Annotated in this window: 98 protein-coding genes, 1 other RNA gene and 1 pseudogene (2 of these 100 cut by a window edge); 46 read left to right on the top strand and 54 right to left on the bottom strand. The window is 60.9% G+C overall.

Going from position 1 to position 114,627, the window contains the following annotated elements:
* Positions 1-613, bottom strand: partial view of a benzoate/H(+) symporter BenE family transporter gene (locus ACLK1G_RS06820; protein WP_420764734.1) — the 5' portion only. 578 nt of this gene lie to the left of the window's left edge; the window shows 613 of its 1,191 coding nt (coding positions 1-613); its start codon is at positions 611-613; its stop codon lies beyond the left edge, outside the window.
* Between the two features lie 242 nt (positions 614-855).
* Here ACLK1G_RS06820 and ACLK1G_RS06815 point away from each other — a divergent pair, with 242 nt between their 5' ends.
* A complete protein-coding gene (locus tag ACLK1G_RS06815) occupies positions 856-1,620 on the top strand; it encodes a GntR family transcriptional regulator (protein ID WP_420764733.1) in 765 nt (254 codons plus the stop codon).
* Between the two features lie 121 nt (positions 1,621-1,741).
* Here the strand turns inward: ACLK1G_RS06815 and guaD are convergent, their stop codons facing one another.
* The 4 genes from guaD to xdhA form a co-directional block, all read right to left on the bottom strand.
* The gene (gene guaD, locus ACLK1G_RS06810; protein ID WP_420764732.1) at positions 1,742-3,046 is read right to left on the bottom strand and encodes a guanine deaminase; all 1,305 of its coding nucleotides are present in this window, start codon (positions 3,044-3,046) and stop codon (positions 1,742-1,744) included.
* A 20-nt stretch (positions 3,047-3,066) separates the two neighbouring features.
* Positions 3,067-3,903: a xanthine dehydrogenase accessory protein XdhC gene (gene xdhC / locus ACLK1G_RS06805; RefSeq protein ID WP_420764731.1), complete on the bottom strand. Its 837-nt coding sequence runs from the start codon at positions 3,901-3,903 to the stop codon at positions 3,067-3,069.
* Positions 3,904-4,024: 121 nt separating this feature from the next.
* The gene (xdhB, locus tag ACLK1G_RS06800) at positions 4,025-6,424 is read right to left on the bottom strand and encodes a xanthine dehydrogenase molybdopterin binding subunit (protein WP_420764730.1); all 2,400 of its coding nucleotides are present in this window, start codon (positions 6,422-6,424) and stop codon (positions 4,025-4,027) included.
* Positions 6,417-7,871 carry a xanthine dehydrogenase small subunit gene (gene xdhA / locus ACLK1G_RS06795; RefSeq protein ID WP_420764729.1) on the bottom strand — a complete coding sequence of 485 codons (1,455 nt, stop codon included), beginning with the start codon at positions 7,869-7,871 and terminating at the stop codon, positions 6,417-6,419. Before xdhA ends, xdhB begins: the two co-directional genes overlap by 8 nt.
* A gap of 279 nt (positions 7,872-8,150) precedes the next feature.
* Between xdhA and ACLK1G_RS06790 the strand changes: the two genes are divergently transcribed.
* From ACLK1G_RS06790 to ffs, 6 genes are all read left to right on the top strand, one after another.
* A complete protein-coding gene (locus tag ACLK1G_RS06790) occupies positions 8,151-8,810 on the top strand; it encodes a GntR family transcriptional regulator (protein WP_420764728.1) in 660 nt (219 codons plus the stop codon).
* A 1-nt stretch (position 8,811) separates the two neighbouring features.
* Positions 8,812-12,300, top strand: a complete 3,489-nt coding sequence (gene smc, locus ACLK1G_RS06785) for a chromosome segregation protein SMC (protein WP_420764727.1) — start codon at positions 8,812-8,814, stop codon at positions 12,298-12,300.
* 258 nt (positions 12,301-12,558) lie between these two features.
* Positions 12,559-13,404 carry a cell division protein ZipA gene (gene zipA, locus ACLK1G_RS06780; protein ID WP_420764726.1) on the top strand — a complete coding sequence of 282 codons (846 nt, stop codon included), beginning with the start codon at positions 12,559-12,561 and terminating at the stop codon, positions 13,402-13,404.
* 137 nt (positions 13,405-13,541) lie between these two features.
* Positions 13,542-15,899, top strand: a complete 2,358-nt coding sequence (gene ligA / locus ACLK1G_RS06775; RefSeq protein ID WP_420764725.1) for an NAD-dependent DNA ligase LigA — start codon at positions 13,542-13,544, stop codon at positions 15,897-15,899.
* A 124-nt stretch (positions 15,900-16,023) separates the two neighbouring features.
* Positions 16,024-17,184 carry a zinc-binding metallopeptidase family protein gene (locus ACLK1G_RS06770; RefSeq protein ID WP_420764724.1) on the top strand — a complete coding sequence of 387 codons (1,161 nt, stop codon included), beginning with the start codon at positions 16,024-16,026 and terminating at the stop codon, positions 17,182-17,184.
* 160 nt (positions 17,185-17,344) lie between these two features.
* An RNA gene (gene ffs / locus ACLK1G_RS06765) (signal recognition particle sRNA small type) lies at positions 17,345-17,441 on the top strand.
* Between the two features lie 132 nt (positions 17,442-17,573).
* Here the strand turns inward: ffs and ACLK1G_RS06760 are convergent.
* Entirely contained in the window at positions 17,574-18,341 is a 768-nt protein-coding gene (locus ACLK1G_RS06760) for a substrate-binding periplasmic protein (RefSeq protein ID WP_420764723.1), read from the bottom strand.
* A gap of 143 nt (positions 18,342-18,484) precedes the next feature.
* On the opposite strand from ACLK1G_RS06760, the gene dnaX reads away from it, so the two are divergent.
* The 4 genes from dnaX (at position 18,485) to recR (ending at position 22,886) form a co-directional block, all read left to right on the top strand.
* Entirely contained in the window at positions 18,485-20,566 is a 2,082-nt protein-coding gene (gene dnaX, locus ACLK1G_RS06755) for a DNA polymerase III subunit gamma/tau (RefSeq protein ID WP_420764722.1), read from the top strand.
* A 64-nt stretch (positions 20,567-20,630) separates the two neighbouring features.
* Complete coding sequence (locus ACLK1G_RS06750; protein WP_003183512.1) at positions 20,631-20,969, top strand: YbaB/EbfC family nucleoid-associated protein; 339 nt, start codon at positions 20,631-20,633, stop codon at positions 20,967-20,969.
* A 219-nt stretch (positions 20,970-21,188) separates the two neighbouring features.
* On the top strand, positions 21,189-22,217 hold the full coding sequence (locus ACLK1G_RS06745; protein WP_420764721.1) for an NADP-dependent oxidoreductase: 1,029 nt from the start codon (positions 21,189-21,191) through the stop codon (positions 22,215-22,217).
* 66 nt (positions 22,218-22,283) lie between these two features.
* Positions 22,284-22,886, top strand: coding sequence for a recombination mediator RecR (recR, locus tag ACLK1G_RS06740; protein ID WP_181286939.1), 603 nt, complete (start codon positions 22,284-22,286; stop codon positions 22,884-22,886).
* A gap of 130 nt (positions 22,887-23,016) precedes the next feature.
* Here the strand turns inward: recR and ACLK1G_RS06735 are convergent, their stop codons facing one another.
* The 23 genes from ACLK1G_RS06735 to ccoN (ACLK1G_RS06625) form a co-directional block, all read right to left on the bottom strand.
* Complete coding sequence (locus ACLK1G_RS06735; RefSeq protein ID WP_420764720.1) at positions 23,017-23,565, bottom strand: adenine phosphoribosyltransferase; 549 nt, start codon at positions 23,563-23,565, stop codon at positions 23,017-23,019.
* Between the two features lie 75 nt (positions 23,566-23,640).
* Positions 23,641-24,375: a fumarate/nitrate reduction transcriptional regulator Fnr gene (gene fnr / locus ACLK1G_RS06730; protein ID WP_420764719.1), complete on the bottom strand. Its 735-nt coding sequence runs from the start codon at positions 24,373-24,375 to the stop codon at positions 23,641-23,643.
* A gap of 95 nt (positions 24,376-24,470) precedes the next feature.
* Positions 24,471-25,853, bottom strand: a complete 1,383-nt coding sequence (gene hemN, locus ACLK1G_RS06725; RefSeq protein WP_420764718.1) for an oxygen-independent coproporphyrinogen III oxidase — start codon at positions 25,851-25,853, stop codon at positions 24,471-24,473.
* Between the two features lie 304 nt (positions 25,854-26,157).
* The gene (locus ACLK1G_RS06720; protein WP_420764717.1) at positions 26,158-26,841 is read right to left on the bottom strand and encodes a sulfite exporter TauE/SafE family protein; all 684 of its coding nucleotides are present in this window, start codon (positions 26,839-26,841) and stop codon (positions 26,158-26,160) included.
* Positions 26,834-27,052 (bottom strand): cbb3-type cytochrome oxidase assembly protein CcoS, encoded by a 219-nt coding sequence (gene ccoS / locus ACLK1G_RS06715; RefSeq protein ID WP_420764716.1) that lies wholly within the window; start codon positions 27,050-27,052, stop codon positions 26,834-26,836. The genes ACLK1G_RS06720 and ccoS overlap by 8 nt, the downstream gene beginning before the upstream one ends.
* Before the next feature lie 24 nt (positions 27,053-27,076).
* Positions 27,077-29,527, bottom strand: coding sequence for a heavy metal translocating P-type ATPase (locus ACLK1G_RS06710; RefSeq protein WP_420764715.1), 2,451 nt, complete (start codon positions 29,525-29,527; stop codon positions 27,077-27,079).
* 20 nt (positions 29,528-29,547) lie between these two features.
* A complete protein-coding gene (locus ACLK1G_RS06705; protein ID WP_420764714.1) occupies positions 29,548-30,087 on the bottom strand; it encodes a FixH family protein in 540 nt (179 codons plus the stop codon).
* An 11-nt stretch (positions 30,088-30,098) separates the two neighbouring features.
* Entirely contained in the window at positions 30,099-31,514 is a 1,416-nt protein-coding gene (ccoG, locus tag ACLK1G_RS06700) for a cytochrome c oxidase accessory protein CcoG (protein WP_420764713.1), read from the bottom strand.
* A gap of 357 nt (positions 31,515-31,871) precedes the next feature.
* Positions 31,872-32,342, bottom strand: coding sequence for a hypothetical protein (locus ACLK1G_RS06695; RefSeq protein ID WP_420764712.1), 471 nt, complete (start codon positions 32,340-32,342; stop codon positions 31,872-31,874).
* A gap of 495 nt (positions 32,343-32,837) precedes the next feature.
* A complete protein-coding gene (locus tag ACLK1G_RS06690) occupies positions 32,838-33,197 on the bottom strand; it encodes a DUF6124 family protein (protein ID WP_420764711.1) in 360 nt (119 codons plus the stop codon).
* A gap of 505 nt (positions 33,198-33,702) precedes the next feature.
* A complete protein-coding gene (locus ACLK1G_RS06685; protein ID WP_420764710.1) occupies positions 33,703-34,314 on the bottom strand; it encodes a hypothetical protein in 612 nt (203 codons plus the stop codon).
* Between the two features lie 84 nt (positions 34,315-34,398).
* Positions 34,399-34,809 carry an SMI1/KNR4 family protein gene (locus ACLK1G_RS06680; RefSeq protein ID WP_420764709.1) on the bottom strand — a complete coding sequence of 137 codons (411 nt, stop codon included), beginning with the start codon at positions 34,807-34,809 and terminating at the stop codon, positions 34,399-34,401.
* Positions 34,800-39,218, bottom strand: coding sequence for an RHS repeat-associated core domain-containing protein (locus ACLK1G_RS06675; protein ID WP_420764708.1), 4,419 nt, complete (start codon positions 39,216-39,218; stop codon positions 34,800-34,802). Before ACLK1G_RS06675 ends, ACLK1G_RS06680 begins: the two co-directional genes overlap by 10 nt.
* 95 nt (positions 39,219-39,313) lie before the next feature.
* Positions 39,314-39,724 (bottom strand): type II toxin-antitoxin system VapC family toxin, encoded by a 411-nt coding sequence (locus tag ACLK1G_RS06670; RefSeq protein WP_420764707.1) that lies wholly within the window; start codon positions 39,722-39,724, stop codon positions 39,314-39,316.
* Entirely contained in the window at positions 39,725-39,979 is a 255-nt protein-coding gene (locus ACLK1G_RS06665; protein ID WP_420764706.1) for a type II toxin-antitoxin system Phd/YefM family antitoxin, read from the bottom strand.
* Between the two features lie 150 nt (positions 39,980-40,129).
* Complete coding sequence (ccoP, locus tag ACLK1G_RS06660; RefSeq protein ID WP_420764705.1) at positions 40,130-41,113, bottom strand: cytochrome-c oxidase, cbb3-type subunit III; 984 nt, start codon at positions 41,111-41,113, stop codon at positions 40,130-40,132.
* Positions 41,110-41,295, bottom strand: coding sequence for a CcoQ/FixQ family Cbb3-type cytochrome c oxidase assembly chaperone (locus tag ACLK1G_RS06655; protein WP_003183474.1), 186 nt, complete (start codon positions 41,293-41,295; stop codon positions 41,110-41,112). The genes ccoP (ACLK1G_RS06660) and ACLK1G_RS06655 overlap by 4 nt, the downstream gene beginning before the upstream one ends.
* Positions 41,296-41,300: 5 nt before the next feature.
* The gene (gene ccoO, locus ACLK1G_RS06650; RefSeq protein ID WP_039589059.1) at positions 41,301-41,909 is read right to left on the bottom strand and encodes a cytochrome-c oxidase, cbb3-type subunit II; all 609 of its coding nucleotides are present in this window, start codon (positions 41,907-41,909) and stop codon (positions 41,301-41,303) included.
* The gene (gene ccoN / locus ACLK1G_RS06645; RefSeq protein WP_420764704.1) at positions 41,909-43,351 is read right to left on the bottom strand and encodes a cytochrome-c oxidase, cbb3-type subunit I; all 1,443 of its coding nucleotides are present in this window, start codon (positions 43,349-43,351) and stop codon (positions 41,909-41,911) included. Before ccoN (ACLK1G_RS06645) ends, ccoO (ACLK1G_RS06650) begins: the two co-directional genes overlap by 1 nt.
* A 481-nt stretch (positions 43,352-43,832) precedes the next feature.
* Complete coding sequence (ccoP, locus tag ACLK1G_RS06640; protein ID WP_420764703.1) at positions 43,833-44,786, bottom strand: cytochrome-c oxidase, cbb3-type subunit III; 954 nt, start codon at positions 44,784-44,786, stop codon at positions 43,833-43,835.
* Positions 44,783-44,983 (bottom strand): cbb3-type cytochrome oxidase subunit 3, encoded by a 201-nt coding sequence (locus ACLK1G_RS06635; RefSeq protein WP_420764702.1) that lies wholly within the window; start codon positions 44,981-44,983, stop codon positions 44,783-44,785. The genes ccoP (ACLK1G_RS06640) and ACLK1G_RS06635 overlap by 4 nt, the downstream gene beginning before the upstream one ends.
* A gap of 3 nt (positions 44,984-44,986) precedes the next feature.
* Positions 44,987-45,595, bottom strand: coding sequence for a cytochrome-c oxidase, cbb3-type subunit II (ccoO, locus tag ACLK1G_RS06630; RefSeq protein ID WP_420764701.1), 609 nt, complete (start codon positions 45,593-45,595; stop codon positions 44,987-44,989).
* Positions 45,596-45,605: 10 nt separating this feature from the next.
* Positions 45,606-47,030, bottom strand: coding sequence for a cytochrome-c oxidase, cbb3-type subunit I (gene ccoN, locus ACLK1G_RS06625; protein ID WP_420764700.1), 1,425 nt, complete (start codon positions 47,028-47,030; stop codon positions 45,606-45,608).
* Between the two features lie 95 nt (positions 47,031-47,125).
* On the opposite strand from ccoN (ACLK1G_RS06625), the gene ACLK1G_RS06620 reads away from it, so the two are divergent.
* Positions 47,126-47,818, top strand: a complete 693-nt coding sequence (locus tag ACLK1G_RS06620; RefSeq protein WP_420764699.1) for an alpha/beta family hydrolase — start codon at positions 47,126-47,128, stop codon at positions 47,816-47,818.
* Positions 47,819-47,985: 167 nt separating this feature from the next.
* On the opposite strand, the gene ACLK1G_RS06615 is transcribed toward ACLK1G_RS06620, so the two are convergent.
* The 3 genes from ACLK1G_RS06615 to acnA all read right to left on the bottom strand — a co-directional run bounded on the left by ACLK1G_RS06615 (position 47,986) and on the right by acnA (position 53,273).
* Entirely contained in the window at positions 47,986-49,551 is a 1,566-nt protein-coding gene (locus ACLK1G_RS06615; protein WP_420764698.1) for a methyl-accepting chemotaxis protein, read from the bottom strand.
* 76 nt (positions 49,552-49,627) lie between these two features.
* Positions 49,628-50,416 (bottom strand): CPBP family intramembrane glutamic endopeptidase, encoded by a 789-nt coding sequence (locus ACLK1G_RS06610; protein WP_420764697.1) that lies wholly within the window; start codon positions 50,414-50,416, stop codon positions 49,628-49,630.
* 115 nt (positions 50,417-50,531) lie between these two features.
* A complete protein-coding gene (gene acnA, locus ACLK1G_RS06605) occupies positions 50,532-53,273 on the bottom strand; it encodes an aconitate hydratase AcnA (RefSeq protein WP_420764696.1) in 2,742 nt (913 codons plus the stop codon).
* Between the two features lie 172 nt (positions 53,274-53,445).
* On the opposite strand from acnA, the gene rlmM reads away from it, so the two are divergent.
* Complete coding sequence (gene rlmM / locus ACLK1G_RS06600; RefSeq protein ID WP_420764695.1) at positions 53,446-54,519, top strand: 23S rRNA (cytidine(2498)-2'-O)-methyltransferase RlmM; 1,074 nt, start codon at positions 53,446-53,448, stop codon at positions 54,517-54,519.
* A 187-nt stretch (positions 54,520-54,706) separates the two neighbouring features.
* Positions 54,707-54,958, top strand: a complete 252-nt coding sequence (gene tusA / locus ACLK1G_RS06595) for a sulfurtransferase TusA (protein ID WP_420764694.1) — start codon at positions 54,707-54,709, stop codon at positions 54,956-54,958.
* Here the strand turns inward: tusA and ACLK1G_RS06590 are convergent.
* Positions 54,955-56,358 carry an MATE family efflux transporter gene (locus ACLK1G_RS06590; protein ID WP_420764693.1) on the bottom strand — a complete coding sequence of 468 codons (1,404 nt, stop codon included), beginning with the start codon at positions 56,356-56,358 and terminating at the stop codon, positions 54,955-54,957. The two genes, tusA and ACLK1G_RS06590, sit on opposite strands and share 4 nt — an antisense overlap.
* 293 nt (positions 56,359-56,651) lie before the next feature.
* Between ACLK1G_RS06590 and pdxB the strand changes: the two genes are divergently transcribed.
* Complete coding sequence (gene pdxB, locus ACLK1G_RS06585; RefSeq protein WP_420764692.1) at positions 56,652-57,794, top strand: 4-phosphoerythronate dehydrogenase PdxB; 1,143 nt, start codon at positions 56,652-56,654, stop codon at positions 57,792-57,794.
* A 62-nt stretch (positions 57,795-57,856) separates the two neighbouring features.
* On the opposite strand, the gene ACLK1G_RS06580 is transcribed toward pdxB, so the two are convergent.
* Positions 57,857-58,036, bottom strand: a complete 180-nt coding sequence (locus tag ACLK1G_RS06580) for a PA1571 family protein (RefSeq protein WP_003199629.1) — start codon at positions 58,034-58,036, stop codon at positions 57,857-57,859.
* 218 nt (positions 58,037-58,254) lie between these two features.
* Here ACLK1G_RS06580 and ACLK1G_RS06575 point away from each other — a divergent pair, with 218 nt between their 5' ends.
* Positions 58,255-60,063, top strand: coding sequence for an ABC transporter transmembrane domain-containing protein (locus ACLK1G_RS06575; RefSeq protein WP_420764691.1), 1,809 nt, complete (start codon positions 58,255-58,257; stop codon positions 60,061-60,063).
* Between the two features lie 129 nt (positions 60,064-60,192).
* Here the strand turns inward: ACLK1G_RS06575 and ACLK1G_RS06570 are convergent, their stop codons facing one another.
* Complete coding sequence (locus ACLK1G_RS06570) at positions 60,193-62,121, bottom strand: transglycosylase SLT domain-containing protein (RefSeq protein ID WP_420764690.1); 1,929 nt, start codon at positions 62,119-62,121, stop codon at positions 60,193-60,195.
* A gap of 215 nt (positions 62,122-62,336) precedes the next feature.
* On the opposite strand from ACLK1G_RS06570, the gene ACLK1G_RS06565 reads away from it, so the two are divergent.
* Positions 62,337-64,256 (top strand): ATP-binding cassette domain-containing protein, encoded by a 1,920-nt coding sequence (locus ACLK1G_RS06565; protein ID WP_420764689.1) that lies wholly within the window; start codon positions 62,337-62,339, stop codon positions 64,254-64,256.
* Positions 64,257-64,363: 107 nt separating this feature from the next.
* Here the strand turns inward: ACLK1G_RS06565 and ACLK1G_RS06560 are convergent, their stop codons facing one another.
* Positions 64,364-64,804, bottom strand: coding sequence for a universal stress protein (locus ACLK1G_RS06560; protein WP_420764688.1), 441 nt, complete (start codon positions 64,802-64,804; stop codon positions 64,364-64,366).
* Between the two features lie 102 nt (positions 64,805-64,906).
* Here ACLK1G_RS06560 and ACLK1G_RS06555 point away from each other — a divergent pair, with 102 nt between their 5' ends.
* From ACLK1G_RS06555 to ACLK1G_RS06525, 7 genes are all read left to right on the top strand, one after another.
* The gene (locus tag ACLK1G_RS06555; RefSeq protein WP_420764687.1) at positions 64,907-65,344 is read left to right on the top strand and encodes a hypothetical protein; all 438 of its coding nucleotides are present in this window, start codon (positions 64,907-64,909) and stop codon (positions 65,342-65,344) included.
* Between the two features lie 485 nt (positions 65,345-65,829).
* The gene (gene fadB / locus ACLK1G_RS06550) at positions 65,830-67,977 is read left to right on the top strand and encodes a fatty acid oxidation complex subunit alpha FadB (protein ID WP_420764686.1); all 2,148 of its coding nucleotides are present in this window, start codon (positions 65,830-65,832) and stop codon (positions 67,975-67,977) included.
* 30 nt (positions 67,978-68,007) lie between these two features.
* A complete protein-coding gene (gene fadA, locus ACLK1G_RS06545; RefSeq protein ID WP_420764685.1) occupies positions 68,008-69,183 on the top strand; it encodes an acetyl-CoA C-acyltransferase FadA in 1,176 nt (391 codons plus the stop codon).
* A 110-nt stretch (positions 69,184-69,293) separates the two neighbouring features.
* Positions 69,294-69,530, top strand: a complete 237-nt coding sequence (locus tag ACLK1G_RS06540; RefSeq protein ID WP_420764684.1) for a DUF1653 domain-containing protein — start codon at positions 69,294-69,296, stop codon at positions 69,528-69,530.
* Between the two features lie 115 nt (positions 69,531-69,645).
* Positions 69,646-72,258, top strand: a complete 2,613-nt coding sequence (gene topA, locus ACLK1G_RS06535) for a type I DNA topoisomerase (protein ID WP_420764683.1) — start codon at positions 69,646-69,648, stop codon at positions 72,256-72,258.
* A 222-nt stretch (positions 72,259-72,480) separates the two neighbouring features.
* Entirely contained in the window at positions 72,481-73,005 is a 525-nt protein-coding gene (locus ACLK1G_RS06530) for a DUF6586 family protein (protein WP_420764682.1), read from the top strand.
* A gap of 92 nt (positions 73,006-73,097) precedes the next feature.
* Positions 73,098-73,331 (top strand): hypothetical protein, encoded by a 234-nt coding sequence (locus tag ACLK1G_RS06525; RefSeq protein WP_003183419.1) that lies wholly within the window; start codon positions 73,098-73,100, stop codon positions 73,329-73,331.
* Between the two features lie 67 nt (positions 73,332-73,398).
* Here ACLK1G_RS06525 and sulA read toward each other — a convergent pair whose 3' ends face one another.
* Together sulA and lexA are read right to left on the bottom strand one after the other, a co-directional pair.
* Complete coding sequence (gene sulA / locus ACLK1G_RS06520) at positions 73,399-73,872, bottom strand: SOS-induced cell division inhibitor SulA (RefSeq protein WP_420764681.1); 474 nt, start codon at positions 73,870-73,872, stop codon at positions 73,399-73,401.
* Positions 73,873-73,882: 10 nt separating this feature from the next.
* Positions 73,883-74,491, bottom strand: a complete 609-nt coding sequence (gene lexA, locus ACLK1G_RS06515) for a transcriptional repressor LexA (RefSeq protein ID WP_420764680.1) — start codon at positions 74,489-74,491, stop codon at positions 73,883-73,885.
* Between the two features lie 240 nt (positions 74,492-74,731).
* Between lexA and ACLK1G_RS06510 the strand changes: the two genes are divergently transcribed.
* From ACLK1G_RS06510 to ACLK1G_RS06500, 3 genes are all read left to right on the top strand, one after another.
* Positions 74,732-75,439, top strand: a complete 708-nt coding sequence (locus ACLK1G_RS06510) for a TetR/AcrR family transcriptional regulator (RefSeq protein ID WP_420764679.1) — start codon at positions 74,732-74,734, stop codon at positions 75,437-75,439.
* Between the two features lie 171 nt (positions 75,440-75,610).
* A complete protein-coding gene (gene nagZ / locus ACLK1G_RS06505; protein WP_420764678.1) occupies positions 75,611-76,621 on the top strand; it encodes a beta-N-acetylhexosaminidase in 1,011 nt (336 codons plus the stop codon).
* A 10-nt stretch (positions 76,622-76,631) separates the two neighbouring features.
* Positions 76,632-77,372 carry an S-methyl-5'-thioinosine phosphorylase gene (locus ACLK1G_RS06500; protein ID WP_420764677.1) on the top strand — a complete coding sequence of 247 codons (741 nt, stop codon included), beginning with the start codon at positions 76,632-76,634 and terminating at the stop codon, positions 77,370-77,372.
* 66 nt (positions 77,373-77,438) lie between these two features.
* On the opposite strand, the gene ACLK1G_RS06495 is transcribed toward ACLK1G_RS06500, so the two are convergent.
* Genes ACLK1G_RS06495 through mfd form a run of 3 tightly spaced genes read right to left on the bottom strand, consistent with a single transcriptional unit; the run spans position 77,439 to position 84,170 of the window.
* Positions 77,439-80,132: a DEAD/DEAH box helicase gene (locus ACLK1G_RS06495; protein WP_420764676.1), complete on the bottom strand. Its 2,694-nt coding sequence runs from the start codon at positions 80,130-80,132 to the stop codon at positions 77,439-77,441.
* Between the two features lie 11 nt (positions 80,133-80,143).
* Positions 80,144-80,710 (bottom strand): CsiV family protein, encoded by a 567-nt coding sequence (locus ACLK1G_RS06490; RefSeq protein ID WP_420764675.1) that lies wholly within the window; start codon positions 80,708-80,710, stop codon positions 80,144-80,146.
* Positions 80,711-80,720: 10 nt separating this feature from the next.
* Complete coding sequence (gene mfd / locus ACLK1G_RS06485; RefSeq protein ID WP_420764674.1) at positions 80,721-84,170, bottom strand: transcription-repair coupling factor; 3,450 nt, start codon at positions 84,168-84,170, stop codon at positions 80,721-80,723.
* Between the two features lie 168 nt (positions 84,171-84,338).
* Here mfd and ACLK1G_RS06480 point away from each other — a divergent pair, with 168 nt between their 5' ends.
* Positions 84,339-85,802 carry a glyceraldehyde-3-phosphate dehydrogenase gene (locus tag ACLK1G_RS06480; protein WP_420764673.1) on the top strand — a complete coding sequence of 488 codons (1,464 nt, stop codon included), beginning with the start codon at positions 84,339-84,341 and terminating at the stop codon, positions 85,800-85,802.
* Positions 85,803-85,862: 60 nt separating this feature from the next.
* Here the strand turns inward: ACLK1G_RS06480 and ACLK1G_RS06475 are convergent, their stop codons facing one another.
* On the bottom strand, positions 85,863-87,161 hold the full coding sequence (locus ACLK1G_RS06475; RefSeq protein ID WP_420764672.1) for an MFS transporter: 1,299 nt from the start codon (positions 87,159-87,161) through the stop codon (positions 85,863-85,865).
* 222 nt (positions 87,162-87,383) lie between these two features.
* On the opposite strand from ACLK1G_RS06475, the gene ACLK1G_RS06470 reads away from it, so the two are divergent.
* Positions 87,384-88,370, top strand: coding sequence for an FAD:protein FMN transferase (locus ACLK1G_RS06470; RefSeq protein ID WP_420764835.1), 987 nt, complete (start codon positions 87,384-87,386; stop codon positions 88,368-88,370).
* A 198-nt stretch (positions 88,371-88,568) separates the two neighbouring features.
* Complete coding sequence (sthA, locus tag ACLK1G_RS06465; protein ID WP_003183399.1) at positions 88,569-89,963, top strand: Si-specific NAD(P)(+) transhydrogenase; 1,395 nt, start codon at positions 88,569-88,571, stop codon at positions 89,961-89,963.
* A 42-nt stretch (positions 89,964-90,005) separates the two neighbouring features.
* Here sthA and ACLK1G_RS06460 read toward each other — a convergent pair whose 3' ends face one another.
* The gene (locus tag ACLK1G_RS06460; protein ID WP_420764671.1) at positions 90,006-90,728 is read right to left on the bottom strand and encodes a glycerophosphodiester phosphodiesterase; all 723 of its coding nucleotides are present in this window, start codon (positions 90,726-90,728) and stop codon (positions 90,006-90,008) included.
* Positions 90,725-91,321, bottom strand: coding sequence for a PilZ domain-containing protein (locus ACLK1G_RS06455; protein ID WP_420764670.1), 597 nt, complete (start codon positions 91,319-91,321; stop codon positions 90,725-90,727). Before ACLK1G_RS06455 ends, ACLK1G_RS06460 begins: the two co-directional genes overlap by 4 nt.
* A 94-nt stretch (positions 91,322-91,415) precedes the next feature.
* On the opposite strand from ACLK1G_RS06455, the gene ACLK1G_RS06450 reads away from it, so the two are divergent.
* The 5 genes from ACLK1G_RS06450 (at position 91,416) to queF (ending at position 96,344) form a co-directional block, all read left to right on the top strand.
* A complete protein-coding gene (locus tag ACLK1G_RS06450) occupies positions 91,416-92,666 on the top strand; it encodes a lipoprotein-releasing ABC transporter permease subunit (protein WP_420764669.1) in 1,251 nt (416 codons plus the stop codon).
* 7 nt (positions 92,667-92,673) lie between these two features.
* Positions 92,674-93,357: a lipoprotein-releasing ABC transporter ATP-binding protein LolD gene (gene lolD, locus ACLK1G_RS06445; protein ID WP_162843734.1), complete on the top strand. Its 684-nt coding sequence runs from the start codon at positions 92,674-92,676 to the stop codon at positions 93,355-93,357.
* A 63-nt stretch (positions 93,358-93,420) separates the two neighbouring features.
* Complete coding sequence (locus ACLK1G_RS06440; RefSeq protein ID WP_420764668.1) at positions 93,421-94,665, top strand: lipoprotein-releasing ABC transporter permease subunit; 1,245 nt, start codon at positions 93,421-93,423, stop codon at positions 94,663-94,665.
* 265 nt (positions 94,666-94,930) lie between these two features.
* Entirely contained in the window at positions 94,931-95,452 is a 522-nt protein-coding gene (gene copI / locus ACLK1G_RS06435; protein ID WP_420764667.1) for a copper-resistant cuproprotein CopI, read from the top strand.
* A 61-nt stretch (positions 95,453-95,513) separates the two neighbouring features.
* The gene (gene queF / locus ACLK1G_RS06430; RefSeq protein ID WP_420764666.1) at positions 95,514-96,344 is read left to right on the top strand and encodes an NADPH-dependent 7-cyano-7-deazaguanine reductase QueF; all 831 of its coding nucleotides are present in this window, start codon (positions 95,514-95,516) and stop codon (positions 96,342-96,344) included.
* A gap of 84 nt (positions 96,345-96,428) precedes the next feature.
* Here the strand turns inward: queF and ACLK1G_RS06425 are convergent, their stop codons facing one another.
* Entirely contained in the window at positions 96,429-96,695 is a 267-nt protein-coding gene (locus tag ACLK1G_RS06425; protein ID WP_420764665.1) for a DUF4404 family protein, read from the bottom strand.
* Between the two features lie 109 nt (positions 96,696-96,804).
* Entirely contained in the window at positions 96,805-97,425 is a 621-nt protein-coding gene (gene pcrP / locus ACLK1G_RS06420; protein ID WP_420764664.1) for an HAD superfamily inactivated hydrolase PcrP, read from the bottom strand.
* A 201-nt stretch (positions 97,426-97,626) separates the two neighbouring features.
* On the opposite strand from pcrP, the gene ACLK1G_RS06415 reads away from it, so the two are divergent.
* The 3 genes from ACLK1G_RS06415 to rssC all read left to right on the top strand — a co-directional run bounded on the left by ACLK1G_RS06415 (position 97,627) and on the right by rssC (position 100,321).
* Entirely contained in the window at positions 97,627-98,316 is a 690-nt protein-coding gene (locus tag ACLK1G_RS06415) for an MlaA family lipoprotein (protein WP_420764663.1), read from the top strand.
* A gap of 341 nt (positions 98,317-98,657) precedes the next feature.
* Positions 98,658-99,839 carry a two-component system response regulator RssB gene (rssB, locus tag ACLK1G_RS06410; RefSeq protein ID WP_039589103.1) on the top strand — a complete coding sequence of 394 codons (1,182 nt, stop codon included), beginning with the start codon at positions 98,658-98,660 and terminating at the stop codon, positions 99,837-99,839.
* Positions 99,839-100,321 carry an anti-sigma factor antagonist RssC gene (rssC, locus tag ACLK1G_RS06405; protein ID WP_420764662.1) on the top strand — a complete coding sequence of 161 codons (483 nt, stop codon included), beginning with the start codon at positions 99,839-99,841 and terminating at the stop codon, positions 100,319-100,321. Before rssB ends, rssC begins: the two co-directional genes overlap by 1 nt.
* A 144-nt stretch (positions 100,322-100,465) precedes the next feature.
* On the opposite strand, the gene tal is transcribed toward rssC, so the two are convergent.
* The 5 genes from tal to ACLK1G_RS06380 all read right to left on the bottom strand — a co-directional run bounded on the left by tal (position 100,466) and on the right by ACLK1G_RS06380 (position 104,220).
* Positions 100,466-101,392: a transaldolase gene (gene tal / locus ACLK1G_RS06400; RefSeq protein WP_420764661.1), complete on the bottom strand. Its 927-nt coding sequence runs from the start codon at positions 101,390-101,392 to the stop codon at positions 100,466-100,468.
* Positions 101,393-101,570: 178 nt separating this feature from the next.
* Positions 101,571-102,566 (bottom strand): tRNA dihydrouridine(20/20a) synthase DusA, encoded by a 996-nt coding sequence (dusA, locus tag ACLK1G_RS06395; protein ID WP_420764660.1) that lies wholly within the window; start codon positions 102,564-102,566, stop codon positions 101,571-101,573.
* Between the two features lie 91 nt (positions 102,567-102,657).
* Positions 102,658-103,380 carry a metallophosphoesterase gene (locus ACLK1G_RS06390; RefSeq protein ID WP_420764659.1) on the bottom strand — a complete coding sequence of 241 codons (723 nt, stop codon included), beginning with the start codon at positions 103,378-103,380 and terminating at the stop codon, positions 102,658-102,660.
* A gap of 64 nt (positions 103,381-103,444) precedes the next feature.
* A complete protein-coding gene (locus ACLK1G_RS06385; RefSeq protein WP_420764658.1) occupies positions 103,445-104,050 on the bottom strand; it encodes a putative adenosine monophosphate-protein transferase Fic in 606 nt (201 codons plus the stop codon).
* Positions 104,050-104,220, bottom strand: coding sequence for a YhfG family protein (locus ACLK1G_RS06380; protein WP_085987050.1), 171 nt, complete (start codon positions 104,218-104,220; stop codon positions 104,050-104,052). The genes ACLK1G_RS06385 and ACLK1G_RS06380 overlap by 1 nt, the downstream gene beginning before the upstream one ends.
* A gap of 161 nt (positions 104,221-104,381) precedes the next feature.
* Here ACLK1G_RS06380 and ACLK1G_RS06375 point away from each other — a divergent pair, with 161 nt between their 5' ends.
* The 4 genes and pseudogenes from ACLK1G_RS06375 to ACLK1G_RS06360 all read left to right on the top strand — a co-directional run.
* Positions 104,382-105,602, top strand: a complete 1,221-nt coding sequence (locus ACLK1G_RS06375) for a putative DNA modification/repair radical SAM protein (protein WP_420764657.1) — start codon at positions 104,382-104,384, stop codon at positions 105,600-105,602.
* Positions 105,599-106,462: a TIGR03915 family putative DNA repair protein gene (locus ACLK1G_RS06370; RefSeq protein WP_420764656.1), complete on the top strand. Its 864-nt coding sequence runs from the start codon at positions 105,599-105,601 to the stop codon at positions 106,460-106,462. The genes ACLK1G_RS06375 and ACLK1G_RS06370 overlap by 4 nt, the downstream gene beginning before the upstream one ends.
* A 122-nt stretch (positions 106,463-106,584) precedes the next feature.
* Positions 106,585-107,271, top strand: coding sequence for a cysteine hydrolase family protein (locus ACLK1G_RS06365; RefSeq protein ID WP_420764655.1), 687 nt, complete (start codon positions 106,585-106,587; stop codon positions 107,269-107,271).
* 7 nt (positions 107,272-107,278) lie between these two features.
* Positions 107,279-107,692, top strand: a pseudogene (locus ACLK1G_RS06360) (LysR family transcriptional regulator); the annotation flags it as partial.
* Positions 107,693-107,945: 253 nt separating this feature from the next.
* Here the strand turns inward: ACLK1G_RS06360 and ACLK1G_RS06355 are convergent.
* On the bottom strand, positions 107,946-108,863 hold the full coding sequence (locus ACLK1G_RS06355; protein WP_420764654.1) for an AraC family transcriptional regulator: 918 nt from the start codon (positions 108,861-108,863) through the stop codon (positions 107,946-107,948).
* Positions 108,864-109,121: 258 nt separating this feature from the next.
* On the opposite strand from ACLK1G_RS06355, the gene ACLK1G_RS06350 reads away from it, so the two are divergent.
* Both ACLK1G_RS06350 and ACLK1G_RS06345 read left to right on the top strand, forming a co-directional pair.
* Entirely contained in the window at positions 109,122-110,345 is a 1,224-nt protein-coding gene (locus ACLK1G_RS06350) for an MFS transporter (protein ID WP_420764653.1), read from the top strand.
* Positions 110,346-110,454: 109 nt separating this feature from the next.
* Positions 110,455-110,697 (top strand): hypothetical protein, encoded by a 243-nt coding sequence (locus ACLK1G_RS06345; RefSeq protein WP_420764652.1) that lies wholly within the window; start codon positions 110,455-110,457, stop codon positions 110,695-110,697.
* Positions 110,698-110,729: 32 nt separating this feature from the next.
* On the opposite strand, the gene ACLK1G_RS06340 is transcribed toward ACLK1G_RS06345, so the two are convergent.
* Together ACLK1G_RS06340 and ACLK1G_RS06335 are read right to left on the bottom strand one after the other, a co-directional pair.
* The gene (locus ACLK1G_RS06340) at positions 110,730-111,209 is read right to left on the bottom strand and encodes a hypothetical protein (protein WP_420764651.1); all 480 of its coding nucleotides are present in this window, start codon (positions 111,207-111,209) and stop codon (positions 110,730-110,732) included.
* Between the two features lie 87 nt (positions 111,210-111,296).
* Positions 111,297-112,445 (bottom strand): mechanosensitive ion channel family protein, encoded by a 1,149-nt coding sequence (locus ACLK1G_RS06335; RefSeq protein WP_420764650.1) that lies wholly within the window; start codon positions 112,443-112,445, stop codon positions 111,297-111,299.
* Between the two features lie 286 nt (positions 112,446-112,731).
* On the opposite strand from ACLK1G_RS06335, the gene ACLK1G_RS06330 reads away from it, so the two are divergent.
* Positions 112,732-114,303 carry a sensor domain-containing diguanylate cyclase gene (locus ACLK1G_RS06330; protein ID WP_420764649.1) on the top strand — a complete coding sequence of 524 codons (1,572 nt, stop codon included), beginning with the start codon at positions 112,732-112,734 and terminating at the stop codon, positions 114,301-114,303.
* 200 nt (positions 114,304-114,503) lie between these two features.
* Positions 114,504-114,627, top strand: the start of a protein-coding gene (locus tag ACLK1G_RS06325; protein WP_420764648.1) for a bifunctional diguanylate cyclase/phosphodiesterase. It continues 2,453 nt past the right edge of the window; the window shows 124 of its 2,577 coding nt (coding positions 1-124); the start codon lies at positions 114,504-114,506; its stop codon lies beyond the right edge, outside the window.

Here is a 114,627-nt window from a genome sequence, read left to right as displayed (position 1 = left end):
CTTCCAAGGCAAAACCGCTGAAATCCAGGAGCCCCAGCACGCCCGACAGCGCCGTGCCGACCAGCAGTGCCGCGAGCACCGCATAACGTGGCGACAGGCGCTTGACGATCAGGTAGGTGAAAAACATCCCCAGCACCAGACCGGTGCGGTGCTGGGCCGCGACAAAAATCTCGCTGCCGATCTTGAACAAAATGCCTGCCAGCAACGCCGCCGCCAAGGAGGCAGGAATACGCTTGACCAGGCGCTCGAAGCTGCCGGTCAGGCCGCAGATCGTGACCAGGACCGCGCAGGTGATGTACGCGCCGATGGCCTCGCCATAACTTACGCCGCCGAGGCTGGTAATCAGCAGCGCCGCGCCGGGTGTCGACCAGGCGATGGTGATGGGCGTGCGGTAGCGCAGCGACAAACCGATGGAGCACACCGCCATGCCGATGGAGATGGCCCAGATCCACGAGGAAATCTGCCCGGTGGTCAGGCCCGCCGCTTGTCCGGCCTGGAACATCAGCACCAGGGAACTGGTGTAACCGGTCATCATGGCGATGAAACCGGCAACGATGGCCGAGGGCGATGTATCGGCCAATGGACGAAGTGGCGCGGTCGTGACTTCGGTCATGGTGGGCGGCGGTCCTTGTTGTAGATTGACTGGGCGGGTGGCGCCACAGGTTCGGGTTTAAAGCCTAAACTCAACGCACCGACCGGTCGCGATACAGCCGTGTCCGCAAACAGCCGTACAGTCGTGTTGCCATCAGAGGTTGTGTACAATCGCCGTGTTTTTTACGCGATACTTGCCAGCGACCCGCTGTGCCGTATTACAGTCACGGTTAAATCGCCGCAGTTCTCCCGACTCGAGTGCCCATGAACGAACAGTTGCAGCCCCTCAAGAAACAACCGCGAGCTGGCAAGGCCGGCCGCAGCGGAACCCAGGACGATATTGTCTATGCGCACATTTTCGAGGCCATCCTCGAACAGCGCCTGGCGCCCGGTACGAAATTGAGCGAAGAGGCGCTGGGGGAGATTTTCGGGGTCAGCCGCACGATCATTCGCCGCGCGCTGTCGCGCCTGGCCCATGAAGGCGTGGTGTTGCTGAGGCCCAATCGTGGCGCGGTGGTTGCCAGCCCAAGTGTCGAAGAGGCCCGCCAGGTTTTCTTTGCCCGGCGCATGGTGGAGAAGGCGATCACGGAGCTGGCGGTCCAGCACGCCACGGCCGAGCAGCTTGCCGAGCTGCGGCAGATGGTCAGCGACGAGCGCGACAGTTTTTCCCGTGGCGACCGTGGCGCCGGCATCCGGCTGTCGGGCGAGTTCCACCTGAAACTGGCCGAGGCGGCAAAAAACGCACCGCTGATCAGCTTCCAGCGCAGCCTGGTGTCCCAGACTTCGTTGATCATTGCCCAGTACGAAAGCGGCAACCGCTCGCACTGTTCCTATGACGAACACACGCAATTGATCGACGCCATCGAGGCCCGTGACGCGGCCTTGGCGGTGAACCTGATGATGCATCACATGGACCACATCGACAGCAAGCTCAACCTCGACGAAGAAAGCGCGTCGGATGACTTGCACGCGGTGTTCTCGCACCTGTTGCAGAGCAAGAAGCCGGGGCGTTCGCCTGCCAAGCTCTGAGGGTTGAACCAGTCATACCGCCAATCGCGAGCAAGCTCGCTCCCACAGGGGTTATGTGTACACCACAAATCCACTGTGGGAGCGAGCTTGCTCGCGATAGCGTCCTGGCAGGCAATACAACCTACCGCTGGTGCACCAACCGACCCGCTGCAAAAGTCTGCGCCACCGTCCGGTCATCCCCCAGCGTCATCAGCACGAACAACCGCTCGGCAATGTCCTTGGCCTGCTTCAGGCGATAGCTCAACAGCGGCGTGGCGTTGTAGTCCAAAACCAGGAAATCCGCGTCCGTTCCCGGTTGCAACGTCCCGATCTTGTCTTCCAGGCGCAAGGCCCGGGCCCCGCCGAGGGTCGCCAGGTACAGCGACTTGAACGGGCTCAGCCGCGCGCCCTGCAGTTGCATGACCTTGTAGGCTTCGTTCAAGGTTTGCAGCAGCGAGAAACTGGTGCCACCGCCCACGTCGGTGCCCAACCCTACGTTCACTTTGTGCTTCTCGGTCATTGGCAGGTTGAACAGCCCGCTGCCCAGGAACAGGTTCGAGGTCGGACAGAAGGCAATGGCCGAACCGGTCTGGGCCAGGCGCGCGCACTCGTCGTCGCACAAGTGAACGCCATGGGCGAACACCGAACGTTCGCCGAGCAACTGGTAGTGGTCGTAGACGTCCAGGTATCCCTTGCGCTCCGGGAACAATTCCTTGACCCATTGCACTTCCTGCAGGTTCTCACTGATGTGGGTCTGCATGTACAGGTCCGGGTATTCACTGAGCAACTGGCCGGCCAGGGTCAGTTGCTCCGGGGTGCTGGTCGGCGCGAAGCGCGGCGTCACGGCGTAGTGCAGGCGACCCTTGCCATGCCAGCGCTCGATCAGTGCCTTGCTCTGGGTGTAGCTGGATTCGGCAGTGTCGACCAGATAGTCCGGGGCGTTGCGGTCCATCATCACCTTGCCGGCAATCATGCGCAGGTCGAGCTTCTCGGCCACCTCGAAAAATGCATTCACCGATTGGGGATGTACGCTGCCAAACACCAGGGCCGTGGTAGTGCCGTTGCGCAGCAGTTCCTTGACGAAAATATCCGCCACTGCCTCGGCGTGGGCCGGGTCGGCGAATTGGCTTTCGCAGGGGAAGGTGTAGGTGTTGAGCCAGTCCAGCAGTTGCTCGCCATAGGCGCCGACCATACCGGTCTGAGGCAGGTGGATATGGGTATCGATGAGGCCTGGAGTGATCAGCGCGTCCGGGTAATGGGCGATTTCGATATCCGCCGCCAGGGTCGGCAGCAGCTCATGGGCGTGGCCGATGGCGCTGATCTGGCCATTTTCCACCACCAGCAGGCCATCCTCGAAATATTCATAGGACGCCTCGATGCCAACTTCGGCCGGGTCGGCGAGGCTGTGGAGCAGGGCGGCGCGGTAGGCTTTGCGTGTCAGGGGCATGGTCTGTCTCGATAAAAAGATTAACGCTGGCTGCGGCGCGAAACCGGCAGCAACTTGGCAATGGGTTCGGCGCGCGAGGTGTGCTGGCCGAAATCCGCGTTATAGGTGGCGATGATTTCGCCGGCGATGGAGATGGCGATTTCCACAGGCAATTTGCCTTTGACTTCGCCAATGCCCATCGGGCAACGCATACGTTGGAGGGTGCCGCTGTCGAAGCCGCGATCACGCAAGCGGTGTTCGAACTTGACCCGTTTGGTCTTCGAGCCGATCAGGCCGAAATAGGCAAAGTCGTTGCGCTTGAGAATCGCGGCGCTCAGTTCCAGGTCGAGCTGATGGTTGTGGGTCATGACGATGCAGTAGCTGCCCGCGGGCAAGTCGTCGACTTCATCCAATGGTTCTTCAGTGACAATCTTGCGCACACCATGGGGTAACTGTTCAGGAAACTCCGCCTCCCGCGAGTCGATCCAGCGGACCCGGCAGGGCAGGCTTGCCAGCAACGGCACCAAGGCCCGGCCGACATGGCCGGCGCCGAACACGGCGATCTGCGCCTGGACCTGCCCCATGGGTTCGAACAGCAACACGGTGACGCCGCCGCAGCACTGGCCAAGGCTGGCGCCGAGGCTGAAACGCTCCAGATGCGTGTTCTGCTGGCCGCTGGCGAGCATCTGCCGAGCGATTTCCATGGCCTTGTATTCCAGGTGCCCGCCACCGATGGTGTCGAACGCCTGGCTGGCGCTGATGACCATCTTCGAACCGGCGTTGCGCGGCGTGGAGCCGAGCTCTTCGATGATCGTCACCAGCACGCAGGGCTCACCGCGGGCTTGCAGGTCGGCGAGGGCACTGATCCAGTTGTACATGTTCACCTCGACATCTCTGTTGTCTGTTCGGCCGCTTTCGCGAGCAGGCTCGCTCCCACATAGGGTCGGTGTTCACAATCCCCTGTGGGAGCGAGCTTGCTCGCGATAGCCGCGCCGCGGTTTAAAGTGAAGCCAACTCGACCTCGGCTTCCACAGGCTTCACAGCCTTCAACTGCCGCATCTGTTCACACCCCCACAACACCCGCTCCGGCGTCGCCGGCGCGTCGATCTTCGGTTGATGCTGGTAATCCCCCAGGCTCGCCACGGCGTCCTTGATGGCGCACCACGCGGCGATGCCGAGCATGAACGGCGGCTCGCCCACGGCCTTGGAGTGGAACACCGTGTCTTCGGGGTTCTTGCGGTTTTCCACCAGCTTGACCCGCAAATCCAGTGGCATGTCAGCCACGGCGGGGATCTTGTAGCTGGCCGGGCCATTGGTCATCAGCTTGCCCTTGTCGTTCCACACCAGTTCTTCCATGGTCAGCCAGCCCATGCCCTGGATGAATCCGCCCTCGACCTGGCCGATGTCGATGGCTGGGTTCAGCGAGGCGCCGACGTCGTGAAGGATGTCAGTGCGCAGCATCTTGTACTCGCCGGTGAGGGTGTCGACGATCACCTCGGCGCACGCCGCGCCGTAGGCGTAGTAGTAGAACGGCCTGCCACGGGCCTGGCTGCGGTCGTAATAGATTTTGGGGGTCTTGTAGAAACCGGTGCTCGACAGCGAGACCTGCGCGAAATACGCCTGTTGAACCAGTGCCTCGAAGGTCAGGATGTGATCACGCACCCGCACGTGGCCGTTGTGGAATTCCACGTCTTCCTCGCTGACCTTGTATTGCCGCGCGGCGAACTCCACCAGGCGCCGCTTGATAGTTTCGGCGGCATTCTGCGCCGCCTTGCCGTTCAGGTCGGCGCCACTGGACGCGGCGGTGGGCGAGGTGTTCGGCACCTTGTCGGTGTTGGTCGCGGTGATCTGCACGCGGTCCATTTCCACCTGGAACACCTCGGCCACCACTTGGGCGACCTTGGTGTTCAAGCCTTGGCCCATCTCTGTGCCGCCGTGATTGAGGTGGATGCTGCCGTCGGTGTAGATGTGGATCAACGCGCCGGCCTGGTTGAGGAAACTGGCTGTGAACGAAATGCCGAACTTCACCGGGGTCAGCGCCAGGCCTTTCTTCAGGATCGGGCTGCCTGCGTTGTAGCGACGGATCGCTTCGCGGCGCTCGGCGTACTGGCTGCTTTGTTCAAGCTCGGCGGTCATCTCTTCGAGCATGTTGTGCTCGACGGTCTGGTAGTAATGCGTGACGTTGCGCTCGGTCTTGCCGTAGTAGTTGGCCTTGCGCACCGCCAGGGGGTCGAGCCCCAGGTGCCGGGCGATAGCGTCCATCACCTCTTCGATGGCGACCATGCCTTGGGGGCCGCCGAAACCACGGTAAGCGGTGTTCGAGGCGGTGTTGGTCTTGCAGCGGTGGCCGTTGATCGTTGCATCGCCCAGGTAGTAGGCGTTGTCGGCATGGAACATCGCTCGGTCGACGATCGAGGCGGACAGGTCCGGCGAGCAGCCGCAATTGCCAGCCAGTTCCAAGGCAATGCCGTGCAGACGACCGGTGCTGTCGAAGCCGACGTCGTATTCGATGTAGAAGGGATGGCGCTTGCCGGTCATCAGCATGTCTTCGACCCGGGGCAGGCGCATCTTGGTCGGCTGGCCGGTGAGGTGCGCGATGACGGCGCACAGGCACGCCGGGCTGGCGGCCTGGGTTTCCTTGCCGCCGAACCCACCGCCCATGCGACGCATGTCCACCACCACTTTGTTCATCGACACGCCGAGCACTTCGGCCACCAGCTTTTGCACTTCGGTGGGGTTCTGGGTCGAGCAGTAGACGATCATGCCGCCGTCTTCGGTGGGCATCACCGAGGAAATCTGGGTTTCCAGGTAGAAATGTTCCTGGCCGCCGATGTGCAGTGAACCCTGGATGCGATGTTCGGCGCTTGCCAGCGCCGTGGCTGAATCGCCGCGCTGGTGGGTATGGCTGTCGAGCACGAAATGCCGCTTGCGCAGCGCCTCGACCACATCCAGCACCGGTTCCAGGTCCTCGTATTCGACTATGGCCGCCATGGCTGCCTTGCGCGCCGTTTCGAGATCCCTGGCGGCAACGGCCAGAACGGGTTGACCAACGAACTGCACATCGTCGATCGCCAGCAGCGGGTCACCGGGCAGCAACGGGCCGATGTCCTTCAGGCCCGGGATGTCCTGGTGGGTAATGGCGATGCGCACGCCTTCGAAGGCGTAGCAAGGCGCGGTGTCGATGCGCAGGATCCGCGCGTGGGCGCGGTCCGAGAGCCGGGCATAGACGTGCAATTGGTTCGGGAATTCCAGGCGGTCGTCGATGTACTGTGCCTCGCCTGAAACGTGCTTCGCGGCGCTGTCATGCTTGACGCTGCGGCCCACGCCGGTGGTGAGGTCGCGGGCGAACAGTTGCGCCAGTTCGGCTTGGGTCTTTTCTACGGCGTGATGATTAGACATAAGCGGTCACCCGAGTCTCGATGTGGGGCGTTTGCAGTTCGATGAAATATTTGCGCAGCAGGTTGCGGGCGCTGAGCAGGCGATATTCCTTGCTGGCGCGGAAGTCCGACAGGGGCGTGAAATCCTCCGCCAGGGCCGCGCAGGCGCGTTCGAGGGTGCTGTCGGTCCAGGGCGCGCCGATCAGCGCGGCCTCACAGTGCTTGGCGCGCTTGGGGGTCGCGGCCATGCCACCGAAGGCCACACGGGCATCGCGGACCATGCCGTTGTCGATGCGCAGGTTGAACGCCGCGCACACGGCGGAAATGTCGTCGTCCAGGCGCTTGGAGACTTTGTAGGCGCGAAACGCTTGCTCGGCGCTGGCCCGGGGCACGATGATCTTTTCGATGAATTCGCTTTCCTGGCGGGCGGTTACCCGGTAATCGATGAAATAGTCTTCCAGGGCCAGGGTGCGGCGTGTCTGGCCTTTGCACAGCACAATCTGCGCGCCGAGGGCGATCAGTAGGGGCGGCGAGTCGCCAATGGGCGAGGCGTTGCCGATGTTCCCGCCCAGGGTGCCCTGGTTGCGGATCTGCAACGAGGCGAAGCGCTGCAGCAGTTCGCCGAAGTCCGGATATTCGGCTTGCAGGGCCTCGTAACAATCGGAAAGCGCGGTGGCCGCGCCGATTTCCAGGCGATCATCGAAACGCTCGACGCGCTTGAGTTCGGCGACGTTGCCCACGTAGATCATCACCGGCAGGGTGCGGTGGAACTGGGTGACTTCCAGCGCCAGGTCAGTGCCGCCGGCCAGCAGCCGTGCTTGTGGGTAGGCGTCGTAGAGGTCGGCCAGGTCAGCCACGGTCAGCGGCACCAGGCAGCGTTTGTCGCCACTGTTGAGTTCTCCGGTCTCGGTCGGTGCGATGGCTTTGAGGCGGGCAATGGTCTGGGCCTCACGGGCGTCGAACTGGTCGGGCTGCTTGGCGCAACAGGCCTGGTCGGCGGCGGCCAGGATCGGCCGGTAACCGGTGCAGCGGCACAAGTTACCGGCCAACGCTTCGTGGGCCTTGTGGGCGTCGGGCTGCTCGCTGTTCTTTTGCAGGGCGAACAACGACATGACGAAGCCCGGGGTACAGAAACCACATTGCGAACCGTGGCAATCGACCATCGCCTGCTGGACGCTGTGCAGCTGGCCATCGTGCTTGAGGTCTTCGACGCTGATCAATTGCTTGCCGTGCAGCGACGAGACGAAGGTCAGGCACGAATTGAGGCTGCGGTAGCGAATACGCTCGCCACCTTCTGCGTCCGTCTCCAATTCGCCCACCACCACGGTGCATGCGCCGCAGTCGCCGCTGGCGCAGCCTTCCTTGGTGCCGGGTTTACCAACGTGTTCGCGCAGGTAATTGAGCACGGTCAGGTTCGGGTCCAGGGCATGCTCGCTACGGAGTTCCTGGTTGAGTAAAAACTGGATCACGGAAGGCCTCGCAGATTCATTATTGTTGTACCGACGTGAGCTGAATTTAGCAGTTCTGACTTTTCGGTCAATGATTTTCTGACTTAAAGGTCAAGAAATACCGTTTTGTCGATAAAACCCTGTGGGAGCGAGCTCGCTCTCACAGGCTCTCTTTCACCAAGAGGGCAGGCACTTTTTGCTTATATCGTGCCAAAAACCAGGTGGAGGCCCTGCGCCATGACGTATTGAGTGCGCTACACTGCGCCGCTTGTGCAGATCTGAAGAGTTTGAAGGACAACCATGACGTTCAAGGCCCCGGACAGCCTCGCCGAGCAAATCGCCCATCATCTCGCCGAGCGCATCATTCGCGGCGAAATGAAGCCGGGAGAGCGCATCCAGGAGCAGAAGGTTACGCTGGCGCTCAATGTCAGCCGCGGTTCGGTCCGCGAGGCCTTGCTGATCCTGGAGCGGCGTCACCTGATCGCCATCTTGCCGCGCCGTGGCGCCCACGTCACCGAGCTCACCGAACACAAGGTGCGCAGCCTTTGCGCATTGATGAGCGAGCTCTATATCCTGCTGGGCAATGCAGTGGCGCATGGTTGGAAAGAGCAGGCAGACATGGCGCCGTTCGTGGCGATCCAGCAGCGCCTCAAGGAAGCCTACGAGCGCCAGGACATCCGTACGTTCGTCGACGATAGCTTCAGCGTGATGCGAGCAGCCTATCCCTTTGCCAACAACCCTTATCTGCAGGAAACCGTTGAAAACCTGCAACCGGCCATGAGCCGCGCCTATTTCCTGGCTCTTGAGCAGCGCAAGGCGGAAATGAGCGAATTCCTCGACCTGTTCCAGCGCCTGCTCGCGGCCGTGCTGGCCCGTGATCTGCCGCAGATCCGCACCGTGCTCACGGCTTATGCCCAGCGCAGTTGCGATCTGGTGGTTTCGGCCCTGACGGCGGCCTGACGTGCGACTCAAGTGCATCAAGCTGGCGGGGTTCAAATCCTTCGTCGACCCGACGACGGTGAACTTCCCCAGCAACATGGCGGCGGTGGTCGGGCCCAATGGTTGCGGCAAGTCGAACATCATCGACGCCGTGCGCTGGGTGATGGGCGAAAGCTCGGCCAAGAACCTGCGCGGCGAGTCGATGACCGACGTCATCTTCAACGGCTCCACCAGCCGCAAGCCAGTGAGCCAGGCCAGCATCGAACTGGTGTTCGATAATTCCGATGGCACCCTCATCGGCGAATACGCGGCCTACGCGGAAATTTCCATCCGCCGCAAAGTGACCCGTGACAGCCAGAACAGCTATTTCCTCAACGGCGCCAAATGCCGTCGCCGGGACATCACCGACATCTTCCTAGGCACCGGCCTGGGACCGCGCAGCTATTCGATCATCGAGCAGGGCATGATCTCCAAGCTGATCGAGGCCAAGCCCGAAGACCTGCGCAATTTCATCGAAGAAGCCGCCGGCATCTCCAAATACAAGGAACGGCGTCGCGAGACCGAGAACCGCATCCGCCGTACCCACGAAAACCTTGCGCGTCTGACTGACCTGCGTGAAGAACTCGAGCGCCAGCTCGAACGCCTGCATCGCCAGGCCGAGGCGGCAAAGAAATACCAGGAATACAAAGCCGAAGAGCGCCAGCTCAAGGCCCAACTGTCGGCCCTGCGCTGGCAGGCGTTGAACGAACAGGTGGGCCAGCGCGAGGCGATCATCGGCAACCAGGAAGTCAGCTTCGAAGCGTTGGTGGCCGAGCAGCGCAACGCCGATGCCGCCATCGAGCGCCTGCGCGACGGGCACCATGAACTCTCCGAGCGCTTCAACCTGGTGCAAGGGCGCTTCTATTCCGTGGGAGGCGACATTGCCAGGGTCGAGCAAAGCATCCAGCACGGCCAGCAGCGCCTGCGCCAGTTGCAGGAAGATTTGAAGGAGGCTGAGCGCGCACGCCTGGAAACCGAATCCCACCTGGGCCACGATCGCACCTTGTTGCTGACCCTCGGCGAGGAGCTGGAGCGGCTCACGCCGGAGCAGGAATTCACCAGCGCCGCCGCCGAAGAGGCAGCCGCAGCCCTGGAAGAAGCCGAGTTGACCATGCATGGTTGGCAAGAGCAGTGGGACAGTTTCAACCTGACCTCGGCCGAGCCGCGGCGCCAGGCAGAAGTCCAGCAGTCGCGCATCCAGCAGTTGGAAACCAGCATGGAGCGCCTGGCCGAACGTCAGCGTCGCCTGTCTGAAGAGCGCGCCTTGCTCGCCGCGGATCCGGAAGACGCCGCGATTCTGGAGCTGAGCGAGCAACTGGCGACCAGCGAAGCCACCCTCGAAGACCTGCAGGCCAGCGAAGATGCCCAGGTCGAACGCCTTGAACAACTGCGCCAAGCCTTGCAGCTGGCCTTGCAGAACCAGCAACAGGCCCAGGGCGAATTGCAGCGACTCAACGGTCGGCTGGCCTCGCTGGAGGCCTTGCAGCAAGCCGCGTTGGACCCAGGCACCGGCACTGCCGAATGGCTGCGCGACCAGCACCTGGCCGAGCGCCCGCGCCTGGCCGAAGGTTTGAAGGTCGATGCCGGCTGGGAACTGGCGGTGGAAACCGTGCTGGGCGCCGATCTGCAAGCAGTGCTGGTGGATGATTTCGCCGGGTTCGATCTTTCCGGTTTCAGCCAGGGCGATCTGCGCCTGCTCAGCCCGGCCGGCGACGGCGTGCGGGTGCCAGGCAGTCTTTTGGACAAGGTCGAAGCCCAGGTCGACCTGTCGCCTTGGCTGGGGCAGGTCAAGCCGGTGGACAGCCTCGAGCACGCCTTGACCTTGCGTGGGCAATTGGCAGCCGGCGAAAGCCTGATCAGCCGCGACGGGTATTGGGTCGGGCGGCATTTCCTGCGGGTTCGCCGGGCCTCTGAAGCCGAGAGCGGCATGCTCGCCCGAGGCCAGGAAATCCAACGCCTGGCCGCCGAGCGCGAAGAGCGCGAGGCCAGCGTCGAAGCCCTGGAAACCGAACTACAGAACCTGCGGGCGCAACAGCGCCAACAGGAAAACGGCCGCGAACACCTGCGTCGGCTGTTGCAAGATGAAGCGCGCCAGCAGGGCGAACTCAAGGCGCAGCTGTCTGCCGGCAAGGCCAAGGTCGAACAATTGGCCCTGCGTCGTACCCGTCTTGACGAAGAAATCGCCGAGTTGGGCGAGCAGCGGGCGTTGGAACACGAACAGATCGGCGAGGCGCGCCTGCAATTGCAAGAAGCCCTTGATGCGATGGCGGTGGACACCGAACAGCGTGAATTGCTGCTGGCCCAGCGCGACAGCCTGCGTGAACGCCTGGACCGCGTGCGCCAGGAAGCGCGCCAACACAAAGACCATGCCCATCAGCTGGCGGTACGCCTGGGCTCGCTCAGGGCCCAGCACGATTCCACACGCCAGGCCCTGGAACGTCTGGAAATGCAGTCCGAGCGCCTGACCGAAAAGCGTGAGCAGTTGAGCCTCAACCTGGAAGAGGGCGAGGCGCCACTGGAAGAACTGCGCCTCAAGCTCGAAGAGTTGCTCGACAAACGCATGAGCGTCGACGAAGAACTCAAGACTGCACAGATTGCCCTGGAGGATGCCGACCGCGAACTGCGCGACGCTGAGAAGCGCCGCAGCCAGGCCGAGCAGCAATCGCAGCTGATCCGTGGCCAGATGGAGCAGCAGCGCATGGAGTGGCAGGCCTTGACGGTGCGGCGCAAAGCCTTGCAGGACCAATTGCTGGAAGACGGCTACGACCTCGACGGCGTGCTCGCCACCCTGGTGGCCGGGGCGAACGAAAAGGACGCCGAGGAAGAACTTGAACGCATCGCTCAGCGCATCCAGCGCCTGGGGGCAATCAACCTGGCGGCCATCGACGAGTACCAGCAGCAGTCAGAGCGCAAGCGTTACCTGGACGCTCAGAACGACGATCTGGCGGAGGCGCTGGAGACCCTGGAAAACGTCATCCGCAAGATCGACAAGGAAACCCGCAACCGCTTCAAGGATACCTTTGATCAGATCAACGGCGGTTTGCAGGCGCTTTTCCCAAAAGTTTTCGGTGGCGGTAGCGCCTACTTGGAACTGACGGGCGAAGATCTACTCGATACAGGGGTGACAATCATGGCGCGTCCTCCCGGCAAGAAGAACAGCACCATCCATTTGCTCTCCGGCGGCGAAAAAGCGCTGACGGCGCTGGCTCTGGTCTTTGCCATTTTCAAACTGAACCCGGCGCCGTTCTGCATGCTCGATGAGGTCGACGCACCACTGGACGACGCCAACGTCGGCCGTTACGCACGGCTGGTGAAGGAAATGTCCGAAACGGTGCAGTTCATCTACATCACCCACAACAAGATCGCCATGGAAATGGCCGACCAGTTGATGGGCGTGACCATGCATGAGCCGGGGTGTTCGCGGCTGGTGGCGGTGGATGTGGAGGAGGCCATGGCCATGGTGGACGCCTGAACAAAGGCTCGCAGGGCTTCTGTTTTGAACGCTGTAGGTGTTTTTTACCCTTGGGGCTGATGTTCAATTCACAGATTGGGCACAAGCCTATGCGACAGACGGTGTAAAGTTATCTTTGGTCGTGCTAGTTTAATGTCAATTTTTCGTATGCGTGGGCAAAACGCCATTCAGAACATAGAGTTGGCGCCACGTTTTAAAGCGGTTTGCAAATAGCTAAGCCCCTTATTTTTCAGCATTTTTATAGAGGCACGGGATTAAATGGAAATCGGTCTGCGCGAGTGGCTGATCGTCATCGGCATCATTGTCATTGCCGGTATTCTTTTCGACGGCTGGCGTCGCATGCGCGGCGGCAAGGGCAAACTCAAGTTTCGCCTGGATCGCAGCCTGTCGAACCTCCCCGATGAGGATGACAGCGCCGAGCTGTTGGGTCCGCCCCGGGTGCTGGACACCCACAAGGAGCCGCAGCTGGACGAACACGATTTGCCGTCCATGAGCGCGCCTGCCCGTGAGCCACGGGAGTCGGGTTCCAAGCGCGGCAAGCGCAACAGCGAACCGTCCCAGGGTGATTTGAACCTGAACCTCGACCTCGATGGCGGGCCGAGCTTCAACAGCCGTGACGGCGATTTCCCGGACGAGAGCAAGTCATCCAGCGGCGACAAGGAACAGGCCCAGGCCGAAGAAGTGCTGGTGATCAGCGTGATCTGCCGCGACCCGGCCGGCTTCAAGGGCCCTGCGCTGTTGCAGAACATCCTGGAAAGCGGCCTGCGTTTTGGCGAGATGGACATCTTCCATCGCCACGAAAGCATGGCAGGCAATGGCGAGGTGTTGTTCTCCATGGCCAACGCCGTCAAGCCTGGCGTGTTCGACCTGGACGACATCGACCATTTCAGCACGCCGGCGGTGAGCTTCTTCCTGGGCCTGCCAGGCCCGCGTCATCCCAAGCAGGCTTTCGACGTGATGGTGGCCGCTGCGCGCAAGCTGGCCCAGGAGCTCAACGGCGAATTGAAGGACGACCAACGCAGCGTGCTGACGGCCCAGACCATCGAGCACTACCGCCAGCGCATTGTCGAATTCGAACGCCGCGCGCTGACCCAGAAGCGTTGAGCGATGAGACCGGCTCCCCTTGGTTGGAGAGCCTCTTGTGGCGAGGGAGCTTGCTCCCGCTGGGGTGCGAAGTACCCCTCAACGTCTTGAGAAAATTGAGCAGCCCAGGCTGCTCTTTTGCTTTATGAGAGAACACCATGAGCGCCGTCGAAACCCGCATCCTAGAGCTGCGCACCGAGCTGGACCAGCATAATTACCGCTATCACGTCCTCGATGAACCTTCCATTCCGGACGCCGAATACGATCGTCTTTTCCATGAGCTCAAAGCCTTGGAAGAACAACACCCGGAGCTGGTGACGAGCGATTCCCCGACCCAGCGAGTCGGCAGCGTGGCGCTGTCGGCCTTCAGCCAGGTGCGTCACGAAATCCCGATGCTCAGCCTGGGCAACGTGTTCGACGAAACCACTTTGCGCGAGTTCGACCGGCGAGTGACCGAAGGCCTCGACCTGCCCATGGGCGATTTGCTCGGCGGCGGCGCGGCGGTGGAATACAGTTGCGAGCCGAAGCTCGATGGCCTGGCGGTCAGCCTGTTGTATCAAGACGGCATGCTGGTGCGCGGCGCGACGCGCGGTGACGGCACCACGGGCGAAGACATCAGCGTCAACGTGCGCACCGTGCGCAACATTCCTCTCAAGTTGCAAGGCAGCGGCTGGCCACCGGTGCTGGAGGTGCGCGGCGAGGTGTACATGTCCAAGGCCGGTTTCGAGCGCTTGAACGCCACCCAGCTGGAGGCGGGCGGCAAGACGTTCGCCAACCCCCGCAACGCTGCCGCAGGCAGCCTGCGCCAGTTGGACTCCCGGATAACCGCCAATCGTCCCCTTGAGTTTTGCTGCTATGGCATCGGCCAGGTGACGTCGGACATCGCCGATACCCACATTGGCAATCTCAAACAACTCAAGGCTTGGGGCATGCCCATCAGCCGCGAGCTGAAGCTGGCCCACGGCATCGACGAATGCCTGGATTACTACCGTGACATTGGTGAGCGGCGCAGTTCGCTGCCCTACGAAATCGACGGCGTGGTGTTCAAGGTCAACAGCATCGCGTCACAGCGCGAACTGGGTTTTCGCGCGCGGGAGCCTCGCTGGGCTATCGCTCATAAATTCCCTGCCAGCGAAGAGCTTACCGAACTGCTGGACGTCGAGTTCCAGGTCGGCCGCACCGGCGCCGTCACGCCCGTGGCGCGGCTCAAGCCGGTCAAGGTGGCTGGCGTGACGGTGGCCAACGCCACGTTGCACAACATGGACGAGGTGGCGCGCCTGGGCCTGATGATCGGCGACACGGTGATCATTCGCCGAGCCGGTGATGTCATCCCGCAAGTGGTGCAAGTCGTCACCGAGCGTCGTCCAGTCAATGCCCGTCCGGTGGCAGTGCCGCAGCAATGTCCGGTTTGCGGTTCCCACGTCGAACGCACGCAACTGATCAAGCGCAGCAAGGGCCGTGAAACCGTCAGCGAAGGCGCGGTGTACCGCTGCGTCGGTCGCCTGGCCTGTGGCGCGCAGCTCAAGCAGGCAATCATTCATTTTGTCTCGCGCCGGGCCATGGATATCGAAGGGCTGGGCGAGAAGAGCGTTGAACAATTGGTGGACGAAGGCCTGGTGGGGTCGCCGGCGGATCTGTATGCGCTGACGTTCGAGCAGATCGTCGACCTGGAAGGCTTCGCCGAGCTGTCGAGCAGGAATCTGCTGTCAGCGATCGTCGACAGCAAGAAGCCGAGTCTGGCGCGTTTTATCTACGCCCTCGGCATTCCCGACGTGGGCGAGGAGACCGCCAAGGTCCTGGCCCGCTCCCTCGGTTCACTGGAGCGCGTGCAGGCGGCGCTGCCGCAGGTGCTGACGTACCTGCCGGATGTCGGCCTGGAAGTTGCCCACGAGATCCACAGCTTCTTCGAAGACCCGCACAATCGCCAGGTCATCAAGGATCTGCTGCGCCATGGCCTGGAGATCCAGGACCAGGGCGAACTGAGCGCGGAATTTTCCGCCAGTACTACCCTGGGAGGCTTCCTCGACAAGCTGCACATTCCTTCGGTCGGGCCGGGCGGCGCGCAGAAACTGGCGGATAAGTTCGGTTCCCTCGATGCCGTCATGGATGCCGACTGGCTGGACATGCGCCAGGCGTTGCCAGAAAAACAGGCAAACGCCGTGCGCGAATTCTTCGCCATCGCCGCCAATCGTGAACAGGCCTTGGCTGCCGAGCAGCAACTGCGGGATTTCGGCATGCACTGGCGGAGCGAGAAGAAAGTTGTCGAGGGCTTGCCTGAAGCGGGGCACACCTGGGTCCTGACCGGTTCGCTGGAGCTGATGAGTCGCGATGTCGCCAAGGACAAGCTGGAAAGCCTGGGGGCGAAGGTGGCCGGTTCCGTGTCGGCGAAAACCCACTGCGTGGTGGCCGGGCCGGGCGCTGGATCGAAATTGACCAAAGCCAATGAACTGGGGCTCAAGGTGCTCGACGAACAAGCGTTTGTCGAGTTCTTGACAGGGCATGGCGTCGCGCTCTGAGGCTTGGCTTTTGTGGCGGGGGCGCAAGCTCCCTCGCCACGGTTATCGGGGTCATGACACAGCGTTTTGGAACGATCATGAGCATCAGGTGATCTAGTCTTGCAGGCTCCTGGGAGAGATCGCCATGTACCGCTTTTTCGAACAACTGAGCTCACGCATCGCCGCGCCGTTCCTGGGTGATCGGTCACGCAACAGCAAAGTCTGGCCGTGCCGCTGCGGCCAGTCATTGTTCTTTCGCAACAGCCAATGCCTGGCGTGCCTGGCGGCGTTGGGGTATCAGCCGGAGCAGAGCCGCCTTTCGTCCCTTCAGCCCGGCGAGCAACCTGATACCTGGCTCCTGGACGTCGACCCGCAGGCCGGACTGTTTCGCCGCTGCGCCAATCTCGACACCCCGGCGGCGTGCAATTGGCTGTTACCAGCCAACGGGCACGACACACTGTGCATCGCCTGCAGCCTGAATCGCACGATTCCTGACCTCTCGATCCCGGAAAACCCCGAGCGCTGGCGCAAGGTCGAAACCGCCAAGCGCCGCCTCGTGGCGCAACTGATTACCCTCGGCTTGCCGGTCATCCCCAAGAGCGCCGACGAAAACATCGGCCTGGCCTTTGATTTCATCGGCGTCGACCCCGACGGGAAACCGCCGACGACCGGGCACGCCAGCGGCCTTATCACCCTCGACATCAAGGAAGCCGACGATGCTCACCGCGAGCACGTGCGGCAGCAGATGCACGAGCCGTATCGAACCTTGCTCGGGCATTTTCGCCACGAGGTCGGCCATTATTTCTGGGACCGGCTGGTTGCCGACAGTCACTGGCTGGAGCCGTTTCGCGCCTTGTTCGGCGATGAGCGCGCAAGCTACTCCGAGGCGTTGGAGCGGCATTATCAACAAGGCGCGCCACTGGATTGGCAGGCCCGTTACGTCAGCGCCTACGCCACCATGCACCCGTGGGAGGACTGGGCTGAAACCTGGGCCCATTACCTGCACATGATGGACGCCGTCGACACGGCGCTCGGCTTCGGCATGAGTGCGCGGGAAATGGATTTCGACTACCAGCCATTTCCTCCCGAAACCCTGTTCGACCCCGAGCACGCGGGCGGAAAGGCGTTCCTTTCATTCGTCAACGCCTGGATCGAACTGGCCGGAATGCTCAACGAACTCTCGCGCAGCATGGGCCAGCCGGATTTCTACCCATTCGTCGTACCGGCGGCAGTAATCACCAAACTGCATTTCATCCATCTGGTGATCCAGGAGGAGGGTGGCCGGGCGGATGAGGTGCTGTTGTAGTTTCCATCTGAATGGCCGAGGCGATTGCGAAAGAGGTTCTTCCCATAGCAAGTACTTGAACCTCATGGATTTTTTTAATCCGGCACGAACGGTTGTAACTTCTTGTCAGATAGGTACAATGGCGCGGCTCGCCGCAAGGCGGGCGTCGTTATGGTGACCCCATCGGTCCCCCCGCAACGATTACCCGTGAACCTGGTCAGATCCGGAAGGAAGCAGCCACAGCGGGAACATTGTGTGCCGGGGTGTGGCTGGTGGGGTTGCCTCCTTAACGCCCCCAGGCCTTCGTTCGCAAGGTTTGCCAGATACCTTCCTGTTCTGCGATATCACGCTCGTGCCGGTGGCTGACGAAACCACAGGGCGCCACCACAGCGCCAGGCCCGGCCCGTTGATCATGGAGACGCATCACCGTCCCGCAACCCTTCGTTGCGGCCAGTATATAGCTGGATGATCGCGTCGATTTCCCCGGATCTCTTCATGTTCGACAAGGTACGCAGGATGCGCTGTGCGGGAATCTTCGGATCATTGCGCACATAGCAGCTTAACTGTTGTTCTTGCAGGACAGCGACTTGGCGCAGCTGTCGGTCAGCGCTGTGACGCTGGTTGAACCAGTCCAGCGCCCATTGATTGCTGACCGCATAGCGGTATCGCCGGGCCAGCAGTTTCGCCAGCACCTGATCCTGGCTGCGGGCGTCGTCGCGCCGCAGGTGGCCACTGTCGAACAATGGCTGCAGGGTGGGGTAGCTGTAGCTCAGCACGGTGCCGATGGACTGTTGTGTGAGTGCCGACGGCGTGATGGCAGCGGGAGCGCCGGGCGAACCGACAAGCACATCGCGCTGGAAGAACAGCGGGACGCTCCAGAGATAGTCGCCCCCAATATCCTTTACCCAATCAGGCGAGACATAACAGCGCATGTCTATTTCGCCCTGCTCCATGGCGCTGTCCAGTCGCGCGCGGGCCAGGACATGGAATTGCGCAGGCATGCCAACCTGGGTCGCCAGGCTGGTCATGACGTCCGGCAGAATGCCCTGGGTCGGGCGGCCTCTGTCGATCTGCACCATGGGCATGGCCCAGCCATCGGTGACGGCAAAACGCAAGGGAACCTCATCAGCGAAACACCCCGTCCCCAACAACAGCAAAGCCCCCATGGCCGAACGCATAAACTCTCCTGACTGTACAAAAAACTGTCGACAACCGAGCTGCTGAACCTAGCTTAGCCAGATTAGACGAGCGCACCGGATGCAATTTCGTCCCTGCTCCGCTAGCATTAGCCGCTTATGTTCCTTCGTTGCGACGGTTTTCGATGAGTTATCAGGTTCTTGCACGTAAATGGCGTCCGCGCTCGTTCCGCGAAATGGTCGGCCAGACCCATGTGCTCAAGGCTCTGATCAATGCCTTGGACAGCCAGCGGCTGCACCATGCCTATCTGTTCACCGGTACCCGCGGCGTGGGCAAGACCACCATTGCGCGGATCATTGCCAAGTGCGTGAACTGTGAAACCGGTATTACGTCGACGCCCTGCGGCGAATGTTCTGTCTGCCGGGAAATCGACGAAGGTCGTTTCGTCGACCTGATCGAAATCGACGCTGCCAGCCGCACCAAGGTCGAGGATACCCGCGAGCTGCTCGACAACGTGCAGTACGCCCCGAGCCGTGGGCGCTTCAAGGTCTACCTGATCGACGAAGTGCACATGCTCTCCAGCCATTCCTTCAATGCGCTGCTCAAGACCCTCGAAGAACCGCCGCCCTACGTCAAATTCATCCTGGCGACCACCGATCCGCAGAAACTTCCCGCAACGATTTTGTCGCGCTGTTTGCAGTTCTCCCTGAAGAACATGACGCCGGAACGGGTCGTCGAGCACCTGACCCATGTGCTGGGCGTGGAGAACGTGCCGTTCGAGGACGATGCGCTGTGGCTGCTGGGACGAGCCGCCGACGGTTCGATGCGTGACGCCATGAGCCTGACCGACCAGGCCATTGCCTTCGGCGAAGGCAAGGTCATGGCCGCCGAGGTGCGCGCCATGCTGGGCACCCTCGATCACGGCCAGGTCTACGACGTTTTGACTGCGCTGATCGAAGGGGACGCAAAGGCATTGCTCGAAGCGGTGCGTCACCTGGCCGAGCAGGGGCCGGACTGGAATGGCGTGCTCTCGGAGATTCTCAACGTTCTGCACCGTGTCGCCATCGCCCAGGCCTTGCCCGAGGGGGTCGACAACGGCCATGGCGACCGGGACCGCGTGTTGGCTTTGGCCCAGGCGCTGCCGGCCGAAGACGTACAGTTTTATTACCAGATGGGCCTGATCGGCCGTCGCGACCTGCCGCTGGCACCGGATCCGCGCGGCGGCTTCGAGATGGTGCTGCTGCGAATGCTTGCGTTCCGGCCGGCCGATACGGCGGACGCGCCGAGACAAGCGCTAAAGCCAGTGGGGATCAGCCAGGCCACAGCTGATTCCGCCAAGCCAGTGGCTGCCACGCCCATTGTTGCGTCGGCAGCGGCTCCTGCTCCTACGGCGGTGGCGCCCGCAGCCCAGCCGATTCCGGCCCCGGCGCCTGTTGTCGTCACGCCTGAGCCAGAGCCCGAACCGGTCGTCGAGGCGCTCCCCGAGCCCGTCGCCGAAGAAGTCATCGACCTGCCTTGGAACGACCCGGTCGAGCCGCAAGTTGTCCAGCAACCCGCCGTCGAGCCCGTTTTGGAAACCATCGCCGAGCAGCCCGAGTTGCCGCCGATGCCCCTGCCGACACCCGACAGCGTGGTGCCCGATGCACCCGAGTGGGTGGCTGCGCCAATGCCGGAGCCGACGGTGGCCGACGTCGAGGTCGCGACGCCGGGCATCGATCTGGACGATGAGCCGCCGCTGGACGAGGACTACATCGAGCCGGACATCGATTCGGCCTACAGCTACCTGGACGACCTGGCGAGCGAACATGCCGCCGAACCGGCACCGGAGCCAGAACCTGAACCGGCGGCAATGCCCGCCACTGGGCTGGCCTTGCAATGGCTGGAGCTGTTCCCCAAGCTGCAGATCAGTGGCATGACCGGTAGCATCGCCGCCAACTGCACCTTGATCTCGGTCGAGGGCGACCATTGGCTGCTGCACCTGGATCCGGCCCATAGCGCGCTGTTCAACGCAACCCAACAGCGTCGCCTCAACGATGCGCTGAACCAGTACCACCAGCGCACTCTCACGTTGACCATCGAGCTGATCAAGCCCGAGCAGGAAACCCCGGCCCAGGCCGCGTCCCGGCGCCGCGCCGACCGTCAGCGCGAAGCCGAGGAATCGATCCAGAACGATCCGTTCATCCAACAGATGATGCAACAGTTCGGCGCCGTGGTCCGTCACGATACTATCGAACCTGTCGAGGCCCCGGTCACCCAGGGCTCATAACTGAAGGCGCCGGGCCGGGCAGGCCGGGCGCGTTGTTTATCCAAGTACTTTCGAGGTGATTACCATGATGAAAGGTGGCATGGCCGGCCTGATGAAGCAGGCGCAGCAGATGCAGGAAAAAATGGCCAAGATGCAGGAAGAGCTGGCCAACGCTGAAGTCACCGGCAAATCCGGTGGCGACATGGTGACGGTGGTCATGACCGGTCGCCACGATATCAAGCGCGTCAGCATCGACCCGAGCGTGGTCGAAGGCCTGAGCGAAGACGACAAGGAAATGCTCGAAGCCCTGTTCGCCGCCGCCGTCAACGACGCAGTGCGCAAGATCGAAGCGAACAGCCAGGACAAGATGTCCGGCATGACCGCTGGCATGCAGCTGCCGCCGGGCATGAAACTGCCGTTCTGATTCGCCATCCCGCTCGGGATGGGCTACACACAATGCCAGGCATCGCGCCTGGCATTTTTGTTTCTGGCAGGAGCAATGGGGTCTCTGTTCGACTGCTTTCGTCGGAACGCCGCCCGGAGCAGGCTGCGCCGTGCTATCCCGGCATAAACATCGAACGCGCCCCCAAGGCAATGGTCTGCTCCCTATACGTGTACGCTCAACGAACTAGGAGACGCCTCCATGTCATCGATTTCCAATCAGCGCATCGTGCTGGCCTCGCGCCCCCAAGGTGCGCCAACCCCTGAAAACTTTCGACTTGAACACGTGACGTTGCCCGATCTGGCCGAAGGACAAATCCTGCTCAAGACGCTCTTCCTGTCACTGGACCCTTACATGCGCGGGCGCATGAGTGACGCGCCTTCCTACGCTGCGCCGGTGCAGATCGATGAGGTGATGACCGGTGGTGCCGTCAGCCGCGTAGAGCGCTCGATGCATCCGAAATTCCAAGAGGGTGATCTGGTGGTGGGGGCCACGGGTTGGCAGAGCCACTGCATCAGCGATGGCCGCGATGTCATTCCGATCCCTTCCGGCTTGCCCAGCCCCTCGATGGCGCTGGGGGTGTTGGGGATGCCGGGCATGACGGCCTACATGGGGTTGATGGACATTGGCCAGCCCAAGGCCGGGGAAACCCTGGTCGTGGCGGCGGCGTCGGGCGCCGTGGGCTCCGTGGTTGGCCAGGTGGCGAAGATCAAGGGCTTGCGGGTGGTGGGGGTGGCCGGCGGTGGCGAAAAATGCAAGTACGTGGTCGATGAGCTGGGTTTCGACGCCTGTATTGACCATAAAAGCCCGAATTTCGCCGAAGAGCTTGCCAGGGCTTGCGATCAAGGTATCGATATCTATTACGAAAACGTCGGCGGCAAGGTCTTCGATGCGGTCGTGCCGCTGCTCAACGCCAAGGCGCGCGTCCCGCTTTGCGGCTTGATCGCATCCTACAATGATCATCAGCCGCCAAGTGGCCCGGATCGCCTGCCGCAACTACAACGCACGCTGTTGACCAAGCGCGTGCGCATCCAGGGTTTCATCGTGTTCGATGACTACGGTGACCGCCAGCCGGAATTCATCAGCGCCATGGCGCCTTGGGTGCGCGATGGCAAGGTCAAGTTCCGCGAGGACGTGGTCGACGGTCTTGAAAATGCGCCCCAGGCTTTCATCGGCATGTTGGAGGGGCGAAATTTCGGCAAGTTGGTGGTGCGAGTAGCGCGCGATTGAGTATTTGACGCTAATCGGAGGCGCGGGTATAAACCGCGTCTCGTTGTTATGTCGGACGTTTCCCCCATGAGCTTCAGCCCTTTGATCCGCCAACTGATCGATGCCCTGCGAACCTTGCCAGGCGTGGGTCAGAAAACCGCCCAGCGCATGGCGTTGCAACTGCTCGAGCGTGATCGCAGCGGCGGCTCGCGCCTGGCCCAGGCGTTGAGCCAAGCCATGGAAGGTGTCGGGCATTGTCGCCAGTGTCGCACCCTGACCGAGGACGATCTTTGCCCGCAATGCGCCGACCCGCGACGGGACGACAGCCTGCTCTGCGTGGTCGAGGGGCCTATGGATGTCTATGCGGTGGAGCAGACCGGCTTTCGCGGTCGTTACTTTGTGCTCAAGGGGCACTTGTCACCGCTCGACGGCCTGGGGCCTGAAGCCATCGGCATCCCGCAGTTGATGGCGCGGATCGAGGAGGCGGGCACGTTTACCGAAGTCATCCTCGCCACCAACCCGACGGTCGAAGGCGAAGCCACTGCGCATTACATCGCCCAACTGCTCAGCAATAAAGGCCTGGTCGCCTCCCGCATCGCCCATGGCGTGCCGTTGGGTGGGGAGCTTGAGTTGGTGGACGGCGGGACGCTGGCGCATTCGTTTGCCGGGCGCAAGCCAATCGCGTTGTAGCCGCACCCCGATTCCCTGGTGGGAGCGAGCCTGCTCGCGATAGCGGTGTGTCAGCCAGTATAGGTATCGACAGATCTACCGCCATCGCGAGCAGGCTCGCTCCCACAATGGGTTATGTGATTTGGCCAGGTTATTTTTCGCTGAGGGAGAACTGCGTCAGGCAGAACGTCGGGATGCCCATGTCTTCCAGGCGCTGGGAGCCGAGCAGTTCCGGCAAGTCGATGATCGCCGCGGCTTCATGGACCCTGGCGCCCATGCGGCGGATCAGGTTGGCGGCGGCGATCAACGTTCCGCCAGTGGCGATCAGGTCATCGAACATCACCACCGAATCCCCTTCGCACAGGCTGTCGGCGTGCACTTCAAGAAAGGCTTCGCCGTACTCGGTCTGGTAACCCTCGGCCAGTACGTCGGCTGGCAGCTTGCCCTGTTTGCGAAACAACACCAGCGGCTTGTTCAACTGATAGGCCAGGATCGAGCCGATCAGGAAACCCCGGGCATCCATCGCGCCGATGTGCGTGAACTCGGCCTCGACATAGCGATGGGCGAAGCTGTCCATGACCAGCCGCAGGGCAGTGGGCGACTGGAACAGCGGAGTGATATCGCGAAAGATCACGCCTGGCTTGGGGAAGTCGATCACGGGGCGGATCAGGGATTTGATGTCGAAGGAGTCGAAGACCATCGTCGAGGTGTCCTGGCTGGCTGCAAACGCGGAAGTATAGCGCGACGGGGCGAAAGCCTCAGCAGCGCGAGCGCGTCAGCCTTCGACCGAGCCGCCGGCCAGGGCGCAGAGCTGGATCGGGTCGAGAATATGAATTTCCTTGCCTTCGGCTGCGATCAACGCGTTCTGTTGGAAGCGGGTGAACACCCTGGACACGGTTTCCACGGCCAGGCCCAGGTAGTTGCCCATTTCATTGCGTGACATGCTCAAGCGAAACTGATTGGCCGAAAACCCGCGGGCACGAAAACGCGCCGAGAGATTGACCAGGAACGTGGCGATGCGTTCGTCGGCGGTTTTCTTCGAAAGCAACAGCATCATTTGCTGGTCGTCACGAATTTCCCGGCTCATCACCCGCATCAATTGTCGACGCAGTTGCGGCAGCTGCACCGCCAGCTCATCGAGACGATCAAAAGGAATTTCGCACACCGAAGTCGTCTCCAGTGCCTGGGCCGAGACCGGGTGGGTCTCGGTGTCCATGCCCGACAGGCCTACAAGCTCGCTGGGCAGATGGAAACCGGTGAGCTGCTCTTCGCCACCGTCGCTCAGGTTGAACGTCTTCAGGGCGCCCGAGCGCACTGCGTAAACCGAGTCGAAGCCATCGCCCTGGCGAAACAGGAACTCACCTTTTTTCAGCGGCCGTCCCCGTTTGACGATGTCATCCAGCGCGTCCATGTCCTCCAGATTCAACGAAAGTGGCAGGCATAGAGGGGCCAGGCTGCAATCCTTGCAATGGGCCTGGCTGTGAGCGCGAGATTTGACTGGCTCGGACATTTCTTAAATCCTTGTGGGAAAACACACATAAGACGTAAGGGTAACCCAGCGCACAAACTCCGGCCAGTGCGGTGTCCCCCGTCAAATCGTCGCGCTCAGATGACCCTGGAAAAACGTTGGCGGTTTTGTTGCTGCAGATAACCGTCGAAGACCATGCAGACTGAACGCACCAGCAGGCGCCCCGCGGGCAGTACGTTGATATGGGTCTGCGTCAATTCGAGCAGCCCATCGGCTGCCATCGTCTGTAGTTGCGGCCATAAAGAGCCAAAATAACCGCGCAAGTCGACATTGAAGTCTCGCTCTATCTCGGCGAACGCCAGCGAGAAATGGCAGATCAACTGCTGGATCACGGCGCGTCGCAAACGGTCGTCGGCGTTGCACACCAGCCCGCGGCTGGTTGCCAGTTGCCCGTCGGCAAGGGTGTTCTGGTAGTGGGTCAGGTCGCTGCTGTTCTGGCAGTACAAATCGCCGACCTGGCTGATGGCTGACACGCCGAGGCCGATCAGGTCGCAATGCCCATGGGTGGTGTAGCCTTGGAAGTTGCGCTGCAGGGTCGCTTCTTCTTGGGCGATCGCCAGTTCGTCGTCGGGGAGGGCGAAGTGGTCCATGCCGATGTAGCGATAACCGGCGGCGGTCAGCTGTTCGATGGTGCCTTGCAGCATGGCCAGTTTCTGCACCGGGGTAGGCAGGTCCTGGCCATCGATCCGCCGCTGCGGCATGAAGCGCTCCGGCAGGTGGGCGTAATTGAAAACCGAGAGACGGTCCGGTTGCAGGCTGATGACTTCTTCGACCGTGTGCGCGAAGTTTTCCGGCGTTTGTTTGGGCAAGCCATAGATCAGGTCGATGTTGATCGAGCGGAACTGCAAGGTCCGCGCGGCTTCGATCACCGCCCGGGTTTCTTCCAGGCTCTGCAGGCGATTGACGGCTCGCTGCACGGCAGGGTCGAGGTCTTGCAGGCCGATGCTGACCCGGTTGAAGCCCAACTCCCGCAGCAGGCCCATGGTTGACCAGTCGGCTTCCCGTGGATCGATTTCGATGCCGTAGTCGCCGGAATCGTCGTCCATCAGGTTCATATGCTTGCGCAGACTGGCCATGAGTTGGCGCAGCTCGTCGTGGCTCAGGAACGTCGGCGTGCCACCGCCCAGGTGCAGTTGTTCCACGCGCTGGGAGGGGGCCAGATGGCAGCCGATCAGTTGGATTTCCTGCTCCAGGCGTCGCAGGTAGGTGTGGGCACGACCGCGATCCTTGGTAATGACTTTATTGCAGGCGCAGTAGTAGCAGATGTTCGCGCAAAACGGCACGTGCACGTACAGCGACAGTGGCCTGTGTGCCTTGCGGCTGTCGCGCAGGGCGTGGAGCAGGTCGAAGGTGCCCACCTGGCCGGCGAACTGCGCCGCAGTAGGATAAGAGGTGTAGCGTGGTCCCGCCAGGTCGTAGCGGCGGATGAGGTCTGAGTCCCAACGGATGGCGTCGAGCATGCGGGCGTTCCCCGGATAGGCTGGCATGGTCGCGAGTCTAGGGGGCGTGGAAAAGGGCGTGTTGATTTGCGTCAACGGGGCTGGCAGTCGTCGAGGGTGATGCTCGTGCAGACAAATCAAATCCGTGGCGAGGGAGCTTGCTCCCGCTCGGCTGCGCAGCAGACGCAATATCAGTTACATGCGTTTCTGCCTGGGGGTGTAGGGGCCTGCTTCGCTGGCCAGCGGGAGCAAGCTCCCTCGCCACAGGGCTGCGATCATGATGTGCTCATTTCCTCTAAATTTGCTTGAGGAGGAGGCGACTCGGTCAATGACCCATGAGCCAATGCTGATGCGGCCCCGGCAGTGTCCAGATGCCGAAGACGATCACCAACAACCCACCGGCCATGCGCACGCTGCGTTTACGCAACAGGACGGTGACACGCTCGGCCGCCAGGCCAGTGGCGAGGAGCACCGGCCAGGTACCCAGGCCGAAGGCGAGCATCAATAGCGCGCTGTCCAGCGCATCGCCCTGGCTGGCGGACCAGAGAAGGGTGCTGTAGACCAACCCGCATGGCAGCCACCCCCACAGCGCGCCGAGCAGCAAGGCCCGTGGCAGGCTTGATACCGGCAGCAGGCGGTTGGCGACGGGTTGGATGTGTCGCCACAAGCCCCGGCCGATCCCCTCGATACGGGTCAGGCCGCTCCACCATCCGGCGAGATACAGGCCCATGGCGATCAGCAGCAGACCGGCCAGCACCCGCATGATCATCGCCGCCGGGCTGTTGGCGACGGCCCAGCCGGCCAGTCCGATCAGCAAGCCCGCCGTGGCGTAACTCAGGATCCGCCCCAGGTTGTACGCCAGCAATAATCGAAAACGCCGGCTGCGCTGTTCCTTGGGAATCGCCAGGGTGAGGGCGCCCATCAGACCGCCGCACATGCCCAGGCAGTGGCCGCCGCCGAGCAGGCCGAGGATGACGGCCGATATCAACAGCGGCGCCAGATCAAGCATGGGGCGGCGCCTTGTCGTCCGGTTTCTGGGCCTCGCCGCTTGCTTCTTCCACCGCGGCCTTATGGTTCGGGTCTTGTTCGTCGAACAGGATGCTGTGGGCCGGGCCGTCGAGGTCGTCGTATTGACCGCTGTCCACGGCCCAGAAGAATATGTAGACGGCGATCGCTACGATCAGCAGCGCGGCCGGAATCATTACGTAAAGAGCTGGCATGTCGGACCTCCATGCCCGCGCGGCTCAGGCCGGCTGCGGACGGGTATCGGGCGTGGCATCAAGAACCTGCACCTTGGGTTGGCGGGTCAGCCTCAGCGCGTTCAAGACCACGGTCAGCGAACTGATGGACATGCCGGCCGCAGCCCACACGGGTGTGATCCAGCCAAGGGCGGCGAACGGCAACATGAGGCCATTGTACAGCCCCGCCCAGACCAGGTTCTCGATGATGACCCGACGGGTGCGCCGGGCGAGGCTGAAGGCGTGAACCAGGGCCTCGAGGCGGTTGGACAGCAGTACCGCGTCGGCGCTGGTCTTGGCCAGGTCGGTGGCCGAGCCCATGGCGACGCTGATATCCGCCGCTGCCAGTACCGGCACATCGTTCACGCCGTCGCCGAGCACCAGCACCTTGCGGCCCTGTTGACGCAACTGCTGCAGCACGGCCAGCTTGTCGTCCGGGCGCAGACCGCCGCGAGCCTCATCGATGCCCAGTCCGGCGGCAACGCTGGCGACCATCGGCGAGCTGTCGCCCGACAGCAAGAGCGTGCGCCAGCCCCGCGCCTTGCAGGCCGCGACAAGGGCCGGGGCGTCCGTACGCAGACGGTCGTCGAGGACAAACCAGGCCAGCGGCCCGGCATCATCCCCCAGCAACAGCCATTGCCCAGGTTCGTCCGGCATCACCGGTACGGTGGCGCCACTCGGGTCGCAGACAAAGCCGGGATGGCCGATGCGCAATCGCTGTTCCCCCACCAAGCCCTCAAGCCCAAGTCCCGGAAAACTCAGCACATTCTCAGCGGCCAGTGGCGCCCGGCCGAAGGCGCGGGCAATCGGGTGTTCGGAGCGATTCTCCAAGGCGGCGGCCAAGGCCAGGCACTGATCGCTGTCGAGCGCCGCCAGGGGGCGGATGGCGCGCAACGCCAAGCGGCCTTCGGTAAGGGTGCCGGTCTTGTCGAAAATCACCGTGTCGATCTGGTTCAGGCCTTCCAACACATGGCCGCGGGTCAGCAACAATCCGAGTTTGTGCAGGGTGCCGGTGGCTGCGGTGAGTGCGGTTGGCGTCGCCAGGGACAGCGCGCAAGGGCAGGTCGCGACGAGCATCGCCAGGACGATCCAGAAAGCGCGCGAAGCATCGAGATGCCACCACAACAGGCCGATGGCGGAGGCGGCAACCAGAGAGAACAGCAGGAACCATTGGGCGGCGCGGTCGGCAATTTCCGCCAGGCGCGGCTTCTCGCCTTGGGCGCGTTCCAGCAGGCGCACGATGGCGGACAAACGAGTGTCCTGCCCCAAGGCCAATACCTGAACGGTCAGCGCGCCCTCGACGTTCAGCGTGCCCGCCGTGACTGCATCGCCGGCCTGGCGGGGTTGCGGCAGGTATTCACCGGTCAGCAGCGATTCGTCGACGCTGGACTGCCCTTCGAGAATCCTGCCGTCGGCGGGCAGGATAGCCCCGGGCTGCACCAGCACCCGGTCGCCCGTATGCAGTTCGCTAAGCAGGATGCGCTCGCTCTGGCCGTCATCCGCCAGGCGCAGGCACGAGGCCGGCAACAGGTTCACCAATTGCGCGGTGGCCGCAGCGGTGCGTTCCCGAGCCCGGCGTTCCAGGTAGCGGCCGGCCAGCAGGAACAGGGCGAACATGCCGACGGCATCGAAATACAACTCGCCGACACCGGTAATGGAGGTCCAGATGCCGGCAATGTACGCGCCACCGATGGCCAGGGAGACTGAAACGTCCATCGTCAGGTGGCGAGTGCGCAGGTCACGCATGGCACCCTTGAAAAAAGGTGCGCAGCTGTAGAACACAATGGGCGTTGTCAGGAATAGCGCGACCCAGCGCAGGATGGTGTGCATCTCCGGGCTCAGGTCGATGTTGAATTCCGGCCAGGTGGCCATGGTCGCCATCATCGCCTGGAACCAAAGCAAGCCAGCCACGCCCAGCTGGCGCAGGGCCAGACGGTTTTGCGCGGCGAGCTGTTCGCAAGCCTGGTCGGCCTGGTACGGGTGCGCGGCGTAGCCGATCTGGCGCAATTGCGCGAGCAGGGTGCTCAGCGGCAATTGGGCGTCGGCCCAGCGGACGTGCAGGCGATGGTTGGACAGGTTCAGTCGCGCCTCGGCCACCGCTGGCAAAGCGCGCAGGTGCTTTTCGATCAGCCAGCCACAGGCGGCGCAACTGATGCCTTCCATCAGCAGGGTGGTTTCGCAAAGCTCGCCTTCATGGCGAACGAACGATTGCTGCACGTCAGGGCGATCGTACAGCGCCAGTTCTTCGGTCAGCTGCACCGGCAGGGACTGGGGGTTGGCCGATGCTTCACTGCGATGCTGGTAATAGCTTTCCAAACCGCCGGCCACAATCGCTTCGGCCACCGCCTGGCAACCCGGGCAGCACAGCTCGCGGGTTTCACCGAGGACAACGGCGGTGAAGCGACTGCCGGGCGGGACGGGCAGGGCGCAGTGGTAGCAGGGCCGTGGGGTGGTCATGGTTGCTGCATAAAAGCGGCTTATTTCTTCAGGTCTTCAGCGCCTTGCAGCGGTTCATCACCGAGCAAGATGGCCTGTTCGTGGTTGATCTGCTCTTCTTCGAACAAGCGCCAGGTCTTCTCGTTCTGTGCCCCCAGCAGTTCGACAAAGCGCCGGCCTTCGACCTTGTCTGCCAATTGGCCAACGTAGCGCCCAGGTTCGCTGTCGTTGCGGGTCAGGACGATCTTGCGGTCCTTCTCCGGCTGGGTGGGTGAGATCAGGCTCAGTTCGAGGGTCTGGGGACGGCTGTTGCCGTCCAGGCGCAGGTTGACTTCCCCGGTGAGGTCGTCCAGCTGCACATTGGCATGCAATTGCAGGGTCTGGGCCAGCAGTTCGCGCTCCAGGGAGCGGTTGATGCCTTTACCGGCTTCGTAGTAGTTGTCGTTGACCAGGTTATCCGGGTTGTTCACCGCGATGGTCACCATGGTCAGGCTCAGCGTTACCGAGCAGGCAAGGATACCGATGATGATCCACGGCCAGAGGTGCTTGTACCAAGGGCTGGTGGCAGTTGCTGCAGGCATGTTCATTTCTCTCAACGAGTCTGTGGGCCGATGAACCGGCTCTTGGCTTCAACATGGACGCTTTCGTCATCGGCATCCTTGAGGATGAAGGTCACCTCGTTGGTGCTCGATGGCAATTGTTCAGGTGCGCTGGACAACTCGACCGGCTGGCTGTAGATCTCGCCGGCGGCGACCTTGATTTCCCGTCGGCCTTCGAGCTTGAGATCAGGCAGGCCGGCGGCTTCCAGGACGTACGTATGGTCGCGTTGGTCCTTGTTCATGATCTTCAGGCTGTAGACGTTCTCGATCCGACCTTCGGCGTTCTCGCGGTACAGCACGCGGTCCTTGCTGACGTCGAAACCCACCAGCGAACGCATGAAAAACGCCGTCACCAGCAAGCTGATCATGGCCAGCAGCACCAAGGCGTAGCCGATCAGGCGCGGGCGCAGTTTATGGGTTTTTTGCCCCGAAAGGTTGTGTTCGGTGGTGTAGCTGATCAGCCCGCGCGGATAATCCATCTTGTCCATGATGTTGTCGCAGGCATCTATGCAGGCTGCGCAGCCGATACACTCGATCTGCAAGCCGTCGCGGATGTCGATGCCGGTGGGGCAGACCTGGACGCACATGGTGCAGTCGATGCAATCGCCGAGGCCCAGGGCCTTGTAATCGATGCCTTTCTTGCGCGGGCCACGGCTTTCACCGCGACGCGGGTCATAGGAAACGATCAAGGTGTCTTTGTCGAACATCACGCTCTGGAAGCGGGCGTAAGGGCACATGTAGATGCACACTTGTTCACGCAGCCAGCCGGCATTGCCGTAAGTGGCCAAGGTGAAGAATCCGACCCAGAAATACGACCAGCCATCGGCCTGGCCGGTGAAGAACTCGAACACCAGTTCGCGGATCGGGGTGAAGTAACCGACGAAGGTCATGCCGGTGACGAAACCGATCAGTAGCCACAGGCTGTGCTTGGCGAATTTGCGCAGGAATTTATTGGCGCTCATGGACGTCTTGTCGAGCTTGATGCGCTGGTTGCGGTCGCCTTCGGTGACCTTTTCGCACCACATGAAGATCCAGGTCCAGACGCTTTGCGGGCAGGTGTAGCCGCACCAGACGCGCCCGGCATATACCGTGATGAAAAACAGGCCGAAGGCGGCGATGATCAGCATGCCGGAGAGGAGGATGAAGTCCTGGGGCCAGAAGGTTGCACCAAAAATAAAGAATTTGCGTTCAGGCAGGTTCCACCAGACGGCTTGGTGACCGCCCCAATTCAGCCAGACCGTGCCGAAATACAGCAGGAACAGAAACCCCCCGCCAACCATTCGCAGGTTGCGGAACAGGCCCGTGAAGGCGCGGGTGTAAATTTTCTCCCGAGAGGCGTACAGGTCGACGCTTTTGTTGGCGTCTTTGGCAGGCGGGGTAACGTCATGTACCGGAATCTGGTTGCTCATCAATTGCATCCCACGGCAGTGGAAAAATGCCGAGGCCAGTACGTGCCGACCACGGTCAGAAAGGGTGTTGCAGTGGCGCAATGATACGCCTGTCGCTCTGGCTCAAGGGTGCGACCTTTGGTCGCGTTGGGTGTCCGGGCTGAATGGTGTAGCGGATGTAACAAGTCATGACCTGGATCAATTGACTATAGACAGAGCATGGCATTGGCGGAGATTGGATGGGGGCGGCTTCGCCGCCCAGCGGGAACAAGCTCCCTCGTCAGGGGATCTGCGTTTCGCCTCAAATCTTGTGCTCAGCCAGCGTTCCGCGCTGCCTCTTTCTAGCTGGCATTCAGACGGATAATTTGATGGTTTATGTTATTGCGGTTTATGAAGCCAGGAAGAAAAGTCGGATACGTAAATTTCATCCAGTGTTAGCGTCGGTGGTATGTTTTCGATGCTGTCAGCTATCTCGTCATAAGGCGCTGGTAGGACATAGCAGAGTCCGAAATCCTCGTTGAGGATTATGACGCCGTTAAATATGCGCTGGCGTTCGGTCAACTTTTTTATCTGGTCAAAAGGCATCCCTGTGGAAAGCGTATGTTCGTAAAGCCCTTTGTATCGCGCGTTGCAACCGATAGAAAAAATTGTTCCGTCAGGAAGGGTTGAGAGGGTGAGCGTACTATCGATTACGTACGCTGTTCTAGTTTCACCGTCAGGTAGCGTGTAGCTCTTTATCTCGACTTGATGATGCTCATAGAGCTCATTCATGTAGGTCGAGATATTGTCTTGCAATAAAATGTTCGCAATTGAATGCTTGGATTTTATGTCGGCTGCAAAATCAATCATTTAAATTCCACCGTTCATTAGCGTGCCGTTTACGTAGACGGGTGAGTCTTTTATGAGGTCATAATTCTTAAAGTCACCATGGCCAATCCTGCCGAATACAACATCTTCACCGGCTTTATTGACTTTATAGACCTTCCAATAATCATTTCCATGGACGTTGGGCTGGGTAGGGCTGCCGCCTGGATGGTAGTCAAGCTTGTAGGTGGCTCCGGATTTTGTACTGCGCACATACTGGACGTGCTGAATCGCATCTGGCCGAGGGCGTCGTAGGCGAAGCTCAGGGTTTGCACGTCGCCTAGCAGGTTGGTGAGGGCGGGTTACACGCTTGCTTTTGAGGTGTAGGCGATCCGTGGCGAGGGAGCTTGCTCCCGCTCGGCGGCGCAGCCGTCGTAAACCGGCTGATGCGGTGTGTCTGTAGGGATGCGCCGGTCTGTTTTGGGGCGGCTTCGCCACCCAGCGGGAGCAAGCTCCCTCGCCACGGAGGTGGTGTAGCAGCTAGCGTGGGTCGACGTTATCCAGTACACGGCTGGCCAGCATTGAACTCAGTTCGATCAATTGCTGGATGCCGAGGGCGATGTGGCGGCGGGGGCCTTCGAGGTCGAAGGCTAGGTTGCTGATCATCGCGTCAGCGGATGCCAGGTTTTCGCTGAGGTTAGCGAGCAGGCATTCGTTGTCGGCGTTTTTTGCCACGATGAAGAGCAGGTCCGGTTTGGATGCATCTTCGGACTTTACCGGTTTCGGTAGCAGGTAGTAATCCAAGGCGCGCTTTTCTGCTTCGTCTTGTTTCTTTGTTTTGGATTGAGTGGACGCAGAGATGCGCTCTGTTTCGGGGGGATTCGGTGTAATTTTGAACATGGTGCAGCTCCTTTCGTAAGAGGAACCATCACCGTCTGCCGCCAAGCAGGTGGGGTGACGGGTTACGCAAGGTTGGCGGACCGGCACGAAAGGAACCCGGCATCCCCGAAGGGATCCTTGCGCAACCCGCCATAACATAGGAGTGCCAAATGCCAGAGACATTGCAATCATATTGGGGGCTGTTGCGCCTTTCGTGTACCGGGCCGCCAAGCCCGACCACTGATGGGCAGTGGCAGGGAAACGATAGAACCCATGGGCAAGGCGCACAAGCGGGCGGATTCTGGCGTAGTTGTAGGCAATGGCGCAAGGATTCGTAGCTTGTCGGAAGCATTGCGCAGGGAGAATAAACAAGCCTTCGTAATGCCCTGGATTCGGTGCGAGGGAGCTTGCTTTCGCTCGGTGGCGCAGCGTTTTTTCTGTAGGAATGCGCCTGCCTTTTTGGGGCTGCTGTGCAGCCCAGCAAGGGCAAGCTCCCTCGCCACGGGAATTTGCGCTTAACCTGCGCCTAGTAGTTTTTCGCAAGCGGCAAGTCGAACTGCTTGTTTCCGAATATTGATTTAGTGGCCAGAGCGTTCTTGAGCAAATCCGAATCCAGGCTCAGATTATTTTTGTGCGCTACAAAGACAATCGTCAGGAATGGGAACGCATAGTTATCCGGCTCGGCCAACACGTCATCGATTAATGTGGGGGAGCCAAGAACGCTGTGCTCTGCCTTGGGCAGGTAAAATTTCTCGAGCCGTTCGCTTATTTTCTTGACGGTTACGCTGATGGCTTGAGGGGACGGGGTCCTGATGATGCCGCCCGGCTCGTCACCGAATTGTTTTGCTTGCTCCGACAAGGAGCTCTTCGATAAAAACGATGCATTCAGCAGGCGGCTCTCGTAGGGCGGGGATTGCTCTTTGCAGAAGCTGAAGGCCTCGCAGGTATAGAGCTCCAACCCCGCGTAATAGCCGTCGGCCTTGGTTAGGTGTTGAACGTAGATTTCCCCAAATTTTTCCTTGGCAGCGAGCAGGCCAAGTTTGTTTTTGCTGGCCTTCAGGTCCAAGTGGGCTGACGTTGTTTGCTGCAGCGCCGCCAGTAGTTTCACTTCCAGATGCTTGCGAATTTCCATACTCATGGCGCAGACCTGAGCGAGCCTCGTGAGGCTATCGCTTCACGGGCTCGTGTGTAGACTAAGCCTGTCCAGCGATGACGCATGGCTCTATTGACCCGTGAGTTCAGCGAGGAGTTCTTCAAATGATTCGCATACGAACGCCAGATCTTCTTCATCCATCAAGTACAGGTAAATATTTCCGAAGTCAGCCTCCTTAACGGATAAGAGGAAGGAATTGCCACCGTGATCGTACGCAAAGGGGATCATTTGCTTTAACGACGGAACGTCGTCCGTCAAGTCTCGATAGACCGTTTCGATAGGGGCTTGTCCGTATTTGATCGGAGTGAATCCACCCAGCAAAAAATCATTCTCGCTATTGCTCTCAGCCAAATCGCCGCCGTTGTGCTTTAGATAAAATTGCCTAAAGGCTGTCGGTAATTCCACATTGAATTTTTCTTGGAACTCATTCAACTCTTGCACAGAGAGGGCGTGTTCGGATTCTTCGAGGGTCAGCCGCATTTGGATGCTCCTTTTGTTCTGCTCTTGAAACGAGCTGGGTGGGTGTAGGCCTTGCCCGTAGCTGCTTTGTATTGAGCTACACCGCCGTTATGGCTTATGCCGCTGTGGGCGTTTTGCTTGATGAGCTGCATCGTGCCTGTGTTGGTCTTCGGGTCGTAATCATCCAAGTGGTGCCATACGTGGCCGGATGGCGTAGTTTTTTGACTCAACTTGGCCGCCTTGTTTGCGGCCTCGAAGTCCTTCCCGTAGTCGCCAGTGTATTCAATTCTAACGATTGGGTTCACGCCGGATTTTTTGTTGTAAAGCGCGTTACTTTCAGAATAGTCGAGACCTCCACCAGGTGTCTTCGTGACGCCGGTGTACCCACGGTCTTTCAGTTTTATCAGCGGGTCGACTGCAAGGCCTAGAGGGTCTGCATAGCCGATAGGGTTGGGCGCATAGGCATAGAAATTTAGGCCTCCAGCCAAGCCTATTGGATCGGGCGTAGTGAAGCGACCCACGTCAGGATCGTAAAACCTGAGAACGTTGTAGTGCAGCCCAATTTCTCGATCGAGATACTGTCCTTGGTACCTCAGGTTTTGCTCTTCAATGAAGTAGGGTTCACGAATTTCCTGAAGAGGGTTACCCCACACCTCAAAGCGAGCTTGCCAGACGCTTCGTCCGTCGACTTCTGTGAGTTGTTCGGGCAGGCCGTTCAGGTCGTTGTGGTAATAACGGACTTTCTGATGCGCACCGTATCCATCTATCCGCGCAAGGGGTTCGTAGGTGTTATCCGTATAAAGATAAAGGCTAGTCTGGTTGTATCGACTTTCCTGCAATAAGCGCATGCCATCCCAGGTGAAGCGGGTTTCCCCCAGCGGGTAGCCGTGGCTGTCGTGTTCGGTTTTTTCGATGCGCCGGCCCAGCGGGTCGTAGGCCATTTTGACCACGCTGCCGTTGTCATTGCGCACCTCGATCAAGCGGCTTTCGGCGTCGTAGGCAAAGTGCTGCACGCCACGTTTGGCGCTGCGTTTTTCGATCATCCGGCCGAAGGCGTCGTAGCGGTAGCGCTTGTCCTGGTAGGTCAGCAGTTTGTTGTGCACCACCAATCCGGCGCCGGGGGCCGGGCCGTCCAGCAGGTTGGCGGCGGCGTCGTAGGTGAAGGTTTCGCGCTGGCCGTGCAGGCTGTCCTGGCTGGCGATGATGCGACCGGTGGCGTCGTAGTGCAGGAGCTGGCGCTGTTGCGCGGCGGGTTGCTGGTCGAGTTTGCCGATGAGGTTGTCGGCGGGGTCGTACTCGAAGTGTTTTTGCACCGCCGCCGGCAACAGCGAGGGTTGGCCGCTGTGGCGGCGTTGTCGCGTGCGCAGGCGACCGCTGCGGTCGTATTCGCTGCGGGTGCTGATCTGCCCTTGGGTACGCAGCACTTCGCGGTGCAGGCGGTCGCGTTCGAAGTCGCTGATGACCTGGCCGTCGAGGTTGATCTGGTGCAGATGACCACTGCCGTAGTACAGGCGGTTGACCCAGCGGCCATCGGGCAGTTGGGTCTGGATCAGGTTGCCGAGTTCGTCGTAGTGGTGTTGCAGGCTACCGGCGGCGCTGTTTTCGGCGAGCAACTGGCCGAGGGCGTCGTAGGCGAAGCTCAGGGTTTGCGCGTTGCCTTGCAGGTCGGTGAAGGTGACGGCGGTGAGTTGGTCCAGCGGATCGTAGCTGTATTCAGTGCGGCCATCGTCGGTGACTTTGGCGATCAGGCGGCCCACGGCATCGCGTTCCAGGCGATGGACGATGGGCGCCGGCGGTGCTTCGGGAATGATCGCCAGGCCCGTGCCGTGTGGCGCGGGCATCGCCGTTACTGCCGCGACGTTGTCGAGGCGGTCATAGTCGTAGCGCTTGGCGCTGCCATCCAGGTCTTGTTGTTCGCTCAACCGATTGGCGATATCCCAGGCAAACCGGTAGCTCTCGCCATTCTCATTGGTCAGCGCTTGCAGCCGGCCGAAGCTGTCGTAGGCGAACTGCACTTGCCGGCCCTGGGCGTCGGTGCGTTGGCGGACCTGACCGCGGCGGTTGTGCTGGTAAAGCGTGGTGTGCCCGGCCGGGTCGGTGTAGCCGGCGAGTTGGCCTGCGGTGTCGCGCTGGTAGTGCTCGGTGCGGCCGTCCGGCAATTGGCTGCTGAGCAAGCGCCCTTGGGCGTCGTAGCTGAATTGGGTGCGCTCGCCGAGGGCATCGGTGATGGTTTGCAGGTAGCCTCGCTGGTCATAACTGAAACGCGTCGGATAACCCGAGCAATCGACGTGTTCAACCAATTGCCCAAACGGGTTCCAGCGCAGCTTTTTGTTTTTGCCGGTGGCGTCGATGATTTCCACGACCTGGCCGTGGGCGTCGTAGCGATAGTGGGTGATGTGGCCCCGCGGGTCGGTTTGCGCGGTGCAATTGCCGCGTTGATCGTAGCGGTATTTCCAGCTGTGGCCGGCGGCGTTGGTGTCCACCAGCGGCAGTGCCCAATGTTCGAGCCAGAGGGTGGATTCGCTGCGGCCCATCGGGTCGGTTTCGCTGATCAGATTGCCGGCATCGTCATAGCTGAACTGATACTGGCCACCTTGTGGATCGGTGGCACTGAGCAACTGGCGCTCGTCGTTCCACTCGAACAACCACGTCTGGCCGAGGTTGTCGCTGAACCGGATGATCTGGTGCTGGCTGTTCCAGTGCCGAATGCTGACGCGTTGCAGGCTGTCGCTGATGCGGGTGATACCGGCGTGCAGGTCATAGTCGAACTGGTAGGCGTCGCCCTCGTCGGTCCAGTGCCGGACCACGCGCCATTCCTGGCTTTGGATCAAGGCCCACTCATAGAAGCAGCGCAGGCCGGTGGGCAATTGGTGCTCGACCATCCGCTGCCCGGCGTCATAGCTGAAACGCCGTTGCATCTGGTTGCCAGCGTCGCGTACTTCGGCGAGGTTGCATGCGGCGTCGTAGGCGTAGCTGACCAGCACTTCCCGCGATTGATCAGGATAGAGACGTTCGATCCGGCTGACGCGTTCGCCTTCGCGAATCAACTCGACCTGCACCAGATCGAAGGTGTCGCGCAGCCGCACCAGGCGTCCGGCGTCGTCATAGTCGAGGTGGATACGGTTTTCGTTGCGGTCACCCAGTTGGCTCAGGCGCAGGTGTGCCGGGTTGACCGGCATGGGTTCGAACAAACGGTACAGGCCGTCGTCGCTTTCGATCAGCAATTGCCCGTTCGCGTGACGGCGCACGGCCAGACCCTCGCCGGCGCTGAACACCGCGCCGCCCAATGGGATCGAGCCCATGTCGATGGGGCGCGCCTGTTCATCGGTGTAGACCAGGGTTTCGCCGCCGTCGGGGTGAGGGAGGATTTCGACCTGCACCTCATAGCTCACGCTCCACCCGGCACCGAACAGGCTGCCGTGACGTTCGTCGCGGCTGTTGTAGAAACGCTGCCAGTTTATCGGCAGGATGCCGGGCAAGACGAAGTCCAGCTCTTCATCACCACCCAGCACCTTGGCGCCGGTGGCGGCATGCACCGGGTTCGGCGAGCCCAGGGCGGCGTTGGCAGCCGCGTTCGCCGCACTGCTGGCGGCCATGGACACCGCGCCGCCCACCAACATGCACGGCAACTTGCTGAAGAACTTGCCTTTGCCGCCCTTGAGCATCAAAAGCGCCGTGACCGCCAACCCCACGCCCGGGGTCTTGCCGCTGCGGATCTCGCGCACTACCACCGAACCGCCGCCGATGGTCACGTCCGGTGAGATCAGCCCGGACGACACTACCGTCGCGTCGCACGTGCTGCGGTCGCCGCTGCGCACGGCGGGCTGGCCGTTGATGGTGACCTTGTCCGAGCCCTCGGCCATGAATTGCGGGGGCATCGGCGGGTGCTTCGTGCAGATGACCAAGTCTTCGGGCTTGGGTACTGCGCCCGGCGCGGGCGTGGCGACGGTAGGACGCCACATCTGCGAGAAGAATGACCCGGCCATGTCCAGGTAGCTGGGTTCTTCTTCTGGCTCGGAGGCTTCGAGCTCGGTGCCGGCCGGGGCGACATGGGATTGAATCGCCCCGGCGGCGCGGGCGGCGGGTATGTTGTTGGTGAGGGTGTCGGTGGACCCGGTGAGGATGTTGGCCTGCACCGTGGGCGGAAAGAGGGCGTTGCCGATGCCTTCGCATATATTGCTCAAGCCTTTATCGGCCCCGGTCTTGCTCATGGCCAGGCCGACCACCGTTCCCACCACCAGGCCGAGCACGAAGCAGCCCAGGCCGCCAGTGACCACGGTAATGCCCGTGGCGGCGACCACCGCGGCGGTCGCCACGGCAGTGATCGCGATGTTCGCCGCCACCTCCAGCACGCCGCCGAGAATGTCGGCCATCATTGAAGTGTGGTTCAGCGCGTCGCCCAGGCGGGCAGCCCAGAGCGCGTCAGACATGGACGATGCTCAAACTGGCGCTTGTATGCTTGGGTGGTTCGATGCCTTTCATTGCGCCTGTCTCCCTGGCGTTAAGTGGTGAGTCCGTTGTGTTATCAGCTTGACCAAGGGTTGAGCAACGCCACGCCGCTGCTCTGGAAATCCGTCACGTTGCGGGTCACCACGGTCAGCCCGTGAACCAGCGCGGTGGCGGCAATCAAAGCATCGCATTCATTGCTGCGGTCGAGAACGTGAAGACGTGCGCAGCGAAGCGCAACGGCGCGGTCGACGGCGAGAATCCTGCCGGCAAACGTGGGCATGACGTGGTTGTCCAGCCATGCGCGCAGGCGACTGCCTTGCACCGGGTCCTTGCGTTCGATGCGCAAGACGCCGGTTTCCAGCTCCAACACGGTAATGGCCGAGACGTAGAGGCTGGGGGCGGGGACGCTGCGTGCCCAAGCCTGCACGTTCTTGTCGGCTTGGGGTTTGCGCAGCTCCGAGATGACATTGGTATCGAGTAGAAACATTCAGGACAGGTCGACCGATCGGGGAGTGATGACGGCACGTTCGGGATCGAAGTCGATATCCGACGCGTCGGGCATGACCAGCAACTCGACAATACTGGCGCCAATGCCGGTCAGTTTCTGGTACTCCTCAATGCTTAGCAGCACATGGGCCGGCTTGCCACGATCGGTGATGATCACCGGCCCTTCACGGGCGGCTTTTTTGGCACCACTTGTGTCGTGGTTGAATTCGCGGCTGGAAATGGTAGTGACGGACATGGTGGCGTACCCCATGGAAACTGAATGTAGGCACGTTACTACTGGCGCCAAGTGCAGGCAAGGGGAAACAGGCTCGACATGTTTCGAAGGCCGATCAAAAAGGCCCCGCCAAATGAATTGGCGGGGCCTTTGGTGTATCAGGGAGGTGCTTTACTGAGCGTCAGCGGCCGGAGCCTTTTCGCCATGTGACAGGCTATAGACGTAGGCGGCCAACAGGTGGACCTTGTCATTGCCTTGCATGTCGGCCTGGGCCGGCATCTGGCCTTGACGACCGTAGCGGATGGTCTGCTGCAGCTGGGCGAAGCTCGAACCGTAGATGAAGCCGGCCGGGTGCGTCAGGTCAGGTGCGCCCATGGCGGGCGTGCCTTTGCCGGCCGGACCGTGGCAAGCCACGCAGTTGGCTGCGAACAGTTTCTGGCCATTGGCCGGATCCGCCTTGGCGCCTTCCGGCAGTTTGCGACCGTGCAGGCCGGTCACGACGTAGGAGGCCACGTCGGCGACGCCTTGTTCGCCAACCACGGCAGCCCAGCCCGGCATGACGGCGTGACGGCCGCCCATGATGGTGGTCTTGATGGTTTCCGGCTCGCCGCCCCAGCGCCAGTCGGCGTCGGTCAGGTTGGGGAAGCCATAGGCACCCTTGGCGTCGGAACCGTGGCAGACCGAGCAGTTGGAAGCGAACAGGCGGCCACCCATCTTCAAGGCTTGCGGGTCCTTGGCGACTTCTTCGATCGGCATGGAAGCGAACTTGGCGAAGATCGGACCGAACTTGGCATCCGAACGGGCCATTTCCTTTTCCCACTCATGCACGCCAGTCCAGCCGGTCTGGCCGTTGGCAAAAGGGGTCTGCTTTTCGGTGTCCAGGTAGTTATAGCCTGGCAGCAGGCCCTTCCAGTTACCCAGGCCGGGGTAGAGCACCAGGTAGCCGAGGGCGAAGATGATGGTGCCCAGGAACAGCATGAACCACCACTTCGGCAGCGGGTTGTCGTACTCCTCGATCCCGTCGAAGGAGTGGCCGACCGTCTCCTCGGTGGCTTCGCTGCGCTGGCCCTTACGGGTCGACAGCAGCAGCCAGGTCAGGGCGAAGATCGTTCCCAGGCTGAGGACTGTGACGTACAGACTCCAGAACGTAGTCATTCTTTGTTACTCCTAGAAGCTTGCTCGACGTGCTTGATGGCTTCGGGATCGTCCGCGAACGGCAGCAAGGTCGCGTCGTCAAACTCCGACTTGCGCTTGGGGCTGAACACCCACAGAGCCAGGCCGATGAAGGCCACCATCACGACGACGGTGCCCAGGCCACGAATCATCCCGATATCCATCCAGATCACCGTTTGCTTTTGATGATGGTGCCCAGGCCTTGCAGATAGGCCACCAGCGCGTCCATTTCAGTCTTGCCCTTCACGGCATCCCTGGCGCCGGCGATGTCTTCGTCGGTGTAGGGAACGCCCAGGGAGCGCAGGACTTCCATTTTCTTGGCGGTGTCTTTGCCGTCGAGCTTGTTTTCTACGAGGAACGGGTAGGCCGGCATTTTCGACTCCGGCACGACGTTGCGCGGGTTGTACAAGTGCGCACGCTGCCAGTCGTCGGAGTAGCGGCCGCCGACGCGGGCCAGGTCCGGACCGGTACGCTTGGAACCCCACAGGAACGGGTGGTCCCAGACGCTTTCACCGGCGACCGAGTAGTGGCCGTAGCGTTCGGTCTCGGCGCGGAACGGACGGATCATCTGCGAATGGCAGCCGACACAACCGTTGGCGATGTAGACGTCGCGGCCTTCGAGTTCAAGGGCGGTGCGCGGCTTCATGCCTTCGACCGGCTTGTTGGTCACGTCCTGGAAGAACAGTGGAACGATCTGGGTCAGGCCGCCGATGCTGACGGCGATAACCATGAAGAAGGCCAGCAGGCCGATATTCTTCTCTACTGCTTCGTGCTTCATCAGTGAGCTCCAACAACGGCGATCTTGGCAGCGGCTTCAGCTTCAGCCGGGTCAGAGGCACGAACGGTGCGCAACACGTTGTAAGCCATCAGCAGCATGCCGCTGGCGAAGAACGCGCCGCCCAGGGCACGGACAATAAAGCCCGGGTGGCTGGCTTGCAGCGCTTCGACGAACGAGTAGGTCAGGGTGCCGTCGTCGTTGATCGCACGCCACATCAGGCCTTGGGTAATGCCGTTGACCCACATCGAGGCGATGTACAGCACGGTGCCGATGGTCGCGAGCCAGAAGTGCGCGTTGATCAGGCCAGTGCTGTGCATCTGCGCGCGACCGAACAGTTTCGGGATCATGTGGTAGATGGCGCCGATGGAAATCATCGCTACCCAGCCGAGGGCGCCGGCGTGTACGTGGCCGATGGTCCAGTCGGTGTAGTGGCTCAAGGAGTTGACGGTCTTGATGGCCATCATCGGGCCTTCGAAGGTCGACATGCCGTAGAACGCCAAAGACACCACCAGGAACCGCAGGATCGGGTCGGTGCGCAGCTTATGCCAGGCGCCCGAGAGGGTCATCATGCCGTTGATCATGCCGCCCCAGCTTGGCGCCAGCAGGATGATCGACATCGCCATGCCCAGGGACTGCGCCCAGTCCGGCAGCGCGGTGTAGTGCAGGTGGTGAGGGCCGGCCCAGATGTACAGGGTGATCAGCGCCCAGAAGTGCACGATGGACAGACGATAGGAGTAGATCGGACGCTCGGCCTGTTTCGGCACGAAGTAGTACATCATCCCCAGAAAGCCGGTGGTCAGGAAGAAGCCCACGGCGTTGTGGCCGTACCACCATTGGATCATCGCGTCGGTGGCGCCCGAATAGGCCGAGTAAGACTTGAAGAAGCTGACCGGCAGGGACGCGTGGTTGACGATGTGCAACATGGCGGTGACGACGATGAACGCACCGTAGAACCAGTTGCCGACATAAATGTGCTTGGTCTTGCGCTTGACGATGGTGCCGAAGAACACCAAACCGTAGGTCACCCAGACGATGGCCAGCAGGATAGCCAGGGGCCATTCCAGTTCCGCGTATTCCTTGGTGGTGGTGAAACCCATTGGCAAGGTCACGATCGCGCCAACGATCACCGCTTGCCAACCCCAGAAGGTGAAGGCGGCGAGGCTGTCGGAAATCAGTCGCGTTTGGCAGGTTCGCTGCACGACGTAATAAGAAGTGGCAAACAACGCACAACCACCGAAGGCGAAGATCACCAGGTTGGTGTGCAGCGGGCGCAGGCGTCCAAATGTCGTCCATGGCAGATCGAAGTTCAACTCCGGCCAGACCAGTTGCGAGGCGATGAAGACACCGAGCCCCATGCCAAGGATCCCCCAGACCACCGTCATGATGGCGAACTGGCGGACTACCTTATAGTTATAAGCAGTCGGACTGATTGCTGTGCTCATTCTAAGGTTCCACGGTTTGGGTGTTTTATTAGGATAAAAATCGGTCGCAAGTATGGAGAAAGCGGGGGGTCATTGCAACGCGCCATGACCGGGGTCAATGCTTTCCAAAGCTGATTCTGCGGCCTTTCCATGTTCGGTGTAGGGACAAAATTGGCCCTCGGCAAAATGTCGCGACAAAGGAAGGAGGCGAGGGGGTCAGGTCGGTTGTAACGGGGTGTGTTCAAACACGGCGTTCGGGGGGTGACAGGCAACTGTCGCAACAGCCGGTATTCACCTGCCTTTGCGGCCTTTTTGTCGAACGATTGTCGAACGCATCGGGTCGGATCGACCTGAAACCGGCAGTCGCCAGCACACGCAAAGGCAAGCTTAGACCTGATTCCATGGAACCGAAAGAAAGACTAAGGCAGGGTGCGACAATGAGTCGCGCAGGGGCACGGAACGGCCGCATCCAGATGAACGCGGCTGTTCGTGTGGTCAGGATTTATTCGCTTTTGTGTTCCGCTTGCAGGCGCTCGGTGCCGGCACCCTGGGACAGGCTGTAGACGTAAGCCGCGAGCAGTTGCACCTTATCATTGCCAAGCAGTTCATTCTGCGCAGGCATATGGCCTTGGCGACCATGGCGAATGGTCTGCTGCAATTGGGCCAGGCTGGTGCCGTAGATAAAGCCGGCCGGTTGCGTCAGGTTCGGCGCGCCCATGGCTTCGGTGCCCTGGCCGTTGGCGCCGTGGCAGGCGACGCAGGTGGTGCTGAACGCTTGCTGGCCGGCTTGCAGATCGGCACCGCTGTCCGCCGGTAGCGGCAGGCCTGCCAGATCGTGTCGCACATACGCGGCGACGTTCCTGACCCCGGCATCTCCCAACACGTCGCCCCAGGCCGGCATCGCTGCCATGCGGCCGCCCATGATGGTCGCCTTGATGGTTTCGGCATTGCCGCCCCAGCGCCAGTTGCTGTCGGCAAGGTTCGGGAAGCCGAAGGCGCCTTTGGCGTCCGAGCCATGGCAGACCGAGCAGTTGGAAGCGAACAAGCGGCTGCCCATTTTCAAGGCTTGCGGATCCTTGGCGACTTCTTCCACCGGCATCGCCGAGAACCTGGCGAAGATTGGCCCGAACCTGGCGTCAGCCTTGGCCATTTCCTTTTCCCATTCATGGGCGCCGGTCCAGCCGTTGTCGTAGCCGGGCAGGATGCCTTTCCAGTTGCCCAGGCCCGGATAGAGAATCAGGTAGCCAACGGAAAACACCAAGGTGCCGGCGAACAACAGGAACCACCATTGCGGCAGCGGGTTGTCGTATTCCTCGATGCCGTCGAAGCTGTGGCCCATGGTCTGGTCGACGCTGCCCTTGGTCTCGCCCTTGCGGGTGCCGATCAGCAGCCAGGTCAGGCCGATGAGGCTGCCGAGGGTCAGTACGCAGATCCACATACTCCAGAAAGTGGTCATGACCGGGTACTCCTTGGTTCAGGGTCTTGGGGGATGAGGTCGGCGGGCGGCTCATCGGCAAACGGCAGCAGGCGTGCCTGGGCGAATTCCGGGCCGCGCTTGCTGCTGAACACCCACAGGACCAGGCCGATGAAAGCGATGAACACCACGACGGTGCCCAGGCCGCGGATCATTCCAGTACTCATTTCAAGCACCATGGCTCACCTCTTGCTCTTGATGGCAGTGCCAAGCACTTGCAGGTAGGCCACCAGCGCATCCATTTCGGTCTTGCCCTTGAGCGTGGCCGTCGCGCCTGCGATGTCATCGTCGGTGTACGGCACGCCGAGGGTGCGCATGGCGCGCAGCTTGCCTTCGGTGTGGCTGCTGTCGACGGCTTGGGTGACGAGCCACGGGTAGGCCGGCATTTTCGATTCGGGCACGACGTTGCGCGGGTTGTACAAGTGCGCGCGATGCCAATCATCGGAGTAACGCGCGCCGACCCGCGCCAGGTCCGGGCCAGTGCGCTTGGAGCCCCAAAGGAACGGGTGATCCCAGACGCTTTCGCCGGCCACCGAGTAATGGCCGTAGCGCTCGGTCTCGGCGCGAAACGGACGAATCATCTGCGAGTGGCAGCCGACGCAGCCTTCGCGGATGTAAATGTCGCGGCCTTCCAACTGCAGGGCGGTGTAGGGTTTCATGCCGTCCACCGGTTTATTGGTCACGTCCTGGAAGAACAGCGGCACGATCTGGGTCAAGCCCCCGATACTCACGGCCAGGACCATCAGCAGCATCAGCAGGCCGACGTTTTTTTCGATTGTTTCGTGATTCATCGCGGACTCCTCAAGCCATCTGCGCGGCAACGGTGGCTTCGGCAGGCTGAGAGGCCCGCACGGTGCGCCAGGTGTTGTAGGCCATCAGCAACATGCCGCTGAGGAAGATCGCCCCGCCTACCAGCCGCACGATGAAGCCTGGGTGGCTGGCCACCAGGGTTTCGACGAAGGAGTAGGTGAGCGTGCCGTCTTCGTTCACCGCACGCCACATCAGGCCCTGGGCAATGCCGTTGACCCACATCGAGGCGATGTACAAAACGGTGCCGATGGTTGCGAGCCAGAAGTGCGCGTTGATCAGGCCGATACTGTGCATCTGCGCGCGGCCGAAGACTTTGGGGATCATGTGGTACAGCGCGCCGATGGAAATCATCGCCACCCAGCCCAGTGCGCCGGCGTGTACGTGGCCGATGGTCCAGTCGGTGTAGTGGGAGAGGGCGTTGACGGTCTTGATCGCCATCATCGGCCCTTCGAAGGTCGACATGCCGTAGAACGCCAGGGACACCACCAGAAAGCGCAGGATCGGGTCGCTGCGCAATTTATGCCAGGCGCCCGAGAGGGTCATCATGCCGTTGATCATGCCGCCCCAGCTTGGCGCCAGCAGGATCAGCGACATTACCATCCCCAGCGATTGCGCCCAATCCGGCAGCGCGGTGTAGTGCAGGTGGTGCGGGCCGGCCCAGATATACAGCGTGATCAGCGCCCAGAAGTGGACAATGGACAGACGATACGAATACACCGGACGCTCGGCCTGTTTCGGCACGAAGTAATACATCATCCCCAGGAAGCCTGCGGTGAGGAAAAAGCCTACGGCGTTGTGGCCGTACCACCATTGCACCATCGCATCGGTGGCCCCGGCATACACCGAGTAGGATTTGGTCAGGCTCACCGGCAATTCCAGGTTGTTGACGATGTGCAGGATCGCCACGGTCAGGATGAACCCGCCGAAGAACCAGTTGCCGACGTAGATGTGCTTGGTCCTACGCTTGGCCACGGTGCCGAAGAACACGATGGCGTAGGCCACCCAGACGATGGTGATCAGAATGTCGATCGGCCATTCCAATTCGGCGTATTCCTTGGAACTGGTGTAGCCCAGCGGCAGGCTGATGGCCGCCAGCAGGATCACAAGCTGCCAGCCCCAAAAGCAGAATGCGGCGATTTTCGGCGCGAACAACGTTGTCTGGCAGGTGCGCTGCACTGAATAAAACGAACTCGCAAACAACGCGCAACCGCCGAAGGCAAAGATCACCGCATTGGTGTGCAACGGGCGCAGGCGGCCGAAGCTGGTCCAGGGCAAATCGAAGTTGAGCTGCGGCCAGACCAACTGGGCCGCGAGAAAAACCCCGAGTCCCATGCCGACGATGCCCCACACCACCGTCATAATGGCGAATTGGCGGACCACCTTGTAGTTGTAGGCGGTACTGATAGAAGTGTTCATGGTTCCCATCCACGGTTCAGTCGAAGTGAGTGCCTGCGCAAGGCAGTGCGGCGTTCTTCGCCTGGAGTTATAGGCAGACTAAAAGCGAGGCAAGCATGGACAAACAGCACAAGGCCAGTATTGACGGGGATCAATGGGCGCGATGCGTGGCGGAGCATGGTTGGCTGTGGACGGCCGCCAAGCCAGGTGCTGGCGCCGAGTCGCCGACCCTGATCCTGGCCCATGGCGCCGGCGCACCGATGGACAGCGGTTTCATGGCGCAAATGGCCACCCGCCTAGGTGCACAGGGCGTCAATGTGTTGCGCTTCGAGTTTCCCTACATGGCCCAGCGGCGCGTGGACGGCGGCAAGCGTCCACCGAACCCTGCGCCAAAGCTGCTGGAATGCTGGCGAGAGGTGTACGCCACCGTGCGGCCTTATGTCGCTGGGCGGCTGGCCATTGGCGGCAAGTCCATGGGCGGGCGCATGGCTAGTTTGGTGGCTGATGAGCTGGGCGCCGACGCGCTGGTATGCCTGGGCTATCCCTTCTACGCGGTAGGCAAACCGGAGAAACCGCGGGTCGAGCACTTGGCAATGTTGAAGACCCGAACCTTGATCGTCCAGGGTGAGCGGGATGCGTTGGGCAATCGGGAGGCGGTGCAGGGCTACACGTTGTCACCGGGCATCGAGGTGATGTGGCTGGTGGCGGCGGATCATGATCTGAAACCGTTGAAGGCGTCGGGGTTTAGTCATGAGCAGCATTTGGAGGCGGCGGCGCAGGCGGTGGCCGGGTTTGTGTCTCAAGACTGATGCTGCCAGTCATGGCCTCATCGCGAGCAAGCTCGCTCCCACATTGGAATGCATTTGAATGAACGCCCCACACCCCCTGTGGGAGCGAGCTTGCTCGCGATGAGGCCTGCCAGACGACAAAAACCCGGAAGCTTTCGCTGTCCGGGTCTTTGGTTCGCCAATTGAACTCAGCGGTTGAACCGCTCCACCAACGAATACTGCGTGTTGGCCGTGCGGGTCAGTTCTTCGCTCAGCAGCGCCGAGCTGTGGGCCTGCCCAGAGGTCTGGTCGGCCAGTTCCGAGATGTTACTGATGTTGCGGCTGATTTCCTCGGCCACCGAACTTTGTTCCTCGGTCGCGGCGGCGATCTGAGTGGTCATGTCGGTGATGTGTGCCACCGCTTCGCTGATCCCCGCCAGTGCCTGGTCGGCTTCCATGACCCGCGCAACGCCTTCTTCAGCCTGGCGATGACCGGCGTCCATGGTCTGCACGGCGTTGGTGGCGGTCTGTTGCAGTTTGGCGATCAAGGCATGGATCTGCCCAGTGGACTCGCTGGTGCGTTGGGCCAATTGCCGCACTTCATCGGCGACGACGGCAAACCCGCGTCCCATCTCGCCGGCGCGGGCCGCTTCGATGGCGGCGTTGAGGGCCAGCAGGTTGGTCTGGTCGGCGATGCCCTTGATCACGTCAACCACGCCACCGATTTCGTCGCTGTCCTTGGCCAACTGGGTCACGGTCTGCCCGGTCTCGCCCACGACGACCGACAGTCGCTCGATGGCCTCGCGGGTTTCGCCTGCAATGTCGCGACCGCGTCCCGTCAGGCGATTGGCCTCTTGGGTGGCATCGGCGGTGCGCTGCACGTGGCTGGCGACTTCCTGGGTGGTCGCGGCCATCTGGTTGATGGCGGTGGCCACTTGTTCGGTTTCCACCCGCTGGCGCTCCAGGCCGCTGGAGCTGTCGTGGGCCAACGCGCTGGATTGGCGCGCCTGGCCGTTCAGGTGCTCGGCAGTGTCCTGCAGGCGGGTCAGGCAGGTTTTGAGGCGGGCTTCCTGGCTCAGGATCGACATCTCCAGGCGTGCCTGGACGCCGCGGCTATCGGTGAACATCCGTGCGATCAACGGGTCCGAGGTGGTTTGTTCGGCCAGGCGCAGCAGGCGCTTGATACCGCGTTGCTGCCACTGCAGGCCCAGCAGTCCCAACGGCACCGACAGCAGGCCAGCGAGGGCAAAACCCCAGGAAGAGGTGAAAAAAGCGCCGACAACGAAACTCAACTGGCTGACCAGGATGAACGGCAGCCAGTCCTGCAGCATCGGCAGCCATTTATCGCTGCCCGGCACTGCGGATTTGCCTTGGTTGAGGCGCTTATAAAGGGCTTCGGCTCGGGTAATCTGCTCAGCGGTGGGTTTGACCCGTACCGATTCATAGCCTACGACCTGATTGCCTTCGAACACGGGCGTGACGTAGGCGTTGACCCAGTAGTGATCGCCGTTCTGGCAGCGATTTTTGACGATGCCCATCCATGGCAAGCCTTGTTTCAACGTGTTCCACATGTGGGTGAACACGGCCGACGGAACGTCGGGATGGCGCACCAGGTTGTGCGGCGAATGGATCAATTGTTCCTTTGTAAAACCACTGATGTCGATGAAAGCATCGTTGCAGTAGGTAATCACACCCTTGGCGTTGGTGGTGGAAATAAGTCGTTGCTGGGCCGGGAAGGTCCTTTCGCGTTGTGTAATAGGCTGGTTGTTACGCATGGTGTGGTAGTCCGCAAGGCTTTGAAAGGTTGTCGGCACCGTCAGCTTTTTGTTGAAGTAATTCTTCCCGGCGGTGTCACGCCAGCATCGGGTAGGTAAACAGGGTGAAGTGAAGCAGGTTGAGGCCAAAATGCGTGGCTATCGCTGCACCCAGGCCACCCAATCGATAGGCCAGGCCGTAACCGATCCCGGCCAGCCCCGACAGCAGCACCCATTCCCAACCGGCACCGGCATGCACCAGGCCGAACACCAGCGAGGCCAGCAGTAACGCGAGGTTGTCGCCATGGCGCAAGTGTTGAAAGCGCCGGCTCAGGCCTCCCTGGATATAGCCACGAAACAGCGCTTCCTCCACCAACGTCACCAGAAGAAGATTATTCAGGACCCACAGCCAGGCCGAGTCTGGCCATTTAGGCGCCCAATTGATCATGCCCAGCAGCATGGCCCCGCCCAGGGCCAGGATCGTACTGATGCACATGCCCAGGGCCGTGGCATAGACAGACAAGCGAAACGGGCGCCGTCCGATGATCCATGGGCAGAACAACAGCAACCAGAAGCCGATCAGTGGCTTGTCCTGGTTCAGGTACATGGCGAATCGCACGGCATCATCGGTAAAACGTTGTGCCGCGATGGCCCTGCCGTTGAAGAAGCCTGGCATCCAGTGCAGGGCCAGCGCGACCGCGAGCACCGCGAATAGGCAATGCCCGAGGAACTGCCCGACCGGCGTCTGCCGCTGGCGAACGGCATACCCGGCGAACAGCAGCAGCGCGACCGAAATAGCCGCTGTCCAGGCCAGGTGGCCATAGACCAGGGCGAAGCCATAGCCGATCGAGAGAAGGGCCAGGTAGGGCCAGGGTAGGGCGGGCATGTCGAATCCTTGGGGCTGGAAAACGGGCGAAGCTCGCAGAGCCGGCGGGGATTATAGGCAGGCCCATACAAAAACACCGCCTATCTGAGGCGGTGTTTTCGTAGGACGCTTCTTTTTATCCTGCAATCAATTGCCGTAGGACAAAGTGCAGGATGCCACCGGCCTTGAAATATTCCACTTCATTCAAGGTGTCGATCCGGCACAACACTTCAATCCGTTCCTGGCTACCGTCTTCGCGGGTAATGACCACGGGCAGGTTCATGCGTGGCGTCAGCTCGGTGTCGCTCAAACCGAGGATGTCCAAAGTTTCCCTGCCGGTGAGGTTCAGGCTCTTGCGATTCTGATCGAGCTTGAATTGCAACGGCAGCACGCCCATGCCCACCAGGTTGGAGCGGTGGATACGCTCGAAGCTTTCGGCGATAACGGCCTTGACTCCCAGCAGGTTCGTACCCTTGGCCGCCCAGTCTCGACTTGACCCCGTGCCGTATTCCTGACCCGCGATCACCACCAATGGCGTGCCGGTGGCCTGGTACAACATCGCGGCATCGTAGATCGACATGCGTTCGCCGTTGGGGATATAGATCGTATTGCCGCCTTCCTCGCCGCCGAGCATTTCGTTGCGGATGCGGATGTTGGCGAAGGTGCCTCGCATCATGACCTGGTGATTGCCCCGTCGCGAACCGTAGGAGTTGAAGTCCCGTGGCTCGACGCCCTGTTCACGCAGGTAGCGACCGGCCGGGCTGTCCGCCTTGATGTTGCCGGCGGGGGAGATGTGGTCCGTGGTCACCGAGTCTCCCAGCAGAGCGAGGACCCGCGCACCCTCCACGTTTTTGACCGCGGGTGGAGGCCCGCCAATATCGTCGAAGAACGGTGGATGCTGGATGTACGTGGAGTCCGATTGCCAGACGTAGGTCGCGGCTTGTGGAACCTCGATCGCTTGCCATTGCTCGTCGCCGGCAAACACGGCGGCATATTCCTTGTGGAACATGCTTGTGTCCACTTGAGCCACCGCGTCGGCCACTTCCTTGCTGCTCGGCCAGATGTCCCGCAGGTACACCGGATTGCCTTCGCGGTCGTTGCCCAGCGGTTCGCTGCTGATGTCGATGCGCACGGTGCCGGCCAGGGCATAGGCGACCACCAGTGGCGGTGAGGCCAGCCAGTTGGTTTTCACCAAAGGATGCACCCGTCCCTCGAAGTTGCGGTTACCCGACAGCACGGACGCCACGGACAGGTCGGCTTTCTGGATGGCTTTTTCAATCGGATCGGGCAGCGGGCCTGAATTGCCGATACACGTCGTGCAACCATAGCCCACCAGGTCGAAACCGAGTTTGTCGAGGTATTCGGTCAGGCCGGCGGCCTTGTAGTAGTCGGTCACCACTTTCGAGCCCGGTGCCAGGGAACTCTTCACCCAAGGCTTGCGGGCCAGGCCTTTTTCCACGGCTTTTTTCGCAAGCAATCCGGCGGCCATCATCACGCTGGGGTTGGAGGTGTTGGTACAGGACGTAATCGCCGCGATGACCACGGCGCCGTTCTTCAGGCGGTGGGTCTGGCCTTCGAATTCATATTCCGCTTCGCCCACCTGGTCGGCGTTGCCAACCGCGACACCGCCGCCGCCTTCGCTTTCGAGGCGACCTTCTTCTTTGCTGGTGGGCTTTACCTGAAGGCCCAGGAAGTCGCTGAAGGCCTGGCCGACATTCGGCAGCGACACCCGGTCCTGGGGACGCTTGGGGCCGGCGAGGCTGGCTTCGACACTGCCCATGTCCAGTTCCAGCGTGTCAGTGAAAACCGGTTCCTGCCCTGGCAACCGCCACAGTCCCTGGGCCTTGCAGTAGGCTTCCACCAGTTTCACGGTTTCCGTCGGACGGCCGGACAGGCGCAGGTAGTCCAGCGTCACATCGTCCACGGGGAAGAAGCCGCAGGTGGCGCCGTACTCCGGGGCCATGTTGGCGATGGTGGCGCGATCGGCCAATGGCAGGTCGGCTAGACCGTCGCCATAGAACTCGACGAATTTGCCCACCACGCCTTTCTTGCGCAGCATCTGCGTGACGGTCAGCACCAGGTCGGTGGCGGTGATGCCTTCGCGCAGTTTGCCGACGAGTTTGAAGCCGATGACTTCCGGAATCAGCATCGATACCGGTTGGCCGAGCATCGCCGCTTCCGCTTCGATACCGCCGACGCCCCAGCCGAGCACGCCCAGGCCATTGATCATGGTGGTGTGGGAGTCGGTGCCGACCAGGGTGTCGGGGAAGGCGTAGAGACGACCGTCTTCCTCTTTGGTCCATACGGTACGGCCCAGGTATTCAAGGTTGACCTGGTGGCAGATGCCGGTGCCCGGTGGCACCACGCTGAAGTTGTCGAACGCGCTCTGGCCCCAACGCAGGAAGGCGTAGCGTTCGCCGTTGCGCTGCATCTCGATGTCGACGTTCTGCTCGAAGGCCTGTTGGCTGGCGAACTTGTCCACCATCACCGAGTGGTCGATGACCAGGTCGACCGGTGACAGCGGATTGATCCTCTGCGGATCGCCGCCGGCCTTTTCCACCGCTGCGCGCATGGCCGCCAGGTCGACCACGGCGGGGACGCCGGTGAAGTCCTGCATCAGCACCCGGGCCGGGCGGTATTGAATCTCGCGGTCGGAACGGCGCTCCTTGAGCCAGCCGGCCAGCGCCTTGAGGTCGGTGCCGGTGACGGTTTTGTCATCTTCCCAGCGCAACAGGTTTTCCAGCAGAACCTTGAGGGACATCGGCAACTTGTCCAAGTCGCCCAGGCTTCGCGCTGCGTCCGGCAGGCTGAAATAATGGTAGGTCCTGGCGTCGACTTGCAATGTTTTAAGGGTTTTCAGGCTATCGATGGACGGCATTGAAATCACTCCTTTGAGTCCGCACGGCTACGGACTGACGGAACGGACAGAGCCTTTAACCTAGCCCTGTTTTGAACGTATGACTAATCACTGGACTGTATAGCAAGGTTCGCGGTTCCGAACTCCGCTATCATGCGCCGGTTTTCGTGACAGGCTTTGCTACGGAGTTTCAATGAACACGCTTTTCATGCACTGCCGGCCGGGCTTCGAAGGCGAGGTCTGTTCCGAGATCGCCGAACACGCGGCCCGGCTCAACGTCGCCGGGTACGCCAAGGCCAAGCCGGCCAGCGCCTGCGCCGAATTTGTCTGTACCGAAGAGGACGGCGCCGAGCGGTTGATGCGCGCGCAACGTTTCGCCGATCTGATTTTTCCTCGGCAGTGGGCGCGTGGCACGTTCATCGAACTGCCTGAGACCGACCGAATCAGCGTCATCCTGACCCACATGGCGGCCTTCCCGACGTGTGGCAGCCTGTGGCTGGAGGTGGTTGACACGAACGACGGCAAGGAACTGTCGAACTTCTGCAAGAAGTTCGAAGGCCCGCTGCGCAAGGCCTTGGGCGGGGCAGGGAAACTGCTGGACGACCCGCGCAAGCCGCGCCTGCTGTTGACCTTCAAGAGCGGTCGTGAAGTCTTCCTTGGCCTGGCTGAGGCGGATAACTCAGCGATGTGGCCGATGGGTATCCCGCGCCTGAAGTTCCCCCGGGACGCGCCGAGCCGCTCCACACTCAAGCTCGAGGAGGCCTGGCACCATTTCATTCCTCGGGACCAGTGGGACGAACGCCTGCACAGCGACATGACCGGTGTGGACCTCGGTGCGGCGCCGGGTGGCTGGACGTGGCAATTGGTCAACCGTGGCATGCTGGTGACGGCCATCGATAATGGCCCAATGGCCGAAAGCCTGATGGACACCGGCCTGGTGCAGCACTTGATGGCAGACGGATTCACGTTCAAGCCCAGGCAGCCGGTCGACTGGATGGTCTGCGACATCGTCGAGAAACCGGCGCGCAACGCGGCGATGCTGGAAGAGTGGATCGGCGAGGGCCATTGCCGCGAGGCCGTGGTCAACCTCAAGTTGCCGATGAAACAGCGTTACGCCGAGGTGAAACGCCTGCTCGAACGCATCGCCGAGGGTTTCAAGGCCCGGGGCATCCAGGTCGAGATCGGCTGCAAGCAGCTGTACCACGACCGAGAGGAGGTGACGTGTCATCTGCGGCGGTTGGACACCAAAAAAACGAAGTCCCGTTAGTCCTCGAAAGCCAATGAAGCCCTTGTGGGAGCGAGCCTGCTCGCGATAGCGGTGGGTCAGCTTGCATCAATGTTAAATGTGTCGACGCCATCGCGAGCAAGCTCGCTCCCACAGGGTGCAGTGTTGAACCAGGGGTGACCGAACGCCCACATTGCGCGACAATGCCGGCCAGTTTCAGGAGTAGATCATGAGTGAAATGAACGATGCGCCAATCGACGGCACGCTGGATGCCACTGGTCTGAATTGCCCGGAACCGGTAATGATGTTGCACCAGCATATCCGCGACCTGGCCCCAGGTGGCCTGCTCAAAGTCATCGCCACCGACCCCTCGACTCGCCGCGACATCCCTAAGTTCTGCGTGTTTCTGGACCACGAGCTGGTGGCCCAGCAAGAGGACGCCGGCACCTACCTCTACTGGATCCGCAAGAAACTCGCCTAACCCGTCGCACGGCTGATGCGGATCTGCCCTCGCGCGCTGCGTGCCAGGCGAATCGACAGCATCAGCGCCGCGCAGCTCAACCCCACGATCAAGCCTTGCCATAATCCGCTTGGGCCACTGGCGGTGCCGAGCCTGTCGGTCAGGCCCAGGGCGTAACCCACCGGCAAGCCGATGCCCCAGTAAGCGAAGAGCGTCAGGATCATCGTCACCCGGGTGTCCTGGTAGCCGCGCAATGCGCCGGCCGCCGTGACCTGGATCGCATCGGAAAACTGGAACAGCGCCGCGTAGACGATCAGCATCGATGCGACCTCGATCACCCGCGGATCGGCTGTGTAGATCGCTGCGATGGGGCCGCGCAGCGCGAACATCACGCTCGCTGACAGGCACGCGTACGCCAGGGCCGTGCCCATGCCGACGCCCGCGGCGAAGCGCGCCTCTCGAGGCTGGCCACGCCCCAGCGCCTGGCCTACCCGTACCGTCACGGCCATGCCCAGGGAGTAGGGGATCATGAACACCAGCGAGCTGAAGTTCAGCGCGATCTGGTGCCCGGCCACCACCGTGGCGCCGAGGCTGCCGATCAGCAGAGCGATCACTGCAAAGATGCTCGACTCGGCAAACACCGCGATGCCAATCGGCAGGCCAATGCCCAGCAGGCGCTTGATCATCGACCATTGCGGCCAGTCGAAACGGGCGAACAGACGGCTCGATTGATAGATTGGGGCCCGATACGTCCAGATCGCCATGCCCGCTGCCATGAACCACATCACGATGGCGGTGGCCCAGCCGCAGCCAACCCCGCCCATGGCCGGGACGCCCAGGTGCCCGTAGATGAAGATGTAATTGAGCGGAATGTTCAGCGCCAGTCCGCACAGCCCCAGCACCATGGCCGGTCGCGTGCGCCCCAGGCCGTCGCTGAAACAGCGCAGTACGTAATAGAGCGCCACTGCCGGGAGCCCGGTGCCTATACCCCGCAGGTATTCCATGCAAGGGCCGATCAATTCGGGATCGACGTGCATCACATGCAGGATCGGCTCGGCGCTGAACAGCGCCAATGTCGCGACCAGCCCCACCGCGAGGGCCAACCACAATGCCTGGCGCACCAAGGGGCCAATCTGTTCGAACGTGCCGGCCCCGAAACGCTGGGCAACTTTTGGCGTAGTGGCCAGCAGCGTGCCGGTCATCAACAGGAATACCGGCACCCAGATCGAATTACCCAGCGCCACCGCGGCGAGGTCCCGCGGGCCGACCCGCCCGGCCATCACCGCATCGACAAAACCCATGGCAGTGGTCGCCATTTGCGCCACCATGATCGGCAAGGCGAGGGCGAGCAGCGTCTTGAGCTCCAGGCGAACCCGGGCGGGGCGAGAGAGGACGGAAGGAGTGTCGATTGCAGGATTCACGAGGCAAGCATCCGAAAAAGATAAACGCAAGGCGGCGGATTCTACGCCTTGACGCAGTGGTCAGGAAAAAACCTGTGTTGTGGATTTGTAATCGCTCGCTAAGTCGTACGAATGCTGTTGTGGCGAGGGAACTTGCTCCCGCTCGACTGCGCGGCAGTCGCCTGCCTTTTGGGCCCGCTTCGCAGGCCAGCGGGAGCAAGCTTCCTCGCCACAAACGGGTTCACTGAAGTAATGGGCTGGCTCATCGAGGCGAGGAACGCCTACACTGCCCGTCCCGCCAAAGGAGCTCTGCCATGCTGATCGTCGCCGACGAAAACATTCCCCTGCTCGATGCATTTTTCCAAGGTTTCGGTGAGATCCGCCGGGTGCCGGGGCGGGGCATTGACCGGGCATTGGTAGAGCAGGCCGATGTGCTGTTGGTGCGGTCGGTCAGCCAGGTCAATCGAGCCCTGCTGGAAGGCAGCAAGGTGCGCTTCGTCGGCACTTGCACCATTGGCACTGATCACCTGGACCTGGATTATTTTGCCGAGGCCGGCATCCGCTGGGCCAGCGCGCCTGGCTGCAATGCCCGTGGCGTGGTGGATTACGTACTGGGCAGCCTTATGGCCCTGGCTGAGATCGAAGGCGCGGATCTTGCGCGGCGCACGTTTGGCGTGGTCGGCGCGGGGCAGGTAGGTGGGCGGTTGATCGAGGTGCTCAAGGGCCTGGGCTGGGCTGTGAAAGTCTGCGACCCGCCTCGCCACGCTGCCGAAGGCGGCGACTACGTGAGCCTGGAGCAGATCATCGAGGAATGCGACGTCATCAGCCTGCACACGCCATTGGCTCGCACGGGTGAGCACGTGACTTGGCACCTTTTTGATGAGCATCGCTTGAACAGCCTGAAGCCTGGCACCTGGCTGATCAACGCCGCGCGCGGCCCGGTCATCGATAACTCGGCGTTGCGCGAGGTGCTGTTGGAGCGCGAAGACCTCCAGGCGGTGCTTGATGTCTGGGAGCAGGAGCCGACGGTGGACGTGGACCTGGCCGACCTCTGCGTGATCGCCACCCCGCACATTGCCGGCTACAGCCTTGACGGTCGCCAGCGCGGCACGGCGCAGATCTACCAGGCCCTGTGCGATTTTCTTGGGCGGCCCGCCGAAGTCGATCTGGCCGACTTGTTACCCCGGCCCTGGCTCGGAGGCATCACGCTGGATGCCGATACCGACCCGGCCTGGGCGCTGGCGGTGTTGTGCCGGAGCGTGTACGACCCGCGCCGCGACGATGCGGATTTTCGCCGCAGCTTGATCGGTACGGTGAGTGAGCAGCGCAGTGCGTTTGATGCGTTGCGCAAGCATTACCCGCCACGCCGGGAGATCGACAGCTTGAAGGTGCGTATTGAAGGGCAGTCGACGGCCTTGCAGCAGATCGTGACGGCCTTGGGAGCTACTATCGTTTAAGCCCGGTGAACAGGCATAAAAAACCCGACATCAAGGTCGGGTTCAATTGAAGACGGGCTGTATCACTTTTGTTCGGCAGGTTTGACCAGTCGTTTCTCCAGCTCGCTGCAGGCTTTCTGGATCATGTCTTCGGTGATCGGTACTTCGCGCCCTTGGGCATCGATGAACGAGCAGCCCAGGGACTGGTCCGGTTGCGTGCGGATTACTTGAATCTTGTCGTCGCTGCTGTGTTGCAAGGACATGGCCTGTCTCCTCATCAGGTTGCGTGCCTATCGTAATGTCGTCAGGTGACCGAGCCATGACACTCCTTGAAGGTCCATGACGACAGCTCCACTCAACCAGAAACACACTCGCGTTTCCAGCCAGACGTTAGACCGATAACATCTAGGCATTAGTCTCGGCGGTCATATTTAACCTGACTCATTTCGATTCCACTTGGTTCCGCTGCGTTTCGGTACTGATGGCCAATCTTTTCCTGTTGCATTATCGGACACTCTCGATGCTTTCTTCACGACATCGCCGCGCAATACGCCTGGCCAGCGGCTTCATCGCCCCTTACCGCAAACAGGTCGCCGGTGCTTTGCTGGCCCTGATTGTCACGGCCGGTATCACGTTGTCCATGGGCCAAGGGATCCGCCTGCTGGTGGACCAAGGCTTCATGACCCGTTCGCCGCATCTGCTCAATCAGTCCATAGGCCTGTTCATGGTGCTGGTGGTGGGCCTGGCTATCGGTACGTTTGCACGCTTTTATCTCGTGTCATGGATCGGTGAGCGGGTGGTGGCCGATATCCGGCGGCAGGTCTTCAATCACCTGGTGTATCTGCACCCGGGCTTCTACGAGAACAATCGCAGTTCGGAAATCCAGTCACGCCTGACCGCCGATACGACTCTGCTGCAATCGGTGATTGGTTCGTCGCTGTCGTTGTTCCTGCGCAACGCCTTGATGGTGATTGGCGGCATCGTGCTGCTGTTTGTCACCAACCCCAAGCTGACCAGTATCGTGGTCATTGCCCTGCCATTGGTCCTGGCGCCGATCCTGGTGTTCGGGCGACGGGTGCGCAGCTTGTCGCGCCAGAGCCAGGATCGCATCGCCGACGTCGGCAGCTACGTCTCCGAAACCCTCGGCCAGATCAAGACCGTGCAGGCCTACAACCACCAGGTCCAGGATGAACAACGTTTTTCCGTGACGGTGGAGCAAGCCTTCGACACCGCCCGCAAGCGCATCGCCCAGCGGGCCTGGTTGATCACCCTGGTGATCGTGCTGGTGCTGGGTGCGGTAGGGGTGATGCTCTGGGTCGGCGGCATGGATGTGATCGCCGGGCGGATTTCCGGCGGCGAGCTCGCGGCGTTCGTGTTCTACAGCCTGATCGTTGGCAGCGCCTTTGGCACCCTCAGCGAAGTGATCGGCGAGCTGCAACGGGCAGCGGGCGCCGCGGAACGCATTGCCGAGTTGCTGCGTTCGCAGAACATTATCCAGCCACCGGTCACAGGGCTGGTGACGTTGCCGGAGCGGGTGCGGGGTGACTTGCGCCTTGAAGGCGTGCGTTTTTCCTACCCCTCCCGACCGGACAGCTATGCGGTCGATGGCCTCGACCTGAGCATCAAGGCCGGCGAAACCCTGGCCCTCGTCGGGCCATCCGGCGCGGGCAAGTCAACGGTGTATGACCTGCTGCTGCGCTTCTACGATCCGGTGCAAGGGCGGATCCTGATCGACGACGTGCCGTTGACCTCGGTCGACCCTTTGGACCTGCGTCGTCATTTCGCCCTGGTTTCTCAAAACCCGGCACTGTTTTTCGGCACGGTCGAAGAAAATCTTCGCTACGGCAATCCCCAAGCAACATTCGAGCAGGTACGCGAGGCTGCGCAGATCGCCCACGCCCATGATTTCATAGAAAAAATGCCTGACGGCTACCAGACCCACCTGGGCGATGGCGGCCTTGGACTGTCCGGCGGCCAGCGCCAACGCCTGGCGATCGCCCGGGCCCTGCTGGTGGACGCGCCAATCCTGCTACTGGACGAAGCCACCAGCGCCCTCGACGCGCAAAGTGAACACCTGATCCAGCAAGCCTTGCCCAGCCTGATGAAGAACCGTACCACCCTGGTCATCGCCCATCGCCTGGCCACGGTGAAAAACGCCGCCCGGATTGCGGTGATGGACCAAGGCAAGGTGGTTGCGGTGGGTAGCCATCAGGAACTGGTTGCAAGCAATGCGCTGTATGCGCGGTTGGCAGCGTTGCAGTTCAGTCAGCAGGGTGAGTCGCAAAGCTGAGCTCGAGCCAAGCTATTGTGGGAGCGAGCCTGCTCGCGAAAGCGGTGCGACAGTCAACCCTAAAGTTGCCGGTCTATCGCTTCGCGAGCAGGCTTACTCCCACAGTTTTCTCAAGGATGGGGCTTCCACTCACTGATCATCAAAATACCGCTCATGCCAGTCCACCAGCGGTTGCGGCAAGTTGAGCTTCTGGCCGTAGATGACCGAGTACGACAACACGTTCTGCACGTATTGGCGGGTTTCGTCGAAGGGGATGCTTTCGACCCAGACGTCGAAGCTCAGGTGGTCTGCACCGCGCAACCATTGGCGCACGCGACCGGGGCCGGCGTTGTAGGCGGCGGAGGCGAGGACGCGGTTGCCGTTGAACTGGCTGTGCACCTGGCTCAGGTACGCCGCGCCCAGCTGGATATTCTTGTCCGGGTTGAAGACTTGCTGCGGTGATGCCAGGGGAATATTGAATTTGCGCGCGGTTTCCTTGGCCGTGGCCGGCATCAATTGCATGAGGCCGCTGGCGCCGACACCGGAGCGGGCGTCGTCCATGAACGCACTTTCCTGCCGGGTGATGGCGAACGCCCAGCTAGGGTGCAAACCGCGGATCTTGGCTTCTCGCACCAGCGTGTCGCGGTAGGCCATCGGGAAACGGATATCCAAGTCATCCCAGTATTTGGCCTGGCTGATGGTGCGGATAGCTGGGAAATACCACTTGAGGTCGTAGGCCAGTTTCGCCTGGGCGACCATTTCGTCCCGGCTGAAATGGCGGCTGACGTGATACCACTCGCGGCGTCCGTCCACGATTTGACCACGCGCGTGGAATTCCAGTGCCCGGCGTATGCCCGGTGTATTGCGGACTTTGTTGATCAGCGCCTGGCTCATGGGCAGCGGCTTGTTCACCAGCGAATACGGTGACTGGGACCGGTCGGCGGCCAGGAAACCGTAGAAATCACGCTCGCGAGCCAGGTGCTTGTAGAGCGTCAGCGCTTCGGGGTTCTGTGGCTGCGCCAGTTCCAGGCTACGGGCCTGCCAGTAGCGCCAGCGATTGGTGCTCGCCAGCGATTCGGGCAGGCGGCGGGTCAGTTGGTAGGCGTCGTCCCAGCGGGCGAGGCGCAGGAGCAGGCGCAAGCGCCACTCCGATACGGTGTCGTCCCGAAGCTCCGGGTCATATTTGGTCATGACATCCAGGGCGCGGCTATCGAAGCGCTTGGCCAGGGTCAGGCCGATTTCCCGGGCGATGGCGACCTTCTCGTCCCGAGAGAAACGCATGGTGCTGGCATAGCCCTCCAGCAATGACATGGCTTTTTCCGGGTCCTGGCGGGCCAGGCGGCGCAGCCCAAGACTGACGACATCGGACATGGGCTCATCGGCGGGCATGAAGCGCGAAGGCTGGTTGAGCAGTTCGGGCTTTTGCGCGACGTCAACCAACAGCTCGCCTCGGGGGGCAAGGGTGGTCAGGCCGCTGATCAGGCTATTGGCCAGCGGATAGTTGCGTGCCTGGGCCGCCAGTTTCGCGCGCTCCCAGCGTTTCTGCTCGGTCAACTGGCCTTGCGCGGCCCACATGCCGAACAGCGCGTCGCAAGCCGTCGGCTGGGATTTACCGGTAAGCCATAGTTTCTCGGCGTTGGCATAACCTTCGGCCTTAAGGCCATGGCTCAGTTGATATTGAGCGTTGAGGCAATCCAGCTCGGTGAAGTTGAGCTTGGGATCGTAATACTTGACGAAGGTTGCCCAGTCGCCACGTTCGGCCAACCAGCGCAACCAGCGCAACTTCATCCAGTTGGCCTGGGGCAGGTCGCCATGTTCGGCGAGGAATTTTTCGATTTCGGCGTTGCTCGCGCTCTTGAGTCGCGCAGTCAGTTCGTCATAGGCCAGGTACGGTTCCAGCGGATAATCGCGCAGGGCCTGACTGTAGCGAAAGTAGGGAGCGGAATCGCCTTTGGCCAGAGCACGCTTGGCCTCGTCGTAGTACTGGCGCTGGGTGGAAATATCCACCGCATGGGCGGTTTGAACGGCAGTGGCACATACAAACAAACAAGATAAAACACTGAAAAGGCGACTGCGCATGATACGTCCGGGCAAAGATAAACATGACAAGCCCAAGGAGAAACCCAGGGTAATTTGCCTGTAGCTTAGCCTTTTGCCAGCAACCGGCGAAAGCTTTGCGGGACTGTTGGCACAACTTGGCAACATTTGTAGTACAGAGTGCTTCGACGACGAAATTGACGGACTTTTGAGGTCTCTTCTCAGGTAGAATGCGCGCCCGGTTTTTGGAGAAGCTCATGACCCTGCTCAAATTCAGCGATGTGTCCCTTGCTTTCGGCGCGATGCCGTTGTTGGACAAGGTGTCCTGGCAGATCGCCCGTGGAGAGCGGGTGTGCATCATCGGCCGCAACGGCACTGGCAAGTCCAGCATGATGAAGCTGGTCAAGGGGGATCAGAAGCCCGATGACGGCTCCGTCTGGCGTGCGCCCGGGCTGAAAATCGGCGAGCTGCCCCAAGAGCTGCCGGTAGCCGACGAGCGGACCGTGTTCGACGTGGTTGCCGAAGGCCTGGACGGTGTCGGCGCGCTGCTGGCCGAATATCACCACCTGAGCCAGAACATCGTCACCGATGCCGACCTGGACAAGCTGATGCATGTGCAGCACGACCTCGAGGCCCGTGATGGCTGGCGCCTGCAGCAATTGGTCGACAGCACCTTGAGCCGCCTGCAACTCCCGGCTGACAAGACCTTGGCCGAGCTGTCCGGCGGCTGGCGTCGTCGGGTGCTGCTGGCCCAGGCCCTCGTGTCCGAGCCAGACCTTTTGCTGCTCGACGAACCGACCAACCACCTGGACATCGGTGCCATCGCCTGGCTTGAAGAAGCGCTGAAGGATTTCCAAGGGGCGGTTCTGTTCATCACGCACGACCGTTCTTTCCTGCAGAACCTGGCGACCCGCATCCTCGAACTGGATCGTGGCGGCCTGATCGATTGGAACGGCGACTACGCCAGTTTCCTGGTGCACAAGGAAGCGGTGCTGGCGGCGGAAGAAACCGCCAACGCCTTGTTCGACAAGCGCCTGGCCCAGGAAGAAGTGTGGATCCGCCAGGGCATCAAGGCCCGACGGACTCGTAACGAAGGCCGTGTGCGCGCCCTCAAGGCATTGCGCGTGGAGCGTAGCGAACGTCGCGAGCGCACCGGCAAGGCCAATATCCAGCTCGAGACGGCCGACAAGTCGGGCAAGCAGGTCATGGTGCTGGAAGATGTCAGTTTCGCCCATCCGGGCGGCCCGTTCCTGATCAAGGATTTCTCCATGGTCCTGCAACGCGGTGACCGGATCGGCCTGCTTGGCGCCAACGGTACCGGCAAGACGACCCTGCTCAAGCTGATGCTTGGCGGCCTGGTGCCGACCAGCGGCAAAGTGGAGGAGGGGACAAAGATCGACGTCGCCTATTTCGACCAGTTGCGCCATCAGTTGGACTTGGAAAAAACCGTGATCGACAACGTCGCCGAAGGCCGCGACTTCATCGAAATCGATGGCCAGAGCCGCCACGTATTGAGTTACCTCGGCGACTTCCTGTTCAGCCCACAGCGCGCCCGTACGCCGGTGAAAGCGCTGTCTGGTGGTGAGCGGGCGCGGCTGCTGCTGGCCAAGTTGTTCAGCAAGCCGGCGAACCTGCTGGTGCTCGACGAACCAACCAACGACTTGGACGTGGAAACCCTCGAGCTGCTGGAAGAAGTGTTGTTGACGTTCAACGGCACCGTGCTGATGGTCAGCCACGATCGGGCCTTCCTCGATAACGTGGTCACTAGCACGTTGGTGTTCGAAGGCGAGGGGCTGGTTCGCGAATATGTCGGTGGTTATCAGGATTGGCTACGCCAAGGCGGCTCGCCGCGCCTGCTGGGTGTGACAGAGAGCAAATCAGGCAAGGCCGACTTGAACTCCGCGGTCGTCAAGGCCGAGCCGGCGCCGGTTGCCGCCGCTGCCGCACCGGCTCCGACCAAGAAAAAGCTCAGCTACAAGCTGCAGCGAGAACTGGAAGCCTTGCCAGGTGATATCGACGCGAAGGAGCAGCAGATCGCCGCGGTGGAGGCCGAGATGGCTGATGCCGGCTTCTACCAGCGTCCCGCGGCCGAAACCGCCAAGGTAATCGCGCATCTGGAACAGTTGCAGGCTGAGCTGGATGCGCTGGTCGAGCGTTGGGCTGAGCTGGACGCTTGATCCGCTGTTGAGAAGATTCCCGGCATTCAGCAATGAACGCCGGGATTTTTTTATTTGAAACGCAATCCCTTGTGGGAGCCAGCTTGCTCGCTCCCGAAGGTCCAGGGTCAGGTGCGCTTGACCAGGTGCACCGCCAGCACATCGCAAGGCGCGCCATGCAGCACGTCGTTGGCGGTGGAGCCCAGCAGCAACGCCAGGCCATGGCGGCCATGGCTGCCGACCACGATCAGGTCGCAGCCTTGCTCCTTGGCCAGGTGATGGATCTCCTGGCGCGGCTGGCCATAGGTCAGGTGGCTGTTTTCCTTTTTCAAGGCAGGGTATTTCACGATCAATCGGTCAAGGCGTTCCTTGGCCTGGTCGAACTGCTGCTGTTGCAACTGGGAAAGATCCATCGGAACGTCACCGCCGAAGGCCATCGCCATCGGCTCGACGATATGCACCAGCGACAGTTTGTTGTCCCGCCCTTCGCAAAGGGCGAGGGCTCGCTTGACGACGGGATCGCATTCTTCAGTAAGGTCGACGGCGACCAGGATGTGTTCGTAGTACATGAAAAGCACTCCAGAGAATGGCGATACGGTAAGTATGGCTGGTTTCAAGCGCATTGATGGCGATACAGGTCAATGGGCTCATCAGAATTCGGGAGTACAGATATGACGGTCTGGATAGTGGTGTCAATCCTGTTGGTGGTATTAAGCCCCCTGGCATGGTTGCGACCGTCCCGCGCACAGAGCGGGCGTATAGCCCTTCGCATGGAGGCGCGACGCCTCGGGCTGGCCATGCGATTGACCCCGCAAGACTGGCCCCATTGGCTTGGCCAGCAGCCACCAAACCCCTGTGCGCAGTACCACCGAGCCCGGCGGGGCAGTCAGCCGGCCAGCTGGAGTTATTGGCAAAAGGCTCCAGGGGTGTGGGTCAACCAATGGCAGGAGGTGTGCCAGGATGAAGCGTTGCTCGGCCACTTCCGAGCATTGCCAGCCAATGTCTATAAGGTCGAGGCCGACCGGCAAATGATCGCCCTGTATTGGGGAGAGAAAGGCGAAGCCAGTGTTTTGCAGGACATTTCTGCCGTATTAAAGGCGTTGGCCTGAGCGTAAAAAAGCCCGACAGCATCATCGGGCGGGTTGGCCAGGCAGGCCGGTAAAACCATTCTTTCCAGGGCGTGCTTCGAAACGTCCTGTTCCCCGCGTACTCAATCATATTGTCACCAGCTTAGTCGGTTGAATCCGGTGCGCCTGGAATTAGGGCGACTTTTCTAATGATTGATTCTATGAATGGTCGCTGATGCAAGGTCGTGTTACGGATCCAGGCGGTACGGAAATGACTGCGGAGTCCCGTTCAAACGCCTGTTTAGGGCGATTGACAATTGTCGGAAATTCCGTGAAGGTGACGTACCCAAATCAAACGGGCGTATGAATTGAGCGTTTGTATTTTCAGAACGTTCCTACAGAACCCGACTATCGCGTTGACGGGTGTGTCTGGCGGATTGGCGTAGCATCGGCGGTTATGTCCATGTGGAGCCAGGGGCCAGCGTCCAACGTGTACTGTTCAGCTTCCATATCGTGGAGATCAGTTGATGATTTACGAAGGTAAAGCCATCACGGTTAAGGCTCTTGAAAGTGGCATCGTCGAACTGAAATTCGACCTCAAGGGTGAGTCCGTCAACAAGTTCAACCGTCTAACCCTGAATGAATTGCGTCAGGCCGTGGACACTATCAAGGCAGATGCGTCGATCAAGGGTGTGATCGTCAGCAGTGGCAAGGACGTGTTCATCGTCGGCGCCGACATCACCGAATTCGTCGACAACTTCAAGCTGCCCGATGCCGAACTGATCGCTGGCAACCTCGAAGCCAACCGTATCTTCAGCGACTTTGAAGACCTCAACGTACCGACTGTCGCGGCCATCAACGGCATCGCACTGGGTGGCGGCCTGGAAATGTGCCTGGCGGCGGACTACCGCGTCATGTCCACCGCGGCCAAGATCGGCCTGCCGGAAGTCAAGCTGGGCATCTACCCGGGTTTCGGCGGCACCGTGCGCCTGCCGCGCCTGATCGGTGCTGACAACGCTATCGAGTGGATTGCCGCTGGCAAGGAAAACCGTGCCGAAGACGCGCTGAAAGTCGGCGCCGTGGATGCGGTGGTCGAACCCGGCAAGCTTCTGGAGGCGGCCCTTGAAACCGTCAAGCGCGCCATCAGCGGCGAGTTTGACTACAAGGCCAAGCGCCAGCCGAAGCTGGAAAAACTCAAGCTGAACGCCATCGAACAGATGATGGCCTTCGAGACCGCCAAAGGTTTCGTCGCCGGCCAGGCGGGCCCGAACTACCCGGCGCCGGTCGAGGCGATCAAGACCATCCAGAAAGCCGCGAATTTCGGTCGCGACAAAGCCTTGGAAGTCGAAGCCGCCGGTTTCGTGAAACTGGCCAAGACGTCTGCCGCCCAGAGCCTGATCGGTCTGTTCCTCAATGATCAGGAGCTGAAGAAAAAGGCCAAGGCCTACGACGAAATTGCCCGTGACGTGAAACAGGCCGCCGTGCTCGGCGCCGGCATCATGGGTGGCGGCATCGCCTATCAGTCGGCGTCCAAGGGCACGCCGATCCTGATGAAGGACATCAATGAACACGGCATCGAGCAGGGGTTGGCCGAAGCCGCCAAGCTGCTGGTCGGTCGCGTCGACAAAGGTCGCATGACCGCCGCGAAGATGGCCGAAGTGCTCAATGGCATTCGTCCGACGTTGTCCTACGGCGATTTCGGCCACGTCGACCTGGTGGTCGAAGCGGTTGTCGAGAACCCGAAGGTCAAGCAGGCGGTTCTGGCTGAAGTCGAAGACAAGGTCAAAGAGGACACCATCCTCGCGTCGAACACCTCGACCATTTCCATTTCGCTGCTGGCCAAAGCCCTCAAGCGTCCGGAAAACTTCGTCGGCATGCATTTCTTCAACCCGGTGCACATGATGCCCCTGGTGGAAGTGATCCGTGGCGAGAAATCCAGCGAGGAGGCGATTGCCACCACCGTGGCCTACGCCAAAAAAATGGGCAAGAACCCGATCGTCGTCAACGATTGCCCGGGCTTTTTGGTCAACCGCGTGCTGTTTCCGTACTTCGGCGGTTTCGCCAAGCTGGTCAGTGCCGGTGTGGACTTCGTGCGCATCGACAAGATCATGGAAAAATTCGGCTGGCCGATGGGCCCGGCGTACCTGATGGACGTGGTCGGCATCGACACCGGCCACCACGGTCGCGACGTCATGGCTGAAGGCTTCCCGGACCGCATGAAAGACGACCGTCGTTCCGCCGTCGACGTGCTCTACGAAGCCAAGCGCCTGGGACAGAAGAACGGCAAGGGCTTCTACGCCTATGAAACCGACAAGCGCGGCAAGCAGAAGAAAGTCGCCGATTCGTCGGTGCTCGAAGTGCTCAAGCCGATCGTCTACGAGCAGCGCGAAGTCACCGACGAGGACATCATCAACTGGATGATGATCCCGCTGTGCCTGGAAACCGTGCGTTGCCTGGAAGACGGCATTGTCGAAACCGCCGCCGAAGCCGACATGGGTCTGGTCTACGGCATCGGTTTCCCTCCATTCCGTGGCGGTGCGCTGCGCTACATCGATTCGATCGGTGTGGCCGAGTTCGTTGCCCTGGCTGACCAGTACGCTGATCTGGGCGCGTTGTACCACCCGACCGCGAAGCTGCGTGAAATGGCCAAGAACGGCCAGCGTTTCTTCGGTTAAGCGCCCAACGACTAGAGCGAGAGAACATTTATGAGCTTGAATCCTAGAGACGTCGTGATTGTCGACTTCGGTCGTACGCCGATGGGCCGCTCCAAGGGCGGCATGCACCGCAACACTCGCGCCGAAGACATGTCGGCGCACCTGATCAGCAAACTGCTGGAACGCAACGTCAAGGTCGACCCCAACGAAGTCGAGGACGTGATCTGGGGCTGCGTGAACCAGACCTTGGAGCAGGGCTGGAACATCGCCCGCATGGCTTCGCTGATGACCCAGATCCCTCACACCGCTGCCGGCCAGACGGTCAGCCGCCTGTGCGGTTCGTCCATGAGCGCGCTGCACACCGCCGCCCAGGCGATCATGACTGGTAACGGTGATGTGTTCGTGGTCGGTGGTGTCGAGCACATGGGCCACGTGAGCATGATGCACGGTGTCGATCCGAACCCGCACATGTCGCTGTACGCGGCAAAAGCCTCGGGCATGATGGGCCTGACCGCGGAAATGCTCGGCAAGATGCATGGCATCACCCGCGAACAGCAGGACGCCTTTGGCGTGCGCTCCCACCAGCTCGCCCACAAGGCGACGGTGGAAGGCAAGTTCAAGGATGAAATCATCCCGATGCAGGGCTACGACGAGAACGGCTTCTTGAAACTGTTCGACTACGACGAAACCATTCGTCCGGAAACCACCCTGGAAAGCCTGGCGACCTTGAAGCCGGCCTTCAATCCTAAGGGCGGCACCGTGACGGCGGGTACTTCGTCGCAGATCACCGACGGTGCCTCGTGCATGATCGTGATGTCGGCCCAGCGTGCCCAGGACCTGGGCATCCAGCCGATGGCCGTGATTCGTTCGATGGCTGTCGCGGGTGTGGACCCGGCGATCATGGGCTATGGTCCAGTACCGGCTACGCAGAAAGCCTTGAAGCGCGCGGGCCTGAGCATTTCCGATATCGACTTCTTCGAGCTCAACGAAGCTTTCGCCGCACAGGCGCTGCCTGTGCTGAAAGATTTGAAAGTACTCGACAAGATGAACGAGAAGGTTAACCTGCACGGCGGCGCGATCGCCCTGGGTCACCCGTTCGGTTGCTCTGGTGCGCGTATCTCTGGCACGCTGCTCAACGTCATGAAGCAGAACGGCGGCACTTTAGGGGTGTCCACCATGTGCATTGGCCTCGGCCAGGGCATCGCCACTGTCTTCGAACGCGTCTAAGCGTTGCGTTGATGGAAGCCGGGGCCAAGTGCCCCGGTTTTTGTTTTTCGGGTTTAGTAAAAGAAAGATTTTGTTTTTATTTTGAAAAAAATTTGAGTGAGGGCCAACGCATGCCGATACAACCTGGGCTCTACCAACATTACAAAGGTCCGCAGTACCGCGTATTCAGCGTTGCGCGGCATTCCGAGACCGAGGAAGAAGTGGTCTTCTATCAAGCCCTGTATGGCGATTACGGCTTTTGGGTGCGTCCGTTGAGCATGTTCCAGGAGTCTGTCGAAGTTGACGGCGAACAGGTGCCGCGCTTTGCTTTGGTGCAGGTCGAGGAGAGCATCTTTTCCAAGTCTTGAGGCCAGTGTGAGGGCGACCCCGCCCTTGACCTCACCTTGCAGCCACTATATATAGCGGTGCCGCGTCAGGCGCCAACCGCCTTTCACTTTTTAGAATTCAGGAATTTTCTGATCCATGGGCAAATCGCTGGTCATTGTGGAATCCCCGGCTAAGGCCAAGACCATCAACAAGTATCTGGGCAACCAATACGTGGTGAAGTCGAGTATCGGCCATATCCGAGACCTGCCCACCAGCGGTTCGGCTAGCGCCAGCAAGGAGCCAGCCGCCAAGCGCGGCAAGGCGGCCGCTGGTGAAGCGCCGGCGCTGTCGCCGAAAGACAAGGCGCGCAAGCAGCTGGTCTCACGCATGGGAGTCGATCCGGAGCACGGCTGGAAAGCCAAGTACGAGATCCTTCCGGGCAAGGAAAAGGTCATCGAAGAACTGCGTCGGCTCGCCAAGGACGCCGACACCATTTATCTCGCGACGGACTTGGACCGCGAAGGGGAAGCCATCGCCTGGCACCTGCGCGAAGCCATCGGTGGGGATGACAGCCGCTACAAGCGCGTGGTGTTCAACGAAATCACCAAGAAGGCTATCCAGGAAGCCTTCTCCCAGCCGGGCGAGCTGGACATCGACCGGGTCAATGCCCAACAGGCGCGGCGCTTCCTTGACCGCGTCGTGGGCTACATGGTCTCGCCATTGTTGTGGGCCAAGATCGCCCGTGGCCTGTCGGCCGGTCGTGTGCAGTCGGTGGCGGTAAAGCTGGTGGTGGAGCGCGAGCGGGAAATCCGTGCGTTCAATCCCGAAGAATATTGGGAAGTCCATGCTGATCTCGGTACCGCCAAGGGCGCTACCGTGCGTTTCGAAGTGGCTCGCGAGAAAGGCGAAGCCTTCAAGCCGCTCAATGAAGCCCAGGCCATGGCAGCGCTGGAGAAGCTCAAGGCTTCCAGCTACAGCATCGTCAAGCGCGAAGACAAGCCCACCAGCAGCAAGCCGTCGGCGCCCTTCATTACGTCCACCTTGCAGCAGGCGGCGAGCAACCGCCTGGGCTTCGGTGTGAAGAAGACCATGATGATGGCCCAGCGTCTGTACGAAGCGGGCTACATCACGTATATGCGTACCGACTCGACCAATCTCTCGGCCGATGCCGTGGCGATGGCGCGTACTTATATAGAAAGCGAGTTTGGCAAGAAGTACCTGCCGGATACGCCGAACGTGTACAGCAGCAAGGAAGGCGCCCAGGAGGCTCACGAAGCGATTCGTCCTTCCGACGCCAATACCGAGCCAAGCAAGCTGTCGGGCATGGAACGCGACGCCGAGCGTCTCTACGAGCTGATCTGGCGCCAGTTCCTGGCATGCCAGATGCTACCTGCGCAATACCTGTCGACCACGGTCAGCGTCGGTGCTGGCGATTTCGAGCTGCGCGCCAAGGGTCGTATCCTGAAGTTCGACGGCTATACCCGCGTCATGCCGCAGATCACCAAGCCGGGGGACGATGACGTCCTGCCGGACATGGCCCAGGGCGACGTGATGAAGCTGATCAAGCTGGATCCGACCCAGCACTTCACCAAGCCGCCGGCACGGTATTCCGAGGCCAGCCTGGTCAAGGAGATGGAAAAGCGTGGCATCGGTCGTCCTTCGACCTATGCGGCGATCATTTCCACCATCCAGGATCGCGGCTACGTGACGCTGCACAACCGTCGCTTCTATTCGGAAAAGATGGGGGACATCGTCACCGAGCGCTTGTCCGAGAGTTTCTCGAACCTGATGGACTACGGCTTCACCGCCGGCATGGAAGAGAACCTGGACGACGTGGCCCAGGGTGAGCGGGACTGGAAGAACGTACTCGACGAGTTCTACGGCGACTTCAAGAAAAAACTGGAAGTGGCCGAAAGTCCGGAAAGCGGCATGCGGGCGAACCAGCCGGTCATGACCGATATTCCATGCCAGACCTGCGGGCGTCCGATGCAGATCCGTACCGCGTCGACCGGTGTATTCCTGGGTTGCTCGGGTTACAGCCTGCCGCCGAAGGAGCGCTGCAAGGCGACGGTCAACCTGGTGCCAGGCGACGAAATCGCCGCGGACGACGAAGGTGAGTCGGAGTCTCTGGTGCTGCGCGGCAAACACCGTTGCCCTATCTGCAGCACAGCGATGGATGCTTACCTGCTGGATGAAAAGCGCAAGCTGCACATCTGCGGTAACAATCCTGACTGCGCCGGCTACGAGATCGAAGAGGGCACCTATCGCATCAAGGGCTACGAAGGTCCGAGCCTGGAATGCGACAAGTGTGGCAGCGAAATGCAGCTGAAAACCGGCCGTTTCGGCAAGTTCTTCGGTTGCACCAATCCGACCTGCAAGAACACCCGCAAGCTGCTCAAGAGCGGTGACGCGGCGCCGCCGAAGATGGATCCGGTGAAGATGCCCGAGCTCAAGTGCGAGAAGGTAAATGACACCTACATCCTTCGTGATGGTGCATCCGGCCTGTTCCTGGCAGCCAGCCAGTTTCCGAAGAATCGCGAGACTCGGGCGCCGCTGGTGATCGAGATCTTGCCGCACAAGGATGAGATCGATCCGAAGTATCATTTCCTCTGCGACGCGCCGCAGAAGGATCCGGATGGCCGCCCAGCGGTGATCCGCTACAGCCGCAAGACCAAGGAGCAATACGTGCAGACCGAGGTTGACGGCAAGCCTACCGGTTGGAAAGCGTTCTACGACGGTGGTAAGTGGACCGTTGAAGACAAGCGCTGATTGATGGCGAAAGGATTTGAATCTGCGCGATCCTCGTGGCGAGGGAGCTTGCTCCCGCTGGGCGATTCAGTCGTTGTTCTAAACGCCGCGTAAGCAAAAGGCCGCATGACAACCCTTGGGTTTTCATTCGGCCTTTCAGTTTTTGGCTTGCAGTAGCTTCGGTTGATCCACGACACTGTCGCACCTGCGTGACGCTTTTATTTCGTTGGGGAGAATGCCGCCATGGCCCACGAACTCTACACCCGTACCAATCAGAAGATTTATTTTGCCGGCCTGTCGCTCGAAGCGCTTGCCAGGGCAGAGGATGGGCGCGCCATGAATGCTCCCGCGCTGGTCCAGGCTGGGCGTGAATCCGTGCTGTTTCATTTGTACGGCGCCTTGCTGGGTCTTTGCCACGAAATTGCCGGGTTCTATCGCTTGCCCCAGGCGAATGCGTCTCGGGCCGAACTGATGCTGATGCCAGAAGTACTGGACAGCCTTGCGATTCCCGAGCTGGCGGAAATGGTCGAGTTGGCGCAGAACCGCGAGACCTGGCTGGCCAAGTTGCTGGCGGCTCATGCCGCGTTATTCCAGCCGCCACGGGCCCCGCGTAAACCGAAAGGTGATGTTACCCAGCCGTTGATTGTCGCGGTCAATCTTGACGAGCAGGAACCAGAGCCAGAGCTGAGTCGGGAAGAGTTGGAGAGCTGGCGTCAGAATCTCAAAAGCCTGGCGGTTCGGTTCCGTGACGGCTTGAACGAATGCTGACGTGATGGCCGTCGGTAACGCTTGGTCAAGATCCTGAGCGAAGCTTGGCCGATGACTATATAATCCCCGCCTTTCGTGGAGAACAGACTTTTATGCCTACGTCCTTTCTAGAAATTGTCGAACTTCCTGATGGTCGCATTGAGCTGCGCCGGGCTGAAGACGAGGGTTCGCTGGTTACCCTGAACTTCTCCGAGGATGCCAAGGTGTTTCTTCAGGGCCAACATGTCGAGGTCGCCAAGGCGATGCTCAGCGTGGGTGTCCAGATGGCAGGTCGCCTGGTTGAAGGCGAATTCAACAAGGAAGAGGGGCCGCGGGTTCTACATTGATCCCCGTTTGTCGGCTTTTGAAGCAATGTGACTGGTCTGGCTTCTCTGTCCTGGAGAAGCCCTGCGTTTATCCCAATCGAATATTCAGGCTTTGTGCATCGCCGGTGCGCGCGGCGCTGATCAATTGCTGACGCGCGGTCGCGGTCAAGGGATTGAGCCAGCTAACCACCGTATGACTGCGCCCCAGGCGCAACGCTTCGCAGGTCAACTGCTGGGCGCTCTGGCTGCCGCGCGGCTGCAATAGCAGGATTCGCTCGCGATTGAGACCAGCGTCTCGCAACCAGGCCTGCGTTACGCTGGCCGGTGGTGCGATCAGCGTAAGCCAGCGAGCGTCCTGGTCCTGGCTCAGTTCTCTCAGGATCGGCGCTAGCAGGTTCAGGCAATTTCCCGCCGCACCACGCAACGACAGCTCGCTGAAAGCCTCGGGTTCGACGCTCCAGGGCGACTCGATGACCTCGTTCAGGACTGGAACCAGCGGTTGGGCCATGAATGCCTCGAACAGCGGAAGTTGTGTGTGCTGTGGTGTATGAGGAAATTGCATAAAGCCTCCTTTAGCGGCGAATGACGCCAACGCTCAAGCCTTCGATAACCAGGTCCTGGTCTTTCAGGTCCACTTCGATGGGGGCGAATTCCGGGTTCTCGGCGATCAACCAGACCTTGCTGCCCTCGCGCTTGAAGCGCTTGACGGTGACTTCATCGCCGATCCGCGCCACCACGACCTGGCCGTTACGGGCTTCACGGGTGGTGTGGACAGCCAGGAGATCGCCATCGAAGATACCGATGTCCTTCATGCTCATACCGTGCACGCGCAGAAGATAATCGGCCCTCGGGTGAAAGAACGAAGGATTGATGTTGCAAGACTCCTCGACGTGCTGCTGGGCGAGGATAGGCGCGCCGGCGGCCACGCGCCCGATGATAGGCAGGGTGGTGTCGTCGGCCTTGGCTTCGAAGCCGGGGATGCGAATCCCCCGGGATGCTCCGGGCGTCATTTCTATTGCACCCTTGCGGGCCAGCGCCTTGAGGTGCTCTTCAGCCGCGTTGGGGGATTTGAAACCCAGTTCCTGAGCGATTTCCGCACGGGTCGGCGGATAGCCGTTGTCTTCTAGGCAGCGTTTGATGAAGGCCAGAATCTCTGCTTGGCGTGGCGTCAGCTTTAGCATATCGATCGCTCTGTCTTTTTATACAGTGACTGGGATTATATACAGTACGAGTCAGTTGGCAATCCTCCTTTTTCGCCAGGCTGCCAGACGGTTGATGGAACCGCTGGCAGGGACTGTGCTACAGCTCGCCAAAGGTGTGGTTAAATACCTGACCGGACGTTCGCAAAATGCCCCGGCAGGCTTGACAAGCCCCAGGCTGAAACGTATGTTTCAAACAAGTGTTTGTCAGGCGGAGTAGCCATGGCCCAGTCGGAAACCGTTGAACGCATTCTCGATGCTGCCGAGCAATTGTTCGCGGAAAAAGGTTTCGCCGAAACCTCTTTGCGTCTGATTACCAGCAAGGCCGGGGTGAACCTGGCGGCGGTGAACTACCACTTCGGCTCGAAAAAAGCCCTGATCCAAGCGGTATTTTCGCGCTTCCTAGGGCCGTTCTGTATCAGCCTCGATCGCGAGCTGGAGCGTCGCCAGGCCAAGCCTGACGTCAAGCCCACTCTGGAAGAGCTGCTCGAGATCCTGGTCGAACAAGCCCTCGTGGTCCAGCCACGCAGCGGTAACGACCTCTCCATATTCATGCGTCTGCTGGGCCTGGCATTCAGCCAGAGCCAAGGGCACTTGCGGCGCTATCTCGAAGACATGTACGGCAAGGTGTTCCGTCGCTACATGCTGCTGGTCAACGAAGCCGCGCCGCGCATACCACCTATCGAATTGTTCTGGCGTGTGCACTTCATGCTCGGTGCCGCGGCATTCAGCATGTCGGGCATCAAGGCGCTGCGGGCTATCGCCGAGACCGACTTCGGCGTGAATACGTCGATCGAGCAGGTGATGCGCCTGATGGTGCCGTTCCTGGCAGCGGGCATGCGCGCCGAAAGCGGCGTCACCGATGAAGCAATGGCGGCCGCGCAGCTGCGTCCGCGCAGCAAATCGACGCCGGCGCTCGCCAAGGCATAGGCACACGGGTGGGCGCGGATGGCTACATCCGCTAAGCTAGCCGCCCATGCCGATTCTCCTTTTGAATTCGTCTCAATATTCTTCGCCCGCGCGGTCTGCCGGCCCTTCAGCCTGGCGGTGCCGTGGCGGATGCAGCATCGCGCGCGTCCCTCGTTATTAAAAGGAACTGTTATGACTGGTGCCCTTCAAGGCTCGTTGATGGTGGACGTCGCCGGAACCTGGCTGACGGCTGAAGATCGCCATCTGTTGCGTCAGCCCGAAGTGGGTGGACTGATCATTTTTGCCCGCAATATCGAGCATCCCCGCCAGGTGCGCGAGCTGAGCGCCTCGATCCGGGCCATTCGCCCCGATCTGTTGTTGGCGGTCGACCAGGAGGGCGGCCGGGTGCAACGCCTGCGCCAAGGCTTCGTGCGTCTGCCGGCGATGAGGGCCATAGCCGATAACCCGAACGCCGAGTACTTGGCCGAGCAGTGCGGCTGGATCATGGCCACCGAAGTGCTCGCGGTCGGCCTCGATTTGAGTTTCGCCCCCGTGCTGGACCTCGATTACCAACGCAGCGCGGTGGTAGGAAGTCGTGCCTTCGAAGGCGACCCCGAGCGCGCCACACTGCTGGCAGGTGCGTTTATCCGTGGCATGAACGCCGCGGGAATGGCGGCTACAGGCAAGCATTTTCCGGGGCATGGCTGGGCCGAGGCAGACTCCCATGTCGCCATTCCTACTGACGAACGCAGTCTCGAACAGATCCGAGCCTGCGACCTGGTACCGTTTGCCAAGCTGAGCAAGAAGCTGGCGGCCGTCATGCCCGCCCATGTCATTTATCCCCAGGTGGATGCCAGCCCGGCAGGGTTCTCCCGTCGTTGGCTGCAAGACGTCCTGCGCGGCGAGTTGCAGTTTGATGGCGTGATCTTCAGCGATGATCTTTCGATGGCCGGCGCCCACGTGGTCGGCGATGCCGCCAGTCGGATCGAGGCTGCCTTGGCCGCGGGCTGCGACATGGGGCTGGTCTGCAACGACCGCGCGGCCGCCGAGCTCGCCTTGAGCGCTGCCCAGCGCCTGAAGGTCACGCCGTCGGCGCGGATTGCCCGTATGCGCGGCCAGGCCTTCGCCAGTACCGAGTACCGTCAGGATCCGCGCTGGTTGACAGCGATCGGCGCGTTGAAAGCCGCTCAACTGATTGATTAAGGATGTTTCGATGACTGTTTACGCAATTATCGGCGGCACCGGCCTGACCCAGCTGGAAGGCCTGACCATTCGCCAATCCCTGGCGGTGGAGACGCCCTACGGCGCGCCATCAGCCGAGGTGCAGATCGGCGAATACGCCGGGCGTGAGGTGTTGTTTCTGGCACGCCATGGCCATCCCCACCGTTTCCCGCCGCATCAGGTCAACTATCGCGCCAATCTCTGGGCGCTGAAGCAGGCGGGCGCCGAGGCGGTCCTGGCGGTCAACGCCGTCGGCGGGATCCACGCCGCGATGGGCACCGGTCATTTTTGCGTGCCCCACCAGTTGATCGATTACACCAGCGGTCGCCAGCATACGTATTTCGCCGATGACCTGGAGGCGGTGACCCACATTGATTTCAGCTACCCCTACACGGAATCGCTGCGCCAGCAATTGATTGCGGCCCTGGCTGCCGAAGGCTGCGGCTATAGCAGTCACGGTGTCTATGCCTGCACGCAGGGGCCGCGCCTGGAAACCGTGGCCGAAATCGCCCGCCTGGAGCGCGATGGCTGCGATATCGTCGGCATGACGGGCATGCCGGAGGCGGCGCTGGCTCGTGAGCTGGAACTGGACTACGCCTGCCTGGCGCTGGTGGTGAACCCGGCGGCGGGCAAATCCACTGCGGTGATTACCATGGCGGAGATCGAGCAGGCCCTGCATGACGGAATGGGTAAAGTGAAGTCGACCCTGGCACGGGTGTTGATGGCGGGCTAGAAAGTCCGGTTTATTGGAGAATGATCTTGTGGGAGCGAGCCTGCTCGCTCCCACAATCAAGGAGTTTCAGCGCTTCTCCAGCTTGTCCGGCAGCGGCGCAAATAGCGCCTCGATGTCTTCGTTCTGCAGTTTCCAATCCCCAGCCACACGCCCATCCAGCACGCCGGCCGCCAGGTCGGACTTTTCTTTTTGCAGCAGCTGGATCTTTTCTTCCACCGTGCCGCGGGCAATCAGTTTGTACACGAACACCGGTTTTTCCTGGCCAATGCGATAGGCGCGGTCGGTCGCCTGGTTTTCGGTGGCGGGGTTCCACCAAGGATCGTAGTGAATCACCGTGTCCGCTTCTGTCAGGTTCAGGCCCACGCCGCCGGCCTTCAGGCTGATCAGAAAGATCTGACGCTTGCCGCTTTGGAATTCCTTCACTGGCGTGCGCCGGTCTCGGGTCTGGCCGGTGAGGATGGCGTAGTCCACGCCGCGTTTTTTCAGCTCATCTTCAATCAGCGCCAACATGGAGGTGAACTGTGAAAACAGCAGCACCCGCCGACCTTCTTCGAACAATTCCTCAAGCATTTCCATCAGGCTGTCGAGCTTGCCCGAGGTGCTGCCGCGGGTGGGCACGGTGGCATCACTGATCAGGCGCAAATCGCAGCACACCTGGCGCAGCTTGAGCAGCGCTTCCAGGATGATGATCTGGCTGCGCGCCACGCCTTTGCGGGTGATCTCGTCGCGCACCTTTTTGTCCATCGCTAGGCGCATCGTCTCGTAGACATCCCGCTGGGCGTCGCTGAGTTCCACCCAATGGATGATTTCGGTCTTGGGTGGCAGCTCCGTCGCCACTTGCTCTTTGGTACGGCGCAGCAAGAATGGTTTTATCCGACCGTTCAGGTGTTGCAATCGTACGTCGCTGCCGCGCTTTTCGATCGGTACGCGGTAGTCGCGATTGAAGCTCTTGACGTCGCCAAGCCAGCCCGGCAGCAGGAAGTGAAACAGTGACCAGAGTTCACCAAGGTGGTTTTCCAGTGGTGTACCGGACAGGCACAACCGTTGCCTGGCATCGAGTTCCCGGGCGGCTTGGGCGGCTTTGCTGGTGGGGTTCTTGATGTACTGGGCTTCATCCAGGATCAGTAAATGCAGCGGCTGCGCCTTGAGGCGTTCGACATCCTTGGGAAGCAGCGCATAGGTGGTCAGGATCAAGTCGTAATCGGCCAGGCGCTCGAAATGTTTCTTGCGCCCGGCACCGTACAGCGCCAGTACTTTGAGCTGCGGAGTGAAATGCGAGGCTTCGTCGAGCCAGTTGGGAATCAGGCTCGTCGGCATCACCACCATGCACGGTCGGTCCAGGCGCCCAGCGTTTTTTTCGCTAAGAATGTGCGCCAGGGTCTGTAGGGTTTTGCCCAGTCCCATGTCGTCCGCGAGAATCCCGCCTACTTCCAGCTGTCGTAGCGATTGCATCCAGCTCAAACCTTCGAGCTGGTAGGGTCGCAGCGTGGCGTTCAAGCCCTGCGGGGCGGTGGCGGTGTAGTCCTTGATGTCCCGCAAGCGTTGGGCCAGGCTGCGTATGTGCTCGCCACCTTCCCAGCGCAGCGGCATGTCCTGCAATGGGTTCAGGCGCAGGGCATCGGCGCTGTTGAGGCGCAGTTTGGTGGTGCCGGGCTCTTGCAGGTAGAACTCGCCGAGGGTCGCCAGCACGGGCTTCAACCGCCCGTACGGCAGGGCAACTTGCTGAGGGCCGAATTCCGAGTTGGGCCGGTGCGGCAAGTTAACCAGGATAAGTTCGTCATCGCGGCGCCTGGCCAGTCGTTCCGGGTTGAATAGCTCAATATGCGAGCGCATCAGGTTCAACAGGATAGGCAGCAGGCTCAGTCGCTCGCCGTTGACGATGATGCCCAGCTCCAGGTCGAACCAGTCACGCTCCGGAGTCTCATCGACCGTGGCGTACCACTCATCCACCGCCGTCAGGTCGAAGCCGAAGTCTTCATCAATCTGCAATTCCCAACCCTGGGTGCGCAGCTTTGGCAGGTCATTGAGGGTAAAGGTCAGCCAGGCGCTGTCGTTGACCATTTCGTACAGTTCGCCAGCGCTCTCCGGTAGAGCCTTGCTTTGTCGGGTCGCAACCTTGAATCCAAGAATTCGCAACTGCTCGCGGTAGGACTGTTCCACTTCGATCTGGCGTTTTATCCGCAGCGTCTGGGTTTCCTGGCGAATCAGTACGTCGGTGTTGCGCTGGCCGCTGACGTACTCGTCCAGATAACTGAAGGACAAGGCGGCGCGGTGCTGGATATAACGCTGCATCTTGCCGTTGCGCGGCTCGAAGGCGCTGAACTCGACACTTGCCAGCCAAAGCCGTGGCACCGGCTGCACGTTTTCCACCAGAACTTGGGGCGGGGCCTTGGGGCTGCGGTTGTCCAGCACTGCCTGGAGTTTTTCCAGCAATTGCGCGTCTTTTTCGGCGGCCGGGTAGGCCAGGGTTTCCTGAACTTGCAGCAGCACCGCTGCGCAATGCTTGCAATTGATGCGCACCGGGCAGGAGCACGCGGCGTCTAGCAGGATCAATGTGCCTTTGGCTGACTCCTTGAGGCGAATGGTCTGACGGTAGACGCTGCCGCCCGAGCCTTCGCAGCTGGCGATGATGGTGCTGTCGCCGGCCTCGACGACCCTCACGCGGTTTTCCAGCGCGTATCGGCGCCCACGCTCCAGGCTTTGTTCCTTGAATCGATTGACCCAGGAAGGTGCCAGCGGTTTGCTCAGGGGCGAGGGCATGGGCGCGCCGATCAGTCTGGAATGACGTCAGGTGCCTGCCGAGGCGCAGGCGCAGTCAACGAGGTGATCTTGATCAACAAGCCAAGGTGGCCGTTATCGAGGAAGTTCAGCTGGCCGTTCTTGGTATGGCTCTGTTGTTTCAAGCGCTCGCTGGCCGTGACCAGCCCATTGGCGTCGATCTGGTTGATCCAGAAGTCGGCGTCTACGTCAGTGAAACGGCCCAATTTCAGTTCGAGGGTGCCCTCGATGGGAAACTGGCCGAACTGCTCGGCGCCATCACTGACGGCAATCTTGCTGCCCTGTTCGCCCAGGTTCTGTTGCCAGGCCTTGTGCATCAGCACGGTGTATTGACCGCTGGCGTTGAGCTTCTCGACGATGTTGCCCATCGCCGGCGTGCGCTGGCTGTCCGCGCCCAGGCGTTGTGCGCCGGCATCCCAGTCCTCCGGCGCGGCGCGGCTGATGATGGCCGGCTCGGCATTCTGGCGGACCAGAATCATTTCAACCTGGTACAAGTCGTCGGCAACCGCCAGGGGAGCGATCAGCGTCATCAACAACGTCAAGGAGCGAAACAGGCGCATTGGGCGTCCTTCAAGCAGTGGTCGGATTGAGGCGCTCGAACAGCGCCTCTACGGTATTGAAGCGCTCTTCCGGGCGTTCCATGGGCACCATGAACTTGAACATCGTGGCGCCTTCGAATTTGTAGCGTTTGGGCTGGCCCTGGATCAGCTTGATCAGGACCAGCGGATCAACCGGGGTCTGTGCCTCGAACTCGATCCGGCCGCCGTTGGGGCCGCCGTCGACTTTCTTGATGCCCAATTGCTCTGCCTTGAGCTTGAGCAGCGTTGTGCGTACCAGGTTCTTGGTCGGCTCCGGAAGCAGGCCGAAGCGGTCGATCATCTCCACTTGCAGGTCCTTCAGGCCTTCCTCGTCGGTGGCCGAGGCGATGCGTTTGTAGAGGATCAGGCGTGCATGAACATCCGGCAGGTAATCCTCGGGGATCAGCGCTGGCACCCGCAGGTTGATTTCCGGGCCGCCGCCGAGGGGCTGGTCGAGGTTCGGTTGCTCGCCCTTGCGGATCGACTTGACCGCCCGTTCAAGCATTTCCATGTACAGGGTGAAACCCACTGCCTGGATCTGCCCGCTCTGGCCATCGCCAAGCAACTCGCCAGCGCCACGGATTTCAAGGTCATTGGTGGCCAGTACGAAGCCGGCGCCCAGGTCCTGGGTGTTGGCAATGGCTTCCAGGCGTTTTTCCGCGTCCGGGGTGATCTGCTGGCGCGGCGGTGTCAGCAGGTAGGCGTAGGCCTGGTGGTGACTGCGTCCGACCCGGCCACGCAATTGGTGCAACTGGGCCAGGCCGAATTTGTCGGCGCGCTCGATGATAATCGTGTTGGCGCTTGGCACGTCGATGCCGGTCTCGATGATGGTCGAGGCGATCAGCACGTTGAAGCGCTTGTGGTAGAAGTCGCTCATCACCTGTTCGAGCTCGCGCTCACGCATTTGTCCGTGGCCGATGCCGATGCGTGCTTCCGGCACCAACTCGGCCAGGTCGGCGGCGCACTTCTCGATGGTCTTCACGTCGTTGTGCAGGTAATAGACCTGGCCGCCGCGCAGCAGCTCGCGTAGCAAGGCCTCCTTGACCGTGCTCTTGTTCTGCTCCATGACGAATGTGCGCACCGACAGGCGCCGGGCCGGCGGCGTGGCGATGATCGACAGGTCGCGCATGCCCGACACCGCCATGTTCAACGTACGCGGGATCGGCGTGGCGGTCAGGGTCAGGATGTCGACTTCGCTGCGCAGGGCCTTGAGCTGTTCTTTCTGGCGTACGCCAAAACGGTGCTCTTCATCGATGATCACCAGCCCCAGGTTCTTGATCTTCACGTCGTCCTGCAGCAGCTTGTGCGTGCCGATGACGATGTCGATCTTGCCCTCGGCCAGGTCGGCGACGGCGGCGTTCACTTCCTTGGCGGATTTGAAGCGGCTCATCACTTCCACCGTCACCGGCCAGTCGGCAAAGCGGTCGCGGAAACTGTTGTAGTGCTGTTGGGCGAGCAGGGTGGTGGGCACCAGGATCGCCACCTGCTTGCCGCCGTGTACGGCAATGAACGCGGCACGCATCGCCACTTCGGTCTTGCCGAAGCCCACGTCGCCGCACACCAGCCGGTCCATGGGCTTGGGCGCGAGCATGTCGGCGCGCACGGCTTCGATGGTGGTCTGCTGGTCGACGGTCTCTTCGAAGGGGAAGCCGGCGCTGAAGGTTTCGTAGTCGGCTTTCGGGTCCGCGAACGCATAGCCCTCGCGCGCGGCCCGGCGAGCATAGATATCCAGCAATTCCGCTGCCACGTCGCGCACTTGTTCGGCGGCCTTGCGCTTGGCCTTCTGCCAGGTTTCCGAACCCAGGCGATGAAGCGGGGCCAAGGCGTCGTCACTGCCGGTGTAGCGAGCGATCAGGTGCAGGTTCGCCACGGGGACGTAGAGCTTGGCGCCCTCGGCGTATTCCAGGGTGAGGAATTCGGCGGCCTGGTTTTCGATTTCCAGGGTCGCCAGGCCTAGGTAGCGGCCCACGCCGTGGTCGATGTGTACCACCGGCGCGCCTTCACGCAGTTCCGTGAGGTTCTTGATGACCGCGTCGTTGGCGGCGTCGGCGCGTTTCTCGCGACGACGACGCTGCATGACCCGCTGGCCGAACAATGGGCTTTCGGCCACCAGGGCCAAAGCAGGATCGTCAAGGACCAGGCCGTCGTTAAGCGGTGCGATGGTGATCGCCAGGCGATCCTTGCCCGCGACGAAGTCCGGCCAGCTGTCGACGGTTTTCGGGCGCAGCTTCAGCCGTTCAAGCAGTTCCAGCAGTACTTCGCGGCGGCCCGCCGACTCGGCGGTAAACAGCACGCGCCCAGGGAACCCGTCGAGGAAACCGGCCAGGGCCGCCAGCGGTTGCGTGGCCTTGGCTTCGATTGCCAGGTCGGGCAAGGGCTTGGCGGGGAAGCGTTCCCGGCCGACGCCGGTTTCCACGTCCTGCTGGCTCGCCACCACGCGGGGCCAACTCTTGAGGCGGGCGAAGCAGTCTTCCACCGGCAGGAACAGCTCGGCGGGTGGCAACAAAGGGCGAGACGGATCGACACGACGTTCTTCGTAGCGGTTGCGCACGTCGTTCCAGAAGTTTTCCGCGGCCTGCTCGATGCCTGGCAGGGAAAATACCTGGGTGTCCTGGGGCAGATAATCGAACAGCGTGGAGGTTTCTTCAAAGAACAACGGCAAGTAATACTCGATGCCGGCCGGGGTGATTCCGCTGCTCAGGTCCTGGAAAATCGGGCAACGGCGGAAATCCACGTCGAAACGCTCGCGAAAACGTGCCTTGAACCGGGTGACCGCGTCTTTTTGCAGCGGGAATTCCTTGGCCGGCAGCAGGCGGATCGACTGGACCTTGTCGATGGAGCGCTGGTTTTCCGGGTCGAAGGTGCGCAGGGTCTCGATTTCGTCATCGAACAGGTCGATGCGATACGGCAGTTTGCTACCCATCGGGAACAGGTCGATCAGGGCGCCACGGACCGCGAACTCACCGTGCTCGTACACGGTATCGACGTAGCGGTAGCCGCTGGCCTCAAGCCGAGTGCGCATCTGCTCGACGTCAAGCTTCTGGCCGATGTCCAGCACCAGGCTGCTGCCCAGCAGGAACTGAGTCGGTGCGAGGCGATGTAGGGCTGTGGTGATCGGCACTACCAAAACGCCATGACTGAGCTCCGGCAACCGGTAGAGGCTGGCGATGCGCTGGGAAATGATGTCCTGGTGCGGCGAAAAAAGGTCGTAGGGCAGGGTTTCCCAATCCGGGAAATGCAGCACTGGCAAATCCGGGGCGAAGAAACCCAGCTCCTGTTCCAGCCGCTCGGCGCTCTGGCTGTCGGCGGTCAACAACAGGGTGAAGCGCTTTGCAGCGCTGGCGGCCTCGGCGATAGCCAGGCTCAGGGCGGCACCGGGCAGGTTGCCCCAGTGCTGTTTACCTGCCGCGGCAGGGAGAAGCGGAAGACGCAGAACGGGCACGGAAGGTTGAGCTCCAGCGTTGCGACAAAGTCGACAATTGTAGCGGGGGAAGTGCCCGGCTGTCAGTCGCGGACTACTCTGTCAGAACGCAAAACCACGGCGCGACGGGCGCGCATTGCTCCGCAGAGGACTCGGCGGCATAATGTAGCCCCTTTTTTCAGCCCCTACATGTGGAAGGTTACCGTGACTCAGAAGCCCGACCAGTGTCTTGGTGAATGGATTGATCGTGAAGCACTCGCAGAAGCGATGATCCCTCTCATCGGTCAGCTCTACCGCAATAACAATGTGGTGAGCTCGATCTATGGCCGCAGCCTGATCAACCAGTCTGTCATCGCGATCCTCAAGGCCCACCGCTTTGCTCGCCACCGTTCTTCCGACGACAGCGAACTCTCCGTCCACGAAACATTCCCCCTGCTCAAGGCCATGAGCGAGCTCAAGCTCGGCGCGGCTTCGGTGGACCTGGGCAAGTTGGCGTTCAAATTCCGTAACGAAGGCAATGGCCGTAGCGCCGAGCAGTTCGTTCGCGAAGAGATGGCCGATGTGGTTGGTCAACAGAACGCTTCGCCGCGCAAAGGCACTGACGTCGTGCTCTACGGCTTTGGCCGTATCGGTCGTCTGCTGGCGCGCATCCTGATCGAGAAAACCGGTGGTGGCGACGGCCTGCGCCTGCGTGCCATCGTCGTGCGCAAAGGCGCCGAGAACGACCTGACCAAGCGCGCCAGCCTGCTGCGTCGCGATTCGGTCCACGGTTCGTTCAATGGCACCATTACCATCGACGAAGAAAACAACACCATCACCGCCAACGGCAACCTGATCCAGGTGATCTACGCGAAGAACCCGACCGAGGTGGATTACACCCAGTACGGCATCAAGGACGCGCTGCTGGTGGACAACACCGGCGTATGGCGTGACGCCGATGGCCTGGGCCAGCACCTGGCGTGCCCGGGTATCGACCGCGTTGTCCTGACCGCGCCTGGCAAGGGCAAGCTGAAGAACATCGTTCACGGTATCAACCACAACGAAATCACCGCTGACGACAAGATCGTGTCCGCCGCGTCCTGCACCACCAACGCCATCGTGCCGGTGCTCAAGGCTGTGAACGACAAGTTCGGCATCATCAACGGTCACGTCGAAACCGTTCACTCGTACACCAACGACCAGAACCTGATCGACAACTTCCACAAGGGCGATCGCCGTGGTCGTAGCGCCGCGCTGAACATGGTCATCACCGAGACCGGTGCCGCCACTGCTGCAGCCAAGGCCCTGCCTGAGCTGGCCGGCAAGCTGACCGGTAACGCGATCCGCGTGCCGACGCCGAACGTGTCGATGGCTATTCTCAACCTGAACCTTGAGAAAGCCGCGACTCGCGAAGAGATGAACGACTACCTGCGCTACATGGCGCTGCACTCCGATCTGCATAAGCAAATCGACTTTGTCAACTCGCAGGAAGTGGTGTCCACCGACTTCGTTGGCTCCCGCCACGCCGGTGTCGTCGACGCAGAAGCGACCATCGTCCAGGATAACCGTGTTGTCCTTTACGTCTGGTACGACAACGAGTTCGGTTACAGCTGCCAGGTGGTTCGCGTGATGGAAGACATGGCTGATGTGAATCCGCCTGCATTCCCGCGCTAAGCGTTAACTGCTTGTGAAAACGCCCCGACTTGTCGGGGCGTTTTTTTTGCGTGGGATTTGTCAGGCGCCACCAACGGCAGAAGCCTGGGCGGTCCGCAGCTCATGCCGGTTACCCTTGAACAGCACCAAGGTCGCAATCAACCCCAACACCGCCGCGCCGCTGAGCCAGATTCCCGGTGCGGCCTTGTTGCCGAGCACGTGGATCAGGTAGGTGCAGGCCGCTGGGGTAAATCCGCCGAAGGTCGCGGTGGCGAGGCTATAGGCCAGGGAAAAACCAGTGGTACGCACCTCGACTGGCATGATTTCCGTCAAGGCCACGACCATTGCGCCGTTGTAGGATCCATACAGGAACGATAGCCACAACTCGACGATCAGCAGATGGCTGAAACTGGGGTTCGCCACCAGCCAGGACAGTGCTGGGTACGCGGTCAGGATCGCCAGGATCGTCGCACCGAGCAGTAGGGGTTTACGCCCGATCCTGTCGGAAAACGCGCCCATCACGGGCAGCCAGAAGAAGTTCGACAAGCCGATGCACACGGTGACTAATAGCGCGTCCAGGTCCGAAAGGTTCAATTCGGCCTTGCCGAAGGTCGGTGTGTAAGCCGTGATCAGGTAGAACGACACTGTGGTCATCACTACCAACGCCATGCCTGCCAATACGATGCCGAAGTTCTGACCGATGGAGCGGACAATTTCTGACAGGGTAGGGCGGTGTTTTCTGGCCTGGAATTCAGCCGTCTCCTCCAGGGAGCGGCGAATCACGAAGATGACCGGTACGATCAGGCAGCCGACCAGGAACGGCACGCGCCAGCCCCATTCGCCCATCTCCTGGGGGCTCAGCCAATGATTGAGACCGACCCCCAGCAGACCGGCGAACACCACCGCGGCCTGTTGGCTGGCGGACTGCCAACTGACGAAAAAGCCCTTGCGCCCTGGCGTGGAAATTTCCGCCAGGTACACCGACACCCCGCCCAGCTCCACGCCAGCGGAAAAGCCTTGCAGCAGTCGACCCAGCAACACCAGCAACGGTGCCGCCACGCCCAATGTGGCGTAGCCCGGAACGCAGGCGATCAGCACCGTGCCGGCGGCCATCATCGCCAGGGTGATGATCAGGCCTTTGCGGCGGCCGTGGCGGTCGATGTAGGCGCCGAGGAAAATCGCGCCCAGCGGACGCATCAGGAAACCCGCGCCGAACGTGGCCAGGGACAGCATCAGCGAGGCAAAGGCGCTGTCTGTTGGGAAAAATGTCTTGGCGATGGCCGTGGCGTAGAAGCCGTAGACCATGAAGTCGAACATCTCGAGGAAGTTGCCGCTGACGACGCGGAAAATCGCCTTGCCGTTGCTCGTGTTGGAAGACATGGTTAAGTACCCACTTAGGCAAATCTTGTATGAAAACGCTGCAGCCCCTGTGGGAGAGCTTGCTCGCAATAGCGGTGTGTCAGGTAGCGCATTGCTCGATGAGCCCCGCCGCGAGCAAGCTCGCTCCCACAGGTTTTTTGCGCGTGTCTGTAGCCCATAATGGCTGGCGCGGTTTTGTCGGGAGATGAAGATTTGTTAACTGGACGATGGATAGGGGGTGTGATGCTTGCTGGCGTGTTATCCGCTTGCGGCAACGGCGACACCTTGGAGCGCTTCGACGGCCCGACCATGGGCAGCCGCTATTCCATCCAGTACGTCAGGCATGTCGCTACCCCCGGTCCGAAAGTGGTGCAGGGCGAGGTGGAAAAGATCCTGGCCGAAGTAGATAGACAGTTGTCCACCTATCGCAGTGACTCGGACATCGAGCGTTTCAATACGATGCCTGCTGATAGTTGCCGAGTGATGCCGGAGCCAGTTCTCGAGCTGATCCGAGCGGGCGAGCAACTCTCCTCGCAAAGCGCAGGCGCCTTCGATTTGACGGTTGAGCCTTTATTGAACCTATGGGGATTCGGTCCGCAGTCCCGGGAAGAAAAGGTGCCAAGCGCCGAGGCCCTGGCCGAGGTTCGTCAGCGCGTTGGTCATGAACACTTGCGCATTGAAGGCGACCGGCTGTGCAAGGACGCCGCGGTGGAAGTCGATTTCAACAGCATCGCGGCCGGTTACGCCGTCGACCGCATCGCCGCCAGGCTTCAGGCCCTGGGCATCGACAGCTACCTGGCCGAAGCCACCGGTGAACTCAAGGCTATCGGGCGCAAGCCGGATGGTTCGCCCTGGCGCATCGCTCTGGAAGAACCACGGGACGACCGGCAAGTGGCGGAGCGGGTCATCGAGGTCAACGGCTACGGGATTTCAACGTCAGGTGATTACCGAAAATACTTCGAGCAGGGCGGCAAGCGTTATTCCCACACCTTTGATGCGCGTACTGGTGCGCCGGTCCTACACAACCTGGCGTCCGTCACGGTGATTCATCCTTCGGCGATGATGGCCGATGGACTATCGACGCTGTTGCTGATTCTCGGTCCTGAACGAGGTTGGGACTATGCCCAGGAACATGGCGTCGGGGTATTTTTCGTATTGCGGGAAGATGACCGTTTCGTCGTTCGAACAAGCGATGCGTTTGAACGGATGAGTCACGGAAAATCCCAATGATGACAGCGACCTGAAAGGTAAGATGTGGCAAAAACTAGCCTGCGACGCGACCAAGGGGTAATGTGCGCGGCGTTGACGCTTCTATAGACTGTGGCCGGGCGCGTGAACCGGCCCCAAATTGTTCCTTCATGCCGCCGGCCGGCATGATTTAGCCGTCGGTGCCAAGCGTGGCATCGCGGCCTGTTCTGAGGAGTACGCATGGCTGTCTACAACTACGACGTGGTAGTACTGGGTTCCGGCCCTGCTGGGGAAGGCGCGGCAATGAATGCGGCCAAGGCAGGGCGCAAAGTGGCGATGGTCGACAGTCGTCGGCAGGTCGGCGGTAACTGCACCCACTTGGGTACCATCCCGTCCAAGGCCTTGCGTCACTCGGTCCGGCAGATCATGCAGTTCAACACCAATCCGATGTTCCGGGCCATCGGCGAGCCTCGCTGGTTCTCCTTCCCGGACGTGCTCAAGAGCGCCGAGAAGGTCATCTCCAAGCAAGTGGCCTCGCGTACCGGCTACTACGCCCGTAACCGTGTCGACGTGTTCTTCGGCACGGGCAGCTTCGCCGACGAGCAGACGGTCGAAGTGGTCTGCGGCAATGGCGTGGTCGAGAAACTGGTAGCCAAGCACATCATCATTGCCACCGGTTCGCGCCCGTATCGCCCGGCTGATATCGATTTCAACCACGCACGTATCTACGATAGCGACACCATCCTGAGCCTGGGCCACACCCCGCGTAAGCTCATCGTCTACGGTGCCGGGGTGATCGGTTGCGAATACGCCTCGATCTTCAGCGGCCTGGGTGTGCTGGTGGAACTGGTGGACAACCGGGGCCAGTTGCTGAGCTTCCTCGACTCGGAAATTTCCCAGGCCCTGAGCTATCACTTCAGCAACAACAACATCACCGTGCGCCACAACGAAGACTACGACCGCGTGGAAGGCGTCGACAACGGCGTGATCCTGCATCTCAAGTCCGGCAAGAAGATCAAGGCCGATGCCTTGCTCTGGTGCAACGGCCGTACCGGTAACACCGACACCCTGGGCCTGGAAAACATTGGCGTGAAGGTCAACAGCCGTGGCCAGATCGAAGTCGACGAGAACTACCGCACCTGCGTGCCGAACATCTACGGCGCCGGTGACGTGATCGGCTGGCCGAGCCTGGCCAGTGCCGCCCACGACCAGGGGCGTTCGGCTGCCGGCAGCATTGTCGACAATGGCAGCTGGCGTTTCGTCAACGACGTACCGACCGGCATCTACACCATTCCGGAGATCAGCTCGATCGGCAAGAACGAGCAGGAACTGACCCAGGCCAAGGTGCCTTATGAAGTGGGCAAGGCCTTTTTCAAGAGCATGGCGCGGGCGCAGATCGCCGGCGAGCCGCAAGGCATGCTGAAGATCCTCTTCCATCGCGAGACGCTGGAAGTGCTCGGCGTGCACTGCTTCGGCTACCAGGCGTCGGAGATCGTTCACATCGGCCAGGCGATCATGAACCAGCCGGGCGAACTGAACACGCTGAAATACTTCGTGAACACCACGTTCAACTACCCGACCATGGCCGAAGCCTATCGGGTAGCCGCGTACGACGGGCTCAACCGGCTTTTTTGAGCGGCTCCGGCCGGTGGCCTGAGCCGGCCGGGGAGACCGATTTCAGCAATTCTCGAGGGTGGCAGTGGCCAAACCGGGAAAGTCTGTAATCAGGCTGTCAGCGCCAAAATCGGCGAGCCTGCGCATGAGCGCGGGCTCGTTGACCGTCCACACCGACACATGCAGCCCCTGGCGCTGCGCCTTGATCAGGCGTTCCGGCGTGCACAGGGTCCAGTTCAGCGCCAGAATCTCGCAGCCATAACTCTGGGCGACCTTCAACGGGTCGAGCCAGGCGTATTCGGCCACCAGCCCGCGTGAGACATCCGGAGTCAGGTCCAAGGCCGCCTTGAGGACCTCCCGGGAGCTGGAGGTGATGGTGACCTTGTCCAGCAGCCCGAAGCGTTGGGCCATTTCGCGAATGCCCAGCACGGTTGCGGCGGCGCGGGTGCGTGACGCGCTTTTCACTTCAAGTTGCCAGTGCTCGAAATCGCATTTCTCGAACAGCTCTTCCAGCCGTGGAATCGGGCACGGCTTGATCCAGCCTGGACCACCTTTGCGCGCATCGTAGGTCACCAGTTCTTCGGCGGTGTGTTCGACCACCTTGCCCCGGCGATCGGTGGTGCGCTTGAGGGTCGGGTCGTGGATCACCATCAATTCGCCGTCCATTGACAAGTGCAAGTCCAGCTCGCAACGGCGCACGCCGTGCTTGAGGCATTCCTGGAACCCGGTGAGGGTATTTTCCGGTGCTTCGCCCTTGGCGCCGCGGTGGCCATAAATGAGGGTCACGGTTCTTCCTTATGGGTGCCAGATTCGTTCAGTTCCCGCGCCAGGCGCCGTTCTTGCGCCTGCTTCTGCAGGATGTAGCGGGCCAGCAATTGGCGCTGGGCGTCGGTCGGGTGTTCAAACTCGGTTCCCACGTCGTAGCCATCGCCCTTGGGATCGCAATGCGTGACGCGGGCCCGGAGCAACAGCCCCAGGGCCTGCGGCATCAGCACCAGCTTGATCGACAGGTGCGCGCCGACGGCAACGGGGGTGGGGTATTGGAAATCAATGCCGCCTTCGGAGATGATCACCGGCTGTGGTTCGCCGATTTCGCCAAGCACGGTCACCGCGATCACCTGGCTGAGCAAGTCGATACGTTTGTTCATGGCCTTCAGGTAGGCGGCGATGCTGCGTTCGCGCTCGCTGATCTGGCGCAGCAGATGCTGTGACTCGAATTCGCTCAGGTGCAGTTCGCTGAGCAGATTGAACAATGGGGACTCATCCTGCAACACTTCCTGGCTGGCAGCTTCAGGAATGGACAGGGGCCGAATTTCCAGTGCGATCATGTCCTCGATACGGTAGTATTCGCGGCGATCTTCTTCATCTAATGTCGACATGGCGAACCCATGGTAGCGGCGGTGGTCTGAGTGTAAAGCTGGTTTGTGACCCCCGCCACAAGGACGTTCCTTTTCCCTCCGAACAAGCCCCGACATGTTCAGACCTCTCTTCGTATTCATCGGCACGCGTTATACCCGTGCAAAGCGTCGCAATCATTTCGTATCGTTCATTTCCCTGACATCCATCATCGGGCTCGCGCTAGGCGTGGTCGTGATGATTGTCGTCCTGTCGGTGATGAATGGCTTCGATCATGAAATGCGCACCCGCGTGCTGGGCATGGTGCCCCACGCGACACTCGAATCCGGCGACGCCATCAGTGATTGGCCGAGCCTGGCCGCCAGGGTCAAGCAGAACCCGCAGGTGCTGGCCGTTGCGCCTTTCACCCAGATGCAGGGGCTGCTGACCAACGACGGCAAGGTTTCCAAGGTTTTGCTCAATGGCATCGACCCGGCGCTGGAGCGGCAGGTGTCGATCATCGACAACTTCATGAAACAGGGAAAACTCGACGACCTGGCGCCCGGCAGCTTCGGCATCGTGATTGGCGACAAGGCCGCGGCCAAGCTCGGCGTGGCCATCGGCGACAAGCTGACTTTCGTCGCGCCGGAAGTCACGGTCACCCCGGGCGGCATGTTCCCGCGCATGAAACGCTTTACCGTGGTAGGCATCTTCCACGTCGGCGCCGGCGAGCTCGACGGCTACCTGGGTGTCACCAACCTCCAGGACCTTGCCCGCCTGCATCGTTGGAAACCGGACCAGGTCCAAGGCCTGCGGTTGAAATTCGATGATCTCTTCCAGGCGCCACGTGTTGCCTGGAACATTGCCCAGCAACTCGGCGAAGACCGTTACTACGCCCGCGACTGGACCCGCACCCACGGCAACCTGTACCAGGCGATCCGCATGGAAAAAGCCATGATCGGTCTGCTGTTGTTGTTGATCGTCGCCGTTGCGGCGTTCAACATCATTTCCACGCTGGTGATGGTGGTGAACGACAAGAAGGGCGACATCGCCATCCTGCGCACTCTTGGCGCCACGCCGGGACAGATCATGCGCATCTTCATGGTCCAGGGCACCGTCATTGGCGTTATCGGCACGTTCGTCGGGGCCCTCGTCGGGATGTTCGCCGCGCTGAACGTCAGCGCCGCGATTGCCGGTCTCGAAACCCTGATCGGGCACAAGTTTCTCAACGCCGACGTGTACTTCATCGACTACCTGCCATCGCAGTTGCAGGCCGACGATGTGTTGATGGTCTGCGGCGCCGCGTTGATCCTGAGTTTCCTCGCCACCCTGTATCCAGCCTGGCGTGCCGCGCGCACCCAGCCTGCGGAGGCGTTACGTTATGAGTGAGTCGGGCATGAGTGAAAAAGCAATCTTGAGCTGCCGCAACCTGGGCAAATCCTACGAGGAAGGCCCGGAGTCGGTGGTGGTGTTGTCGGGCCTGCAGCTGGAGCTGCATCCCGGCGAGCGCGTGGCGATCGTCGGGACTTCCGGCTCGGGCAAAAGCACCTTGCTGAACCTGCTCGGTGGCCTCGATACGCCGACCGCCGGCAGTGTCTGGCTGGCGGGCGAAGAACTCTCGGCATTGAATGAGAAAGCCCGTGGCCTGTTGCGTAACCGTTCCCTGGGTTTCGTCTATCAGTTCCACCATCTGCTGCCCGAGTTCACGGCCCTGGAAAACGTCTGCATGCCGCTGTTGATCGGTCGCACGGCGATTCCCGAGGCCCGTCAGCGCGCCACTGCACTGTTGGAGCGGGTAGGGCTGGGGCATCGCCTGGAACACAAGCCGGCCGAACTGTCCGGTGGCGAGCGCCAGCGCGTGGCGATTGCCCGCGCCCTGGTCAACAAGCCCGGCCTGGTGATGCTCGACGAGCCGACCGGCAACCTCGATTCCCACACCGCCCAGGGCATCCAGGACTTGATGCTGGAGCTCAGCACCTCGATGCGCACGGCGTTCCTGGTGGTGACCCATGATATGAACCTGGCCCGCCAGATGGACCGCGTCCTGCACTTGCAGGAAGGTTGCCTGACGCCCATCTGATTGACCGAAACCCGGCGCTTGTCGCAAGCGTCGGGTCTTTTATTTTCATACGGTGCCCAACGAATGTTCAGACCGTTATCGATTTTCATCGGCACGCGCTATACCCGCGCCAAGCGCCGCAATCGTTTTGTCTCGTTCATTTCCATGACATCGATGATCGGCCTCGCCCTTGGCGTACTGGCGATGATCGTCGTGTTGTCGGTGATGAATGGCTTCCAGCGCGAAATGAGTTCGCGCATCCTCGGCATGGTCCCGCACGCCACCATCGTTGGCGTCAACCCGATCGATGACTGGCAGCCAGTGGCCGGTGCCGCATTGAAAAATCCTGAAGTCATCGCGGCCGTTCCGTTCACCGAGATGGAAGGCATGCTCAGCCATAAAGGTTCGATGCAGCCGATCCAGATCAGTGGCGTGGACCCGGCCCAGGAAGGCAAGGTTTCCATCGTCGCCCAGCACATCGTCCAGGGCCGTCTCGACGCCCTGAAACCGGGTGAGTTTGGCGTAGTGATCGGCGAGATCACTGCCCGGCGCTTCCGCCTTAACGTCGGCGATAAACTGACCCTGATTGTGCCTGAAGTCAGCACCGCGCCTGGCGGTATCACGCCTCGGATGCAGCGGCTGAACGTGGTCGGCGTGTTCAAGGTCGGCGCCGAGCTGGACGGCTCCATGGCGCTGATCCACCTGGCTGACGCCGCGCAGATGCAACATTGGCAGCCGAACCAGGTGCAAAGCGTGCGCCTGGCAGTGAAGGACTTGTACGCGGCGCCAAAAGTCTCGGGTGATATCGCCACCGGTCTTGGTGCGGGCTACAAGGCCGACGACTGGACCCATACCCAGGGCAGCCTGTTCAGCGCCATGAAAATGGAAAAGACCATGATTGGCTTGCTGTTGCTGATGATCGTCGCGGTGGCGGCGTTCAACATCATCGCCACGTTGATCATGGTGGTGAACGATAAAGGCGCCGACATCGCCATCCTGCGCACCATCGGCGCCACGCCGCGGCAGATCATGGCGATCTTCATGGTCCAGGGAACGGTGATCGGCATCGTCGGCACGCTCATTGGCGGCGTGCTGGGCGTGATCGCCGCGTTGAACGTCAGTGAGTTGGTGGGTTGGCTGGAGCGGGTCAGCGGTCAGCACATCTTCAGTTCCGATGTGTATTTCGTCAGCAACCTGCCGTCTGAGCTTCAGCGTGGCGACGTGGTGCTGATCTGTTCTGCCGGGTTCATCCTCAGCTTCCTCGCCACCGTGTACCCGGCGTGGCGCGCGGCGAAGATCGAACCGGCGCAGGCGTTGCGGTATTCTTGAGGCTGAACCGGCTTACGTGGCGAGGGAGCTTGCTCCCGCTGGGCTTCGCCGCAGCCCAAAAATCTCACTCATCGAAATGATAAGCAGCGTTTGGATTTTGGGAGCGCTTCGCCCTCCAGCGGGAGCAAGCTCCCTCGCCACCGGGATTGAGTCCGGCAGGCGGGTTCGTGGCACAACCTGACAAAGTTGTAATCGAGTTGTAAGCCGACTGGCAGGCCTGCGACGATGGATTTTCCCACACGCTGAATCTGACTGGAGTATGGACATGTTGATGGGAGTACGCTTGATCCTGGCTGTTTGCGCATTGACCCTCAGTGCGCTGTCGTGGGCATCGCCGGGCCATTTTGATTTCGGTCAGCCTGCGCCAGCGGCCAAGGCCGGTCGCAGCATCGATGTGGTGATGGGCGACATGACGTTCGATCCCGGTGCGCTGGGCGTCAAGGCCGGCGAGACGGTTCGATTCGTACTCATCAACAAAGGCCAGCTGCTTCATGAGTTCAACCTCGGCAACGCTGCAACGCACGTGGAGCACCAAAAGCAAATGCTCAAGATGCAGCAGAGCGGCCAGTTGATGCCGACCACGATGAAGCCGGGGTTGGATCATGCCGCCATGGGCCACGGCGAGGCGAAGATGCGCCACGATGATCCCAACAGCGTGCTGGTGGAGCCGGGCAAGACCGCCGAGCTGACCTGGACCTTCAGCAAGGCCACGCGCCTGGAATTCGCCTGTAATGTTCCCGGCCATTACCAGGCTGGCATGAGGGGCGAGCTGACAGTCAGTCAGTAAGCACTCAAAGGCTGCGGCAAAGACTGGTAGAATCCGCTGATTCTTCAGTCAGGTTTCCGTCATGCATCCCGCAGCCGAACATTCGCCGCTGGGCAAATCCAGCGAATACATCGCCACGTACACGCCGTCATTGCTGTTCCCGATTCCGCGCGCCGCGAAGTGGGCGGAGCTGGGCCTGACGGCCGAGACCCTGCCGTACAAAGGTGTGGATTTCTGGAACTGTTTCGAATTGTCCTGGCTGTTGCCTTCCGGCAAGCCGGTGGTGGCCATCGGCGAGTTCGCCATCGCGGCGGATTCGCCGAACATTATCGAGTCCAAATCCTTCAAGCTTTACTTGAATTCGTTGAACCAGACCCCATTCACCGACACCGCGAGCCTGGAAGCGACCTTGCGCCAGGACCTTTCGGCGGCTGCCGGCAAGCCAGTGGGTGTGCGGATCCGCAGTCTCAAGGATGTGGAAAACGAAGGCATCGTGGCGCTGCCCGGTGCGTGCATCGACGAATTGGACATCAGCGTCGATTCCTATGAACACCCGCGCCCGGAACTGTTGCGTTGCGATGACTCGCGCATCGTCGAGGAAAGCCTGCACAGCCATTTGCTCAAGTCCAACTGCCCGGTGACGAGCCAGCCGGATTGGGGCAGCGTAGCGGTGGAGTATCGCGGCGCTGCGTTGGATCATGCGAGCTTGTTGGCCTACATCGTCAGCTTTCGCCAGCACTCGGATTTCCATGAGCAGTGCGTGGAGCGGATCTTCCTCGACCTGCAGCGCTTGCTCAAGCCGGAGAAGCTGACGGTGTATGCGCGGTATGTGCGGCGTGGTGGGCTGGACATCAATCCGTATCGCAGCACCGACGAGGTGCAATTGCCGAACCATCGGCTGGTCCGCCAATGACATCTTGATTGTGGGATTGCATTTCAATTCGTAAACATTAAAAAGCCCTGCTGGCGATAGCAGGGCTTTCTGCGTTTCAAGGGTTTAGATCCCCATGCCGCCCAAGGTAATGACGATATTGCGCAGTGTTCCGGCGATCGTTGGGTGCTCCACTTCAAAACGCTCTACGGCCAGGTTTACGCCGTCGACCAGGTTGTTGTCCTGAAGCTGGTTTTCCAGTTCGATCTGAGATTCGATCTCTGCCATCAACTTGTGCAGATGTTCGCGATCTGGCTCAGACAGCGGCGGGTCCTGTTCCAATTGCTCGCGCAAGGTATCGAGTTGTTCTTGCAATTCCCGGCTGGCAGGCATTGGCGTACTCCCTTTATTGATAGGCACAGACATGGACCGCGACGCTGCGTCAAAGGTCCTTGGCCTGCCTTAAGAGTAATCCACACTCACGCACCCTGCATGATCCGGCTCAGGGCTTCTCGCCTTTTTGCCTGCGCAGGCTGATGTCGGCCAGGCAAGTGTCCAGTTCGCCCAGGTGGTCGATCACCGAATGCACCCCGAGGCTGAAGAGCTGCACCGTGGCCTTGGCCCGTTTGATTTCCCGTTCCTGCTGGCTCAGGGCTTGCCATTCGGAAGGGGACAGCCCGCACAATGAGCCGCAGGACGCCAGTCCAATGGTCCACAACCCGGCGTTGAGCCCGGACTGCAACAACTTGGGTTCGCCACTGACCAACACGCAGCCGTCCAATTGTTGGACATTCAGCGCCATGAGGGCTTGCCAGCAGGCATGCGGCGCCGGCCAAGGTTGATTTGTTGCGGGAAGTTGCGGCGCCTTGATGGACGCAGGCAACGAAGTCGCCAGGCCATGGCTGACGGCGGGGGGCAGGTCGTCGAGCCAGGCGCAGGGGATATCCAGATGCTGCAAGCGTTGCAGGCTTTCCAGCGCGCCTGGGGTCGGATGGGCATGATCCGATGGCTGGGTGCCTGGCTGGCGTACGCGCGCCCCGAAATCCACCAGGCATCCACTCAGGCCAAACAGTACGGCGGTAAGGCTGGGGGCAGGGAGGGGCAGTGCTTCGGCGCGCGGCATGGGAACGTCCTTGAAATAACCAGCAGCCTAGCGAGCGCGGATGACAGTCCGGTGACAGCACCATGATGCGAGTTAGTTGTGGAATATTCCTACAGCGAGCTTCTTGCTTCAGTGCTGCCTATCCACGTTTTCCGTCTTATACTAGCGGCCTTACCGCCTGGGCTCGGCGCCCTTGCCTGAATAATCCAAGGAGTTTTCCCTATGCGCTGGAGCCATCGTCTAGCTCAGCTGTGTCTATCTGCCAGTATCCTGCTGGTACCGTTTGCCGCCCAGGCCGCCACGGAAGAAGATCCATGGGAAAGCATCAACCGTCCAATCTTCACCTTCAACGACACCATTGATACCTATGCGCTCAAACCGCTGGCCCAGGGTTATCAGTACGTGACGCCGCGATTCCTCGAAGACGGCATCCACAACATGTTTCGCAACATCGGTGACGTGGGCAACCTGGCCAACGACCTGTTGCAAGCCAAACCGGCCGCTGCGGGAGTCGACACGGCCCGTTTGATTTTCAATACCACGTTCGGTCTCCTGGGGTTTTTCGACGTGGGCACCAAGATGGGCCTGCAACGTAACGACGAAGATTTCGGCCAGACCCTCGGGTATTGGGGGCTGGGCAGCGGACCGTACCTGATGTTGCCGCTGCTGGGGCCGAGTACCCTGCGTGACGCGCCGGCCAAGTGGGTCGACAGCTACGCCACCCCTTACCCTTATATCGATAATGTCTCGGTCCGCAATTCGATCTGGGGCCTGAACATCGTCGACACCCGTGCCAGCCTGCTCTCGGCGGAAAAGCTCGTCAGCGGCGACAAGTATGTGTTCATCCGCAATGCCTTCCTGCAAAACCGCGAATTCAAGGTCAAGGATGGTCAAGTCGAAGATGATTTTTAATTTCCAATTGTAAGTTGCGGAGGCGGCCCAGATGGCCGCCTTCTTTGCTTTGGTAGGGTTCAAGCGCAGATTGGTCCTTCCATTGAGTTACGCTTCGCTCGGTTCTTATAACTCTCCGTGCTTTGACAAATAAAGACGGCAAGCGACGATTCGCATGAGCTTGAAACGCCCCGCGGATGGGAGTACCGTCTGCGCCTTAGAAGGGCACCTCTGGTGTAACCGTGTGTAGGGCGAAGGCCTGAAGCCGGTACGGCAGAGAGGCTAGAAAGCGAATCCAGTAGTGCGCGCAGGCCCAACGCCAAGCCCGCTACGCCAACCTAATTCTGGCGCCGTTTGCCCACATGCCAAAAACCAGTGCCACGCTGCTGATAATCGATGATGACGAAGTGGTGCGAGCCAGTCTCGCGGCCTACTTGGAAGACAGTGGTTTCAGCGTCTTGCAGGCCAGTAACGGCCAACAGGGTCTTCAGGTATTCGAGCAGGAGAAGCCCGACCTGGTCATCTGCGACCTGCGCATGCCGCAGATGGGCGGACTCGAACTCATTCGCCAGGTCACCGAGCTGTCGTCGCAGACCCCGGTCATCGTCGTTTCGGGCGCGGGTGTGATGAACGACGCGGTCGAGGCGTTGCGCCTGGGCGCGGCGGACTACCTGATCAAGCCCCTCGAAGACCTCGCGGTGCTTGAGCACTCGGTGCGCCGAGCCCTGGATCGCTCGCGACTGCTGGTGGAGAACCAGCGCTACAGGGAAAAGCTGGAGACCGCCAATCGCGAGCTCGAAGCCAGCCTGAACCTGTTGCAAGAGGACCAGAACGCCGGGCGCCAGGTGCAGATGAACATGCTGCCGGTGAGCCCCTGGACGGTCGATGGTTTCCGTTTTGCCCATCAGATCATCCCGTCGTTGTACCTGTCGGGGGACTTCGTCGATTATTTTCGTGTAGATGAGCGTCGCGTGGCGTTCTACCTGGCGGACGTTTCCGGGCACGGTGCTTCGTCGGCGTTCGTCACGGTGTTGCTGAAGTTCATGACCACGCGCCTGCTGTTCGAATCCAAGCGCAACGGTACATTGCCGGAATTCAAGCCTTCGGAGGTCCTTGGGCATATCAACCGGGGCCTGATCAGTTGTAAGCTGGGCAAGCACGTCACGATGGTCGGTGGAGTCATCGACGAGGAGACTGGTTTGTTGACCTATAGCATCGGCGGTCACCTGCCGTTGCCTGTGTTGTATACACCAGACAGTGTTCGTTACCTGGAAGGGCGTGGTTTGCCGGTAGGCCTGTTCAACGAGGCGACCTATGAGGACCACGTATTGGAGCTGCCACCGACATTCAGCCTGACGCTGATGTCTGATGGCATTCTGGACCTTTTGTCAGAGCCTACACTCAAAGAGAAAGAAGCGGCCTTGCCCGAGCGGGTGAGTGCAGCGGGCGGCAGCCTGGAAGGCCTGCGGCAAGTGTTTGGATTAGCCACGCTAGGGGAGATGCCGGATGATATCGCCCTGTTAGTGTTGAGCAGGAACCTTTGATGAGTACCGGTAGAATCCAGTTCGCCGAGCAGGACGGCACTTTTGTCCTGAAGTTTGTCGGTGAGGTGCGCCTGACCTTGTGTTCGGCGCTGGATGCGACAATAGAAAAGATCTTCACCGCGCTGAATTTCAGCGCCATCGTGATCGACCTGACCGAAACCCGCAGCATCGACAGCACTACGCTGGGCCTACTGGCCAAGCTGTCGATCCTGTCGCGGCAGAAAGTCGGCCTGCTGCCGACTGTCGTCACTACCCACAACGACATCACCCGACTTCTGCAATCGATGGGTTTCGACCAGGTGTTCAACATCGTCGGCGATCCGGTGCCATGCCCCGATTGCCTGGACGACCTGCCTGACCAGGACCAATCCGAGGAAGAAGTGCGGATCAAGGTACTCGAAGCCCACAAGATCCTCATGGGGCTGAACGACTCCAATCGCGAAGCGTTCCATGACCTGGTGAATGCGCTGGAGCGGCCTTGATTCTTGAGCCTGCGTAGGCCGGACTGACGCTTTCGCGAGCCTGCTTGCGAATGGCCTGGTCAGACGCCAGATTTCTCAGGCCGAGCCGCATAAAAAAGGGCGAACCCATCAAGGTTCGCCCTTTTGCATGCCTTGCGAATCAGCTCAAAGCTTGGCTTGCAGCAACGCTTCCAGCTTCTCCTGGTCACGAGCGAACTGACGGATGCCTTCAGCCAGTTTCTCGGTCGCCATGGCGTCTTCGTTGGACAACCAGCGGAACTGGGGCTCATTGAGGCTCAGGCGAGCTTCTCCAGCTTGCCCAGGTGCCAGTTTGCGCTCCAGCTTGCCTTCGTCGGCGGCCAGTTTCTCCAGCAGCTCAGGGCTGACAGTCAAGCGATCGCAACCGGCCAATTGCTCGATCTGGTTGAGGTTGCGGAAGCTCGCGCCCATAACCACGGTCTTGTAGTCATTGGCCTTGTAATAGTTGTAGATGCGCGTCACGGACTGCACGCCCGGATCATCGGCGCCGGTGTAGTCGTTGCCGTTGGCCTTCTTGTACCAATCGTAGATACGGCCCACGAACGGCGAGATCAGGAAAACCCCGGCATCTGCACAGGCAGCGGCCTGGGCGAAGGAGAACAGCAGGGTCAGGTTGCACTGGATGCCTTCGCGCTCCAGTTTCTCGGCAGCGCGGATGCCTTCCCAGGTCGAAGCGATCTTGATCAGCACGCGGTCACGGCCAACGCCGGCCTTTTCGTACAGATCGACCAGCCGATGCGCGCGCTTGAGCATGGCTTCGGTATCGAACGAAAGGCGTGCATCCACTTCGGTGGAAATGCGCCCCGGAATCACTTTCAGGATTTCCTGGCCCACCGCAACACCAAAGCGGTCGCTGGCCAGGCCCACGTCGCCCTTGCAGTCCGCCACGCAAGCGTTCAGCAGCTCGGCATAACCGTGGATGGCCGAAGCCTTGAGCAGCAGGGATGGGTTGGTGGTGGCGTCGACGGGTTTGATGCGGGCGATGGCTTCGAAGTCGCCCGTATCGGCCACGACGGTGGTGAACTGCTTGAGTTGTTCCAGCTTGGAAGTCATGAGCGTGCTCTGTCCTATGGGTCCGTTGACATTACCCGAGGGCCGGCAGCCACTCAAGGGCGTGAAGAGGTATCGATGGCCCCAGCGGCAACAACCTGAAAACGGGTGTTTGAAAGGCCGGGGCAACTACCGGTAGATACGATGCCAAAACAGCTCGCAGGTTCAAAGCAAGTGATGGTTAACGTCCTTCCAGCAACTGGCCCGCCTGATCGAGCAAGGCCAACGGATCCTTGGTCTTGTGGATATCCACCGACAACAACTGCCGGAACCGCCGCGCGCCCGGGAACCCAGTGCCCAGCCCCAGCACGTGACGGGTGATGTGGTGCATGGCACCGCCTTGTGCCAAGTGATCGGCAATATAAGGCCGCAGCTGTGCCAAGGCCTCGGCTCGAGTAATGATCGGCGCAGTGCTGCCGAACAACTGTTGGTCCACTTCGGCCAGCAGATACGGGTTGTGGTACGCCTCGCGGCCCAGCATGACACCATCGAACGTTTGCAGATGTTCGTGGCAGGCCTCCAGTGTCTTGATTCCACCGTTGAGTACGATCTCCAGCTCAGGGAAGTCCGCTTTCAATCGGGCCACCACGTCATAGCGCAATGGCGGAATGTCGCGATTCTCCTTCGGCGACAACCCCTCCAGGATCGCAATCCGCGCATGCACGGTAAAACTGTTGCAACCGGCGTCACGCACGGTCCCGACGAACTCGCACAATTGCTCATAACTGTCGCGACCATTGATCCCGATCCGATGCTTGACCGTCACCGGAATCGACACGGCGTCGCGCATCGCTTTCACGCAATCGGCCACCAATTCCGGATGCCCCATCAAGCAGGCGCCGATCATGTTGTTCTGCACCCGATCGCTCGGGCAGCCGACGTTGAGATTCACCTCGTCGTAGCCATGTTCCTGGGCCATTCGGGCGCAGGCCGCCAAGTCGCCGGGGACGCTGCCGCCCAGTTGCAGGGCCAGCGGATGCTCGGTTTCATGGTGGCGCAGGAAGCGTTCGTGGTCGCCGTTGAGCAAGGCACCGGTGGTGACCATTTCGGTGTAAAGCAGGGCGTGCTTGGAGAGGATGCGTAGGAAGAAGCGACAGTGGGCGTCGGTCCAATCCATCATCGGGGCCACGCTGAAGCGGCGGGAAACGGACTGTCGCAAAGTTTCTTGAAGAGGCATGGGAATCTGGAGGCAAATGCGGAGGCCGCACAGTTTATCAGGTATGGGGCGGCAGCGAATGCATTCAGCCCGGACTAGGCAGCCCACCCATTCACTGCGTCATGCCTATGCTGAAAACCGATTGGCTGCCGATTTCCATGAGGCTCAGTGCTCCGTCGGAAAAGGAGCAGCCAGTATCCATGTAGACAACATTGCCGAGGCGGGTGACGCGCGGGACTGATGAGTGTCCGACATAAACTTCGTGGATGCCTTTGATTGGAGTCGGGTCCTGCTGTTCGATTTTGTCCCGGGCATAAAGGGCTTGCGCCAAGGCTTGTTGTTCGGACTGCTTTCCTCGCGTTCCGGTAATGGCTTCCTTCGCATTCTGCCATTCATTTTCAAGCCCGACAGCTGGCGCTTGGGCATGTACTATCCCAACTGTTTTATCGTCGGATAACTTAACTTCGATAATGATCGGAAGTTGCTGAAGCGCTGCTAGAAGTTGCTCCTGGGTGGTCGGGCTCAACTCATAGAGCCAGGCGCCGCCGTTGCGGATGTGCCTGTGTCTGTCTCCGTGGCCGCAGATACCATCGATAACCATTTGCTCATGGTTGCCGCGTACCGCATGAAACCAGGGTTGCCCAAGCCAATTCAATACGTCCTCTGAGTCGGGACCGCGATCGATGAGGTCCCCCACGGAAAAAACCCGGTCTACTTCGGTATTGAACTCGAGTTTCGCCAAGGCCCTTTCCAGAAGCTTGAAATGCCCGTGGACGTCGCCCACGACAAAGTCTCGGCCTCGTTCATTCGGGGGGAACGAGGCGGTCTGGTTCATACATCGTCTTTCGGCAGGGTTGGCTGGCACGGAATGTATCGCTTAAGCAAAGAGCGCAGGTAACTTATGGTCGAGATTGTATCGGCTGTCCAATACACTTCTTGAAAACGGTTTCCATGGGATCGAGCACGCAGTTATAAGCCGCGACATTGGCACTGATCCATTCGTCTTTTTCGATTCCCCACCAACTTATTTCGAACCCGACATTCATGATGAGGTGCTCGAACAGGATGCGTTGGGCGCGGCCGTTGCCTTCTCGAAAGGGATGGATGACGTTGATATCGGAATAGGCGTCCGCCACGGCGACTATGAGTTCATCCCGGCCCATTGCTTCGAACCAATTCGCTGCCGCCATGCGGGCGAAAATCTTTTCGGCTTCCTTCTCCATGTATTCCGGTTGGCAGAAGCGAGTGTCCTGCTTGGCCATGCCAACGGTCCGCAGCTGTCCGGCCCATTCGAACAGGTCTGCGAACAATGCGTGATGGATATTCTGAAGGTAAGCCAGGCTGTAAGGGGGCGGGTTGAATTCAACACTGCTCGCCGCGATCGCCGAAAGCTGTTGTTCGGCTTCGCCCAGGGTGGGTTCGTCGTGGATATCGAGTTTGTTGCGCAGGACCGTGGAGCCGGGATAGCAGTAGGCGTCCTCGCCGACGCCATATTTGTCGGGCATCAGGCTCGGGTCTTGGTGAAGGTCTTCAACACGTCTTCACGGGATGGCAGCTTGCGTTCGCCGTCCTCGAAAGACACCTTGAACCCCTCCAGGCGCAGGCTCGCTGCGTAGTTGGACCTGCGAGTCCTGGCCGCGTAGGCCTTCTTTGTTTCAAGGCTGACAGTGCCCATGGGGTTGGACCTCGAATCACGTGGGTGAGCGGATTATAGCCCATCGCGTAGCCAATGAACCCATCTGTCACTGTCGGTTCGGCGGCTGGATTGACCAACGGAGCTTGCAACACGGCGCATCTGCGAATACTGTTCATGCATCCAGTGTCCGAGTGTTTTCCATGCAACTCATTGCCAAGCTGGGCATTCTTGCCGATGCCGCCAAATATGACGCATCCTGCGCCAGCAGTGGCGCCCCCAAGCGCAGTTCGCGGGGGCGGGACGGGCTTGGGGCCACGGATGGCATGGGTATCTGCCATAGCTACACGCCGGATGGTCGCTGTGTATCGCTGCTCAAGGTGTTGTTGACCAATTTCTGTCTGTACGACTGCCAGTACTGCGTGAACCGCCGCTCCAGCAATGTGCCGAGGGCGCGATTCTTACCCGAAGAAGTGGTCCGGCTGACTCTGGATTTCTATCGACGTAATTGCATCAGCGGCCTTTTCCTGAGCTCTGGCATCATTCGCTCGGCCGATTACACCATGGAGCAGTTGGTTCGAGTCGCGCGGTTGCTGCGCGAAGAGCACCAGTTCCGTGGATATATCCATCTCAAGACCATTCCCGACGCCGACCCGCTATTGATCGAAGAGGCCGGGCGGCTGGCGGATCGCCTGAGCGTGAATATCGAATTGTCCTCGGAGATCAGCCTCAAGCGCCTGGCGCCGGAGAAGCAACTGGCTACCATCCGTCAGGCGATGGGCACCATCCACGACGGCCAACAGGCGGTGGCGGGCGAGCCGCGGGCGCCTCGTTTTGCCCCGGCCGGGCAGAGTACGCAAGTGATCGTCGGGGCCGATGCCACCGACGACCACGCCATCCTCAGCAACGCCGAGTCGCTTTACCAGGGCTACGGCCTGCGGCGAGTCTATTACTCCGCCTTCAGCCCGATCCCCGAGAGCCCCGCCAGCGTGCCACTGGCCGCGCCACCTTTGCTGCGGGAGCATCGGTTGTATCAGGCCGACTTCCTCATGCGAGGCTACGGCTATAAGGCAGGCGAACTATTGAGCACCTCCACCAACCTGGACCTGGACATTGACCCCAAGCTGGCCTGGGCATTGGCCAATCGTGATGTGTTTCCACTCGACCTCAACCGCGCCGAGCCGGCTTTGCTCGCGCGCATTCCCGGCATCGGCCTGCGCAGTGTCCAGCGGCTGGTGACACTGCGCAGGGAGCGGCGGATTCGCTACGACGACTTGGTGCAGTTGCGTTGCGTGTTGGAAAAGGCCCGTCCGTTTATCGTGACCAGCGATTACCGCCCCGCTGACGGCCAAGTGCGCAGCGGGCTGCTCCGAGCGCGCTTGCGCGACCCACAGCGGCCGGTGCAAATGGGGCTGTGGGCATGATCGCCCTCGATTGTGGCGACGATTTCGGCACCTGGCGTGACCAGGCCCGAACGCTGCTGGGCCACGGAATCGACCCCAGCGACGTGACATGGGCCCAGGGCCCGATCGCCGACCTGCTGGCTGTGCCGACGCCGCTGCCACAGGGCCCGGGGCCGTTCCAGACGCGCGTGCCGGCGGGGTTGTTGGGGCAATTGGAACAGGCCAGCCGCTACCAGGGCGAACAACGCTGGAATCTGCTGTACGAAGTGCTCTGGCGCGTCGCCCATGGCGATCGCACCGCAATGCTCGCTGGCGATCGATTGGGCAGCGAATTGCAACGGCGCATCAAACAGGTCAGCCGCGAAGCCCATCACCTTCATGCGTTCGTGCGTTTCGTACCGCTGCCGCCGGCGGTCGCCGAACAACTGCAGTTGGATCTTGTGGCTTTCCACCAGCCCGCCCACGACATCCTTGAAAGCGCGAGCGGGCATTTTGCCGAGCGATTGGGCCGGCAACGCTGGCTGATCGCAACGCCCCGCGATGGCATTCGTTTCGATGGGCATTCGCTGGACTATCAACGCCGTTGCCCCGAGCAATGGCAACAATGGGCCCGCCACGCCGAAGATCCCGGCGCGGAACTGTGGCGCACCTATTATCGACACATCTTCAATCCGGCGAGGCTCAACCCCACCGCGTTGCGCCAGCACATGCCGGGGCGATTCTGGAAGCACTTACCGGAAGGGGATTTGATTCCTCAGCTGGTGGGGCAGGCGCGGCAGGGCAAGCAGAGGGATGGGCAGGCATTGGAAGTGGGGGAGAAAGTGGGGAAGCGGATAATCGCGGGCAGTGGGGCAGAGGTACGGGGCTGTAGACAGTCCTGAGCGCTCGATCACGGTTCACCTGTGCAGATTCCAAACAAGTTCTGTGCCGTCCGCGCTGTGTTCCGGCGCCAGCCATCCACCTAGGATTTCCTTCATTCACTCCATGAAAGAAGGAACTGCCCATGCAAAGCTTTACCCGTCGATTGCTCACCGCCTGTGTATTCTCAGGCGTTCTCGCCAGTGCCGGCGCCTCGGCCGAGAGTCATCCAACCATTCGTGCAATGTCTGGTGCAGTGCCCGTGAGCCAGTTGCCTGCCGGTAAAACCGCGTTACTGGTGATCGATTTTCAGAATGAATACTTCACCGGTAAGATGCCGATCCCTGACGGCCCGGCAGCGCTGGCCAACGCCCGGAAGCTGATCGAATTCGCCGATGAACACAAAATGCCGGTCTACCACGTTCAGCACATCGCACCCGCCGGCTCCCCTGTGTTTGCCATCGACGGTGAAACCGTGAAATTCCATCCTGATATGCAGCCCAGGCCCAATGACCCGGTCTTGCAAAAAACCACCGTCAGCGTGTTCGGCAGTACCGATCTGGACAAGCGTCTGAAAGCCGGGGGTATCGAGAACGTGATCGTCTCCGGCCTCATGACCCATGCGTGCGTGGCGGGCGCTGCTCGGGATGCGGCACCGCTGAGCTATAACGTATTGGTGGCGGCCGATGCATCGGCTACGCGTGCGATTACCCGGGTCAATGGGGAATCGATCGACAAGGACGCCTTGCACAAGGCTGCCCTCGCCGAGATTGAGGATACGTTCGGCGATGTGATGAACACCACCGAAATCATCAAGCTACCGGTGCGCTAAGCCCCCTATGAATCAGATGCTCGCCATGCGTGTGTTCCGCTGCATCGCTGAGGCCCAGGGATTCTCAGCCGCCGCTGAGCGGCTGAACACCACGCACTCGTCGGTTTCCCGGCATTTGCATCAGTTGGAATCCACGTTGGGCGTGCGTCTGGTCAATCGCAATACCCGCCGCATGAGCCTTACGGCAGCAGGGGAAAGGTACTACGCAGCCTGCGTGGATATCCTTGACCGAGTCGATGCCGCGTCCCAAGCCGTCGCGCTGGAACACGAGCGTCCCTTCGGGCTGCTTCGGATCAGCGCGCCGCTGGTGGTAGGCACCTTGGAGTTGGCGCATTGGTTGCCGGCCTTCCAGGCGCGGTATCCGGAGATCCAGATCGATTTGTCTTGCTCTGATCCGTTGGTCGATCTGGTGGCCGATGGCGCTTTACCCTCATGCCCGGCATCTGCCGGCCAAGGTGCGCGTGTTCGTGGAGTACATGACGCAGTATTACCGCGCGGTGTCAGGCGGATGAGCACAACGAAGCGCGCTCCAAGGTATTCCATGGCTTGCGCATGGTTGGCTTGCGGTTGGTGTAGGTGCAATGCAATCCCCCTGATCCTGGCGCGCAAATGTATTGCGCTGGCGGACCCGCAGGATGAGGCCGAGTCGCCAAGGTGGAGCCGGGCACCACGAGTCAATCAGCTTTAATGGCATTTGCCGGCCTGCGCAACGCCGCGATATCCCGCTTCGGGGACGCGCCGAAGAGACGGCTGTATTCTCGGCTGAACTGCGAGGGGCTTTCATAGCCCACCTGGTAGGCCGCGCTCGCCACGTCCAAGTGCTCGTTGAGCATCAGGCGCTTTGCTTCGTTCAACCGCAGCCATTTCTGGTATTGCAGTGGGCTCATAGCCGTGAGCTGGCGGAAATGGTGATGGAACGTCGGGGCGCTCATCTGCACGCGCGACGCGAGGTCCTCCACACGTACAGACCCGGTGTAGTTGAGCTTCAACCAGTCGATGGCCTTGGCGATCCGGTAGCCTTGGCTGTCGACGGAGGCAATCTGCCTTAGCCGCGCGGCCTGGTCGCCCATCAACAACCGATAGTGAATTTCTCGCTGGATCAAGGGCGCCAGCACCGGGATGGCGTCGGGTTCATCGAGCAGGGCCAGCAGGCGCACGAACGGCTCGAGAAAATCCTGGGTGGCGGTGCCGATCCCCGCACCTATCCCGACGGCGCGCTCGACCCGTGGTATCACGCTGCCCTGGGCGATCAGATCCGCCACCATGCGCAAATCGAGTCGCATGACCAGCCCCAGGCAGGGCTGTTGCGGGCTGGCGGCCAACACTTCCGAGTTCGCAGGCATATCCAGCGAAGTCATAAGGAAACGTGCGGTGTCGTACCCATACGCCTGCCCCCCAATCCACACCTGTTTCATCCCTTGGGCGACGAGGACGATGCTCGGTTCGATCATGCAGGTCATGGGTGGGGCAGGGGCGTCGCGGCGGAAAAAACAAAGACCGGCAATTGACGTTTCAAAGTCCCCCGGTCCTGTCGTCCGGTTATCGATGAGGTTGGCGAGCCTCTGTTGGAGCGATCTGTCTTGGGCGGTCATGTCGATATCTGCGGGATTGAGAGCTATGGGCAGAACATTACCCCGCCAAGCGAAGCGTTGCCTATGGGAAACAGGCGGGTTCACAGGATCGGGCAAGAACTCCAGCGAAATGTTCTACCGGTCGCCCTTGCCGGTCGTTAAAACTGCACGTCACATTAAGCTCATCCGGAACGGCGCTCGCTCGCCGGGTCCATGCTCGGTGCAATCCCTAGACCCAAGAGAGGGGCTCCGAGCCCATCAAGCAATTTCAGGATTTTCATGACCGATACCTCATTGCCAAAACCACAGGGCAAACCTGCATGGGGCGCTGTGCTCGCCATGTCGTTGGCGGCCTTTGCACTCGTTGCGTCGGAATTCATGCCGGTCAGCCTGCTGACACCGGTGGCCGCAGACCTGCACATCAGCGAAGGGCAGGCTGGCCAGGGCATCGCCGTCTCCGGTGCCTTTGCGTTAGTCACCAGCCTGTTCATCGCGTCGATCGCGGCGCGCATCGAACGCAAGTGGCTGCTCTCGGCGCTGACGCTGTTGATGATCATCTCCGGAACGGTGGCGGCACTGGCGCCCAATTATCTGGTTTTCATGGTCGGGCGGGCACTGATCGGCGTTGCGATTGGCGGCTTCTGGTCGTTGTCGGCGGCAACGGCCATGCGCCTGGTGCCGCAGGATAAAGTCCCCCGGGCCCTTGCCATCGTCAACGGCGGCAATGCCTTGGCCACGGTCGTGGCCGCGCCGTTGGGCAGTTTCCTGGGAGCGATCATCGGCTGGCGTGGTGCGTTTTTCTGCATCGTGCCCGTCGCCGCGCTCGCCCTGGCATGGCTGCTGATGAGCCTGCCGTCGATGCCCATCCAGGCGAAACGGGGCGCCGCCAATCCTTTCAAGCTGATGGCCCGGGCGCCGGTTGCGTTGGGCATGCTGGCGGTCAGCACGTTCTTCATGGGCCAGTTCATGTTGTTTACCTACCTGCGGCCGTTCCTGGAGAGCGTGACGCGGGTGGACGTCTCGTTGCTTTCGCTGATGTTGCTGGCGATTGGTCTGGCGGGATTGCTCGGCACCTTCCTGATCGGTGCGCTCCTCAAAAAAGGCCTGTATCGCACGCTGATCATCATCCCGCTGCTCATGGCCGCGATCGCCCTGGCCTTGGTGGGGTTCGGCGGTTCCGCGTCCATCACAGCCTTACTGCTCGGCCTCTGGGGCCTGGTGGCCACGGCCGCGCCTGTGGGCTGGTGGACCTGGCTGGCAAGGACGTTGCCGGACGATGCCGAGGCAGGGGGTGGGTTGATGGTCGCGATCGTTCAACTCGCCATTGCCTCGGGGGCCACGGTGGGCGGCGTGCTGTTTGACTTGAGCGGTTATCGCGCGACCTTCGAGACCAGTGCCGCAGTCTTGGTCGTAGCCGCAATCCTCACCATTCTGGCAGCTCGGGCGGCGGCTCGACCATCGACACAAGCGTCGCCCACCGTGACATACAGCACGGGGCGTTGACTTGGGAACCGTTGGGCGGCTGCGGTTGGTGGCACATTGATATCTTGGTAGACTTTGGACTCGTTATCTACCGAGTTGGTTAGTTGTGTCTACTGAGAGAATTCAACCCTTGGAGCAGGCCCTTCTGGCGGTAATAGCTGCTGCGGGAAAAATGGGCATCAGTTGCGACGAGTTATGCGCCCAGGCGGTGGGCGGCCTGGTGTCCGAACAACACTGGACCTGGGCGGATGCCCAACATGCGGAGCGTGCCGCCGACGAGATCGACAATGCCATGGCGGTCCTCATTGACCGGCAAACAGGGACGCCAATCAAAAGCGGGCCCGATGCGGCATTTGAATCGAATCGACTCTGAGAACGGGCAATCCGTTGAATCCCCGTTTGTGCTTAAAGGCCCAAGCCTTCCTCGATGAACGACAGGAAAGTGTCTTCATCGAGGGTCACGGGTTCGGGCTTCTGCTGGCCGGTTGGCCGCAGATGCCAATGGGATTCGCCATGCATCCCCACTGTGCGCAGGATGCAGCGCTCCAATCCCTTCGTATGGATTTCGATGCATCCCTCGGCATCGGGGGAAAAGCGAGCGATCGGGTCGAGCAAGATGCGGCGGTGATTGCCCTCGATCACCAATTGGTCGATGGCATAGTTGTAAGTCGACCCGCTGGAATGGCTTTCAAACACATGGGTGGGGTTACGCCGGATAACCAGGCCCGCCTCACAGACCGGCGCCAGCCAGCTTTCGATCTGGCGGTACAGCTCGTACACCTGGCCAGGCCAGTGTTCAATCGCCAGGTCGGCGCAATGGTCGGTGTCGGCCGGCGCGCGTTGGGCCTGCCTCAGCTTTGCTGCGAGTTCGTCTGCCTTGCTCATGTCGATTCCCTGTCGTGGTGATGGGTTGAGCTTAGCCGAAGGGGCAGGGTGGGCGTTTGCGCTGGGTCATGGAAGCGCAATTGACGGTTAATGCTTGGCGCCTGCCCCATCGGTTCGTAGCGGCATCCTTTCACTGTTCCCCCTGGCGAATTGCTCAGGCATCTCCGGCAACGAAGCCACGTGCACGGCGCGGGACGGCATGGCGAAGCGCACGCCGATCTTGGCGAACTCGTCCATCATCCCCAGGTTGATGGCTTGCTGGATGTCCATATAGACGTTGTAGCTGGGGTCCAGCACGATGTAGACCGTTTCGAATTCCAACGTGCTTTCGCCGAAACCGCGAAAGTGCGCGCGGTCGAAGCGGGTTTTCTCCTGGGCCTTGATGATGTTTTCGACGATGACGGGCACTTGCCGAAGTTGGTCGGTCGAGCATTCCTGAGGCAGGGCGAATTCGAAGACGATGCGGCGCTCCTGCAGGCGTTTGTAGTTCTGGATGGTGGTGCTGATCATCCCCGCGTTGGCCATGACGATCTGCTCGCCGCCCAGGCTGCGGATCCGAGTGGTCTTCAGGCCGACATGTTCCACGGTGCCCGCCAGGGAACCGACCACGATGAAGTCGCCGACTTCGAAGGGTTTGTCCACGGCAATGGACAGCGAGGCGAACAGGTCGCCGAGAATGTTCTGCACGGCGAGCGCTACGGCAATGCCGCCAACGCCGAGGCTGGCAACGAATGCTGTGATGTTCACGCCCAGGTTGGAAAGCATCGCCAGCAGCACCACTGCCCACAGGAACACTTTTGCGCCCCAGAGGCTCAAGGTGGCCAAGGCGCTTTTCTGATGGATGTCGCTGTGGCTGTGGCGCGCGAAATAGTGCAGCAAGGCCAGGGCGATCGCCCGGTTTGCCCATAACCCCACCTGCAAGGCGGCGACGACGAACCAAAGGCTGCTGACCCGACCCAGCCAGCGTTCCGGCAGGTCCAGAACACCGATGCCGATCAGAATCGAGGCCAGCAATAGCAGGGTGTTGCTGGTGCTGGACAAGACCTCGACAGCAATATGGCTGACGTAGGCATCGGGCCGTTGCGCCCGGGCCCGTACGTTTTTCAACAGGAAGCCGATGCCGGCTCTGGCAACGATGAAACTCACCGTCATCACGCTGAGTGCCAGTAACCAATTGGCGATGGAAATGCCGAGCAGTTGGGTGTCGGTAAAAATGTCGAGAGAGCTTGAATCCATGGGTCGGGATCACCTGTGCCATTGCTGTTCAGGTTGTGCCCTGGCCGATTCGCGCAAGGCACGGGCCGGGCCATGAACTTTGTTAGTTCATGTGGGCCAGGGGCCGTTCAAATTTATTCTCCGGGCGCGGCGCGTGCCTTGCGCTTGGCTTGTTTTGGATCCATTGCGCCATCCATCGACTTCCTCCTAAAGGCAAATTGCCGCCCCCCAAGCGGTACGCTAAGCTCGCGATTATTGGGGGCTTTTGAGCGACTCGCTCACTGTTTTGCCCTCCCCAGGATTTCGCTTGCCTATCCCCATCCACGATCCGAACCATGCGCCTGGCGGTGCCTTGAAACGCCTGCCTTTGCTCAAGGCCGCAGTGATGTTCATCGCAGCCGTGTGCCTGTGCCTCTGCGGTTTGCTCTTCTTGCAACTGGAGCAGTCCCGTCGGCATGACCTGGAGTCGGCGCGCCTCGCTTCGGCCAACCTCACCCGGGCCATGGCCCAACAGGCCCAGGACACATTCCTGCAAGCCGACCTGGCGCTTGCCAGCCTGGCCGACTGGATTCAAAACGACGGGTTCGGTCCGTCGACACGACCGCGCCTGCACCAGACGTTTGCCCGGCGGGTGCAGTCCCTGGAGCAGTTGCATGGTCTGTTCCTGTTCGACAAGAACGGCCAGTGGATCATTACTTCTTTCGAACACCTGCACAGGGGGGCGGGGGTGGCCGATCGGGACTATTTCAAGTTCCACCAGCAGAACGCCTCGCTGATCGCCCACGTCGGCCCAGCGGTTCGAAGCCGACAGAACGGTGAATGGATCATTCCGGTTTCCCGTCGATTGAACGACCAGAAGGGCAACTTCCAGGGCGTGCTGCTGGCCGGCATCAAGATGTCCTATTTCGATCAATTCTTTAAAAGCTTCAGTCTCGACGCCAAAGGCGAAATGTCTTTGGCGCTGTCCGACGGTACGTTGCTGGCGCGTCGTCCTTTCGATGAGGGACAGATCGGTCGTCCGCTTGCCGATGAGTACGTTTACGAACACCAGCACGCAAGCATGGGCGCCGGCGATACGGTGCTCCGCCCGGCGCCCGACGGCATCGTCCGGTTATATGGGCACCGGCATCTGCAGGCTTATCCGCTGATGGTGACCGCCGCGATGTCCGAACAAGCGATCCTGGCGGGCTGGTACGACAGGGCGTTCCAGTCCAGCCTTATCGTGGCCTTGGTGGTGTTGGGCGTTTGCCTGTTTGGTTGGGTCTTCGTGCGCCAGGTGCGCAACAGCGAGCGGATCGAGGCAGACTTGCGCAAGGCCCAGGAAGCGCTGGAGCTGATCGCCACCCACGACAGCCTGACCGGCCTGGCGAATCGGCGTTTATTCGAACGTGCCCTGGACATCGAATTCGGGCGAGGCGCTCGCCAGCGCAGCCCCCTGAGCCTGATCATGCTCGACATCGATTTTTTCAAACGCTACAACGACACCTATGGGCATGTTGCGGGGGACCACTGCCTGGCCGAGGTGGCGAAGGTGCTCAAGAGTTGCTGTCATCGCAAGGCCGACCTGGCGGTGCGCTACGGCGGCGAGGAGTTCGCCGTCCTGCTGCCCGAAACCAACCTGCACGGTGCCATGGCATTGGCCGAGCAGATCCGCAGCTGTGTCATCGACAAGCACATCAGCCACTCCGCTTCCCCCTCTGGCTACCTGACGGTCAGCCTCGGCTGCTATGCCTTCGTGCCGAGCAGCCTGGACAGTACCGAAGTGTTTATCCAACGGGCGGACGCTGCGCTCTATCAGGCCAAGCACAGCGGTCGCAACTGTGTCGCGGTCCTATCCAGGGAAGGCGCGCTGGATGCGCTGGAGCGTTCCGACCGTTGAGATCCGTTGGAATCATCGGCGGCGGATAACGGTCCATTGGTCAACATGCAGGCTAGGCGTGGGCCCTTTCGTCAAATCTTGTGGGCTCATCATCTGGCTGGACGATGGCTGCTAAGGTTAAGAAAGCGCAACGGTCCGATGCGGTTCACGCCGTGACCTTTGCACGGCGAAGCCAGCGCCGAAAGGATAGGAACAGGTCAATGGATACCACTGCCGATACCCCCTCTGATGTCTCGCGTCATACGCCGATCACCCGTCGCCTGGTGGCGGCCCTTGGCGTGTTGTTTGTCCTGGGGGTTCTGGTGGCCGTCGCCGCGCTGTTCA

The organism is Pseudomonas algeriensis (assembly GCF_048847255.1).
Taxonomy (GTDB): domain Bacteria; phylum Pseudomonadota; class Gammaproteobacteria; order Pseudomonadales; family Pseudomonadaceae; genus Aquipseudomonas.
Note: the sequence above shows the minus strand (reverse complement) of the source record. Positions and strands in the feature narration are given on the sequence as shown.

Excerpts from the sequence above, each read along its gene's own strand:
- ACLK1G_RS06815 (WP_420764733.1), top strand. The coding sequence starts at position 856 with ATGAACGAACAGTTGCAGCCCCTCAAGAAACAACCGCGAGCTGGCAAG.
- guaD (WP_420764732.1), bottom strand. The coding sequence starts at position 3,046 with ATGCCCCTGACACGCAAAGCCTACCGCGCCGCCCTGCTCCACAGCCTC.
- xdhC (WP_420764731.1), bottom strand. The coding sequence starts at position 3,903 with ATGTACAACTGGATCAGTGCCCTCGCCGACCTGCAAGCCCGCGGTGAG.
- xdhB (WP_420764730.1), bottom strand. The coding sequence starts at position 6,424 with ATGTCTAATCATCACGCCGTAGAAAAGACCCAAGCCGAACTGGCGCAA.
- ACLK1G_RS06790 (WP_420764728.1), top strand. The coding sequence starts at position 8,151 with ATGACGTTCAAGGCCCCGGACAGCCTCGCCGAGCAAATCGCCCATCAT.
- zipA (WP_420764726.1), top strand. The coding sequence starts at position 12,559 with ATGGAAATCGGTCTGCGCGAGTGGCTGATCGTCATCGGCATCATTGTC.
- ligA (WP_420764725.1), top strand. The coding sequence starts at position 13,542 with ATGAGCGCCGTCGAAACCCGCATCCTAGAGCTGCGCACCGAGCTGGAC.
- ACLK1G_RS06770 (WP_420764724.1), top strand. The coding sequence starts at position 16,024 with ATGTACCGCTTTTTCGAACAACTGAGCTCACGCATCGCCGCGCCGTTC.
- ACLK1G_RS06760 (WP_420764723.1), bottom strand. The coding sequence starts at position 18,341 with ATGCGTTCGGCCATGGGGGCTTTGCTGTTGTTGGGGACGGGGTGTTTC.
- dnaX (WP_420764722.1), top strand. The coding sequence starts at position 18,485 with ATGAGTTATCAGGTTCTTGCACGTAAATGGCGTCCGCGCTCGTTCCGC.
- ACLK1G_RS06750 (WP_003183512.1), top strand. The coding sequence starts at position 20,631 with ATGATGAAAGGTGGCATGGCCGGCCTGATGAAGCAGGCGCAGCAGATG.
- ACLK1G_RS06745 (WP_420764721.1), top strand. The coding sequence starts at position 21,189 with ATGTCATCGATTTCCAATCAGCGCATCGTGCTGGCCTCGCGCCCCCAA.
- recR (WP_181286939.1), top strand. The coding sequence starts at position 22,284 with ATGAGCTTCAGCCCTTTGATCCGCCAACTGATCGATGCCCTGCGAACC.
- ACLK1G_RS06735 (WP_420764720.1), bottom strand. The coding sequence starts at position 23,565 with ATGGTCTTCGACTCCTTCGACATCAAATCCCTGATCCGCCCCGTGATC.
- fnr (WP_420764719.1), bottom strand. The coding sequence starts at position 24,375 with ATGTCCGAGCCAGTCAAATCTCGCGCTCACAGCCAGGCCCATTGCAAG.
- hemN (WP_420764718.1), bottom strand. The coding sequence starts at position 25,853 with ATGCTCGACGCCATCCGTTGGGACTCAGACCTCATCCGCCGCTACGAC.
- ACLK1G_RS06720 (WP_420764717.1), bottom strand. The coding sequence starts at position 26,841 with ATGCTTGATCTGGCGCCGCTGTTGATATCGGCCGTCATCCTCGGCCTG.
- ccoS (WP_420764716.1), bottom strand. The coding sequence starts at position 27,052 with ATGCCAGCTCTTTACGTAATGATTCCGGCCGCGCTGCTGATCGTAGCG.
- ACLK1G_RS06710 (WP_420764715.1), bottom strand. The coding sequence starts at position 29,527 with ATGACCACCCCACGGCCCTGCTACCACTGCGCCCTGCCCGTCCCGCCC.
- ACLK1G_RS06705 (WP_420764714.1), bottom strand. The coding sequence starts at position 30,087 with ATGCCTGCAGCAACTGCCACCAGCCCTTGGTACAAGCACCTCTGGCCG.
- ccoG (WP_420764713.1), bottom strand. The coding sequence starts at position 31,514 with ATGAGCAACCAGATTCCGGTACATGACGTTACCCCGCCTGCCAAAGAC.
- ACLK1G_RS06695 (WP_420764712.1), bottom strand. The coding sequence starts at position 32,342 with ATGATTGATTTTGCAGCCGACATAAAATCCAAGCATTCAATTGCGAAC.
- ACLK1G_RS06690 (WP_420764711.1), bottom strand. The coding sequence starts at position 33,197 with ATGTTCAAAATTACACCGAATCCCCCCGAAACAGAGCGCATCTCTGCG.
- ACLK1G_RS06685 (WP_420764710.1), bottom strand. The coding sequence starts at position 34,314 with ATGAGTATGGAAATTCGCAAGCATCTGGAAGTGAAACTACTGGCGGCG.
- ACLK1G_RS06680 (WP_420764709.1), bottom strand. The coding sequence starts at position 34,809 with ATGCGGCTGACCCTCGAAGAATCCGAACACGCCCTCTCTGTGCAAGAG.
- ACLK1G_RS06675 (WP_420764708.1), bottom strand. The coding sequence starts at position 39,218 with ATGTCTGACGCGCTCTGGGCTGCCCGCCTGGGCGACGCGCTGAACCAC.
- ACLK1G_RS06670 (WP_420764707.1), bottom strand. The coding sequence starts at position 39,724 with ATGTTTCTACTCGATACCAATGTCATCTCGGAGCTGCGCAAACCCCAA.
- ACLK1G_RS06665 (WP_420764706.1), bottom strand. The coding sequence starts at position 39,979 with ATGTCCGTCACTACCATTTCCAGCCGCGAATTCAACCACGACACAAGT.
- ccoP (WP_420764705.1), bottom strand. The coding sequence starts at position 41,113 with ATGACTACGTTCTGGAGTCTGTACGTCACAGTCCTCAGCCTGGGAACG.
- ACLK1G_RS06655 (WP_003183474.1), bottom strand. The coding sequence starts at position 41,295 with ATGGATATCGGGATGATTCGTGGCCTGGGCACCGTCGTCGTGATGGTG.
- ccoO (WP_039589059.1), bottom strand. The coding sequence starts at position 41,909 with ATGAAGCACGAAGCAGTAGAGAAGAATATCGGCCTGCTGGCCTTCTTC.
- ccoN (WP_420764704.1), bottom strand. The coding sequence starts at position 43,351 with ATGAGCACAGCAATCAGTCCGACTGCTTATAACTATAAGGTAGTCCGC.
- ccoP (WP_420764703.1), bottom strand. The coding sequence starts at position 44,786 with ATGACCACTTTCTGGAGTATGTGGATCTGCGTACTGACCCTCGGCAGC.
- ACLK1G_RS06635 (WP_420764702.1), bottom strand. The coding sequence starts at position 44,983 with ATGGTGCTTGAAATGAGTACTGGAATGATCCGCGGCCTGGGCACCGTC.
- ccoO (WP_420764701.1), bottom strand. The coding sequence starts at position 45,595 with ATGAATCACGAAACAATCGAAAAAAACGTCGGCCTGCTGATGCTGCTG.
- ccoN (WP_420764700.1), bottom strand. The coding sequence starts at position 47,030 with ATGAACACTTCTATCAGTACCGCCTACAACTACAAGGTGGTCCGCCAA.
- ACLK1G_RS06620 (WP_420764699.1), top strand. The coding sequence starts at position 47,126 with ATGGACAAACAGCACAAGGCCAGTATTGACGGGGATCAATGGGCGCGA.
- ACLK1G_RS06615 (WP_420764698.1), bottom strand. The coding sequence starts at position 49,551 with ATGCGTAACAACCAGCCTATTACACAACGCGAAAGGACCTTCCCGGCC.
- ACLK1G_RS06610 (WP_420764697.1), bottom strand. The coding sequence starts at position 50,416 with ATGCCCGCCCTACCCTGGCCCTACCTGGCCCTTCTCTCGATCGGCTAT.
- acnA (WP_420764696.1), bottom strand. The coding sequence starts at position 53,273 with ATGCCGTCCATCGATAGCCTGAAAACCCTTAAAACATTGCAAGTCGAC.
- rlmM (WP_420764695.1), top strand. The coding sequence starts at position 53,446 with ATGAACACGCTTTTCATGCACTGCCGGCCGGGCTTCGAAGGCGAGGTC.
- tusA (WP_420764694.1), top strand. The coding sequence starts at position 54,707 with ATGAGTGAAATGAACGATGCGCCAATCGACGGCACGCTGGATGCCACT.
- pdxB (WP_420764692.1), top strand. The coding sequence starts at position 56,652 with ATGCTGATCGTCGCCGACGAAAACATTCCCCTGCTCGATGCATTTTTC.
- ACLK1G_RS06580 (WP_003199629.1), bottom strand. The coding sequence starts at position 58,036 with ATGTCCTTGCAACACAGCAGCGACGACAAGATTCAAGTAATCCGCACG.
- ACLK1G_RS06575 (WP_420764691.1), top strand. The coding sequence starts at position 58,255 with ATGGCCAATCTTTTCCTGTTGCATTATCGGACACTCTCGATGCTTTCT.
- ACLK1G_RS06570 (WP_420764690.1), bottom strand. The coding sequence starts at position 62,121 with ATGCGCAGTCGCCTTTTCAGTGTTTTATCTTGTTTGTTTGTATGTGCC.
- ACLK1G_RS06565 (WP_420764689.1), top strand. The coding sequence starts at position 62,337 with ATGACCCTGCTCAAATTCAGCGATGTGTCCCTTGCTTTCGGCGCGATG.
- ACLK1G_RS06560 (WP_420764688.1), bottom strand. The coding sequence starts at position 64,804 with ATGTACTACGAACACATCCTGGTCGCCGTCGACCTTACTGAAGAATGC.
- ACLK1G_RS06555 (WP_420764687.1), top strand. The coding sequence starts at position 64,907 with ATGACGGTCTGGATAGTGGTGTCAATCCTGTTGGTGGTATTAAGCCCC.
- fadB (WP_420764686.1), top strand. The coding sequence starts at position 65,830 with ATGATTTACGAAGGTAAAGCCATCACGGTTAAGGCTCTTGAAAGTGGC.
- fadA (WP_420764685.1), top strand. The coding sequence starts at position 68,008 with ATGAGCTTGAATCCTAGAGACGTCGTGATTGTCGACTTCGGTCGTACG.
- ACLK1G_RS06540 (WP_420764684.1), top strand. The coding sequence starts at position 69,294 with ATGCCGATACAACCTGGGCTCTACCAACATTACAAAGGTCCGCAGTAC.
- topA (WP_420764683.1), top strand. The coding sequence starts at position 69,646 with ATGGGCAAATCGCTGGTCATTGTGGAATCCCCGGCTAAGGCCAAGACC.
- ACLK1G_RS06530 (WP_420764682.1), top strand. The coding sequence starts at position 72,481 with ATGGCCCACGAACTCTACACCCGTACCAATCAGAAGATTTATTTTGCC.
- ACLK1G_RS06525 (WP_003183419.1), top strand. The coding sequence starts at position 73,098 with ATGCCTACGTCCTTTCTAGAAATTGTCGAACTTCCTGATGGTCGCATT.
- sulA (WP_420764681.1), bottom strand. The coding sequence starts at position 73,872 with ATGCAATTTCCTCATACACCACAGCACACACAACTTCCGCTGTTCGAG.
- lexA (WP_420764680.1), bottom strand. The coding sequence starts at position 74,491 with ATGCTAAAGCTGACGCCACGCCAAGCAGAGATTCTGGCCTTCATCAAA.
- ACLK1G_RS06510 (WP_420764679.1), top strand. The coding sequence starts at position 74,732 with ATGGCCCAGTCGGAAACCGTTGAACGCATTCTCGATGCTGCCGAGCAA.
- nagZ (WP_420764678.1), top strand. The coding sequence starts at position 75,611 with ATGACTGGTGCCCTTCAAGGCTCGTTGATGGTGGACGTCGCCGGAACC.
- ACLK1G_RS06500 (WP_420764677.1), top strand. The coding sequence starts at position 76,632 with ATGACTGTTTACGCAATTATCGGCGGCACCGGCCTGACCCAGCTGGAA.
- ACLK1G_RS06495 (WP_420764676.1), bottom strand. The coding sequence starts at position 80,132 with ATGCCCTCGCCCCTGAGCAAACCGCTGGCACCTTCCTGGGTCAATCGA.
- ACLK1G_RS06490 (WP_420764675.1), bottom strand. The coding sequence starts at position 80,710 with ATGCGCCTGTTTCGCTCCTTGACGTTGTTGATGACGCTGATCGCTCCC.
- ACLK1G_RS06480 (WP_420764673.1), top strand. The coding sequence starts at position 84,339 with ATGTGGAAGGTTACCGTGACTCAGAAGCCCGACCAGTGTCTTGGTGAA.
- ACLK1G_RS06475 (WP_420764672.1), bottom strand. The coding sequence starts at position 87,161 with ATGTCTTCCAACACGAGCAACGGCAAGGCGATTTTCCGCGTCGTCAGC.
- ACLK1G_RS06470 (WP_420764835.1), top strand. The coding sequence starts at position 87,384 with ATGCTTGCTGGCGTGTTATCCGCTTGCGGCAACGGCGACACCTTGGAG.
- sthA (WP_003183399.1), top strand. The coding sequence starts at position 88,569 with ATGGCTGTCTACAACTACGACGTGGTAGTACTGGGTTCCGGCCCTGCT.
- ACLK1G_RS06455 (WP_420764670.1), bottom strand. The coding sequence starts at position 91,321 with ATGTCGACATTAGATGAAGAAGATCGCCGCGAATACTACCGTATCGAG.
- ACLK1G_RS06450 (WP_420764669.1), top strand. The coding sequence starts at position 91,416 with ATGTTCAGACCTCTCTTCGTATTCATCGGCACGCGTTATACCCGTGCA.
- lolD (WP_162843734.1), top strand. The coding sequence starts at position 92,674 with ATGAGTGAAAAAGCAATCTTGAGCTGCCGCAACCTGGGCAAATCCTAC.
- ACLK1G_RS06440 (WP_420764668.1), top strand. The coding sequence starts at position 93,421 with ATGTTCAGACCGTTATCGATTTTCATCGGCACGCGCTATACCCGCGCC.
- copI (WP_420764667.1), top strand. The coding sequence starts at position 94,931 with ATGTTGATGGGAGTACGCTTGATCCTGGCTGTTTGCGCATTGACCCTC.
- queF (WP_420764666.1), top strand. The coding sequence starts at position 95,514 with ATGCATCCCGCAGCCGAACATTCGCCGCTGGGCAAATCCAGCGAATAC.
- ACLK1G_RS06425 (WP_420764665.1), bottom strand. The coding sequence starts at position 96,695 with ATGCCTGCCAGCCGGGAATTGCAAGAACAACTCGATACCTTGCGCGAG.
- pcrP (WP_420764664.1), bottom strand. The coding sequence starts at position 97,425 with ATGCCGCGCGCCGAAGCACTGCCCCTCCCTGCCCCCAGCCTTACCGCC.
- ACLK1G_RS06415 (WP_420764663.1), top strand. The coding sequence starts at position 97,627 with ATGCGCTGGAGCCATCGTCTAGCTCAGCTGTGTCTATCTGCCAGTATC.
- rssB (WP_039589103.1), top strand. The coding sequence starts at position 98,658 with ATGCCAAAAACCAGTGCCACGCTGCTGATAATCGATGATGACGAAGTG.
- rssC (WP_420764662.1), top strand. The coding sequence starts at position 99,839 with ATGAGTACCGGTAGAATCCAGTTCGCCGAGCAGGACGGCACTTTTGTC.
- tal (WP_420764661.1), bottom strand. The coding sequence starts at position 101,392 with ATGACTTCCAAGCTGGAACAACTCAAGCAGTTCACCACCGTCGTGGCC.
- dusA (WP_420764660.1), bottom strand. The coding sequence starts at position 102,566 with ATGCCTCTTCAAGAAACTTTGCGACAGTCCGTTTCCCGCCGCTTCAGC.
- ACLK1G_RS06390 (WP_420764659.1), bottom strand. The coding sequence starts at position 103,380 with ATGAACCAGACCGCCTCGTTCCCCCCGAATGAACGAGGCCGAGACTTT.
- ACLK1G_RS06385 (WP_420764658.1), bottom strand. The coding sequence starts at position 104,050 with ATGCCCGACAAATATGGCGTCGGCGAGGACGCCTACTGCTATCCCGGC.
- ACLK1G_RS06380 (WP_085987050.1), bottom strand. The coding sequence starts at position 104,220 with ATGGGCACTGTCAGCCTTGAAACAAAGAAGGCCTACGCGGCCAGGACT.
- ACLK1G_RS06375 (WP_420764657.1), top strand. The coding sequence starts at position 104,382 with ATGCAACTCATTGCCAAGCTGGGCATTCTTGCCGATGCCGCCAAATAT.
- ACLK1G_RS06370 (WP_420764656.1), top strand. The coding sequence starts at position 105,599 with ATGATCGCCCTCGATTGTGGCGACGATTTCGGCACCTGGCGTGACCAG.
- ACLK1G_RS06365 (WP_420764655.1), top strand. The coding sequence starts at position 106,585 with ATGCAAAGCTTTACCCGTCGATTGCTCACCGCCTGTGTATTCTCAGGC.
- ACLK1G_RS06355 (WP_420764654.1), bottom strand. The coding sequence starts at position 108,863 with ATGACCGCCCAAGACAGATCGCTCCAACAGAGGCTCGCCAACCTCATC.
- ACLK1G_RS06350 (WP_420764653.1), top strand. The coding sequence starts at position 109,122 with ATGACCGATACCTCATTGCCAAAACCACAGGGCAAACCTGCATGGGGC.
- ACLK1G_RS06340 (WP_420764651.1), bottom strand. The coding sequence starts at position 111,209 with ATGAGCAAGGCAGACGAACTCGCAGCAAAGCTGAGGCAGGCCCAACGC.
- ACLK1G_RS06335 (WP_420764650.1), bottom strand. The coding sequence starts at position 112,445 with ATGGATTCAAGCTCTCTCGACATTTTTACCGACACCCAACTGCTCGGC.